Origin of the sequence: Actinoplanes sp. NPDC048967, assembly GCF_040649415.1 — a bacterium.
Classification (GTDB): domain Bacteria; phylum Actinomycetota; class Actinomycetes; order Mycobacteriales; family Micromonosporaceae; genus Actinoplanes.
In genome coordinates this window covers 683,790-796,718 of record NZ_JBEZFL010000003.1, presented here as the reverse complement: position 1 = coordinate 796,718, position 112,929 = coordinate 683,790, and the positions used below count along the sequence as shown (strand labels likewise).

The window sequence follows — 112,929 nt, the reverse complement described above, 5'->3', positions numbered from 1 at the left end:
GTCGTACACGCTGCAGACCGTCCCGTCGTTCATCAACGACGTGACGCTGACCGGTGGCGCCGCCTGGTACACCGACTCCACCAACCCGGTGCTGTTCAAGCTGCCGCTGGGCCGGTCCGGCAAGCTGCCCGCCGAGGCGGTCCGGGTGCCGCTGACCGGCGACATCACCTACCAGACCGGCAACAACGCCAACGGCATCGCGCCGACCCCCGACCGCCGGGGGCTGATCATCGTGCAATCCAACACCGGCAAGCTTTTCCGTACGTCGTACAGCGGACGCACCACCGAGATCGACCTCGGCGGCGAGTCCGTGCCCAACGGTGACGGCCTGTGGCTGCGTGGCAGCACCCTCTACGTGGTGCAGAACAGGCTCAACGTGATCACCCGGATCCAGCTCGACAAGCGCGCCACCAAGGGCACGGTGGTCAGCCGCACCACCGACCCGCGCTTCGACGTGCCCACCACCATCGCGGAGTACGGCAAGTACTTCTACCTGCCGAACGCCCGCTTCACCACGCCGGCCACGCCGGACACCGAATACACCGCGGTCGGGGTCAAGCGCTCCTAACGCGCCGCACCGTGCCAGTCGCGGGTCCCCACCGTCGTCAGGCGCTGGGTGGCCCGCGACAAGGCCACGTACAGGGTCCGGGTGCCGCTGGCGTCGACCGCGATCTCGGCCGGCTCGACCAGCACCACCGCGTCGTACTCCATGCCCTTGGCCTGCAACGCGGTGACCACCTGGATCCGCTCGGGCAGCCCGGCCACCCACCCGGCCATCTCGTCGCGGCGCAGCACCGGCGTGATCACGCCGATCGTGCCGTCGACGTCGGAGAGGTGCTTCTCGGCCGCCTCGCGGACCGCCTCCGGCAGCTGCGCGGCCCCCACGACCAGGTCCACCGGCTCCACCCCGGTGCTGCGTACCGCCGAGGGCAGCGGCAGGTCCGGCATGATCGTGCGGATGACCCGGGCGGCGACCGCGAAGATCTCCGACGAGTTGCGGTAGTTCGTGGTCAGCGAGTACGTGTTGCGGCGCCGCGAGCCCAGCGCCCGGTCGCGGGCCCGGTCCAGCTCCTCGGCGTCGCCGGACCAGGCGGTCTGCGCCGGGTCACCGACGATCGTCCAGGACGCGTACGTGCCGCGCCGGCCGATCATCCGCCACTGCATCGGGGTCACGTCCTGCGCCTCGTCCACCACCACGTGGGCGTAGTCGCGGTAGTCCTCGTCGCGGACGACCTGCGCGCGGCTCAGCGCCTGGCGGTCGGCGTACGTGCTGACCTCCTGCACCCCGTCACGGACGTGGAACGGGTTGTTGGTCCGCTTCCTGGCCGGCTGCCGCGGGCGGCCCATCAGCTCGTCCAGCTCGTCCAGCAGCGCCACGTCGGCGATCGTCGGCCCGTGCTCGGCCAGCCCGTCGAACGAGCCCTGCAGCAGCGCGATCTCCTCCCGGGACAGCAGCCCGTTGGCGTACCCCCGCAGCCGGGCGGGCTCGGCCAGCCAGCGCAGCACCCGCATCGGGGTGAAGCGCGGCCACCAGGCCCGCAGGAAGTCCCGGAAGTCGGTGCGGTCGGCCAGCTCGGCCTCGAACTCCTGCTTCTCCGGCAGCGTCTTGACCGAACCCTTGGCCTGCGTCCACAGCGCGTCGAAGACCCGGTCGAAGCCGGTGCCGCGGACCTCGTTGCGGCGCGCGCCCCGCGGCAGCGCCTTGCGCCGGATCCGCTCCAGGTCGGCGGCCTCCAGGCGCAGCAGGGCACCGCGGTAGAGCAGCCGCAGCTCGGTCGGGGCGCCCGGCACCGCGTCGTGCGAGGCCCGCTCCAGCACCCGGCGCATCCGCAGCGAGCCCTTGAGCGCGGCCACCGCGGTCGGGTCGGTACGGGTGGCGTCATACCCGGCGACCAGCGAACCGAGCGAACGCAGCGTCGCGGTGTCCTCGCCCAGCGACGGCAGCACCGTCGCGATGTAGTCGACGAACACCCCGGACGGGCCGACCACCAGGATGCCGCCGCCGGCGAACCGGCTGCGGTCGGAATAGAGCAGGTACGCCGCCCGGTGCAGCGCCACCGCGGTCTTGCCCGTGCCTGGACCTCCGGTGACGATCGTCACACCGGAGGCCGGGGAGCGGATTGCGTCGTCCTGCTCACGCTGGATGGTGGCGACGATGTCGCGCATACCCCGGCCGGTCGCCTTGGAAAGACTGGCCAGCAGCGCGCCGTCACCGACCACCCGCATGTCGGCGGGCGCGGCCTCCGGGTCGAGCAGGTCGTCCTCGATGTTGGTGACCCGCTCGCGCGTCGACTGGATCATCCGGCGCCGCACCACGCCCAGCGGATCGGCCGGCGTGGCCCGGTAGAAGGCCGCCGCGGCGGGCGCCCGCCAGTCCACGACCAGCGACTGCGACTCCTCGTCGCGGATGCCCATCCGGCCCACGTAGTGCACGGCGCCGCTGGTCAGGTCCAGGCGGCCGAAGACCAGGCCCTCGTACTCGGCGTCCAGGGCGTGCCGGCGGCGGGCCCGGTGGAACACCATGGCGTCCCGCTCGACCAGCGCGCCGAAGGTGCCGACGCCGGCGAGCTGATAGCCCTCCTTCTCGGCCTGGGACGCGTCCTGGCGCAGGTCGGCGAGCCGGGCGTACACCCGGTCGACGTGCTGCTGCTCGACGGCGATCTCCTGCTGCAGGACGGTGGCGTCGCTCAAGTCCGTTGTGCTCCCCGCTGGTGCTCCGCGTGCTCTTGCCGCCGCCCGGCACCGGCGCCAGGGGGCAATCGAACTTACTCCTGTTGCGGCACCTGCGTCGACGGCGGCACGCCCGTTGCGGCTCGATCGGCCCCGATCACGCCGCCCGGTCGTAGCCGGTGCGCCGGGCGGGGGCCGGCACGCGGCTCGGGGTGCTCGTCGCCGCGCGGTCGACGACGGCGAGCAGCGCGGCGGAGACCTCGGCCGGGCGTTCCATCATGAGCATGTGGCCGGCGCCCTCGAAGACGGTCAGCTCGGTGCCCGCGAGAGCCCCGGCGATCGACTCGGCGCACGGCGGCGGGGTGAGCCGGTCCCGGTCACCGACCAGCGCCGCGGCGGGCACGTCACCGAGCGCGGCCAGCGTGTCCAGCCGGTGCTGGGCGCCGACCGAGGCCCGGAAACCGCCGATGGACCGCAGCGAGGCCCGCCCGAACGCCGACATGGTGACCGCCAGGTCGCCGGGCTCGTACTCGTCGCCGAAGAGCAGCCAGCGCACGGTCGGACGCAGCACGGGCAGCATCGCGCTGTGCGGCCGCCAGGCGCCGAGCCGGGCCAGCAGACCGGCACCGGTCTCCTCGGCGGCCCGCAGGACCGGCGTGATGGTCGTGGGCAGGCCGTAACAGGTGTGGGTGGTGCCCTCGGCGGTGGTCGAGACGAAAACCAGCCCGGCCACCCGCCCGGCGAACTCCTGCGGGTACGAGTCGGCGAACTCCATGATCGTCATGCCGCCGAGCGAGTGCCCGACCAGCACGATCGGCCCGGCCGGGGCGTACTCCCGGAGGACCTCGGCGAGGTCGTCACCGAGGTGGGCCAGCGTGGCCGACCGCAGCCGGGTCGGGGAGGAACGGCCGTGCCCCCGCGCGTCGTACGCGACGACCCGGGCGTCGACCTGCTCCAGCGCCCTGGTCTGGTGATGCCAGGTCCGCCGGTCGAGACACCAGCCGTGCAACAGCACCACGGTCACCGGCGCGTCGGCTGGGCCACTGGTCTCGACGTGCAGCCGTACGCCATCGGCGAGGGTGAGCTCCGACCGCTCGGACATGGGCACCTCCGTGATTCGCACGGCCCCGTTGTACCCACGGGTAATAAGCATCACGCGCGAAAGACCGAATTGCCAGACCTATGGAAGATCTTGCGCCGACCGGCCTGTCCCAGTCGGTGGGCGGAGCGACGTGATCTGCCTCGCACAGGCTGCTGCCGGCTGGTCACTCGTAGAGAATCAGAGCCATGACGGCTTCCTCACCTGCGGAACAGGCAGCGCCGGTGCACCCGCCGGCCGCCTCGAGTTCATCGACCATGGTCGGAGCGGTCCCGGCCGCGGGGCCCGCGACAGCCGCCGGCCGCCCGGACGCCCCGGTGCGGATCGTGCGGCCGGACGACGCGCTCGCGGAGCTGATCGCCGGCAACCGCCGGTTCGTCGGCGGCCGGCCGCTGCACGGCCACGACGTGTCGGCTGCCGCAGCGGCGTCCGGTGGGCAGCTGCCGCACGCCGTGGTCCTGGGCTGCATCGACTCGCGGGTGCCGCTGGAAGCGATCTTCGACCAGACCTTCGGCTCGATCTGCGTGGTCCGCTCCGGTGGGCACGTGGTCGACCACGCGGTGCTGGGCTCGGTCGGCTTCGCCGTGTCGGCCCTCAACGTGCCGTTGATCATGGTGCTGGGCCACGTCCGGTGCGGCGCGGTGGACGCCACGGTGACCGCTCTGCGGGCGGGGGACCGGCCGGACGGAGACGTGGGGTATCTGGTGGATGAGATCGAGCCTGCGGTGCGGGCGGTCGGGCTGGATGACCCCGAGGTGACGGCCAAGGCCATGCGGGCCCATGTGGCTCGGACGGTGCAGCGGATGCAGGACGTGGCCGGGGTGCCGGCGGCGATTGCGGCGGGGAAGGTCGGGGTTGCGGGGGCGGTCTACGACCTCGACACCGGGCTGGTCGAGCTGATCAGCTGAGTGGTGCACGCGGCCTCCGCCGGGCCGGCCCGCCGGGCCACGCCACGCCGGCCGCGTCGTGTCCTGGTCGTCGGTCGCCTCGGCTGACGGCCACTCCCGCACGCTGCCTTGCCACCCTGAGTGGCCACGCGGCCCTCACCGTGCTGATCAACTTGTCGTGATCTTCAGTGGGCGCAAAAAGGCGCTCCCCGGACCACCTGGTCCGGGGAGCGCCTTCGCAGTGGCGTTGCTCAGCTCTCGAAGACGCCGGCGTCCACGAGGCGCTTCTCGGTCGCGCCCCAGCCGTGCTGCGGGAACGAGGCGTCCAGGCCCTCGATCTCGGCGCGGATCTTGGCGCCGTGGCCGGCGGCCGCGAGGGTACGGATCTCCTCGACGAAGGCGTCCGAGTCGGTACGGAGGTGGTTGGTCTTGCCGTTGGTCAGGTTACGCACGTAGGCGAAGCGCCCTTCGGCGAGCGGGATGAGGTACTTGAACTCACCCAGCACGCTCAGGGCCCCGCCCTGACCGGCCTGGCCGGCGCGGACTGATGCGCGGGCGGTCTTTGAGGTGTTGCTGGCCACGGCGGTACTCCTAGCTAGGTATTCCTCGGCAAAGTTGTCGGCAGAAAATGCCGCAGCCAGCCTACACGAACCCGGGATGGCCGTGCCGCCGGACGGGGTTCGGCCGTTAGGTCAGGTGTGCCTCGACGGCCATTCACATGTCGATATTGCGGTTTCTCTGGCGCACCATCCGTACCACCCGGCATCATGGAGCACGATCAACCGCGGTCGAGGTCGTAGGGGAAGACGCACCTCGGTCTCCGGGAGGTCACCGTGCCAACGTGTGGCGTCGTATACGTCCACTCGACCCCACTCGCCGTGTGCCAGCACGTCGAGTGGGCGATCGCGCGCGTCCTGACCGCGCCGGTCAATCTGCACTGGACGGCGCAGCCGGTAGACCCCGGCATGCGGCGTTCCGAATGCAGCTGGACCGGACGGCCCGGGACTGGCGCCGAGCTGGCTGCTGCCCTCCGGCAGTGGCCCATGATCCGTTTCGAGGTCACCGAGGAACCGAGTCCCGGAGTCGACGGGGAGCGCTTCATGCACGTCCCGGGCCGCGGACTGTTCCGTGGCACCATCGGGGCGTCGGGTGACATCCAGATCGGTGAGGATCGGCTGCGGGCCATCATGGCCGCGGCCAAGGCTCCGGAGGCGCTTTCGCATGCCCTGGAGAAGGCGCTGGGCACGGCGTGGGACGCCGAGCTCGAGCCTTACCGGTACGCCGGGGACGGTGCGCCGGTCACCCTGCTCACCCGGGTGGGCTGACCCGACTCCCGGAGTGGTCCTGGCGGCACGTCGTCGGTGGGGCTGACCGCCCGTTGTCAAGGGGGTGCGCCTGCCCCCGTTCCTGGGGTGGACCGGTTTGTCTACGCGCCCGGGAGCTGATCGAATGACAGCCGTGAAGAGGGCGTTTCGCGTTGCTGTGGCCGTACCCGTGGCTTTGTCTCTGCTGGCCGGGTGCGGCGGCAGTGATGCGCCGCAGCAGCCGCGACCTGCTCCGGGCTCCGCGTCTCCCGCCGCTTCCGCCCCCTCCGTCAGTGCCGCCCCGACCGGCGATCCCGCCGCCCGGGCGCGCGAAGCCGTCAAGACCTTCACCGACGCCCAGCTGGCCGGTCAGGTTCTGATGCCCTACGCCTACGGCGACAAGGCCGACCGGGTGGACGAGACGGCCGCCGCCGGCAACAAGCGGATCGCCGGCGTGGCCACCCCCGCCGAGATGGTCACCAAGTTCGGCCTCGGCGGGCTGATCCTGGTCGCGTTCACCCCGGACGATCCGACCGGCGCCACCAACCCGGCGACGAATGTGGACGATCCGCAGCAGGTGCGGGCGCTGACCGACGGCCTGCAGCGGGTGGCGACCGGCCTGCCCGGCGGGGCGCCGCTGCTGATCGGCACCGATCAGGAGTACGGCGTGGTCACCCGGGTCAAGACCGGCGTGACGCTGCTGCCGTCCGCGATGGCGTTCGGGGCCGCGGGCAAGCCCGAGCTGACCGAGGGCGCCTGGCGGGCGGCCGGCACCGAGCTGGCCGCGATGGGGATCAACCTCGACTTCGCCCCGGTCGCCGACACGCTGGGGCCGCAGGGCAGCTCGGTGATCGGCTCGCGGTCGTTCGGCGCCGATCCGAAGGCGAATGCCGCCCAGGTCGAGGCGGCCGTGCGCGGGATCCAGGGCGCCGGGGTGGCCGCGGCGCTCAAGCACTTTCCTGGTCATGGGCACACCACGGGGGACAGCCACGACGACCTGCCGGTGGTCGCGCAGAGCCGGCTGAAGTGGCAGAGCGAGGATCGGCCGCCGTTCGCCGCCGGGATCGCCGCGGGTGCCGGCGTGGTCATGTCCGGGCACCTGGACGTCGAAGGCCTGGACAAGGGGGTTGCCGCGACGTTCTCGCGCAAGATCATGACGGATGTCCTGCGGGGTGAGCTGAAGTTCGGCGGAGTGGCGATCACCGACGCCATGAACATGCCGCCCGCGATGAAGTGGCCGGCGGGCGAGGCGGCGGTCCGCGCGCTGAACGCCGGGAACGACATCCTGCTCATGCCGCCGGATCTGGCCGGTGCGCGGGACGGGATCTTGGCCGGGCTCAAGGACGGCAGCCTCAAGCGGGAGCGGCTTGTCGAGGCGGTCACCCGTGTCCTGACGCTCAAGTTCCGTACCGCCGCGCAGGTGCGGCCGGAGCTGGCCGCGCTCGGTTCGGCCGAGCACGTGCGGGCCGTCGGTGCCGCCGACGCGGCCGCGATCACCCTGCTCAAGGGCCCGTGTTCCGGGCCGCTGGTGTCCGGGCCGGTCACGGTCACCGCGTCCGGCGGACGGGAAGCCGCCCGGATCACCCTGGTCAAGGCGTTGCAGGACGCGGGCGTCAAGGTCCAGGCCGCGGGCGGCGCGGTCGTGCACCTCGTGGGGTACGGCGACCGGCAGACCGACCTGAGTCCGGACGCGACGGTCACCGTCATCATGGACACTCCACAATTGCTGGCCGGGTCGCGATCGCCGACGCTGCTCGCGACCTACTCGTCCAGCCCGCTCGCGCTGAGCGCGTTGGCCGCGGTGCTCGCGGGCAAAGCTCCTGCGCCCGGCAAGTCTCCGGTAACGGTCGGCAAGCTGCCGCGCAGCGCCTGCGTCAAGTGAGCAGTCGGTGTCGGCCGGGCGAGGCGAATGGCCGGCGTCGACCTGGTCGGGTGAGCCACGAGAAGCGGCCGGTTAGGTGAGCCACGAAAAGCGGCCGGTTAGGTGAGCCACGGGAAGCAGCCGGTCAGGTGAGCCGCCGGAAGCGTCCCGGCGCTGACCCGTGCCGGCGCCGGAAAGCGGTGGCGAAAGCGAACTCGGAGGCGTAGCCGACCCGGTGCGCGACGGTGGCCACAGTGGCGTCCGAGTCACGCAGCAGTCGTGCCGCCACGGTCATCCGCCACCAGGTCAGGTAGGCCAGCGGCGGCCGTCCGATCAGGGCGTTGAAGCGACGGGCGAACGGCGCCCGGGACAGCCCGGCGTGCGCGGCGAGGGTGGCCACCGTCCAAGGGCGGCCGGGGTCCTCGTGCATGGCGTGCAGGGCGGCAGCGGTCACCGGGTCGCGCAGGGCCGCTGCCCAGCCGGTCGGTGCGGCGGGCTGCTCGGCGTACCAGCGGCGCAGCAGGAAGAGCAGGAGCATCTCCAGCAGCGCGGGCACGACTGCGTCCGTGCCGAGGCGGGGATGTTCCAGCTCGGCGGTGAGCAGGCCGACGGCGGCGCGCAGTTCGTCGGTGGGGCTCAGGTGGACCACTTCCGGCAGGTCGTGGACCAGCGGGTGGACCTGCGCCGGGTCGATCTCGTACGCGCCGCAGAGCGTGACCACCTCCTGCCCGTCTGACTGCGGCGGGGGCTTCGCAGTGTCGGCGCCGGGCACTGACCCCGGCGAGACGTCCGTGCACGGGGCAGGCACCGCGTCGGGCCTGTCGGCGAGGGCGTGCGCACGACCGTGCGGCCGGAACACGACATCGCCGGCGTGGAGCCGAACCGGCGCGGCACCACCGGGCGGAAGCAGCCACGGCGACCCCCGCAGGACCACCTGGAAACCCATCGCCCCGGGCACCTCGGCGAACTCCTGCGCCCACGGCGCATCCCACCCGAGCAGCATCGACCGCGGCCGCCCGGTCCGTTGCACGGCGAGCACATCACTGAGCACATCCATCGCCGCACCCGCCGAGACGATCGCGAAGGTTTCCGGGACTTGAAAGCATAGGTCGTCCTCCGCGACCCGCCTACGGTCGGTGGTCATGAGAGCTGCGCGCATCCACGAGTACGGCGACCCGGACGTCATCCGCGTCGAGGACATCCCCCAGCCGCTCCCGGGGCCCGGCGAGGTGCTGATCCGGGTGGCCGCCACGTCTCTGAACCCGACCGAGACGGCGCTGCGTTCCGGCTTGCTCGCAACGATGTTCCCGGTCGTCCTGCCGGTGACCCTGGGCTGGGACGTCGCGGGCACCGTCGACGGCGAGCCGGTTCTCGGCATGCTCGACGCAGGTGCGGCCGCCGAGTTCGCGGTGGCCCCGGCCAAGTCCCTGGTCCGAGCCCCCGCCACGGTCCCGCTCGCTGACGCTGCTGCCCTGCCGCTGGCCGGGATGACCGCCTGGCAGACCGTCACCGAACACGCCGCCATCACCCCGGGCGAACGCGTCCTGGTCAACGGCGCAGGAGGCGGCATCGGCGGCTGCACGGTCCAGCTGGCCAAGCACGCGGGCGCGTACGTGCTGGCCACCGCCGGCCCCCGCAGCGCCGCGACGGTCCGGAGCCTCGGCGCCGACGAGGTGCTCGACTACACCGCCGGCCCGTTGGCGGTGGGGGAGCCGGTCGACGCCGTGCTGAACTGCGCGGCGATCGACCCCGCCGCCGCGGCCGCACTCGTGCCCCTGGTCCGGCGGGGCGGCCGGATCATCACGGTGGCCACCCCGATCGAGTCGTCAGCGTCGGTGACCGCCCGGCACATGGTCACCCGCAACGATCCGGCCGACCTGGCCACGCTGGTGCGGCTGGTGGACGAAGGCGTGCTGCGGTTGGTGATCACTGACCGCCGTACGCTCGGCGACCTGCCGGAGCTGCACCGGCTCGCGGAATCAGGCGGCACCCACGGCAAGATCATCGTGACGCCGTCGCGCTGAGCGGGTCAGAGTGGGATGTTGCCGTGCGTGCCGCGGGCCGCCGGGGCCGCGGCCAGGGCTTCCGCGATGCGGCGGCGGGTGTGGTCCGGCGTGATCACGTCGTCCACCACGCCGATCTCCAGGGCCCGGTTGACCCCGCCGGCCGTGTGCAACTGCTCCTCGACCAGCGTCTCGCGGAGCGCCTCGCGCTGCTCGTGCGGGGCTGCCGCCAGTCGCTTGCGGTGCAGGATGTTCACCGCCGCGCTCGCGCCCATGACCGCGATCTCGGCGGTCGGCCAGGCGAACACGGCCGTGGCGCCCAGCGCGCGGGAGTTCATCGCGATGTACGCGCCGCCGTACGCCTTGCGGGTCACCAGCGTCACCCGCGGCACGACCGCCTCGGCGAACGCGTGCAGCAGCTTCGCGCCGCGCCGGACCACGCCGTCCCACTCCTGGCCGAGACCGGGCAGATACCCCGGTACGTCGACCAGCACGATCAGCGGCACGCCCAGCGAATCGCACATCCGCACGAACCGGGCGGCCTTCTCCGCACTGGTCGCGTCCAGGCAGCCACCGAGGCGCAGCGGATTGTTGGCGATGACGCCGACCGTACGACCGCCGAAGCGGCCCAGCGTCGTCGACACGTTCGGGGCCCATTTGGCGTGCAACTCCACGCCGGGCTCGTCGAGCAACGCCCGCACCACCGGCTTCACGTCGTACGCGCGGTTGGCCTGGGCCGGCATGGCCTGGGCCAGGTCGTGGCCCGGCGTGCTGCCCGCCGCGACGTCCGCCGGGGTGAGCCGGCCCTGCCGGCCGAGCAGGACGGTCAGCTTGCGCGCCTCGGCCAGCGCGCTCTCGTCGTCCTTGGTGGTGATGTGCACGACGCCGGAGCGGCGGCCGTGCGGCTCCGGACCGCCGAGGCGTTCCATGTCGACCTGCTCGCCGGTGACGCTGCGGACGACCTCCGGCCCGGTCACGAAGATCCGGCCGGCCTTGCTCATGATCACGATGTCGGTCAGCGCCGGGCCGTAGGCCGCGCCGCCGGCGGCGGGCCCGAGGACCACGGAAATCTGCGGTACGCGCCCGGACGCGCGCACCATCGCCGCGAAGATCTGCCCCACCCCGTCCAGCGCGACCACACCCTCGGCGAGCCGCGCCCCGCCGGAGTGCCAGAGCCCCAGTACCGGCACCCGCTCGCGGACCGCGGTGTCGATCGCGTCGACCACGTGCCGGCAGCCCTCGGCACCCATCGCCCCGCCCATCCGGGTGGCATCGGTGGCGAAGGCGATCGCCGGCGTGCCGTCGACCTCACCCCGGGCCCACAGCACGCCCGAGTCATCCGCCGGAGCGAGCAGACGCAGGGTGCCGCTGTCGAACAGTGCCCGCAGGCGAACCTGCGGATCGCGGGTGTCGATGGTGGGATCGGCGGGAGATGAGGTCGTGGTCACAGCGCTTCTCCTAACGGTTCACCGCGCGGGGTGAGGAACCGGACCGGTCACCCGCGGACAAGACCAGGGCGCGCGGGATGAGAAAACGGACCGGTCACCACGCGCGGACAGAGGCCGCACCACGCAGCATGAGAGACAGACCGGTCACCCGCGCGGGCTGAGTTCCGACCGCGCCTGCGAGGACCGGCCGGTCACCGCGCGGCGTGGAGATTTCCGACCGCGCGGTGATCGACCGGGTCCGTCAGGCGCGGGTGAAGACCAGGGCCACGTTGTGCCCGCCGAAGCCGAACGAGTTGTTCAGCGCCGCTGGGATGTCGAGCTGGCGGGCCTTGTGGGCGGCCACGTCGAGCGCGAGCTTGTCGTCGGGGTCGTCCAGGTTGATGGTCGGGGGGACGACGCTGTCGCGGATCGCCAGGATGGTGGCGATCGACTCCAGGGCGCCGGCCGCGCCGAGCAGGTGCCCGGACATCGACTTGGTCGAGGTGAGGACCGGGTGGTCGCCCACCGCGGTGAGCAGCGCCGCGATCTCCGTCATGTCCCCGGCCGGGGTGGAGGTCGCGTGCGCGTTGACGTGCACGATGTCGGCCTTGGTGAGGCCCGCGTCCTCGATCGCCCGGCGGATCGCCCGGATCGCGCCGGCGCCCTCGGGGTGCGGCTGCACGATGTCGTAGCCGTCCGAGGTGATGCCGGCCCCGGCCAGCCGCGCGTAGATCGTCGCGCCGCGGGCGATGGCGTGGTCGGCGCGCTCGAGGACGAGCGCTCCCGCGCCCTCGCCGAGCACGAAGCCGTCGCGGCCCTTGTCCCACGGCCGGGACGCCTTCTCCGGCTCGTCGTTGCGGGTCGACATGGCCCGCATCGAGGCGAAACCGGCGATCGGCAGCGGGTGGATCACGGCCTCGGTGCCGCCGGCCATGACCACGTCGGCCCGGCCGGAGCGGATGATGTCCAGGCCCAGCGACAGTGCCTCGGCGCCGGTCGCGCAGGCGCTGGCCATCGAGTGGACGCCCGCCTGGGCGCCGAGCTCGAGGCCGACCCAGGCGGCGGGGCCGTTGGGCATCAGCATCGGCACGGTGTGCGGGCTGACCCGGCGCGGCCCGGAGGCCTCCAGGATGTCGTCCTGGTTGAGCAGGGTCTGCGCACCGCCTATGCCGCTGCCGAAGCTCACGGCGAAGCGCTCCGGGTCGAGCCCGGAGTCCTTCAGGCCGGAGTCGGCCCAGGCCTGGTGGGCGGCGATCAGCGCGATCGCCTCGGAGCGGTCCAGCCGGCGCAGCTTGACCCGTTCGATCACCTCGGACGGGTCGACCGCGAGCTCCGCGGCGATGCGGACGGGCAACTGCGCGGCCCACTCCTGGGTGAGGGCTCTCACCCCGGAGCGGCCGGCGAGCATGGCGTCCCAGGTGGACGCGACGTCCCCGCCGAGCGGGGTCGTCGCGCCGAGCCCGGTGACGACGACGTCAGTGGTGCTCATGTCAGTGGTTCGCCTCGATGAAGGAGACGGCGTCGCCGACGGTCTTGAGGTTCTGCACCTCGTTGTCGGGGATCTTGACGCCGAACTTCTCCTCGGCGGCCACCACGACCTCGACCATGGACAGCGAGTCGACGTCCAGGTCGTCGGTGAAGGACTTCTCCTCGGCGACGTCGTCCGGGTTCACCCCGGCGACCTCCTCGAGGATCTCGGCGAGGCCGGAAGTGATCTCAGCGCGGGTTGCCATGTTCGGTGGTTCCTCTCGATGGTGGGAAAAGCTACGGGCAGCGGATGACCTGACCCGCGTACGTGAGGCCGCCGCCGAAGCCGAAGAGCAGGACCGGGGCGCCCGAGGGCACCTCGCGGCGCTCGACCAGCTTGGACAGGGCCAGCGGCACACTCGCCGCGGAGGTGTTGCCGGACTCGACCAGGTCCTTGGCGACGACGACGTCCGGGCCGAGGCCCAGGCGCTTGACGATGCCGTCGATGATGCGGGTGTTGGCCTGGTGCGGCACGAAGGCGGCGAGCTCCTCCGGCCGGACGCCGGCCCGCTCGCACGCCTGCAGGGCGAACGGCGCCAGCGCGGTGGTCGCCCAGCGGAAAACGATCTGGCCCTCCTGCTGGATGTACGGCTGCCAGCCCTCGATGCGCAGCACGTCGCCCTTGTCCGGGGCCGAGCCCCAGAGCACCGGGCCGACACCGGGCTGCTCGCCGTCGGGGACCGCGGAGACCACGGCCGCGCCGGCGCCGTCACCGAAGAGTACGGCGGTGGTGCGGTCGGTCCAGTCGGTGACGTCGGAGAGCTTCTCGGCGCCGATGACGATGGCGTTGCGGCTGGCGCCCGCCCGGATCGCGTGGTCGGCGGTGCCGAGGGCGTACGAGAAGCCGGAACAGGCGGTGTTGAGGTCCATCGCCGCCGGGGCGGTGATGCCCAGCCGGGCGGCGACGCGGGTCGCCACGTTGGGGCAGCGGTCGATGGAGGAGCAGGTGGCCACGACGACCATGTCGATGTCGGCGGCGCTGAGCCCGGAGCCGGCCAGCGCCTTCTCGGCGGCGAAGGTGGCCATGTCGGCGACCGACTCGGCGTCGGCGACGCGGCGCTCGGCGATGCCGACCCGGTCCTTGATCCACGCGTCGTTGGTGTTGACGATCTTGGCCAGATCGTCGTTGGTGACAATGCGCGAGGGCTGGTAGTGGCCCATCGCGACGATGCGGGAACCCGCGGTCATCGTGTTGCTCCTTCGTTCGCGACGGACGTGGTCACTGCTGCTGCCCGCCGATGCGGGCCACCGGCTGGCCGGGGGCCACCGGGTCGTCGTGGTGGGCGAGCCACTCGGTGAGGATCCCGGCGGCGTGCGCGGCGACCTCGACCGGTCCCTGCCGGGTGGTCACCTGGCCGATGACCTGACCCTGCCGCAGGTCCACGCCCTCGGCCAGGCCCTCGGCGGGCTGGAACAGCCCGGCGCTGGGCGCGACCACGACCCGGAAGAGCGGGGTGGGCTCGTGAGTGGAGGCGGTGCCGTGCCGGGCGATGAGGTCGCGCGCGGCGGGCAGGTCGTCCGGGGTGTTGAGGGTGACGATCTCGGGGGCGTTCTCGCCCTTGAGCTCGCGCTTGGCCAGCCCGGCCAGGGTGCCCGCCGGGGGGAGCTCGATGATCCCGGTGACGCCCAGGTCGCGCAGGTTGCGCAGCACCAGGTCCCAGCGGACCGGGGCGGTGACCTGGCGGACCAGGCGCCGCAGCATCTCGCGGCCGTGGTTGACAGCGGCGCCGTCCAGGTCGGACAGCAGGATCCGGGCCGGGTCGGCGACGGGCACGCCGGCCGCGACGGCCCCGAGGGCCCGCTCGGCCGGCGCCATGTACGGCGTGTGGAAAGCCCCCGCGACCTGCAGCGCGATGACCCGGGCGCGGGCCGGCGGCTCGGCGGCGAACTTGGCCAGCGCGTCCAGCGCACCGGCGGCGACGACCTGACCGGCACCGTTGCGGTTGGCCGGGTAGAGCCCGTGGCGCTCGATCGCGGCGATCACCTCGTCGGCGTCGCCGCCCAGCACGGCGCTCATACCGGTGGGCTCCAGCGCGCAGGCGGCGGCCATCTCGCGCCCGCGGACGCCGGCGAGGGTGACGGCGGACTCGGCCGACAGCACCCCGGCGAGGGCGGCGGCGCCGAGCTCACCGACGCTGTGCCCGGCGACCAGGGCGACGTCGTGCATCGGCAGGTGCTCGGCGGCGAGCAGGGCGGCCGCGACGAGCAGCGGCTGGGTGCGGGCGGTGTCCTTGATGTCGTCCGCGCCGGCCTCGGTGCCGAGGTGGATCAGGTCGACGCCGGAGAGGGCGGACCACCAGGTCAGCCGGGCCTCGGCCCCGGGCAGGCCGAGCCATCCGGAGAGGAAGCCGGGCTTCTGGGAACCCTGGCCGGGCGAGAGTACGGCGAGCACGGAGTCGACTCTTCCGGATGCGAGGTCGTTCCGGGGTTGCTGCACGGGACCAAACCCTACGACCGGCGTTGTAGCTTTCCTACAAACACCCCCGTGTTTCGCCCAGATTGGGCATGATATCGGGGCTCTTCCGGCGGTGCGGGCGGGACCGCGGAGCCCGGTGATTTAGCTCGCAGGGTCGAGGCGCCCGATGGTCAGAGCCATCCGCAACGCGAACGCGTCCCGGCCGTCCAGCGGTGACAGACTGGTCACCTCGGCGACCCTTTTGAGGCGGTACCGCACGGTGTTCGGGTGCACGAACAGCTCCCGGGCGGCACTTTCCAGCACGCCGCCGGCCGCGAAGAAGGCATCCAGCGTCTCCAGCAGCCCGCCGCCGGCGCGCGACAGTGCGCCGTACACATCGTGCCGCAGCGCCCGCCGGGCCTCGGAGTCCCCGGCCATGGCCCGTTCCGGCAGCAGGTCGTCGGCGGCCACCGGGTTCGGGGCGCCGGGCCAGGCGCGCGCCGCCCGGAAGCCGGCCAGGGCGGCCCGGGCCGACTCGGTGGCCTGGTCCAGTGAGGGGACGGCCGGGCCGACCACGATCGGCCCCTCGCCGAAGCTCGCGGCCAGGTGCCCGGCGGCCACCAGCGGGTCGGCGACCCCGCCGAGCACGACCACCAGCCGGTCGCCGTGCACCCCGCCGATGACCTCGACCCGGGCCCGCCGGGCGGCGCGATAGACGGAGTGCAGCACCGCCGTGATGTCGCCGCCGGGGGTGCGTCCGACCACCACGGCCACCGGTGGCGCGTCGGCCCAGCCCAGGGCGGCGGCCCGGCTGGCCAGTACGTCGGAGGAGTCGCCGCGCAGCAGGGCGTCGACCAGCAGCGCCTGCAGCCGGGCGTCCCAGGCGCCGCGGGACTCGGCGGCGCGGGCGTAGACCCGGGCGGCCGAGAAGGCGATCTCCCGGGAGAACTTGAGGATGGCGACCGCCAGGGCCTCCTCCTCGCCGGCCGCGGCCAGGCCGGTCACCTCGGCCTCGGCCACGTCGATGGTGACCTTGATGAGGGCGACGGTCTGGGTCAGCGTGATCGAGCGGGCCAGGGCGCGCGGGGCGGCGGCGAAGACCTCGTCGGAGATCTCCTGGGTGCCGGCCGCGGTGCCGCCCGAGCGCAGCCACTCGACCAGCGACCGCACCCCGGCCTGGGCGACGAGCATGACCCACGAGCGCTGGTCGGCCGGCAGGGCCCGGAACCAGGGCAGGGTCTCGTCCATCCGGGCGACGCTGGCGCTGGCCAGGGCCCCGGCGCGGCGCTCGACGCGGCGCAGGGTCGCGGCCAGCGGGGGGCGTTTCGCCGTACCGCCGGGTTTCGCGTCCTCTGCCACCCGGCCAGCCTGTCACGACCGGGCTCGCGGGCGCCCGCCGGTGCCTGGCATGTCTTTCCATGGCCGTGACCTGCCTGCTGGCTGTACCGTTCCGCGCGGTTACCGAGCTTTCTTCATCTGTAACCTTTGGGTTATTTGTCCGATATAGCGGTGCGCCTTCACCGTGATTTCGGTCGGTGACCTGGCAGGGTGTCGTCCTAGCGCCGCACGACTCGTGGGTGCGAGGTCTTAGGCCGGGCGGCACGGTGCCGATGAGACCCGGTGGTCCGGACGGCGGGCAGGAGAGGGGGCAGGGATGACGGAACGCGAGGACGGCCAGCTGTACGCCGAAGCGGAGCAGGTCGCCGCGGAGGAGTCGTTTCCCTCGGTCGCGTCTTCACAGGCCACCGAGGAGCCGGTCGACGACATCCCGCACCGGGTCGGCTGCCGCACCGAGCTGCGCGGCTGGGCCGGGGCCCATCTGCACGGCGCGGTCCGCCCCCGGCGCCGGGCAGTGAGCCGGGGGCGTCCGCCCGGCCGCTGGTGCTGAAGCGACGTCCCGCTCACCCTCGTGGGTGACTGACTGCGGTGTGGCGGGCTGGTTCCGGCCCATCGCCCGGCCGGTCTCGGCACCGTGTGTGTCCGTGGACGACAAGAGACGACTCATCCTCGACCAGGCCCTCGCCCTCGTCGACGAACACGGCCTCGGTGCCATGTCCATGCGCGCCGTCGCCGAACGGGTCGGACTCACCTCGATGGCCCTCTACCCGTACGTCGGTGGCAAGGACGCCCTGCTGGACGGGCTCGTCGACCTGCTGCACCTGGAGCTGGGCACCGAGTACGGCGAGGACCCCGGCGACATCGACTGGCGGCAGCGCCTGCGGGCCCTGGGCCGGGCGGTACGGGCGTTGTCGCGGGCGCATCCCGGCGCGTACCCGTTGCTGCTGAACCGCCGCTCCGCCGGCGCCTCCGCCTCCTGGCTGACCGCCGCCCTGCGCGGCTGCCTGCACGACGCCGGCGTGCCCGGGGAGCAGGTGCCGCGGCTGACCCGGATGATCTGCGCGTTCCTGCTCGGCTACACCGTCGGTGAGGTGACCGGGGGGCTGCCCGCGGACGAGGCGGCCTGCCACGAGGACGCCGCCGGGGAGTTCGACGCCGACCTGGACGACCTGGTCCGGCTGGTGGAGGTCACCGTTAGCGGCACGTGAGGCCGTTCGGCATCGCCGTGCGGGTGCTGTGGCCTATAAAGAGGCTTATGTCCGACGGGTACGTTCTGGAGCGGTACGTCCAGCTGCGCCGCGCCGCGTTCCTGATGTGCGGCGACTGGGCGCTCGCCGACGAGCTGGCCCGCACCACGCTGGCCCGGGTGCTGGCCGATCCCGACATCACCGAGCCGGACCTGTGGGCGTACGCCGATCTGATGGCCGCCTTCAAGAAGCCCCGCGGCCGGCGTGAGCACGTCTTCGTGGCCCCGGAACCAGCCCTGCTCACCGAACCGGTCCCGGCCGATCGAGGCCCGGGTGGTGGTCAGCTGCAACTGGCCACCGCGCCCGCCGAGGTCGACGCCGTGCACACCGTGCTGGTGCTGGACGCGCTGCACGGCCTCAGCCCGCGCTGCCGGGCCGTGCTGGTGCTGCGGCACTTCTGCGGGCTGGCCATCGACGAGACCGCCGACGCCCTCGATCTGGACGACAGCAGGGTGCTCGCCTTCGAGGCGGAGGGGCTGGGCGCGTTCGCGGGCCTGCTGGCCGCCGCCCGGCCGGTGGACGTGCGATGAGTGCGCTGCTCACGGCGGTGCTGGAGAAGGCCTGCGAGAGCGAGCCGCCGCCCGGCGACGCGGTTCCGGACATCAACCGGCGGGCCGACCGGCTGCGCCGCCGCCGGGCCTGGCGCGTGGTGCTGGCCGGCCTGGTCGCGGTGGCCCTGGTCGTGCTGCTCGGCTTCGTCCTCACGAACGTCCTGCTGCCCGGGCACAAGGCCCGGTCGACCGCCGCGGTGCCCGTCCCGCAGCCCCGCCCGTCCGCCGTCCTCGACCCGGTGCTGAGCGTGCTGGCGCCGCCGGTGGACGCGAAGGGCTACCGGATCGTGCCGCGCCCGCCCAGCGCGGGCACCGGCTGGCGGCAGTACGCGGTGCTGAACGCGGCCGGGGAACCGCGGGGCCTGGTCGAGGTCGCCGTCTACGACGCGCCGGCCGGGCTCTGCCTGCCCGTGCAGGCCGAGCCGGCGGCCTGCGCGCTGCCGGACCGGACCCGGGGCGGCATCGAGTACGCGCGCTACGCCGAGACCGGCGACGTCGACTGGCAGGTCCACGAGGTGATCGCCCGCCGGGTGGTCGACGGCCGCACGGTGGCGGTGATGGCCACCGGGGAACGGGGCACCGGCAGCGCCGAGCTGGGCGAGCCCCCGCTGACCACGGTGGAGGTGGCTCAGGCCGCCACGAACCGGCGCCTGCCGGACGCCTTCGGGGTGGGGGAGCGCTGCAACGCGCCCGCCCCCGCCTGCCCGATCCTGCGGGTCCCGGTGCGTCCGGCCGGTTGAGGTCAGACCCGGCGGCGGATCAGGAACGCGATGCCGCCCAGGCCCAGCAGGATCGTGAGCAGGACCGCGCCGTTGAGCAGGTACAGCCGGCGCATGTCGGACAGCACGTCGTTGACGCCCTCGACCGGGTCCAGCTCCTCGGCCTGCACGTCCTCGCCGATGCCGCCGCCGATGCCGCCGCTGACCACGTCCGGCTTCTCCTTGAGCGGCACGCCGCTCAGGCGCAGCGACTCCGACATGGTCAGCCGCCCGTAGAACCAGCCGGGCGTCTTCTTGCCGGTCGGCTGCTTGGCCGGCCGGAACGCCCGCGGGCCGCCGGCGGCGTTCGGGTAGAGCTCGTAGGTCTGGTTGGCCTTGTCCTTGATCAGCACGGTGACGGTGAACTTGGGGCCGAGCTTCTTCGCCTCCGGCTTGGAAGTGGTCGGCGTCGTGGTCGCCAGCCAGCTGACCTCACTGAGCAGCTGCTTGAACAGGTCCGGCCGCTCGCTCTGCTGCACCGTCACGCTGTTGCCGGGGAACTTGCCGGCGATCTGCACCGCCGTGGGCTTGGCCGGCGCCTTGGGTGCGGCCAGCGCGGCACCGGCGGCCGGCCGGTCCGGCGCGGCCTGCGCTGCGCTGGGTGCGGCGACTCCCGCGCTCAGCGCGACAGTCGCCGCGAACACTCCGGTCGCCGACAGCAATCGGGCGATCACCCCTTGAACCACCGTCCGGCCTCCCCGCCCCGTGGATGACATACATGCGCCGGCCGGAACGGCGCGCCCGGAAAGGACCCGTCGCCGGCACGGCCCAGTCCTCACAGCCTGCCCGCAGATCGTCTCGGCCGCATCCCGGAACGGGACGAATTGGAGCTATCTGGGATCGACTGCATCGGTGGACCTTGGCCGCTGATCAGCGGGCGAATAGTACCCAGCGAGGGCAAGCCGAGGGGGTTCCGGTCACCCGTGCTGCTGACGTTCATACCCCTTTGACGGGCTGAACTGGCCAGGACGTTGCCTGGTGAGGTACGCGCGCGCCGTCAGCCGAGCGCGCGCGTACCGAAATGGTCACGAAACCTCAGGCCAGGCGGGACCGGGCCGCCGCCAGCCGGGCCAGGGTCCGTTCGCGGCCCAGCACCTCCAGCGATTCGAACAGCGGCAGGCCGATCGTGCGGCCGGTCGTCGCGACGCGTACCGGTGCCTGGGTCTTGCCCAGCTTGAGCCCGCGTTCCTCGCCGACCCGCTCGAGGGCGGCCTTCAGCGGCTCGGCCGACCACGTCTCCAGCGCGCCGAACGCCGCGACGGCGGCGTCCAGGATGTCGCCCGCGCCCTCCTTCATCGCCTTGTTCCACGACTGCTCGTCGCGGACCGGCTCGGCCAGGAAGAGGAAGTCGACGTAGTCGACGATCTCGCTGAGCACGGCGATGCGGGTCTGGGCCAGCGGTGCCACCGCGGCGAACACGGTGGAGTCGAAGGCCGACGGCTCCCACGGCGGTGCCGGGATCGTGTCGGTGCCGCCCAGCCAGGGCGCGCACACCGCGGCGAACTCCTCGGCGTCCAGGGCCCGGATGTAGTCGCCGTTGAACGCCCGCAGCTTCTTCACGTCGAAGAACGCGGGGGAGTGGCTGACGTCCTCGAGCCGGAACTCCTCCTCGACGACCGACCACGGCACGATCTCGCGGTCGCCGGAGGGCGCCCAGCCGAGCAGCATCAGGTAGTTGCGCATGGCGGCGGCGAGATAGCCCTCGTCGCGGTACGACTCCAGGGCCACCTTGTCCCGCCGCTTGGAGAGCTTCTGCCGCTTCTCGTTGACGATGACCGGCACGTGTCCCCACACCGGGGGCTTGACCCCGAGCGCCTCCCAGAGCAGCTGCTGCTTCGGGGTGTTGGGCAGGTGCTCCTCGGCCCGGATGACGTGGGTGATCCCCATGGTCATGTCGTCCACGACGTTGGCCAGCAGGAAGACGGCCGAGCCGTCGCTGCGGGCGATGACGAAGTCCTCGAGCAGTTTGTTCTCGAAGGTGGGCTCGCCGCGGACCAGGTCGACGACCACGGTCTCGCCCTCGTCGGGGGTGCGGAAGCGCAGTGCCCGTCCCTCGCCGGGGCCCAGCGCCCGGTCGCGGCAGAAGCCGTCGTAGCCGATGTGGGTGTTGCCGGTGCGGGCGATCACGTCGTCGCGGGTGCAGTCGCAGTAGTAGGCGCGACCCTCGCCGTAGAGGCGGGTCGCGGCCGCGGTGTGCTCGGCGGCGTACGTCGACTGGTAGTAGGGGCCCTCGTAGGAGCCGCGTTCGATGCCGATCCAGTCGAGCGCCGAGAGGATGCCCTCCGTCCACTCGGGACGGTTGCGGGCGGCGTCGGTGTCCTCGATGCGCAGGACGAAGACGCCACCGTGCTGCTGGGCGAAGATCCAGTTCTGCAGCGCCGAGCGGGCGCCGCCGACGTGGAACATTCCGGTCGGAGAAGGGGCGAAGCGTACGCGTACTGTCACCCGACCAGCCTACGGCGCTTGTCGAGTCCCCTGTCGGCGACCTTTTATCACGTCTTATATTGACGACTATTAGTTAACCTTCTTAAACTTCAGCCGCCCGATGTCATCCCCGACGGCGCCCCCACGCCGGACAGTGAGGTCCCTGATGAAGAGAAGACTGGCTGCCGCAGCCGCTGCGGTCGCCGTGGTGGCCGCCAGCGCGATCGCCATGCAAGGCACGTCCGAGGCCGCCGTACTGCCCAACAACTTCAAGAGCGTCGGCTACATGCCGTCCTGGGCCGGCAGCGTCAACAGCATCCAGTACAGCAAGCTCACCCACATCAACTACGCCTTCGTGCTACCGAACTCCAACGGCACCCTGCAGGGGGTTCCGGACCCGGCCAAGCTGCAGTCGCTGGTCTCGCTCGGACACCAGAACAACGTCAAGGTCGGGCTCGCCCTCGGCGGCTGGAACGACGGCAACGACTCGGCCTTCGAGGCGCTCGCCGGCAACTCCGGCGCCCGCACCACCTTCGTCAACGCCGTCATGGGCCTGGTCGGCCAGTACAACCTGGACGGCATCGACATCGACTGGGAATATCCCGACCCGGGCACCTCGGGCAACAACTACACGGCCCTGATGCAGCAGCTCAGCACCGCCCTGCACGGCCAGGGCAAGCTGCTCACCGCGGCGGTCGTCTCCGAGGGTGGCACGGCCAACGGCGTACAGCCGGCGGTGTTCGGCATGGTCGACTGGCTCAACATCATGGCGTACGACGGCGGCAGCCCGCACGCCAACTACGACTGGTCGATCGCCAGCGTCAACTTCTGGAAGAACCGCGGCCTGCCGGCTTCGAAGGCGGTGCTCGGCGTGCCGTTCTACAGCCGGCCCGGCTACAAGACGTACGCGCAGATCGTCGCCACCAACCCGGCCTTCGCCAACCAGGACTGCGCCACGATCGCCGGCGTGCAGGAGTGCTACAACGGCCTGCCGACGATCCGCCGCAAGACCCAGTGGGCCATGGCCAACGCCGGCGGCATCATGAACTGGGAGCTCTCCCAGGACGCGACGGGCGCCAACTCGCTGGTCAGCGCCATCTACTCGACGGCGACCGGCGGTGGCACGCCGACCACCCCGCCGCCCTCGGGGCGTACCGGCCGGATCACCGGCATCGCCGGCAAGTGTGTCGACATCGCCGCGGCGTCGTCGGCCAACGGCACCGCCGTGCAGCTCTACGACTGCAACGGCAGCGCCGCGCAGAACTGGACCGTAGCGACCGACGGCACGCTGCGCGGGCTGGGCAAGTGCCTGGACGTGGCGGCGGCCGGCACCGCGAACGGCTCGCTGGTGCAGATCTACGACTGCAACGGCACCGGCGCCCAGCAGTGGCAGGCGCAGAGCAACGGCACCCTGCGCAACCCGGTCAGCAACAAGTGTCTGGACGCGTCGAACAACAGCTCGGCCAACGGCACCCGACTGCAGATCTGGGAGTGCTTCGCCGGTACGAACCAGCGCTGGACCCTGCCCGCGTGACAGCTGATCCGCGCGGTCCCGCTGACTCAGGGGACCGCGCGGATCCGTACCACCAGGACCGCGCCGAGCAGGGTGACCACCGCGGTCAGCGCGTACAGCGTGGAATAGCCGCCCAGGTGGGTGACCAGCGGCGCCGCGATGGCCGGCCCGAGCACCTGCGGCGCGGCCGTCGCGATGTTGATCACCCCGAGGTCCTTGGCCCGGTCCACCGCGGCCGGCAGCACCTGGGTGATCAGCGCGGTGTCGACGGCCAGGTAGACGCCGTAGCCCGCGCCCAGCAGCACCGAGGCGACCAGGGCCACCGGCCAGGTCGGCCAGATCGCCAGCAACAGGGCCGCGACCGCGATGACCACCCCGGACCACACCACGAAGATCTTGCGGCGCCCGGACCGGTCGGAGAGCCGGCCGCCGAGCACCGCCGTCGCGACCATGCCCGCCGTGTAGAGCAGGATCATGATCAGCAGCCCGGTGTCCGGGTCGGCCAGCCGGAGCCGGTCGGTGAGGAAATACAGCAGGTAGAGCGTGCCCAGAGCGTTGCCGAGCTGGACCAGGAACCGGGTGCCCCAGGCCCAGCCGAAGTCGGGATGCTCCCGCAGGACCCGCCACAGCCCGGTCCGCGGCCGCGGCCGGGCCGGCCCGGCGGGCAGCGGATCGTCCGGGGTGAGCAGCACGAACGGCACCGCCAGCAGCAGCAGGACCAGGGCCATCATGAGGTAACCCGCGGCGACGCCGGTGACCACCGCGGTGACCAGCACCGCGCCGAGCACCAGGCCGAGCGCCTGCGGCATGCCGATCCAGCCGGAGACCATGCCCCGCTGACCGACCGGGACCCGGTCCGGGACCGCCGCGGTCAGCGTGGCCAGCATGATGTTGAGCCCGAGCTGGGCGCCGGCCCAGCCCAGCGCCACACCCGCGAGGTGCCGCTGACCGGCCAGAGCCAGCAGCGACAGGGCGGCGATCAGGGCGCCGGCCAGCGTCCAGACGTGCCGGCGACCGTACGACCGGCCGCCCAGGCGCAACCGGGTCCGGTCGGAGTACAGGCCGGCCAGCGGGTTGACGACGATCGCGACCAGCGCGCCGAGGGCGGTGACCCAGCCCAGCGCGGCTTCCTTGCCCTCGATGCCCAGCTCGCTGATCTGTCCCGGGAGCAGCACCTGCACCGGCGTGAAGAACGCCATCCACAGGCCCAGGTTCGCGGCGGACAGCAGGGCGACCCACGAACGGGGGACCGGCCGTACGGGCTCGGCCAGCGCGGCAGGCGCGTCCTGCATGACGCTCATCGGACCCCCGGAACGGGCTTCAGCGGATGACGGACCCCTCGGGCAGGGCCCGCCGGGTGGCGGCGGACAGCGGGGTGAACGGCGTGACGACCGGGTGGCCGTCGGCGAGCTCCCACACCCCCTCGATGCGGCCGTTCACCACCAGCGTGGGGGAGATCCAGCCCTGCGGCCGGGAAACCGCCGACTTCGGCCCGCTGCTCACCGTTTCGAGCCGGCGCAGGCTGCCCACCACGTACGGGTCGAAGGCCGGCAGCAGCAGCACCGTGTCCCCGCCGCCCGCGTCCGGCGCGTCGACCGGCAGAAACCCCTCGTCCCCGACCGGCCGCAGCCGGTCGGCCAGCCGGGCGAAGGACTTCTTGGCCAGCGGTGGCTTGAGGTCGAACCAGCGGGCGAACTCGGCCGCGTCGGCCGGCCCGTACGCGTCCAGGTGCTGGAGCACCAGCTGGTCGATCGCGTCCTCGGCGGGCACCGGCGCCCAGTCGCCCAGCCAGGCCCGCGGGGCCACGAACGTCACGTGCCGGCCCCGGGGCGGCCCCGAGCAGAGCAGTCCGCGGAAGGCCAGCGGCTTGAGGATCGCCCCGAACCCCTGATTCAGCGGACCGCGCAGGTCCTCGTGCCCGGTGGCCTCGATGATCGCGCCGGCCAGTTCCTCGCGGGTCAGCGGCGTGGCCCCCAGCAGGTCGGGCAGCGCCGCGATGATGTCGCGCATCTGCTCGGCCGTCACGCCGTGGAACTTGAGCCACGAGCCGGTGGTCTCGCGGGTCCGGGTGCTCATCGCGGCCACCCAGACCGGCAGGTCGGCCGCGGGCAGCAGGTGCAGCGTGCCCCGCGCGGCCCAGGTCCGGACCAGCGACTTCTGCCGGTACAGCGCGGCTTCCAGATCCGGCTCGCTGCCCAGCCGCAAGGTCGCCGAGGCCAGTGCCGAGGAGGCGACCTGGGCGTGCAGGCCGCCGACCCGCCGGGCCGCCGCGACCACGTCGCCGGCCTTGGCGCTGCCGAGGTGGTGCCGGTCGATCCGGCGCCGCAGGATCTCGTCGAGCTTCATGCGCTGCAGCCTCGCATGTTGAGGTAGCGCGGCGGGACCGGCTGAGGCAGGCTCAGCTGTTCGATCGCCACAACACGGAGGCCGGTAGGCATGGGAAAGATCATCGCGGTGGAGTACGTGACCCTGGACGGCGTCTTCGAGGAGCCGGCCTGGAGCGGGCCGTACTTCAACGACGAGCTCGGCGCCTGGCAGAGCAGCAACCTCATGGAGGCCGACGCGCTGCTGTTGGGCCGGCGGACGTACGAGGGCTTCAAGGCCGCCTGGCCGCAGATGGAGGAAGCGACCGGCGACTTCGGCAAGAAGATGAACGGGATGGCAAAGTACGTCGCCACCACCACGCTCACCGAGCCGGAGTGGAACGCGGAGTTCCTCCAGGGTGACGTGGTCGAAGCGGTCACCAGGCTCAAGACCGGCTCCGGTGCGCTGCTGATCAACGGCAGCGCCTCGCTGGTGAACCTGCTGACCCGGCACAACCTCATCGACGAGTACCGGATCATGGTCTACCCGGTGGTGGTCGGCGAGGGCCGCAAGCTGTGGGACGAGGGCACCAAGGTCGCGCTGAAGCTGAGCAGCACGTTCACCACCACGACCGGTGTCCAGGTGCTCACCTACCTGCCGGCCTGACCGCGGCCCGTGCTCAGACGGTGAACCGGCCCACCAGTCCGGTCAGCCGCCGGGCGGTCGCGTTCAGCTCGTCGGCCGCCTGGTGGGACACCGCCACCGCCGACCGCGTGCTGTCCACCGCGCCGCTGACCGCGGTGATGCCCACCGCGATGTCCTGGCTGCCGGTGGCCACCTCGCTGATGTTGCGGGCCATCTCCGCGGTCGTCGCGGCCTGCTCCTCCACTGCTGCGGCGATCGCCGTCTGATAGTCGTTGACCTGGGCGATGGTGGCGGTGATGGCGTTGATCGCCTCGACCGCGCGGGCGGTGTCCCCCTCGATCGCGGCGACCCGGGCCGTCACGTCGTCGGTCGCCCGGGCCGTCTCCTGGGCCAGCTCCTTGACCTCGCCGGCCACCACCGCGAAGCCCTTGCCGAGGTCGCCGGCCCGGGCCGCCTCGATGGTGGCGTTCAGCGCGAGCAGGTTGGTCTGCTCGGCGATGCTGGCGATCAGCCGGACCACGTCGGCGATCTTGGTGGTGGAGACCCGGAGCTCGTCGATCACGCCGCTGGCCGTCTCGGTCAGCCCGACGCCGTCGCGGCCGGCCCGCGCCGCGTCCTGGGCGTTGCCGGAGATCTCGCCGATCGAGGCTCCCATCTCCTCCGCGCCGGCCGCGACCGTCTGCACGACGTGGCTGATGCCCTCGGCGGCGACGCTGGCCGCGCCGGCCTGGCCGGACGCGTTCTCGGCCGAGGTGGTCAGCTCGCTGCCGGTGGCGGCGACCTGCCCGGCCGAGCGGGAGACGCCGTCCGAGGCGTTGGTGACCTCGACCATCACCTCGCGCAGCTCCGCGACGGCGGTGTTCAGGGCCGTGCCGGCCCGGCCGATCTCGTCCTGGGCGCTGGGCGGCACGGAGACGGTCAGGTCCCGCTGGGCCAGCCGGGCCAGGGCGGCGGTCAGGCCGCCGAGCCGGCCGGAGATGCGGCGCGCCTGCCAGGCGGCGAAGAGGCCGCCGGCCACGGCCAGCAGCAGGGCGGCGATGAGGAACGCGGTCAGCATGGCCCGCCGCCCGTCGCGGACCGCGTCCACCGCGCCGGAGGCGTCGGCGTCATAGCCACCGACGGCGATCGCCCACGAGTACGGCGCGTAGTAGGCGACCGTCGTGGTGGTGGGACCCGCGCCCGCGCCCGCGGAACCCGGCAGCCGGTACGTCTTGCGCCAGGTGGCCCCGCCCTCGAGCTGCGGTGCCTGCGTGACGATCTCCTTGACGTACCCGGTGCCGGCGGCGTCCGTGGCGTCCAGGTCGGTCCGCCCGACCGCCCCGTCGAGACTGGAGGCGATGACCCGGCCGGTGTCGGCCTTCGCCGTGCTGTAGACGGTGACCCAGCCGTTCTCCCGGACCGAGGTGGCCGCGATCGCGTCGGTGAGGTTCTTCAGGGCGGCCGCCTGCTGCACGCCGACGTAGAGCGCCCCGATCACCTTGCCGGAGGCGTCCTTGACCGGGTCGTACGCGGAGATGTACCAGGTGTCGACCACCTGGGCCACGCCCCGGTACGGCTTGCCGGCCTTGATCGCGGCGGCCACGGCGTTCGGGGTCCCCTCCGCGGTCACCGCGGGGATGAAGGTTCCGATGGCCCGGTTGCCGGTCTTGGCCCGGACGTTGGTCGCCACCCGCAGCAGGTCGCCGGCGTCGTTCATCCGCTGGAAGACCGTGACCGTGCCGCCCAGCAGCGACTGCACGTCGTCGACGAACGGCGTCGCCTTCTTGACGTCGGTGTTCTGACCGAGCCACTGACCGCCGACCGTCGCCCGCGGCAGCTTCACCGACTGCTTGGCCTGCGACAGCTGGTTGGTCGCGGTCCAGGTCGTGGTGTCCCCGTCCAGGCGCAGACCGCCGCGCTGCTTGAGCAGCGCGTTGGCGGCCTGCATGTCGCTGTCCACCCCGCCCTGCACCTCGTCGCCCACCGAGCTGACCAGCCGGGTCACGTTCGAGGTGGTCTGGTCCAGGTCCTCGGCGTTGAGGGTGGCGACCGCGGCGCCGGTCTTGTCGGCGAACGCGTCGCTCTGCCAGGCGCCGACGCCCACGAGGACGGCCGCGGTGCTGACCACCCCGCCCAGACCGAGCGCGAGCAGTTTGTGGCTGATCTGGAACCCCATGTCCGGCTTTTCGGCGGGATCCGGGCCCAACTGAGGATCTTGGCGCAGAAAAAAGGGGGAGCCCCGCCGGGCTCCCCCTTTCTCGTCGTCCGATCGCCTAGCTGTCGCCGCCGGTCTCGCCCACCGGGGCGGCGTTGACGTCGTCGATCGCGTACTTCTTGGCGGCCTCGGCCGGCACGTGCGCCGGCACCTTGCCGCTGAGCGCGAGCTGGCGCAGCGTGGCCACCGCGACGGACTCCGCGTCCACGTGGAAGTGGCGGCGCAGGGCGTGCCGGGTGTCGCTCATCCCGAAGCCGTCGGTGCCCAGCGACGTGTAGTCGTTCGGGATCCAGCGGCTGATCAGGTCGGGCACGGCCCGCATCCAGTCGCTGACCGCGATGGCCGGGCCCTCGGTGCCCTCCAGCTTGGTCCGGATGTACGGCTTGCGCGGCGCGTCACCGGGGTTGAGCAGGTTGTGCTCCTCGGTCTCGACGGCGTCGCGGCGCAGCTCCGTCCACGACGTCACCGACCACACGTCCGCACCCACACCCCAGTCCTGGGCGAGCAGCTTCTGGGCCTTGAGGGCCCACTGCATGCCCATGCCGGAGGCGAGGATCTGCGCCTTGGGACCGGTGGTCTCGGGCGCCGCCGCATAGCGGTAGATGCCCTTGAGCAGACCCTCGACGTCGACCTCGGCCGGCTCCACCGGCTGCAGGATCGGCTCGTTGTAGATGGTCAGGTAGTAGAAGACGTTCTCCTGGTGCTCGCCGTACATCCGGTGCAGGCCGTTCTCGACGATGTGCGCGATCTCGAACGCGAACGCCGGGTCGTACGCCACCACGGCCGGGTTGGTCGCCGCGATCAGCAGCGAGTGCCCGTCCTCGTGCTGCAGGCCCTCACCGTTGAGCGTGGTCCGCCCGGCGGTCGCGCCCAGCAGGAAGCCGCGGGTCATCTGGTCCGCCGCCGCCCACAGCTCGTCGGCGGTGCGCTGGAAGCCGAACATCGAGTAGAAGATGTACAGCGGGATCATCGGCTCGTCGTGGGTGGCGTACGAGGTGCCGGCCGCGATGAAGCTGGCGGTCGAACCGGCCTCGTTGATGCCCTCGTGCAGGATCTGCCCGCTCGTCGCCTCCTTGTACGACAGGAAGAGCTCACGGTCGACCGACGTGTAGGTCTGGCCGTGCGGCGAGTAGATCTTCTTGGTCGGGAAGAGCGAGTCCATGCCGAACGTGCGCGCCTCGTCCGGGATGATCGGCACCCAGCGGGCCCCGAACTCCTTGTCGCGCATCAGGTCCTTGAGCAGCCGGACGAAGGCCATCGTGGTGGCGACCTTCTGCTTGCCCGAGCCGCGCTTGACGTCACCGAAGGTCTTCGACTCCGGGATCGCCAGCGACTTGTGCTTGGTGCGCCGGGTCGGCACGAAACCGCCCAGCTCCTTGCGGCGCTCGAGCATGTACTGCAGCTCGTCGGACTTCTCACCCGGGTGGTAGTACGGCGGGAGGTACGGGTTGTCCTCCAGCTGCTTGTCCGGGATGTCGAGGTAGAGCCGGTCCCGGAACTGCTTGAGGTCGTCCAGGGTCAGCTTCTTCATCTGGTGCGTGGCGTTGCGGGCCTCGAAGTGCGAGCCCAGCGTCCAGCCCTTGACGGTCTTGGCCAGGATCACCGTCGGCTGGCCGGTGTGCTCGGTGGCCGCCTTGTAGGCCGCGTACAGCTTCTTGTAGTCGTGGCCGCCGCGCTTGAGGTTCCAGATCTGGTCGTCGGTCATGCCCTCGACCAGCTTGCGGGTGCGCGGGTCACGGCCGAAGAAGTTCTCCCGCACGTACGCGCCGGACTCGCCCTTGTACGTCTGATAGTCGCCGTCCGGCGTGACGTTCATCAGGTTGACCAGGGCGCCGTCGTTGTCGGCGGCGAGCAGCGAATCCCATTCGCGGCCCCAGACGACCTTGATGACGTTCCAGCCGGCACCCCGGAAGAACGACTCCATCTCCTGGATGATCTTGCCGTTGCCGCGTACCGGGCCGTCGAGGCGCTGCAGGTTGCAGTTGATGACGAAGGTGAGGTTGTCGAGCTCCTCACGGGCGGCCAGGCCGATCGCGCCGAGCGACTCGACCTCGTCCATCTCACCGTCGCCGAGGAACGCCCAGACGTGCTGCTGGCTGGTGTCCTTGATGCCGCGGTTGTGCAGGTAGCGGTTGTAGCGGGCCTGGTAGATCGCGTTCAGCGGGCCGAGGCCCATGCTGACCGTCGGGAACTCCCAGAAGTTGTTCATCAGCCGGGGGTGCGGGTACGACGGCAGGCCGCCGCCCGGGTGCGAAAGCTCCTGGCGGAAGCCGTCCAGGTCGTTCTCGCTGAGCCGGCCCTCCAGGTACGCGCGGGCGTACATGCCCGGGGACGCGTGACCCTGGAAGAAGATGTGGTCGCCGCCGCCGGGGTGGTCCTTGCCGCGGAAGAAGTGGTTCATGCCGACCTCGTAGAGGCTGGCGCTGGACGCGTACGTCGAGATGTGCCCGCCGACGCCGATCTCCGGCCGCTGCGCGCGGTGCACCAGCATCGCGGCGTTCCAGCGGATGTACGCCCGGATCCGGCGCTCGACGAACTCGTCACCGGGGAACCAGGGCTCCTGCTCGGGCGAGATCGTGTTGATGTAGTCCGTCGACGTCAGCGGCGGGACACCGACCTGTCGCTCCCGGGCCCGCTCGAGCAGGCGCAACATCACGTAGCGGGCGCGCTTGGCGCCACCTTCGTCGATGACTCCGTCGAGCGACTCGACCCACTCGCTGGTTTCCTCGGGGTCGATGTCCGGAAGCTGGCTCGGCAGGCCGTCGCTGATCACCGGGCGCTTGCGTTCCGTGGCCACAGGCATTCCTCTTGGTCGGTGTCGGACCGTGCGACTCATTGTGTGAACCGCACGGGAATGGTTCCATCCTGCCCCCTGTCGGTGTCTGTCGTCACGCCTACCGTCCGGGTACGCGACGCTCGACACACGTACTGAGCAGTAACTTGAAGTCAACCTGCGAGAAAGCTGAACCTCACCTGACGCGACGGGTTGTCGCCGTTCGGGTCGACCAGGCAGATGGACTGCCAGGTGCCGAGCTGGATGCGCCCGCCGATGACCGGCAGGGACGCGTACGGGGGGATCCAGGCGGGCAGGACGTGATCGCGGCCGTGCCCGCGCGAGCCGTGCCGGTGCCGCCACTTGTCCTCGGCCGGCAACAACTCGTCGATGGCGGTGAGCAGGTCCTCGTCGGAGCCCGCCCCGGTCTCGATGATCGCCACCCCGGCGGTGGCGTGCGGCACGAACACGTGCAGCAGCCCGTCGCCGCGGCCGCTGACGAACTGCTCGGCCTCGCCCGTGATGTCCCGGACGACCGGCCGGTCCCCGGTCCGGACGGTGATCACCGTGGTGTCCATAGCGGGGAAGTCTGCCATTCGGGTCGCGACCCTACGTATAGAGGTCGAGCACCAAGAAGCAGACGCCCACGATCACGAACCAGAATCCGCACTGCGCGAGCCGGCCCAGCACCGCCATGTTCCCAGCTGAGCACCTGTCCGCCGGCCCGCGCAGCCGTTCGGCGTACCGTCACCCACCGATGTCCCGGCGGCCGAAGCGGAAGACACCCACCGCGGCCAGGACGACCGCCGTGCCCGCCAGCGCCGCCGCGCCGCCCCACTGCACGCCGTTGGTCAGCGGCTCACCGCCCAGATACCAGTGGAACGGCGAGACGTTCCGGGTCCACTCCAGGGCGGCGACCTGCGGGAAGACGCTGTTGGCCAGGTACGCCAGCACCGCGACGCCCGCGCTCACCCCCAGCGCCAGGCTCTTGTTGCCGGTCGCCGCGCCGACCGCGAAGGCCAGCGTGCCGAACATCGTGCCGAAGAGCGCCAGCTGGACGTTCATCGCCAGGAAGCCACCGACCGCGACCGTCTCCAGCTGGAACGGCGCCCGCAGGGCCACCATCAGGGCGAACAGCACCACCGCGACCACTGCCATGCCGGTCAGCGCCGCGCCGAGCCGCCGCAGGGCCAGCCCACGCCGGCTCACCGGATGAGCCATCACCAGGTCGAGGGTCCCGGCCTCCTCGTCACCGGCGACCGCGCGGGCCCCGGCGGCGATCATGAAGACCGCCACCAGCAGCGGCACCAGCAGCCCGTAGACCGCCCCGCCCAGGTAGCCCTGCGCGGTGCCCAGATCGCCCGAGTTGAAGGCGGCCAGCACGTCGTCCGGGTACGCCGCGAGCGCGTCGTGCATCTGCGGCGAGTTCACCGTCGGCCAGAACGCCGCGTACATCAGGGCGACCGCCGCGATCGCCACCGTCCACCCCGGCAGCGACCGCCGGGCGTCCCAGAGGGCCTTCGAGTAGACATCACGCAGGAACATGGTCGGCCTCCGGCCGCGCGTAGTAGTGGAAGAAGATCTCCTCGAGGTCCGGCTCCTCGCACAGCAGATCCCGCACCGTGTAGCGCGACGCGGCCTTGACCAGCTCATCCGTGTGCCCGGCGAGCCGCCCGCGCAGGGTCGGGCCGGCCACGGTCAGGTCGGTGAAGCCCGGCACCCGCGCGAAGTCGGCGGCGTCGAAGGCCCCGTCGAAGGTGAGCGTCACGCTGCGCAGGGCGTGCGCGCGCAGCGACTCGACACTCTCGACGGCGACCAGCCGGCCGTCGCGGATGATGCCGACCCGGTCGGCGGTGTGCTGCACCTCGCTCATCACGTGCGACGACATGAAGACCGTCGCACCCTCGCGCCGGGCTTCCTGCACCAGCCGCACGAACTCCTGCTGCAGGAACGGGTCCAGCCCGCTGGTCGGCTCGTCGAGCACCAGCAGCTCGGGCGAGTGCATGAAGGCCTGGATGACCCCGGCCTTCTGCCGGTTGCCCTTGGACAGCCCCCGGATCTGGCGATCCAGCTCCAGACCCAGGCGGTCGGCGAGCTCGGCGATCCGCGCGGCCGGGACGCCACCGCGCAGATTCCCCAGGTACGTGAGCAGCTGGCGCGACGTCTGCCGGCCGTCCACGACGAAGTCACCGGCGAGATGGCCGATCCGCCGGCGCAGCGCCACCCCAGCGGCGCGCGGATCCAGGCCCAGCACGCGGACGGTGCCGCTGGTCGCTCGGATCAGGTCCAGCAGCACGCGGATGGTGGTCGACTTCCCGGCGCCGTTGGGGCCCAGGTAGCCGTACACCTCATTGGTCCTGACCTCGAGGTCGAGTCCCGCCAGGCCGCGCGTGCCGCGGCCGTAGGTCTTGACCAGGTCCTGCGTGGAGATGGCCAGGTCAGCCATCACTCCGTCCTCTCTGTTGGTCCTTGAACCGCTGGATGAGCTTCGGTAGCTCGGCCTCGATGAAGGCGTAGAAGTCGCGCGTGGTGCGCAGCCGCTCGGCGCCCGGGGCGTCCCCGCCGCCGACCAGGTCCAGGCCGCGGTCCATCAGCTCCCGGAACTGGGTGAACTTCTCGGACCCGGTGGCCCGCATCATCGCGTCCGGGGTCATCTCGTAGAACGAGCCGCGGCGCCCGGGCATGGCCACCCGCTGGATCAGGCCGCCGGTCTCGAGCATGCGCAACCCGGCGCTGACCGAGCCTTTGGAGAGCCCGAGCGCGGCGGCCATCTCGGTGCCGCTCTGCGCGGCCGGCGTGCAGATCAGCAACCAGCCCAGCAATTTCCCGTACGCCAGGGGCATGCCCATGCCGGCCAGCACGACGCCGGCCTCCTCGGCGTAGCGGCGCTCGGCGCTGATGTCCACGTGCTCCCCTTGTTCCCAATGTTCAATACGTTCTGAACTTACGCTCACTGGAGATCGAAGACCAGCCATAAGTCCGACCGAGTGTCCTACGGCACTCACGCGCGGTGGCGGTGCTCGCCAGGGTCGGCAATGCTGGGTCGCGTGACCACCCCGCAGAACCTCGACGAGCGCTTCCGTGACGCCGTCTCGGCCCTGCAGCCGAGCGGCCGGCGGCCGGCACCCGACGAACCGATCCGCGACGGCTCGGCCCTCACCGGGGCCCGGGCCAGAGAGCTCTTCGACGCCCAGCTGACCAGCCGCCACCTCGACCTGGCCGCGCGCTGGCTGCGCAGCTTCAACGAGGGCTTCTACACGATCGGCTCGTCCGGCCACGAGGGAAACGCGGCGGTGGCGGCCGCCCTGCGGGTGGACGACCCGGCGCTGCTGCACTACCGGTCCGGCGGGTTCTACTGTGCCCGCGCGCTGCAGGCGGGCGTCGACAGCGACGACGAGTCGCGCAAGGACCCGCTGGTCGAGGCGGCCCGCGACGTGCTGCGCGGGGTGGTGGCCGCGGCCACCGAGCCCATCGCGGGCGGCCGGCACAAGGTCTTCGGCCGCGCCGACCTGCGGATCATCCCGACCACCTCGACCATCGCCTCGCACCTGCCGCGGGCCGTCGGCGTCGCCTTCGGCATCGCCCGCGGCAAGCAGACGCCCTGGCCCGCGGACTCCCTCGCGGTGGCCTCCTTCGGCGACGCGTCGGTCAATCACGCGACCGCTACCGCGGCCTTCAACACCGCCGGCTGGTACGACCACACCGGGCAGCGGTTGCCGCTGCTGCTGGTCTGCGAGGACAACGGGTACGGCATCAGCGTCCCGTCGCCCGACGGCTGGACGGCCGAGACGCTGCGCAGCCGCCCCGGCATCCGCTACTTCAGCGCCGACGGCTGCGACCTGGCGGCCACGTACGACGCCGCGCGGGAGGCCGCCGACTGGGTCCGCGAGCAGCGCCGCCCGGCCGTGCTGCACCTGACCATGGTCCGGCTCATGGGTCACGCCGGTGCCGACGCCGAGGTGGCGTACCGCTCGGCCGAGGAGATCACCCGCGACCTGCAACGCGACCCGCTGGTCGGCACCGCCCGGCTGCTCGTGGAGAGCGGCACCCTCGGCGTCGAGGAGCTGCTGAACCGCTACGACGAGGTCGGCTGGCAGGTCCGCAAGGTCGCCGAAGAGGTGCTCAACGAGCCCAAGCTGACCAGCGCGGCCGAGGTCATGGCCCCGCTGGCCCCGCGCCGCCCGCTGCGCACGGCCCGGGTGATCGCCGACGCCGCCACCAGGGCGGGCGGGCCGGGCGCGCACGCCCGCTCCCAGACCTTCGGCGGCAAGCTGCCCGAGCAGGGCGGCCCGCTGACCCTGGCGCAGACCATCAACGCCACCCTCACCGACGCCCTGCTGGCCACCCCGGGCGCGGTCCTGTTCGGTGAGGACGTGGCCGTCAAGGGCGGCGTGTACGGCGTCACGAAGAACCTGCGGGACCGGTTCGGGGCCGAGCGGGTCTTCGACACCCTGCTCGACGAGACGTCCATCCTGGGCCTCGGCCTGGGCGCCGGGCTGGCCGGGATGCTCCCCGTCCCGGAGATCCAGTACCTGGCGTACCTGCACAACGCCGAGGACCAGCTGCGCGGCGAGGCGGCCACGATGGGCTTCTTCTCCAAGGGAGCCTTCCGCAACCCGATGGTCGTGCGGGTCGCCGGCCTGGCCTACCAGCAGAGCTTCGGGGGCCACTTCCACAACGACAACTCGGTGGCCGTGCTGCGCGACGTACCCGGGCTGGTCCTGGCCGTGCCGGCGCGGGCCGCGGACGCCGCACCGATGCTGCGGGCCTGCCTGGCCGCCGCGGCGGCCGACGGCAGCGTCTGCGTCTACCTGGAGCCGATCGCGCTCTACCACACCCGCGACCTGTACGAACCGGGCGACAACGAGTGGCTGGCGCCGTACGCGGGCCCCCTGGAGTGGGCGAACGCACACACGCCGATCGGGCGCGCCCGGACCTACCCGATCGGATCGGCCGACAATCTCACCATCCTGACGTTCGGCAACGGGCTGCCGATGTCGCTGCGGGTGGCGGCCCGGCTGGCCGCCCAGGGGTACGGCTCGCGGGTGGTGGATCTGCGCTGGCTGTCCCCGCTGCCCACAGCCGACCTGGTCAGGGAGGCGTCGGCGACCGGACGGGTGCTGATCGTGGACGAGACACGACGCTCGGGCGGCGTCGGCGAGGGCATCCTGGCGGCCCTCGTGGACGGCGGATTCGTCGGCGCGGCCCGCCGGGTGGCCGCCGCGGACTCGTTCGTTCCGCTCGGTCCGGCAGCACAACAGGTCCTGATCGGGGAAGATGCCATCACACAGGGTGCCCACGCGCTGCTGGCGCGGTAAATTGCCACACACTCGGTGCGCCACTTGCGCGCAGAGCCACAACTGTGTGGACTACCCAGACCGGGACCGGCATCGGTCCCGACCACGGAACAAGGAGGCATTCGACAGTGAGCGCGACCGCTGGTCAGGCCGACGGCGTACGTAGCCCGGCGGACCGGTTCGGGATCGAACCGGACTCGGTCGTCATGGAGATGGGCTACGACGACGATGTCGACGAAGACCTCCGTGACGCCCTGGCCGAACTTGTCGGGGAGCTGGAAGACGAGGACACCGATGAGGTGGTCGACGCGGTGCTGCTCTGGTACCGGGACGGCGACGGGGACCTCTTCGACCTGCTGACCAACGCCTTGGGACCACTGGCCGACTCCGGAGTGGTGTGGCTGCTGACCCCGAAGGCCGGCCGCGAAGGCCACGTCGAGCCGAGTGAAGTGAGCGAGTCCGCGCAGACCGCGGGCCTCCAGCAGACCTCGACGGTGAACGCGGGCAAGGACTGGACGGCCGCCCGGCTGGTGTCCCCGCGAGGCGCGAAGAAGAAGTAGCTGCGGCACTTCTGCCGGCCGGCGCCCTGAGGACGGGCGACCGGCCATTCGACGTACGCCCGCTATCGTGATCCCATGCCGATCGAGGTGGGAACGCAGGCGCCGGACTTCACGCTGAAGGACCAGAACAACCAGGAGGTCGCCCTCGGGGACTTCACCGGCCGCAAGGCGGTCCTGCTGGTGTTCTACCCCCTGGCGTTCTCCGGCACCTGCCAGGGGGAACTGGCCGAGATCCGCGACAACCTCCCGCAGTACGCGAACGACTACGTGCAGGTGCTGACGGTGAGCGTGGACTCGGTCTACAGCCACAAGATCTGGGCGAACAACGAGGGCTACACCTTCCCGATGCTGTCGGACTTCTGGCCGCACGGCGCGGTGGCGCAGGCCTACGGGGTCTTCAACGAACAGGCCGGCGTGGCCAACCGCGGAACCTTCGTGATCGACAAGGAGGGCGTGGTCCGCTACGCCGACGAGCACGCCGTGGGCGAGCGCCGGGACCAGCGAAGCTGGCGCGACACCCTGAAAGAAACGATCTTCTAGGCCCTCCGGGCCCGGGAAACCGGAAGGGTACGATGACCACTCCGGTTACCACGGGAACCGGGCGCGTAGCTCAGTGGGAGAGCACTCGCCTTACAAGCGAGGGGTCGTAGGTTCGAAACCTACCGCGCCCACCATGCCGGCTCCGGGGGCGACCCCCGGACTCCCCACGGTGCGGTGGTCGCGCGGGGGAGTTCCCGCGCCACCTGGAGTTTGCACGCTTCTGATCGGTCGCCAAGCCTCGATCGGGGAAGCCGAGCGCAGCGGTTGGGGGCAGGCGATGGCCGACGCTGCCGAGTCTCATGACGTCCGTGACGGAACTGTCCCTGGACGTGGGTACCGCGTCGGCATCTGGGTCGTCTCGCCCGTCGTCCTCCCAGAAGCACACATCGTTGCTCGACTGGACTCAGATCTGTGACGAGGACGGCGGCATTTGAGATGCCAGCCTATGCAGACGGCGGCCGCTGGGACGGATGACAGTTCGCCACGCGCGTTCTCAAGCGGTGACCTAGTCTTCCCTGGGCCGGAGATGACGTCAGGTCAGAGCGCCCTGTTTCAGCGCTCTGACCTGGTGGACGACGGCTGGTGCAGGATCACGGGAACCGAGCCGGAGCCCGGGTTTCTCGCGGTGCTGTCAACAGGGTCCGAAGGCCTTCAAAGTCTTACCCCTGGGCCATTCGTATCCGGCTCGGCCGTAAGGGGCAACGTCGAGGCAACGCGAGGTGTCCGAGCCGGACCAGAGCCGCCAATCCCGTTGGACGCGAACCTGGAAATGCTCAGTCGTCGGACAACTGTTGAAGGCCCACAACTGCTCCTTCATGCCCCAATTCCGTCGCACATAGCTGAGGCATTCCGAGTTGAGCCGGCTGGTATAGGCAGGGGTGGAGGTCGTGGGGACAGCGGCTGTTGCGGTGCCCGCGAAGCCGAAAGCGAGTACGCCGCCGACCGTCGCACTGACAGCCATCCGCCCGAGCCTACGCATCGCTGATGGGGATTCGGGCATGGTTGCTCCTTCGATATCGACTCGGGTAGCGCCGCGTCGACGTTCTGACGCTCAGCCACAGATGCATCCAACCCCCGGATCGGGCGGATGTCAGCGGGGGCACCGCGCTCTCTACCCGTTCGGGTCCGGCTTTGGCCCAGCTGAGTGACACCCTCCGCGTCGACGATCGCACGCCGCGACCGGCTTTACGCCACGCCCTTGTCCAGATTGCATCGGCCGATGCCTTCGTCACGGTAGGAAGTTGGCTGGGCGGTTTCGATCGAACGTCGGAGCGCGCGCTACCTGGTTGAAATTCGAGGGTCCTGATTGGAATACAGCACGGTGTCCGCGCCGCGGTATCGGGCATGAACTTCCCAGTACTGAGGCCGGAACGAACCGCTTGCCACGAATAGCCGACCGTCGAGGCGGCCTGGAACAGGCTGCCCATGTCGCCGCCGGTAGCCGTGCCGCCGCTTCTGCCCGGCCCAGCGGCGGTGGACCGACAACAGCTGATCAATGTGCTGGCTCTGCTCGTTGCTCTTGCCGCTGTTCTGACTTCGACATTCCTGGCCCGCCTGACACTTCGCCTGAACCACAACGCAAATCTCATGCGCATCGTTCTGGAAGCACTTGAAAAGCAGCGCAGGGGGACATTTACCGCGACCGAGATCGCGCTCCTGGAAGAGCTTCCCAAGCACGACGTCGACTTGGGCTTTGCTCGGCTTCCTGCTCCCGTGCTCGAAGACGCCTTCGAGGTGGCGTGCTACTACCAGCACCTCAGCACGTTGGCAGAATACGGAGCGCCTCGGAGCGTCTTTACAATCGGCGGAGAAGCCGCCGGCTACGGCTACGCGTAGGTAATTGACTTCTGAGGGAACGTGACCGATACCTTGGCTGGCCGCCAGGGGATGGGCGCGGCAGGTCGGAACTCACCGCGCCCATCGCTGATGCAGTTGGTCACCAGGTCCACTTCTGGAGGGTGCTGCCGTTGCAGGTGGCGATCCGAATCGCCGCCTTGCTCGCTGTCGAGGCCGGCGCCAGGCACAGCGCCGTGTTTCCCAGGGGTCTGATTGTGCCGTCCGTGCGGAACTGCCAGGTCTGCGCCGCGGTGTTGTTGCATCGGTAGGTCCAGATCTTCTGGCCCGTCACGTACGTCGACGACGGCACGTCGATGCAGTTGCCCAACACCCGCACGGTGTTGTCGTTCGGCAGCCGCGTCAACGCCTGCGCCTTGGTGTTGTTGCACGTGTACGCCTGCAGATACGTCTTGATCGCCAGCGCCGACGACGGTACGTCGATGCACATCGTGCCGTTCTTGACCCCGCTCATCAGCGGGTTCGGTGACTTCGCGACCTGGACCATCTTCGCGATCGACGGCACGCCCTCGGAGTTGATGACGAAGAGCATGTAGTAGCCCGGAGGCGTCACGCCGCCGGTCGGTGGGCCGGTGACCGTCAGTGTCGTGCCGGAAGCCGTGAACTTCAGCGGGACGTAGCGCTGCCCCTGGTCCACGCCGTGCGTCACGTCGCTGAGGCCGACCAGCGCCACCTTGCTGATGTCCGTCGCGTCGCCGACCGTCACCGAGAAGTTCGTGTTGATGGCCACGCTGGCCGGGGCCGCCGAGATGGTCGGGCGGGTCGCCGGCTCGCCGGTGCCGTCCTGCTTGAACAGGTACGGCGGGCTGAAGTACTCGATGTTCTTCTCCAGGTATCCCGCGGTCATGCAGACGCCGCAGATGCCGCCGCCTCCGGTCATGACCCGCCCGTCCGGCAGCAGCGCCGCCGTCGAGTGGTACTGCCGGATGCGGCTCGCACTCGCCAGCACCGTCCACTGGCCGGTCGCCGGGTCCCAGCGTTCGGCCGCCGTGGCGGCGTGGTTGAGGTCGACCAGGCTGTTGGTGGCCGCGCTGGTCATGCCGCCGGTCGCCAGCACCGAGCCGTCAGCGAGCACAGTGGCGTTGTGCTGCCGGCGTCCTGTCGTCATGGAGCCGGTCGCGGCGACGGTCGGGATCAGGCCGGTCGTGCTGTTCAGGACGACCGCGGTCCGGCTGGGGACCTTCGCGACGCCGTCCTCGGTGATGTTTCCGCCTCCGACGACGATCGTCTTCCCCACGTCGTACGTGGCGAAGCTGCCGTAGTCCCGGGTGATGGCGTCCCGCGTCGCGGTTCCCGTGATCACGCCGTTCCCCGGGGTGTTGATGGTGTATCCGGTCGTGTACGGGCCGATCAGTCCGAGCTGGGTGTCGGGACGTGAGCCCATGAACGGATACAGGCGAGCGCCGTATTTCGTGAAGCCGGTCAGCGCGCGAATGGCGCCGTTCGCCTGGTACACCTCGGCCGTCGTCGGTCCACCACCGATGATGACTTCCTCGCCGTTGGCCATCTGCGTCACCGCCGGATACCAGCGCGCGGCGGCCATGTCCTTGCCGCGGGTCCACGTCTCGGTCTGCCAGTTGAACACATAGGTACGGACCGTTCCGGCGAGCTGCGCGTTGGCGTTTCCGCCGGCGATGAGAATGTTGCCGTTCGCCAGGTGCGCGAAGCCGGCACAGAAGATGTTGGAGCCTTGCAGGTCGACCCGTCTGGTCGTGTTGTCGGCCGGATTCCATACCATGGCGCGGGTGAAGGTGTGATTCGGATAGGACTCGGCCGCGTTGTCGCCGACGGAGTCCCAGATCAGCAGTTTGCCGTTCGGCAGCACCGCCTGGAACACCGGGACGACCGACGTGGCGGTGACCGGGCTCCAGGCTCCCGACTGCCCGGGATCGGCGGCCAGGGCCCGGTTGGTGGCGCGCGCTGTCCCGGGCCGTACCCCGGTTCGGCGTTCGATCTGTCTAGCCTTTTCTCCGGTCTGCTGCTCGATTTCCCGCATCGGCGTGCCCACGAGGTCCTCGGCCATGTGCTCGGCGTCGTCCGCCAGGTGAGCGTGCTCATGGGCGTGCTCGTGGGCGTGGGTGTGCGGCTCGGCGGCCGGCCGGCCGGGTGCGCCGGCGGCCGTTGCCGAGCCACCGAAAAGTAATGCCGCCGACAACAGAGAAGACCAGATCAACCTACGACGGGTACGCATGACAAGGTCCTTTCGCCGGAGATCAATGATCAGCAGCTGTGGACGGCGCGCCGGAACCCACGTCGAGTTGTATCCCCGTTGGTGCGAGATCCGCGAATGTCGCCTCGCTGACCGTCTTATGTGTTCAGTGGCGTCACCTTAACCACGATTAAAGCGATCATCAATGCCTGCCGGACGGGCATTGGGTCCGATTGGCGACGCCATCCGGGCACGTGATACAACCGAACGGACAACCTCGGATGGCGAGTGGACAATCGGCTCCGCACGGTCCTGCGGCAAGCTGTTACACAGGCTGAAAAAGGCGGAAATTCCGAACTAGACCCAGCGGGTGCCCAGCCACATCCGGTCGTACCAGCTGTCGTAGGTCAGCAACTGGCCGACGAAGATCGGGAAGAAATAGGCGAAGCACAGGGCGACCGCGACCACGTACCCGGCGGCGACGACCGTGCCGATCAAGCAGCGGTCCGGGTGGCCGGCTTCGTCCCGCGCCGGCGTCATGATCGCGCCCAGGACGTACACCACGGCCAGGATCAGGAACGGCAGGGCGGGCAGCGCGTAGAACGCGAACATCGTCCGGCCGTCCATGACGGCGTACCAGAACCAGGGCAGCAGGCCGGCCGTCACGCCCGTACCGATGGCCAGGGCCCGCCAGTCCCGCCGGGCGACGCCGAACCAGACCAGCGCGCCCAGCGCGGGCAGGAATGACCACCACAGCACGGGCGTGCCCAGCAGCAGGATCTCGCTGGCGCAGCTCGGGGCGCCGCAGTCGCCGGTGCCGTTCCAATAGAACGGCACCGGGCGGCCCAGCAACAGCCATTGCCAGGGCCAGGACTGCGACGAATGCTGGTCGGTCAGGCCGCTGTGGAAGCTGTACGCCACCGAGTGGTAATGCAGCAGATTGAGCAACGGTCCCAGAATCGGGGGCTCGTTCAGGCCGATCGCCTCGCGGTAGTGCCGGAAGTAGCCGGTGTCGGTGCCGAACCAGCCGGTCCACGAGGCCAGATAGAAGATGCCGGTCAGCAGGAAACTCAGCCCACCCCAGCCCAGATCACCCACGATGCCGGCAATGAACGGGCCACGGATACCGGCGGAACGGCGCGCGCCCACCCGCCAGGCAACGATCAGCGCGGCGAGGAACGGCAGGAAGAACAGCGCGCTCCATTTCACCCCGCACGCCAGCCCGAACAACACTCCGGCGACGAGCAGCCACCACGGCACGATCCACGGCACTTTCGGCGTACCGCTGGGGTCGTAGCCGTTTTCGAGCGCGCGCAGCAGGCGGCGACGGTAGTGGTCGCGGTCCAGCAGCACCGCCGCGAAGGTCGCCAGGATGAACAGCCCCAGGAAGATGTCGAGCAGAGCGGTGCGGGACAGCACCAGCTGGAAGCCGTCGAGCGTCATCAGCAGGCCGGCCGTTCCGGCCAGCAGGACCGAGCGGAACATCCGGTACGCGACCCGGATCAGAATCAGAATCATCAGCGTGCCGGCGATCGCGGCCGAGAATCGCCAGCCGAGCGGATTGTTGCCGAACGCCTTCTCGCCCAGCGCGATCAACCATTTGCCCAGCGGCGGATGCACCACGTACGCGGGGCCGTCGGTCGTCTCGTCCCACTCCACGCCCCGCTGCAGCATGTCCCACGCGTCGGTCGGGTAGTACTTCTCGTCGAAGACCAGCCGGCGCGGACTGCTGATCCCGTTGAGGCGCAGGATCGCGGCCATCGCCACGATGACCGCGGTGACCACCCACGAGTACGGGTCGAGCCAGTTCTCCAACGTCGCCAGCCGTCGCCGCACGATGTCGGGCACACTGCCCGATCCCGCGGCATCGGCCGGCGCAGAGGGTGGCGGGGTGAGCGCAGTCCGAGCTGCCGCCGCGATCGTCACCGGGCGATCGTAGGGTCCGCCGTCGAGGTCAGAGGACCTTGTTCGCCGGAATTCCGCACCACCGTGCGGGACAGCCGGATCGGCGGGCGCGTGGGCTACCCTGCCGGGCGTCGTGGTCAACGTCCGTGTGGTCAACGACGTCGACCTGCCGAAGGAGTTCGGCAACTGCTGGTACTACGTCGACTCCAACCTCGACGGCGCCAGGTGCGAGTTCGACCGGGAGCTGGCCGTCGGTAAGACGTACGCTCTCGGGTCGTTCCCCGTGGCCGCCGCGGCGCAGGCCCGGGCCGACCGCTGGTCCCCGGTGATCTTCCAGTGGTATTCGAAGGCCTGGGCCGACCGGCAGGGCGGCATCGAAGCGCTGGCCAAGGCGGACAGCGGCCGCGGCACGACGCCCGCTCCCGGCCCCGGCGCGGACATCGATCTCACGGTGCGCGAGCTGCGGCGCAAGAGCTTCACCGCGTGACCGGAGCGAGCGGAGGGGGAACCCACATGACTTTGCCGTTCGACGACGGGCCGGGGCAGTGGACCGGACCACCGCTGACCGACGACATGGTCCGGCAGGCCGAGGCGACGCTCGGCGTGCGGCTGCCGCGGGCGTACGTGGACCTGCTGCGACTGCGCAACGGCGGCGTGCTGCGGGACACGCGTCATCCGACAAGCTTCCGGACGTCTTGGGCCGCTGATCACTTCGCGGTGGACGTCCTGCTGGGCGTCGGATACGCCGAGGGCGCCGACGCTCAGTCCGCGTACCTGATCGCCGAATGGGGCTACCCGGACGTCGGGGTGGTGATCGGGGTGACGCCCTCGGCCGGCCACGACACCGTCATGCTGGACTACTCCGGGTGCGGACCCGCCGGCGAGCCCACGGTCGTGTATGTCGACGAGGACCGGCTCCCGAGGCGGGTCGCCGACTCGTTCGGGCAGTTCATGAGCGGTCTCGAGCCGGACGACGAGGAGTAGCGGCCGTCTCAGGCGACGCAGAACTCGTTGCCCTCGGGATCCTGCATGACCACGTGGTCCAGGTGACCGTAGGACTCCTCGCGGACGGCGGTTGCCCCGGCGGCGACGAGCTCGGCCACCTTCGCGCGGATGCGCTGTTCGCGTACCGCTGGATCCATCGGCCGGCCGGCGGCGACCCGGATGTCCAGGTGCAGCCGGTTCTTGGCGGTTTTGCCCTCCGGCACCCGCAGGAAGCTGATTGCCGGCAGCCGGCCCTCGGGGTCGATCAGCGCGGCGCCGTCGGCGAAGTCGTAGCCCGGCTCGTCGACGTAGCCGAGCGCCAGAGCCCAGAAGCGGGCCAGCCGCTGCGGGTCCGCCGCGTCCCCGCTCACCGTCCAGTGTGTGGTCATGCGTTACATCATGGCCCGGCGGTGACGCTCTGTTCGGCAGTGGCCGACCAACTCGCCAGCAGGCGCAGCGCGTCCTGGGCCGGGGAGCCCGGCTCGGCGCTGTAGGCCGTCAGGGTCAGGCCGGGATCGGCCGGCATCGGCATCGCCTCGAAGCCGAGCTTGATCTCACCGATGACCGGGTGCCGCAGGTGCTTCGTCCCGGTCAGGTGCAGGCGTACGTCGTGCGCCGCCCACCTGGTCCGGAAGGTCTCGCTGCGGGTGGAGAGCTCACCGACCAGGTCCGTCAGCCCCCGGTCGTACGGGTCCCGCCCGGCCTCCGTGTGCAGCAGCGCGACGGTCGTGTTCGCCGCGTCCTCCCAGTCGGGGTAGAAGTCCGTCGCCCGCGGGTCCAGGAACGCGAAGCGGGCCAGGTTCGACGGCCGGGCCGGATGCTCGAAGACCGGCGCGTACAGCGCGTAACCCAGCTTGTTGGCGGTGAGCACGTCCAGCCGGCCGTTGCGGATGAACGCCGGTGCGTCGGTCATCGCGTCGAGCAGCTGCTGTACGCCCGGGCGGATCCGCGGCGTGACCGGGCGCCGCCGGGCCCGCGCCGGGGTGTTGCTGGCCCGGGCCAGGTCCGTCAGATGCGCCCGTTCGGCCTCGTCGAGCTGCAGCGCGCGGCAGATCGCGTCCAGCACGCTGTCGGAGACGCCACCGAGGTTGCCGCGCTCCAGCCGCGTGTAGTAATCCGGGCTCACGCCGGCGAGCAGGGCCACTTCCTCGCGTCGCAGTCCGGGGACCCGCCGGTGGCCGCCGTAGTTCGGCAGGCCGGCCCGCTCGGGCGTGATCCGGGCGCGCCGTGAGGCGAGGAACTCGCGGATGTCGTTGCGGTTGTCCACGCACTCCACGGTACGGGCGGTCCGGCCGGCGTTGGAGGTTCTGTCATTACCTGCCTCCCCCCGGGACAGCGGCGGGTCCGCGATCTAGCGTGGCGGGCATCGGCCGGCGCTTTCCGCCCGGCCCCCTGATCGAGGAGCGCGCATGGCGGCCGCCGTCACCCCCGGCGCCGGGCTGGCCCGCCTGGCGACCATCTACCGCGAGGGCACCCTCGGCCGGCGGCCGGTCGTGCCCGCCGACTTCGCCGAGCTCGAGCGCCGGGCCCGCCGGGTGAGCAGCAGAAAGGCCTGGGCGTACGTCGCGGGCGGGGCCGGCGAGGGCCGGACGATGCGGCGCAACCGGGCGGCCTTCGACCGGTGGGCGATCATGCCGCGGATGGCCGCCGGTGCCGTGGAACGGGACCTCTCGGTGCAGCTGCTCGGCACCCGGCACACCACGCCGGTCCTGCTCGCGCCGGTCGGTGCCGCCGCGCTCATGGGCCGCGACAGCGATGTGGCCATCGCCCGGGCCGCCGCGGCGACCGGGACCGCCTACGTCTTCTCCAACCAGGGGTGCAACCCGATGGAGGAGTGCGCGGCGGCGATGGGCGACACCCCGCGCTGGGTGCAGCTCTACTGGAGCACGGACGAACGCCTGGTGGACAGCCTCATCCAGCGGGCGGAGGCCATCGGCGCCGGCGCGCTGGTCGTCACCCTGGACACCACCGTGCTGGGCTGGCGCCCGCAGGACCTCAACCTGGGGTCGCTGCCGTTCAGCCGGGGTCTCGGCATCGCGCAGTACACGTCCGATCCGCGGTTCCGGCAGATCGTCACCGAGCGGCTGGCGGCACCCCAGCCCGGCAAGGCACCGGTACGGGTGACGCCCGGCGCCGTTCGCGCGTTGCTCGCGATGGCCCGTAACCACCCGGGCCCGTTCTGGCGCAACCTGCGCTCGCCGGTGCCGCGGGCCTCGGTCGAGACGTTCCTCGACATCTACTCCAATCCCGGTCTGAACTGGGAACACCTGGCGACCCTGCGGGACCGGACGCGGCTGCCGATCGTGCTCAAGGGAATCCTGCATCCCGACGACGCCGGTCGCGCGCTGGAGCTGGGCGTGGACGCCATCGTGGTCTCCAATCACGGCGGCCGGCAGGTCGACAACGCCGTCGCCGCGCTGGACGCGCTGGTCGCCGTGCGTGAGCGGGTCGGCGCGCAGCCCACGGTGCTGTTCGACAGCGGCATCCGTACCGGCGCCGACGTCTTCACGGCCCTGGCGCTCGGCGCCGACGCCGTGCTGCTGGGCCGCCCGCACCTGTACGGCTTCGCGCTGGCCGGCCGGCGCGGCGTCGAGGACGTGATCCGCAACGTCATCGCCGAGCTGGACCTGACCATGGCCCTGACCGGCGCGCCGAGCATCGCGGCGATCACCCGGGACCTGCTGCGACGGGACAGCTGGCAGAGTGCGCCGCATGGCTGAGGTCGACGTGGTGTTCCGCAAGTTCGACGGCCGGCTGCACCGCCGCGCGGTCGAGATCCACCTCGGCGAGGACGAGTGGGGCACGTGGCTGGGCGTGCCGGTCGGTACGGAGGTGCACTACGTCGCGGCCGGTGTCACCCGCGCCGACGAGCACCGCGGCGTCCGCCTCATCCCGCACGACGGTTGGTACACCCCGCTGTTCTTCGCCCCGACCCGCAACCTCGAGATGTACTGCGACATCACCGCCCCGGCCGTCTGGTCGGGCCGCGAGCAGGTCACGATCGTGGACCTCGACCTGGACGTGATCCGTACCCACCGGGGTCGCGTCACCCTGCTCGACGAGGACGAGTTCGCCGCCCATCAGGTCAGCTACGGCTACCCGGCCGAGGTGGTCACCCGGGCGGCCGAGGCGGCCCAGCAGGTCCTCGCCGCGTGCCGGGCGCGGGCCGAGCCGTTCGGCACCCACTACCGCACCTGGCTCGAACGCGTCTGACCGGCCACGAAGCCGGCGATGGCCGCGATGACCGGCCGGTACGGCTCCTCCGGCTCCTGCGGCCACCCTGCGGCGTCCCAGGTCCCGAGCCGGTAGACAGCGGCCCGGACCAGCAACTGTCCCCACTCCGGCAGATGCGCCCACCGCTCGATCACCCCGGCGTCGACGCCGTGCCACACCATCGCGTCCACCGCGGCGACGGCCGACGCCCACGCCGTCGGCCGCCAGTACGCCGCCCAGTCGATCACCGCGGGCGGCAGGCCGTCGGCGAACAGCACGTTGCCGAGAAGGTCGCCGTGCACGATCTGCTCGGGCAGCGCGATCGGCCGCCGGTGCCCCAGCAACTGGTCCAGCAGGGCGGAAGGTCTGCGCCGGGCCGGCGGCAGGTCGTCGCCGAAGGCGAGCTTGTTGCCGTACTCCCAGGGGTTGGCGCGGGTGTCGAGCAGCGCAGGTCGCGGCACGGCGGCGACCGCCTCGTGGAACGCGGCCCCGGTCCGGATCACGTCGTCGACGCGGCGCTGATCCGGCTGCCCGGCGACGGCTCGGGCGGCCTCCCAGCCACCGGCCAGCCAGTCGCCGTCGGCGGCGCGCACCGGCCGGGCGATCCGGAAGTGCGGCGACTCCGGCAGCTCGGCCAGCACGGCACTGCGCCAGCGGACCTCCTCATCGCCCTCGGACGGCTTGAGGACCAGATCGCCGATCCGCCAGGTGCCGCCCTTGCCGCCGGCCAGCCGTACCGTCTCGCCCCGCGCGCCGAACGCCGCCCGCACCTCGGGCGGCGGACCTTGATCCGTCATGGGTGACCGTCTTCCAGGTAGAGCGTGGTGCTCGTGTGCAGCGCGCGCAGCGCGGCTGCGGCGCGCCGGGCCAGCAGCGGGAGCAGCCGTTGCGCGGCCTCGCCGGGATCGGACCAGGCCCAGCTGCGCAGCTCGGCCTCGGGCAGCCGCACCGGGTCGCCGCATCGGCCGCCGTCGAAGACGAGCATCAGACCGTCGGTGCGGGCGTCCCGTGGTGGCACCCAGTCGACGACGAGCAGCCGCCCCGGCACCACGCTGAGCCCGAGCTCCTCGGTGATCTCCCGCGCGGCGGCCGCCCGCGGTGACTCGCCGGCCTCGACCACCCCGCCGGGCAGCTCCCAGTAGGGCTTGTAAGTGGGCTCCACCAGCAGAATCCGGTCGTCGGCGGCCCGCAGCAGCAGCGCGGCGCCCATCCGCTTGCCCGGCAACGTGGCGGTCCAGTCGGTCGTCACGGCGGCCAGAGTACGGGCCGCGGCAGGGTCGCCGGCGACGCTAGCCTGTGCCTGTGGATATCCCATCCGCGATCGCCGACGAGCGGCGCCGCGTCGCCGATCTGGTGGAGTCGCTGACCCCGGAACAGCTGGAAACCCCGAGCCTGTGCGGTGAATGGACGGTCCAGCAGGTGGCCGGGCACCTGCTGGCGGCGATCGGCAAGCCCGTGACACCGGTGCTGCCGCTGCTCGCCCGCAGTGGCTTCAGCATCCACAAGGCGAACGCCCGGCTGGCGGTCCTGACGGCGGAGCAGCCGGCGGCCGCGCTGGCCCGCGGCCTGCGCGACAACGCGGACAACCCGTTCCGCCCGCCGATCGTGGGATATCCGGGGCAGCTGACCGACCTGCAGGTGCACGGCCAGGACATGCGCCGGCCGCTGGGCCTGCCGCACGGGCTGCGGCTGGAGCGGCTGCGCGTGTCCCTGGACTTCCTGGTGGGCGGCCGGGCGGTCGGCTTCACACCGAAGCGGCGAGTGGCCGGGTTGCGTTTCGAGGCGGCCGATCTGGACTGGTCGGCGGGCGCGGGGCCGCTGGTGACCGGGCCGGCGGAGGCGCTGATGCTGGCGATGACCGGGCGTGGTGTGGCGCTGAGCGAACTGGACGGGCCGGGCGTGCCGATCCTGCGCAACCGGTTGAGCCGAGCCTGATCGGCCCGTCTTCGGATAGGTGTCCGGGACGCGCGGACGCCCCCGAACCGCGCGCCACGCCGGGGACAAAAATGTCAGTCGCCGGTCATAGCGTCGCGGCATGGATGACAACGAGTACGTACCCGAGAACGACCGCCGCCCGCACCTCAACCTCGAGCGGCACCTGACGATCGGACCGCACGTCTACCAGCTCACCGCGTCCGGCACGGGCGACGAGCGCATCGGCCTGTCTTTGGTCGGCTGGGGCCCCACGGGCGAGGTGGTGAGCGAGATCAGCGGAGGGATCTCACCCGCCGACCTCGCCCCGGTGGCGGACGCGCTGACCTCGACCCTGGCCGGCCTGGCGGCGCTGCGACGGCAACGCCTGTCGTCGGTGACACCGGCGCAGGCGACGTCGGGGGAGCGGCCGAAGCGCCACCGCAATCAAGGCACTCGGTGGTCGGCCGAGGACGACGAGCGGCTGGTCGCGCGGCACCGGGCGGGGACGAGCCCGAGGGAGCTGATGGAGGAGTTCGGTCGCAGCCGGGGAGGCATTCTCGCCCGGCTGGAGCACCTCGGCCTCATCACCGCTGACGGAGTGCCGATCGCCGCGTCGGAGGAAGGCGGCCCCGGCACGGGGACGGAGGTGGTCGCCGAGGCGGCGTGATGCACCCACGCTGCACCCGGAGGTGAGCTCAGGTAGCCCCGCACCCACCCGATTCCTCCAGGTACCAGCGGACGGCTCCGCTGGTGAGCGGGCCCGGGCGTACCCCCCTCGGCGTCCGGGCCCGCTCAGCTTCCCGCAGGCGGAAAGGGTGCGCCGTGGTCACACCGGGGCCCAAGGGTCTGCACATCGGCATCGACACGGAGAAGGTCGTCGTGTCGCCCGGCCCGCTCAAGATGCGCACCGGCCGGGCCCGGCGGGTCCGCTGGGGTTCTGTCACCGAGGTCGTGCCGGTCGCGCCCAGTGGACGCAGCCGTCAGGACCGGATCCGGTTCGCCTCTCAGCTCACTCTCGTCCTGGTGATGCTGTCGGCGGTGCTCAGTGCGCTCGGCATCGCCTGGTGGCTGGCGGCGGGTGGCTCGGTCGCGCTCGTCGCTTTCGTGGCGGTCGAGCAGGCGCGGGCCGCCCGTACCGCGATCATCGCCATGCCCAAGGGCGACCGCGCCCACGTGCTCGTCGCCGCTGAGGAACGGGCCGCGTTCGAGCGGGCGTTCGCGGTGGCCAAGCGGGTGCGGCGCACCTGGCCCGCGCTGCGGCACATGATCGACTCCGACGACGCGGATCGCAGCCTGTCGGCGGCGCTGGAGGAGCTCGCCGCCATCATGGCCCGCCGCCAGCAGATCCGCTGCCTGCGGGAGGAGCTCGCGCAGGCCACCCGGCACGACCTGCCGGCGGACAGCCCGGCGGTGCAGGCCCTGGCCGAGCAGCGGCTGCGGGTCGAGGCGCTCTGGCGGTCCACGGCCGGCGCGGCCAACCGCATCCTGGCCAGCATCAACGCCGCCGCGCTGGCGGGGGAGAACCTCATCCGGGAGCAGCGCATCGGCGATACCGCCCGCGAAGCCGAACTGGCGATCTCGCGGCTGACGGCGGCGGGCCCGCCCCGCACGGAAGCGGGCCCGGAGCTCGCCGAACGCACCGCCGCGGTGATCGCCGCCTACCGTGAGCTGGCCTCCGGCCGCTGACGACCGCCGCCCGTGACGAGGCGGTCCGGCTGACCCAAGAGAACGTCCGCAGGCCACAAAGCGGCTCTCCGGCCGTCGGGGCTCGGCCGTAGGTCTCGGCTGACCCGGGCCGTGGAAGTGGCCGGCGGATCCGCACCGAACCGTCAGGAGCGGAAGTTGTCCGCGTTGGCGCGGGCTTTCGTGCCCAGATCCGCCAGGTGCCGCGCCGCCCCCTGCAACGACTCCGGCACCAGCCGGTAGAACGTGTACCGCCCCCGGGGTTCGGCCTCGACCACCCCGGCCTCTCGCAGCTGCTTCAGATGGCCGGACACGTTCGGCTGCTTGGCCCCGGTCTCCGCGACCAGGTAGGCCGTACAAGCCGGGCCGCCCGCCAGAATCTCCACCACCTGCGCCCGCAGCGGATCAGCCAGCAGCCGCACCGCATCAGATCCGGCCGATATCAGCGAATCCTGATGCGACGGTGTCGCGGAAGACGTCAGCAGGCCACCCAGCAGGTTCATCGCGTCCTTCTTGACCCAGTAATAGACCCAGGTCCCGCGCCGCTCGCAGTCCACCAGGCCGGTCTCGCGCAGCACCCGCAGGTGATGCGAGATGGTCGCGCCCGTGACCTCGAACGCGTCCGTCAGGTCGCAGACGCAGATCTCCGTCGTGGCCGCGATCAGCGACAACAGCCGCAGCCGCACCGGATCGCTGAGCGCCTTGAACATCGGCGCCAGCTCGACCGCGGCCTGCGGGGCGAGCGCCTGCGCCGACAGGGGAGGGCAGCAGGCCGCCGCCGGCGGGATCTCGACCACGGGAAGAACAGACATGCGGATAGCTTGACACTCGTCTAAGTCCGATGCAAGGTGAGGGAGGAGTTAGACCACTGTCAAGCAAGAGGAGCTAGGGGCTATGGGCGAGAAGTGCTGCGGAACCACCGAGGCGACCGTGGACCAGCACAGTGAAGCATCAGGCATGGCTGATGAGCGGGCGGCGCTGCCGGTTGTCGTCATCGGTGCCGGCCCGGTGGGGCTTGCCGCTGCTGCTCAGCTACGGGAGCGGGGCCTCTCCTTCCGGCTCCTCGAGGCCGGTGCCGGCCCGGCCGCCGCTGTCCGCAGCTGGGGACACGTCCGACTGTTCTCCCCGTGGCGCTATAACATCGACGCCGCGGCGGCCCGTCTGTTGACCGACGCCGGCTGGGTGCGTCCCGCCGACGACCAGCTTCCCACCGGCGCGCAGCTGGCCGCCGACTATCTGCAGCCGCTCGCCGATCTGCCCGGGATCAAGCCGCACGTCCGCTACGGCGCCCGCGTCGTGGCGATCACCCGGCTCGGCCTCGACCGGATCCGTACCGCCGGCCGCGCGACCGCGCCCTTCCTGGTCCGCCTGGCCGACGGCGAGGACATCCTGGCCCGCGCGGTCATCGACGCCTCCGGCACCTGGGGTACGCCCAACGTCCTCGGCACCTCCGGCATCCCGGCACACGGTGAGGCCGGGGCGGCCGCGTTCCTGGAGTCGGCGCTGCCCGACGTCCTGGGACGCGACCGTGAGCGGTTCGCCGGCCGGCACACGCTGGTCGTCGGAGCCGGGCACTCCGCGGCCAACACGCTGCTGGCCCTGGCCGAGCTCGCCGGGCAGGTTCCCGGCACCCGGGTGACCTGGGCGATCCGGGCCACGGACCCGGCCCGCAGCTACGGCGGCCAGTCCGCCGACGCGCTGCCGGCCCGCGGTGCGCTGGGCAGCCGGCTGCGCGCCCACGTCGAGAGCGGCGCGATCACGCTGCTCGGCGGTTTCGGCGTCCAGCGGGTCACGGCCCGGCCGGACGGCACGGTTGAGGTCTCCGACGGCACCCGTACGGTCACCGCCGATCGGATCGTGTCGGCCACCGGTTTCCGGCCGGACCACTCGATCGCCGCGGAGCTGCGGCTGGATCTGGACCCGGTACTCGGTTCGACCCGCGCGCTGGCTCCGCTGATCGACCCCAACGAGCACTCCTGTGGCACCGTCCCGCCGCACGGCGTCGACGAGCTGGCGCACCCGGAGCCGGACTTCTACGCCATCGGGGTGAAGTCCTACGGCCGCGCGCCGACGTTCCTGCTCGCCACCGGCTACGAGCAGGCCCGTTCCGTGGCCGCCGCGCTCGCCGGTGACTGGACCGCGGCCCGGGACGTGCAGCTCGACCTGCCGGAGACCGGGGTCTGCAACAGTGACCCGATCGACGGCGACGCCGGGCGCGGGCTGGCCACGGGAGTCGCCGGCGGCCTGCTGTCCGCGCCGCTCGCCCTCGTCTCCGCGTCGGCCGGGGACAGCCCGGCCGGCAGCTGCTGCGGGTGACCTGGGAACGCCCCGGCCCGGTGGCCGCCGATCCCGCGATCGGCGGTCACCCCGGGACCCGGGTGCGTGCCCGCCGCACGGTCGCCGCGCTCGCGATCACCCAGACCGTCGGCTACGGCACGCTCTATTACTCCTTCGCGGTTTTCCTGACCCCGCTCGCCGCCGAGCTGCACACCACGACAACCGCGATCACCGGTACGTTCACCGCCTCCGTCCTGGCCGCGGCGATCCTGGCCGTGCCGGTCGGCCGGTGGCTGGACCGGCACGGCGGCCGCGCGCTGATGACCGCCGGCTCACTGCTGGGCGCACTGCTGCTGGTGGCCTGGTCGCAGGTGGACAGCCTGTGGCAGCTGTACGCGGTCCAAGTCGGTCTCGGCGCCGCCGGTGCCGCCAGCCTCTACGAGGCCGCCTTCGCCGTGGTGATCGCCTGGCACACCGCGGCCGAACGCCCGAACGCCCTGCTCGTGGTCACCGTCGTGGCCGGCTTCGCCAGCACCGTCTTCCTGCCGCTGACCGGCCACCTCGTGGAGCAGTACGGCTGGCGCACCGCCCTGCTGATCCTCGCGGCCATCCAGGCGCTGCTCACTGTCCCGTTGCACGCGATCGTCCTGCGTCCCGCCGCGTCCATCGCCCGCGCGGCCCGGGCCCCGTTCCGTCCCGACCGGGCGTTCTGGCTGCTCGCGCTGGGTTTCACCGCCAACACCGCGGCCATCTCCCTGATCACCGTGCACCTGGTGGCGGCCTTGCTGAGCTGGGGTCATCCGCTGTCGTTCGCGGCGACGACCGCCGGGCTGTTCGGGCTGCTGTCGGTGACCGGCCGGCTGGCCACCACCGCACTGCAACGCCGGTTCCGCACCGCCACAGTCGTCGCCGCCGTCTTCACCGTGCAGGCCGTCGCGGTGGCCACGCTGCCGTTCACCGGCCGCACCGCGGTGGGGGCCGTGGTCGGCGTGGTCGGCTTCGGGCTCGGCTTCGGCGTCGCCACCATCGCCAAGCCGGTGCTGCTCGCCGACCGCTACGGCACCCGCCGCTACGCCACCATCGCGGCGATGCTGGTCGTGCCGGTGACGATCGCCAAGGCGACCGCCCCGCTGGGCGCCGCGGCGCTGCTGACCCGCGCCGGCAGCTACACCAGCGTCTTCCTGGCGACCGCCGGCCTGTGCACCGTCGCCGCGGCAGCCCTGCGGATCACCCAAGAGCCGTAACCGCCGATCCGCGGATCACCCAAGAGCCGTGACCGCCGATCCGCGGATCATTCAAGAGCCGTGACCGCCGGCCCGCGGATCACCCGAGTGCCGCGACGGCCCGGGCGGTGTCCTCCATGATCAGGTCGGCGTTGAGCTGGGCGCCGACGTGCAGGCCGGCGGCGGCCGCGCTGACCACCTGGGCCATCTGGTCGGTGACGTTGCCGGCGACCCAGACCCCGGGCACTTCGGTACGCCCGTTCGGCTCGGCCACCACCGCGCTGCCGAAGTCGTTGTCGGTCGCGGTCAGGCCCAGGGACGGCAGCGGTTCGGCGTTGGCCAGGAAGCGGGGGGCGACGACCAGGGTGTCGCGGGCGACCGCGGTGCCGTCGGTCAGCCGTACCCCGGTCAGTTCGCCGCCCTCGGCCAGCACCTCGGCGACCTTCTCGGTGACCACCGTGATGCCCCGGGCGGTGAGCTGCCGGGCCTGCTCGGCGTCCGGCTCGGGCGCGGTGTGCAGGAACAGCGTGATGTCGTCGCTCCACTGCCGCCACATCAGCGCCTGGTGCAGAGACATCGGCGACGAGCCGATGATGCCGATGGCCTGGCCGCGCGCCTCGTAGCCGTGGCAGTACGGGCAGTGGATCACGCTGTGCCCCCAGTGCTCGCGCAGGCCGGGGATGTCGGGCAGCTCGTCGGTGAGCCCGGTGGTGACCAGCAGGCGCCGGGCGGCGTACGAGCGGCCGTCGGCCAGCGTCACGGTGAGCAGGTCCCCGTCGCGGCCGGCCCCGGTCACCCGGCCGTCGACGATCTCGCCGCCGTAGTGCCGTACCTCGCTCTGCCCGGCCGCCCGGAAGTCGGCCGGCGCGATGTCGTCGCGGGTCAGGTAGTTGTGGATGCCGTCGGCGGGCGCGTTGCGGGGCTCGCCCGCGTCGATCACCAGCACCGACCGCAGCGCGCGGCTCAGGGCCACCGCGCCGCTCAGTCCGGCGGGCCCGCCGCCGATCACGATCACGTCGTATGTCATGGCTCCACGGTCGCCCCAACCGGCGAAAAGTGGCAAGCTTTGTTGCCATGACGGCAAACGACGACGTCCTCGCCGCGGTCGGGCCCCGGCTGCGCGCGCTGCGCCAGGAGCACGGGACCACGCTCGCCGCCCTCTCGGAGACCACCGGGATCTCGGTGAGCACCCTGTCCCGGCTCGAGTCCGGGCAGCGGCGGGCCACGCTGGAGTTGCTGCTGCCGCTGGCCGGGGCCTACCGGGTGCCGCTGGACGAGCTGGTCGGCGCCCCGCCCACCGGCGATCCGCGGATCTACGCCCGGCCGCTGCGGCACAGCAGCGGCCAGACCATCCTGCCGCTCAGCCGGCAGGCCACCGGCCTGCAGGCTTTCAAGCACATCATTCCCGCCGGGCCGCGGGCGGTGCCGGACCCCAAGACCCATGAGGGGTACGAGTGGCTGTACGTCCTGCACGGCCGGTTGCGTCTGGTGCTCGGCGAGCACGACCTGGTCCTGCCGGAGGGCGAGGCGGCCGAGTTCGACACCCGGGTGCCGCACTGGTTCGGCAGCGCGAACGGCGACGCGGTCGAGTTCCTGAGCATCTTCGGCCGCCAGGGTGAGCGGATGCACGTCCGCGCCCGCTCGACCCGCTCCTAGGGCCTACCAGCGCAGCGGCAGCGTCGCGAGGTACGCCGCCAGCCGGTCGGCGATCACCTGGTGGTCGCGCAGGGACGGGTGCCAGTGGCAGCCGCCGTAGTCCAGCCCGGCGCTGTCGTAGTACCAGTAGCGGACCCGGCTGTCGCCACGGTCGTTGCTCTCCTGGACGACCTGCCGCGCGGTGTCGGCGAACGCCGTGGTGCCGGAGACCGCCGTCGCGCTCACCACGATGATCGTCCGGGGGCCGTAGCGGGCCCGCAGCTTGTCGAGGAAGCCCAGGTAGGCGGTGCGGTACGCGGCGATCAGGCTCTCCGGCGTCCACTGCTCGCCCGGGTTGATCGCGGTGGAGAAGTCGTTGATGCCCAGGCCGACCACGACCAGCTGGGGCCGCCACCGGCCCGGCCGCCAGACGTCGCCGTCCACGCTGAGCAGTGCCCGGTCGTAGTAGGTGCGGTAGCTGGTGCCGGGTTCGCCGCCGTTGTAGTTGCGCACCATGCCCCGGCCGGAGAAGGCGTTGAGCTGGTAGTCGGCGTGCAGGCGCCGGGCGGTGAGGGCACCGAAGCTCAGATCCGCGTTCGTGGTCCGGTTGACCTCGTCGCCGGTGCAGTCCCGGGACGCGGAAAGGTTGCCGTAGCCCGCGGTGTAGGAATCACCGATGAACTCGATCTGCCGGTGCCGGGGCGGGGGACCGGGCAGGATCGCGCCACCGGCCACGGGCACGAATCCGCCGAACTCGCTGACCGCCCACGGGCTCTCCGACCGTTTGACCAGCCGGACCCGGTGCGTTCCGGGGGTCAGGTCGCGCACCCAGTAGGTGGTCCGGCCGGGCATGACCAGGGTGGCGACCGTCGCCCCGTCGACCTGCACGTCGTAGTCGGCGGCGGCGTCGTCGAGGACGATCCCGACGCCGGTGCCCCGGAAGCGGCCCTCGAAGTAGACCCCGGGCCAGCTGTACCGCAGCGCGTCCGCGTCCGCGTTCGCCTCGACGCGCCCGGCGGTGTGCACAGGGGACAGCGCGGCGGCGGGACCGGCCGGCGGGGGTGCCGCGCCGGCGCTTGTGGACAGCAGCAGGGCCGGCAGCAGGGCGGCGGTCAGCAGGGTTCCGGTCAGACGGCTCGGTCGCACGGGCTCTCCTCCAGGTCACTCCCGGGCTAACTCATTCGTGACCGTCGATGCCACCACTGAACCGGTCAAGTGTCAATGGGGCAGGGCCTTCGCGAACCAGTGGTCGGCGTACAGCCGGTCCTGGTGCGGCGGGATCTCGGCATAGCCCTCGGCGGCGTACATCGCGCGCGCCTCGACCAGGTCGTGCCGGGTGTCCAGGCGCAATGTGCGCAACCCCTGGTCACGGGCCACGTCCTCCACGGCGGCCAGCAGGCGTCGGCCGATGCCGAGGCGGCGGTACGGCGGTGACACGTACATCTTGGTGATCTCGCCGGTGCGCTCCTCGGCCCGGCGCAGGCCCACGCACCCCACCTCGACCCCCTCCCGGTACGCGACCAGCAGCACCGCCACGTCGTCGGCGGGCTCGTCGGCGAGGGCCTCGTCCACGGCGGACGCCGGCATCCGCCGGCCGTGGTAGCGGTCCACCATCTCCGCCAGGTAGGACCGCACGAGCGCGACGGCTTCCGGGGCATCCACGGCCACCGGCCGGATCGAGATCATGGGTCGGATCCTGCCGCCGCGACCGCCGGACGGCGACCCGATTTGGATCACCCGGTCGCCGGGCCGGCCGCCGATCGGGCGAACTTCGGCGCAGCGTGATCAGGTGTTCACCCATTCGGATGACTCGACTACCTCAAGGTAGGCAAATACGTTGTCAACTGACATGAGTGCCCCCGACCATGCCCGGCTACCGTCCGCCCCATGGATCCTCGATCCGGGCGACGGCCAGTTCGCGGCGTCCGGTGGGTCCCGCTCAGGCCGCCCGGCGAGCGGTCGACATCTGTCGGGGCACAATCACCGCGGCGGGGGGCTGTGGCCGTCGGCCGAGGACTTCCAGCGCGTCCAGCAGCATCGTCTGGACGACCGCCGACTCGGGCAGCTGCCAGCCGGTCTGCTCCGGGGAGACGGCCCAGCGGACCGGGCCCTGCGGGGTACGGCTCGGTGCCGCCGGGATCCACGAGCCGCGACCGTGGCGCAGCACGTCCAGACAGGACCCGAGTTCCGGCCGCACTTCCGCTCCCGGGCGTACCAGGAACATCCAGCGCCCGGACGGCGTCACCACGACCGGACCGCGGGCGTCTCCACTCGCCGGGCCGAGGACGCCGGTGTGCAGGCGCACCGCGCCCAGCACCCGCAGGCCGACGGCCGCGGGCACCTCCAGCACGTCGAACTTCCAGCCGGTGGCCAGCAGCACCGTGTACGGCCGGCGGTGCCACCAGCGCGCCACCCGCGCGGGATCGGTGCTGGAATCCTCCTCCCAGGACTCGATGGCGGGATGGCAGCCCATGATCGGGCAGCCGGCCCGGCCGCAGGCGAAGCGGTGACCGGCCAGATAGGCGCCCGGGGTCACGGCCCAGCCGTGCGCGGCGTACCGCAGGGCGGCCCGCCGCAGTCGCAGCCGATCAACGTACTCCCATGGGCCGATCGGCCATCGGTTGCTCCACTGCATGGTCGGAATACCTCCGATCCGGCACTAGTGGCCGCTATAGCAGTCGCAACTGCCGTTACCAAGCTCGACACGCCTCGTTTGTCGGGGCAGATCACGTATTGCAACTTGCATGAGAAACTATCGAGCATCGGTGGGCAGACGATCACACAACCTGTGCGACCCGCACAGAGGAGTGAGGTCCACACTGCAGCTGACACACCGCAATGCTCACCGGCGGGGGTCGCCGGATGAGTGGGGGAGGCACCGTGGACGAGCTGCCGATCGGCCGCCGAGTCGCCTACTGGCGCGGCCGTCGAAAGATGTCCCAGCAGGTCTTCGCGGACCGGCTGGGAAAGTCGAAGAGCTGGGTCGACAAGGTGGAGCGAGGCGTCCGCCGGCTCGACAAGTTCTCCGTCGTCTATGAGATCGCCGACGTCCTGCAGATCGACGTCCAGCTGCTGCTGGGCAAGGACGTCGAGCGCAGGCCGGAGACGCAGAACTGCATCGACCAGGTCGAGGTCGAGGAGATCCGCGCGGCGCTGGAACGCTACGACCAGATGAGCGCGTTCTTCCACCCGGTGCCGATGGCGCCGCCCCTGGCGGAGATGCGCAAGGCGGTGAGTCACGCCTGGCTGACCTACCAGCACGCCAAGTACGGCGTCCTCGCCCGCAAGCTGCCACAGCTGCTGCGCGACGCCCAGGCCGCCGACAGCGCCCACGCCACCGGCGAGGAGGCCCGCGACGCGGCGCACCTGCTCGGGCAGGTCTACCAGATCGCCTCGTCGGCGCTGCGCAAGGTCGGCGAGCACGAGCTCTCCTGGCTGGCCGCCGACCGCTCGATCGCCGTCTCGCAACGTGCCGGCGACCAGTTGCTCGCCGGGATGGCGACGCACCGGGTCGGCATGGCGCTGCTCTCCCTCGGCCGGATCCGCTCCGCTCTCGAGGTCAACGTCAACATCGCCAACCGGCTGGCGCCGACCACGCCGGAGTCGGCCACCCCGGAGCGGCTCTCCGTCTACGGCCTGCTGCTGCTCACCGGGGCCATGGCCGCCGCGCGGATCGGCGACAGTGCCACGGTCCGCGACCTGGTGTGCGGCGCCGAGCAGGCGGCCGGCGCGCTCGGTGGCGACTACAACCACTACTGGTCGTCCTTCGGGCCGACGAACGTGGAGCTGCACCGGGCCGCGGCCGCGGTGGAGCTGGGGGACGGCGGCAAGGCGATCGAGACGCACAACCGCATCAACAAGGAGAGCTTCGCCGCCATGCTGCCGGAGCGGCGGGCCCACCACTACCTGGACATCGCGCGGGGCTACACGCAGGTCGGCGACGTGGAGATGGCCAGCGAGATGCTGCTGGAGGGCGATCGGCTGGCCCCCGCGGAGATCCGCTGCCGTCCGCTCGCCCACGAGGTCATCTCCGACGTGTTACGACGCACGCGGGGTACACCGCCGGCACCCATCGCGGAGCTGGCCGAGCAGATGGGAGTCGGCGTATGAGGTGGGTCTTCGGGTGATGAACATCAACACCTCGCCCGGCGTGCTGTACGTCCTCGTGTGCGGCTCGCCCATCGCCCGCGACGTCGGCCTGCTGGTCGACCTGGCGCAGCGGGACGGCTGGGAGGTCTGCGTGATCACCACGCCGGACGGGCGCAAGTTCATCGACGCCGCCGCGCTGCAGGCCCAGACCGGTCACGCGGTGCGCAGCTACTACAAGAACCCCGGCGATGACGACCTGCTGCCGCCGGCCGACGCGATGATCGTGGCCCCGGCGACGGTCAACACGATCAACAAGTGGTCCGCCGGCATCACCGACACCCTGGTGCTCGGGCTGCTGGTCGAGGGATACGGCTTCAACATCCCGACGGTCGTGGTGCCGTACACGAACCGGGTCATGGCACTGCACCCGACGTTGCACGAGAGCATCACCCGGCTGCGCAGCTGGGGCGTTCAGGTGCTTTACGGCGACGACGTCGTACGCCTCGGCGGACCGGGACAGAACGACCGTTTCCGGAGCCAGTTCCCATGGCGGCGAGCGCTGCAGGCCCTGCACACCCGTTTCCCGTCCGACAACCGAGTCGAGCCCGGAGCCCGCTCCTGAAGCTGGGTAGAGTGGGCGGCCGTGAGCGACACTGCCCTACCCCCGCCGACAGTCCGTGACATGGTGGGCGCCCTCGACGCCCGATACCCGCGTGCCTGGGCCGAGCAGTGGGACAGGGTGGGCCTCGTCCTGGGCGAGTTCGACACCCCGGTCAGCACGGTTCTCTGCGTGGTCGACTGCGTCCCGGAGACCGTCGAGGAGGCGGTCGAGGCCGGGGCGAGCCTGATCGTCGCCCACCACCCGCTGCTGCTCAAGGGCGTCTCGTCGGTCGCGCCGGACACCTACAAGGGCCGGATCGTGCACCGGCTGATCAAGGCCGACGTGGCCCTCTACGTCGCGCACACCAACGCCGACGTGGCGAATCCGGGTGTCTCCGACGCGCTCGCCGCCCGGCTGGATCTGGTCGATCCGCGCCCGCTGGTCCCGGCCGCGCCGGGCAGCCCGGCCGCCGGCGCGGGGCGCGGCGTGGGCCGGGTGGGCGAGCTCGCCGCCCCGATGCCGCTGGCCGAGCTGACCACCTTCGTCGCTCGCCGGCTGCCGCCGACCGCCGCCGGGGTGCGAGCCGCGGGCGACCCGCGAAGACTGATCCGTACGCTCGCCGTCTGCGGGGGAGCGGGCGACTCGTTCCTGACCGACGCCGGCCGGGCCGGAGCCGATGCGTATCTCTGCGCCGATCTGCGGCATCATCCCGCGAGCGAGCACCTCGCCACCGGCGGTCCGGCTCTGCTCGACGCTGCCCACTGGGCCACCGAACGCCCCTGGCTCGACGAGCTGGCGGGCTGGTTGCGCGCCCAGTTCCCGGTCACGTCCCTCGTGTCCGACCTCGACACCGACCCCTGGACCGTGCACGCGGTCAGTGGAAAATAAGGAGACCTGACGTGAAGGCCGCCCCGCAAGACCAGCGCCGACTGCTCGATCTGCAAGCCGTCGACATCGCCCTGGCCCAGCTCGCCCACCGCCGCAAATCCCTGCCGGAGCTGGCGGAGATCGCCACCATCTCCCGCGAGCTGTCCGCGCTGGAGGACGAGCGGGTGCGCGCCCAGGTGGCCGTCGACGACCTCGACCGCGACATCGCCCGCTTCGAGAAGGACATCGAGCAGGTCCGCACCCGCAAGGACCGGGACCAGGCCCGGCTGAACGCCGGCGGCGCGCTGCGCGAGATCGAGGGCCTGCAGCACGAGCTGGCCACGCTGAACCGCCGCCAGTCCGAGCTGGAGGACGCCGAGCTCGAGCTGATGGAGCAGCGGGAGACCGCCGAGCAGGCCCTCAACGACGTGAAGAAGAAGCTGGCCGAGGCGAGCGAGCGCCGGGCCGCGGCCGAGGCCCGCCGGGACGAGGTGACCGCGGAGATCACCAAGGAGCAGGAGTTCAAGACGCAGGCCCGCGGGCCGCTCGCCGCCGACCTGCCGGCCGACCTGGTCACGCTCTACGACAAGATCCGCGCGGACTCGGGCCTGGGCGCCGCGCTGGTGCGCTCCGGGCGCTGCGGCGGTTGCCGCATCGAGCTGTACGGCGCCGACCTGGCCCGGGTGAAGTCCGCGCCCGCCGACGAGGTCGTCCGCTGCGAGGAATGCCGCCGGATCATGGTCCGCACCGCGGAGTCCGGGCTGTGACGTCCACCGGGCTCAGGGTCGTGGTGGAGGCGGACGGGGGGTCGCGGGGCAATCCCGGGCCGGCCGGTTACGGTGCTGTCGTGCTGGAGGACGGCACCGGCGAAGTGCTGCTGGAGCGGTACGCCTCACTGGGCGTGACCACCAACAACGTCGCCGAGTACCAAGGGCTGATCGCCGGCCTGCGTGCCGCCGCCGAGCTGGGCGCCGCCCGGGTCGACGTACGGATGGACTCCAAGCTGGTGGTCGAGCAGATGTCCGGCCGCTGGCAGATCAAGAACCCGGGGCTGCGCCCGCTGGCCGCCGAGGCGGCCAAGCTGGTCGACGGCTTCGCCGCGGTGACCTTCGACTGGATCCCGCGCGAGCGCAACAAGCTGGCCGACGCGCTGGCCAACCGGGCCATGGACGAGGCCGCCGGCAAGCCGGTCGGCTCGGCCACCCCCAGCTCCAGCGCCGGGAGCTCGGCGTTCGCGGAGCCGACCGAGCCCAAGGCACCCCGGAACTGGGCGCCGCCGTCCCTGGACACCGCCACCCGGCTGATCCTGGTCCGGCACGGCGAGACCGCGATGACCGCGCAGGGCCGCTACTCAGGCCGCGGCGACGTCCCGCTCTCCGAGCAGGGCGAGGCCCAGGCGATGGCCGCGGCCGGGCGGGTGGCCGGCATCTCCCGCGACGTCACGGCCGTTGTCTCCTCACCCTTGACCAGGTGTACGCGCACCGCCGAGCTGATCGCCGCCGAACTGGGCAACGTCACGGTCACCGTCATGCCGGAACTGATCGAGTGCGACTTCGGCGACTGGGAGGGCCTGACCTTCGCCGAGGTCCGCGAGCGCTGGCCGGAGGAGCTGGACCGCTGGCTGGACTCGACGGCCGTCGCGCCGCCGGGCGGAGAGTCGTTCAAGACGGTGGCGAAGCGCGTACGCGGGGCCCTGGCGACGCTGCAATCGGCGTACCCGTCGGGGACCGTCGTCGTGGTCTCGCACGTCTCGCCGATCAAGTTGATCCTGCGCGACGCGCTCGCCGCCGGCGACGCCTTCCTGCACCGGCTCTTCCTGGACGCGGCCGGCGTCTCCACCATGGACATGTGGCCCGACGGCGGGATCGCCGTCCGCTCGGTGAACGAGACGGCGCACCTGCGCTGAGGTATTGACCCCGCCGGGTGCGGACGTTTAGCTTCCTCGATTAGGAAAGTTTCTTCACCATTCCTCTTCGACAAGCTCCGTCCGCCCCTGGAGGGCTCATGCGCGGATTCTCCCGTCGTCTGCTGGCCGTCGGCGCCGCCGTACTGGTCGGCGTCACGGCCGCACCCACCACCGCCCAGGCACACCAGAAGAAGTCGTACGTCAAGGTCGGATACTTCACCCAGTGGGGCATCTACGGCCGCGACTTCCAGCTCGCCAAGGTCCAGCAGTCCGGCGCCGCCGCCGGCCTCACCCATCTCAACTACGCCTTCGGCCCGGTCACCGCGGCCGGCGTCTGCGAGTCGGCCGACTCGTGGGCCGACTGGGGCGTGCCGTTCACCGACGCGCTCAGCGTCGACGGCGTCGCCGACGTGGCCGGCCAGCCGATCGCCGGCAACCTCAACCAGCTCGCCGAGCTCAAGAAGAAGAACCCGAAGCTGCGGGTGCTGATCTCGCTGGGCGGCTGGACCGGCTCGGCGACCTTCTCCGACGCCGCCCTGACCGACGCGTCCCGCAAGAAGCTGGTCAGCTCCTGCGTGGACCTGTGGATCAAGGGCAACCTGCCCGGCCTGTCCGCGGGCGTCGCCGCCGGCATCTTCGACGGCGTCGACCTGGACTGGGAGTGGCCCGGCTCGGAGGGCAACGCCGGCAACGTGATCCGGCCGGAGGACAAGCGGAACTTCACCCTGCTGACCGCCGAGTTCCGCAAGCAGCTCGACGCGCTGGGCCGCAAGAACCGCAAGCACTACGAGCTCACGGCGTTCCTGCCGGCCGCCCCGGCCAAGATCGACGCCGGCTTCGAGGCGAAGAAGATCTTCAAGTACCTCGACTTCGGCACGGTGCAGGGCTACGACTTCCACGGCTCCTGGGAGGCCCGGGCCAACCAGCAGTCCGCCCTGCGGGTCCCGCCCGGCGCGCCCGACAACCCGGACTTCTCCGTGGACGGCACCATCGACGCGTGGCGTGACCGCGGCGCACCGGGCCGCAAGCTCGTGCTCGGCATCCCGTACTACGGCCAGGGCTGGACCGGTATCACCGCCGCCGGCAACGGTCTGTTCGCCCCGGCCACCGGCGGCGCGCCCGGCAAGTTCGCGGTCGGCACCGAGGACTACAAGACCCTGAAGAACCTGCCCGCGCAGGGCTTCAAGGTGCACCGGGACTGGCGTTCCGGCCACTCGTGGCTGTTCGACGGCACCACCTTCTGGACGTACGACGACCCGGCGCAGATCCTGCAGAAGACGGCGTACATCCGTACCGAGGGGCTGGGCGGCGCGATGATGTGGTCGCTCGACGGCGACGACGAGAAGGCCTCGCTCACCCGTACCATCTCGGCGGGTCTCTGGACCCCCTGGCGGTAGCACGTCCTCCGGCCGGGGTGGGGTGCCGTTCGGCGCACCGCCCCGGCCGTTCGGCGCAGGGTGATCACGGCCTGGCGCATCGTCGCAGAAACCTCTCGGTAACCTGCGGCGATGGCCGTGACCACGGTCACCACCTCGTCTGAGCTCCGATGAGGAGGCCCTGATATGTCCGCACCGCGCAGCGATCGCAGTCCCTGGAACTGGCTGCTGGTCATACCGATCGTGCTCCCGCTGATCACGCCGTTCTACAACTTCGACTCACCGAGGCTCTGGGGCTTTCCGGCCTTCTACTGGCTGCAGTTCTCGTTCATCTTCGTCGGCGTCATCACCACCTCGATCGTCTACCAGATGACCCGGCGCCCCCCGGTCACCCCGGCCGCGCCCGCCGAGCAGTCCACCAAGCCGGCGGAGGCCTCCGATGAGTGACCACATCACCGAGATCGTCGTCTTCACCTTCCTGTTCCTGCTGGTCAGCGTCATGGGCTTCATCGCGGCCAAGTGGCGCCGGCCGACCGACATGGCGCACCTGGACGAGTGGGGACTCGGCGGGCGCAGCTTCGGCGGATGGATCACCTGGTTCCTGGTCGGCGGTGACCTCTACACCGCGTACACGTTCGTGGCGGTGCCCGCACTGATCTTCGGCGCCGGCGCGGCGGGCTTCTTCGCGGTGCCCTACACCGTGGTCATCTACCCGCTGTTCTTCCTGATCCTGATCCGGCTCTGGTCGGTGTCGCACCGGCACGGCTTCGTGACCCCGGCCGACTTCGTCCGCACCCGCTTCGACTCGCCGCTGCTGGCGCTGCTGATCGCCATCACCGGCATCGTCGCGACCATGCCGTACATCGCGCTGCAGCTGGTCGGCATCGAGGCGGTGCTCAAGACGATGGGCGTGACCGGGGAGAGCGCGCTGGCCCGGCACGCGCCGATCATCGTGGCGTTCGCGATCCTGGCCGCGTACACGTACCAGTCCGGGCTGCGGGCGCCGGCGCTGATCGCCTTCGTCAAGGACACGCTGATCTACATCGTGATCATCGTGGCGGTGCTGTACCTGCCGTACAAGCTGGGCGGCTGGGGCTCGATCTTCGACGACGCCAACGCGAAGTTCCAGGCGTCACCGGCGCCGGGCGACGGCATCACGCTCAACGCCAACAACCAGATCCAGTACATCACCCTGGCCCTGGGCTCGGCGCTGGCGCTGTTCCTCTACCCGCACAGCATCACCGGCGTGCTGGCCAGCAAGAACCGCAACGTGATCAAGCGCAACATGTCGGCGCTGCCGGCGTACAGCTTCCTGCTCGGCCTGATCGCCCTGCTCGGTTACATGGCCATCTCGGCCGGGGTGAAGCCGCTGCCCGGCAACACCGCGGGCAGCGTCGACAGCAACACGGTCGTGCCGCTGCTGTTCGACCAGCAGTTCCCGGCCTGGTTCGCGGGCATCGCCTTCGCCGCGATCGGGATCGGAGCCCTGGTCCCGGCGGCGATCATGTCGATCGCGGCGGCGAACCTGTTCACCCGCAACATCTACAAGGAGTACATCCGCAAGGACGCCACCCACGCGCAGGAGGCGAGCGTCGCCAAGATCGCCTCGCTGGTGGTGAAGGTCGGCGCGGTCGCGTTCATCATCTTCCTGGACCCGCAGTTCTCCATCGACCTGCAGCTCATCGGCGGCATCATCATCCTGCAGACCGCCCCGGCGGTGGCCATCGGCCTCTACACCCGGTGGTTGCACCGCAACGCCCTGATCGTGGGCTGGGCGGCCGGCATGGGCCTGGGCCTGTGGATGCTCTACCAGATCCCGAACGCGGCGACCAAACGCGCCCACTTCGGCGGCTCGGCGTTCCCGCTGGAGAAGTTCGGCTTCGACACCCCGAAGACGATCTACGTCGGCTTCGTGGCGGTCGCGCTGAACCTGCTGGTGGCCGTGATCGTGACGTTGATCCTGCGGGCGATGAAGAACCCGGAGGGTGTCGACGGCACCGAACCGGACGACTACTTCGCCGATGAGGGCGACCCGCGGCTGGAGAAGGCCCGTACCACTCCGGAAACCCTCGGCTCCTCCACCTGACCCCGACCCGCTCGCGATCCGCGGCCCCGGATGTCCTATCCGGGGCCGCGGCCTTTCAGGTACGCGTCCATGTCCCGGGTCAGCCGCTCCAACACGCCCGCCAGCTCCTGGCGCTCGTCGGCGGTCCAGTCCCGCAGCACCTCGTCGTAGACCTCACGGCGGGCCTTGCTGACGGCGTCCACCTGCGCGAGGCCCCGCTCACTGGCGGCCACGACACTGCCGCGGCCGTCCAGCGGATCAGGGGTACGCACGACGAGGCCGTCGCGGTGCAGGGCGCCGACCTGCCGGGTCACCGTGGAACCGTCCAGATTGAGCCGGGTGGCGACGGCGGAGACGTTCTGCGGGCCGGCCTCCTGCAGGAAGCGCAGGATCACGTACGCGGCGCGGTCGAGCGCGCGGTGCGGCCGCGGCGCGGCCCGTCGGGTGGCCTCACCCAGCCGCATGAGCATGGCCACCTGGGTCTCGATGACCCTGAGAGCCGAGTCGTCGTCCGCCATCTGTCCTTCCCCCGTAGTGCTTCTGGTCTTCAGTGAAATGCCCGCCACAACAGGATGAGCCCGACAACGGCCCCAAAGGTGACAATCAGCACTTTCAACACCCGCGCGGGCAACCGGCGTGCGATGTGCGCCCCCACATAGCCGCCGACCACGGTGGCCGGGGCGACGGCGAGCACCGCACCCCAGTGCACCGGCGCGAAGAACGCGAAGACCACTACGGTGACCAGCCCGACACCGGCGGAAAGCACGTTCTTGAGCGCATTGATCCGATTCAACGTCTCGTCCAGCACCAAAGCAAGCGCAGCGACGTACATGACCCCCAGCGCGGCCCCGAAATACCCGCCGTAGATGGCCCCGACGAAGACGACGATCTGCAGGGTGGCCTTCTTCTCGCCGGTCGACCGCCCGACCAACGCCCGCAGCCGGTCCTGGAAGAAGAGGATGGCCGCGGCGCCGAGGACCAGGAAGGGAACGACGACCTCGAAGGCGCGGGCCGGGGTGCCGAGGAGGAGGAAGCAGCCGAGGGTGGCGCCGACCAGGGCGGTGGGGACGATGGCCCGCAGCCGCCGTCCCTGACCGGCGAGATCGGCGCGGCTGCCGACGACGCTGGAGACGTAGCCGGGGAAGACCGCGGTGGAATTGGTGACGTTGGCGTCGACCGAGGGAAGACCGACGGCGATGAGGCTGGGGAAGGTGATCAGCGAACCGCCACCGGCGATCGCGTTCACCACGCCGGCGGCCAGACCGGCGGCGACCAACAGCACGATGTGGGCGAGATCCATGATGCCGAAGAATCTACGGGCCGGCGATGCGGAGTGCTGGTCCGAGGCCCCGGTTGCCGGTGGTGTCGGTAGGATGGTCCCGCGACGGACGAGTCGACCGGGCGGTCGCGTCGGTGTTCCTCCGGGAGCACCGCCGAGGAACGTCCGGACTCCACAGAGCAGGGTGGTTGCTAACAGCAACCCGGGGTGACCCGCGGGAAAGTGCCACAGAGAAGAGACCGCCGGCCTCGTGCCGGTAAGGGTGAAACGGTGGGGTAAGAGCCCACCAGCACCCCGGGCGACCGGGGTGGCTCGGTAAACCCCACCCGGAGCAAGGCCAAGCAAGGCCACCGCCGCGAGGCGGGGGCCGGCGCAGGCATTCGAGGGCTGCTCGCCCGAGTCTGCGGGTAGGCCGCAAGAGCATGTCGGCAACGGCACGCCTAGATGGATGACCGCCGCCGGCGGCCGCGAGGCCGCCGCGCACAAAATCCGGCGTACAGGTCGACTCGTCCGTCGCCTTCTGATCGGGTCCCGCTCATGGCTCGCCAGCTCCAGCGCCGCCGCGGTGGCGACCAGAAGTCCGGTGAGCGCTGAGACGCCGACCTGCTGCCAGGTCGCCTGCACTGAGATGCCGAAGCCGACCGTGAAGCAGACGCGCCCGATCACCTGCCACAGCCCGGGGCCACCGGTGGGGCAGCTGGCGGATCTCGTCAAGACGACGGGTCGCCATCGGCGCGGTGAGGCGGCCGGCGTGGAGGTCCGTCATCAGTGCCTGGAACAGCGAAACCTGATGCAGCGGCGGCACCGTGGGTGCCCGGCCGACAACACCTTGAGTGACCATTACGCGTTGTCGCCGACCGCATGATTCCGGCTCAGCGACAGCCGTGGAGGCTTGTGGGGGAGGCCGGGCGGGTATGTAGCCGTCTGTGACCGCGAACCAGAAGGACAAGCGTGGCGCCGCCGCCGCCATGCATGAGACCGCCGAGGCGCTCGAGCGCAGCGAGGCCATCCTGCACGAGAGTGCCGATGATTCCCCCGATGCGGAGACGCGGCGGCGGTTGCATCGGCTCGGCGATGAGGTCACCCGGCAGGCCATGGACATCGAGCGGCGGGCCCATCTCCTGCCGCCACCGGACAGTCACGATCGTTGACGCCGGCCCAGCGTGGTCTCACGCTGGGTGCGTGGCGGTCTTCCGGGTACGGGCAAGCGGCCGGCGGGTCTCCGCGGTCGACGCCTACGCGTTTCCCCGTGGGGTGCGGCAGCGGTTCGCGCTTCAGCACGGGGAGCTGTCCGGTGCTGCCCTGCGGTCGGTCGAGGCGGCCGCCCGGCAGTGGTTCCGGATCGCTGCCCGGCATCCGAAGGCGCGGCTGGCCATGCCGTCCGTGATCGTCGACGAGTTCTGCCGGGAGTTCCAGCTGCACGCCCGGGAGTACGCCGATTTCCGGGCCACGGCGCTCGGGGGCTCTGCCGTGGCCGCCGGGAACGGGCCCCGTGAGCTGGCAGCCACCTTCCGGTTCGCGCGGGAGGACGAGTCCGGCGAGGCCGGGATGCTGCCGGCGCTGTTCAGGGTCGACCGGGAAGTGGCCGCCGCCGGTGGACGGTTCTATCTGGCCGACTGCGGCGGCCGGGGCCTCTGTTATGAACTCGAGGGCAGCGTCTGCCTGCAGCATCTCGGCGGTATCGGCAGGGCCCGCTCCGGCAGGTGGGATGTCCGGCGCGGTGGGGGCGGCCCGGTGGACGGCTACAACCGGGGCAGCGGCTGTGGTCTCGGCGACTGAGGCCGGCGGCATGAATGAACTGTGCCAATTTCGGTGAACGGTCGGGCCACCGCTGCGGACGGGCCGGTGACAAACGCCGGGGAACGGTTTGCCGGTCGGGCTGCGGATCGACGGCCGGGTTCGCCGGTGAGGCCGGGTTTGAATGGTGGAAGGGCCGGTCGGCCGTCGAAAGAGCTGACGATCAAAATCGGGCGGTAAATGTTCCGTTATACCGGTGTCGCCATCGTAACGATTCAATGCCCTTCACCTGCGCTTATTCGCCGGACCGGTCCGATGTGGGGGGTTGCCGGGGCCGCGCTCCGTGGCTGCGCCGTCGACGTCCTTCGATTACTCAAGGGGCCAGGTCAGACCGGTTCCGCTGCTCCCGGGAGAGGAAGTATCCGCAGGTGGTCACCAGTGTCCAGGACGGACCTGCGGGTGAGTAGGCTGCCTGTTCGGACCGTCGCACCGGGTGCCCGACATGTGAGTTTCTCCTCGGCCCGTTCCGGTTGACGTGCAACTTGCACACTCATAGTGTCTGCAGTGTGACGGCGGGTGCTCACTGGGTAAGATCCCGGTACGGTCGCGCCACGGCACGTTCGTCGACCATCCGGCCGTAGGGAGTTCTTGGTGAGTATCGCGATCGGCATCAACGGTTTCGGTCGGATCGGCCGCAGTGTGATGCGTATTGTCGGTGCCTCAGCGGACACCGGAATCACCGTCGCCGCCATTAACGACATCGCTCCGGTCGACCGTTTGGCATATGGCCTCAAACGCGACAGTGTGCGCGGGCGATTCCCCGGAACGGTGGCCGCCGCCCCCGGCCAGCTCATCGTCAACAATCGTCCGATCTGGGCGTTCCAGGAGTCGCAGCCGGGCCGCATCCCGTGGGCCGAGGCCGGCGTCGACGTGGTCATCGAGGCCAGCGGCCGGTTCCGCAGCGGCGCCGGAGCGCGGGACCACATCACCGGCGGTGGCGCCCGCAAGGTCGTCATCAGCGCCTCGGCCGACGACCCCGACGCCGTGCTGGTCTACGGGGCCAACCACGAGCTGTACGACGCCGCCCGCCACGACGTCGTCTCGCCCGCCTCCTGCGGCGTCAACGCGTTGTCGGTGATGGCCAAGGTCCTGCTGGAACGCTTCGGCCTACGCTCGGTGCACACCTCGGTCGTGCTGGCGATCCAGGGCTGGCAGAAGGCGCAGGACTCACTCACCGGCTCCTCGCGCGACGACCCGCGGCTGGGCCGGGCCGTGCACGACAGCATCATCCCGCACAACCACGTCGCCGGTGATCTGCTCAGCGTGGCGCTGCCGCAGCTCGGCAAGGTGCGCTACAGCTACTACTGCGTGCCCACCCCGATCGGCTCGCTGGCCGAGCTGACCGGTTTCACCGACCGCCCGGTCAGCCGCGACGAGGTCAACCGGGCGATGGCCGAGGCGGCGGCGGGCTTCCTCGGCGGCGTGCTCGACTACGAGCCCGATCCGACGGTCTCGGTGGACGTCCGGGACAACCCGGCGTCCTGCCTGTTCGACCCGTCCGGCACTCAGACCAGCGCCGACGGCGGCGTGCAGGTGCGTGGCTGGTTCGACAACGAGTGGGGCTTCTCGCACCGGCTGCTGGATCTGGCGCGCCTGATGGGGGAACGTGAGGCCGTACCGGTGGGGGCCCCGTACCGGTCCGGCGTCGTGTAGAACTGATCGGTGATCGCCACCAGTGAGGTCGAGAATGCGGCCCGCCGCATCGCCGGGCGGATCAGGCGCACCCCGGTGTTCCGGGACGGGCCGGCGCTGCTGAAGCTGGAGTTCCTGCAGCACGCGGGGTCCTTCAAGACCCGGGGCATGTTCAACCGGATCCTCGCCGCGGCCGAGCACGGGTTGCCGGCGGCGGGCGTCATCGCGGCCTCCGGCGGCAACGCCGGCCTGGCGGCGGCGTACGCGGCCCGCGAGCTGGGCGTGGCCGCCGAGATCTACGTGCCGGTCACCGCTCCGCCGGTCAAGGTGGCGAAGCTGGCCAAGCTCGGCGCCCGGGTGGTCCAGGTCGGCCACGAGTACGCGGAGGCGTACGAGGCCGCAGTCGTGCAGGCCGAGGTGACCGGGGCACTGTTCTGTCACGCCTACGACGATCCGGACATGGTGGCCGGCAACGGCACTCTGGGCCTGGAGCTCGCCGAGCAGCTGCCGGACGGCTTCGACACCGTGCTGGTGGCGGTCGGCGGGGGCGGCCTGATCGCCGGGGTCGCCGCCGCCCTGCACGACCGGGCCCGCGTGGTCGCCGTCGAGCCGGTCACCTCCGCAGCCCTGCACGCGGCCCTCGAAGCCGGTGGCCCGGTGGACATCCCGGTCTCCGGGGTGGCCTCCGACTCCCTGGGTGCGCGGCGGGCCGGGACGATCGCCTACCGGACGGCCACGGCGGCGCGGCTGCCGTCGGTGCTGGTCGACGACCAGGCGATCGTGGAGGCCCGGCGGCAGTTGTGGGAGGACTACCGGATCGTCGTCGAGCACGGCACCGCCGCCGCGCAGGCCGCATTGACCTCGGGCGCCTACGTGCCGGAGCCGGGGGAGCGGGTCGTCGTGCTGCTCTGCGGCGCGAACACGAATCCGGCCGACCTTGCTTGAGCAGGTCCGCCTCATCGAGCGGGTGCGGGAGGTGTGCCGCGCCGACAGCCGGGTCGAGGCCGCCCTGATGTACGGCTCGTTCGCCGACGGCACGGCCGACGAGCACAGCGACATCGAGTTCTGGATGTTCTTCACCGCCGGGCCCGCCGACCCGCGGGCCTGGATCGAGCTCGTCAGCCCGGTCACCCACCTGGTCCGCAACGAGTTCGGCGCGCACGTGGCGTTCTTCCCGGGGCTGATCCGCGGCGAGTTCCACTTCGCCGGCACCGCGGACATCGCCTCCGTCCGCGACTGGCCGGCCGGCGCCATCGTGCCGGTCGTCGACCGGCACGGTCGGCTGGAGCAGTCACGCCCGCAAGGCGTCACGGACCGCACGGCGGACGTCTGCGGTCGCTTCGCCAACTGGCTGCTGCTCGCCCATCACGTCGGGCAGCGCGGTGAGGTGCTGCGGCAGCGGGACGCCCTCGCGCACGCCCAGCGCCATCTGCTGTGGATGGCCCGGCTGGCCGAGGGCCGCACCGAGCACTGGCTCACCCCGTCTCGGCAGGCCGAGGCCGAGCTCAGCGCGGCCACGATCGCGGCGCTCTCGCGTACCCATGACGATGTGAGCGCGGCCTGGCAGGCCGGCCGCGCTCTCTGGATCAAGCTTGAGCCGGACCCTCCGGAGCTGCTTTTCGCCGAGCTGGACCGGGCGTTGGGGAGCTGACCGCGGTCACGCCCAGCAGGACCAGCAGCACTCCGCTGAACCACAGCATCGCGGTGGTCGCCGGCAGGAAGTGGGTCGCGATGCCCAGGCCCAGTGCCGGGCCGATCAGGCCCAGGTAGGCGATGAGGAAGAGCCCGGCCAGGGCCTCGCCGCGGACCGCGGGCTCGGCCATCGCCGCGACGGCGCCGACCGCGGACTTGAAGAGCAGGCCCGCGCCGCCGCCGGCGATCGCGCCGCCGAGCAGGAACAGCGTCAGCGAGGACAGGTGCATCCCGGCGCCCAGCACGACCAGCCCGGCGGCCTCGGCGGCCAGGCCGGTGGTGAACCGGTGGGCCGGGCTGAGCAGCGTCGAGCCGGCCTGGGTGGCGGCCGCGGCCCCGAAGACCAGGAACACCACGACGCCGGCGAGCAACCGGCCGGGGTGGTGCAGCGAGCCGGCGACGAAGCTGGGCGCCAGCGAGGTGAACAGGCCGAAGACCGCGAAGCCGGCGAACGCGCCGGCGGCGGCGACCGCGTAACCCAGCCGGTCGGCGGCGGCGACCCGGATCCGCTGCGGCCGGTAGCGGGGTGCGACGGCGGGCACGACCACCGTCTCGGGCGTGGCCGCGACGGCGACCGCGCTGAGCGCGAGCAGGACCAGAAAGACCAGGTACGGGGTACGCAGGGGAGCGTCGACGAACTGCGCCAGCGCCCCGGCGACCAGGGTGCCGGTGCCCAGCCCGCCCAGGTTGGCGGCCGCGGAGATCAGCTCGAAGCGTCCCCGCCCGGCGTGCGGCCGGTGCGCGACGTGCAGTTCCAGCAGGTACGCGGTGGCGGTGGCGGTGATCAGGCCGACGCCGAGGCCGGTGACGAACCGGGCGATCAGCAGTCCGGGCAGGGCCGGCCAGAGAAGGAACAGCACCGCGGCGACGGCCTCCAGGGCCAGGGCCGGGAGCAGGACGCGCTTGCGGCCGACCCAGTCGGAGACGTGGCCGCCGAGCAGCAGGCTGGTGACGACGCCGACCGCGTACACGGCGAAGACGACCGTCACGGTGAACGGGGAGAAGCCGTCCTGCCGCTGGTAGAGCGGGTAGAGCGGGGTGGGCACGGTGGAGAACGCCATCGAGATCGCGAAGACGGCGGCGATCAGCCAGAAGCCGGTGCCGTGCCGGGCCGAGCCCTGGCGGGTCAGCGGCAACTGGGATGGGGCAGTAACGGTCATGTCCTCACAGTGCGCCGCGAGCAGCATCACGTCCAACGAAGGTTTCTGCTTGTACCTATCACCGAATGCGATAGTTGAGGCATGGAGCTTCGTCACCTCACCTACTTCGTCGCTGTCGCCGAGGAGGGCAGCTTCACCCGGGCCGCCACCCGCCTGCACGTCGTGCAGTCCGGCGTCTCCGCGGCGATCAAGGCGCTGGAACACGAGCTGGACGCGCCGCTGCTGGATCGCACGTCCAAGCGGGTAGCGCTGACCGACGCCGGTGCCGCGCTGCTGCCGAGGGCCCGGGCCGCACTCGACGCCGCCCGGGCGGCCCGGGACGCGGTGGACGAGGTCCGCGGCGGGCTGCGCGGCACCGTACGGATCGGCACGCTGACCGCGATCGGGCTCGTCGACCTGCCGGCGCTGCTGGGCCGCTTCCACCGGACCCACCCGGCCGTGACCCTGCAACTGACCGTGTCCACCCGCGGCTCCGGCGGCCTGGTCGACGCGCTCACCGACGGCCGCCTGGACCTGGCTCTGGTCTCGGTGCCCGGGCGGGCGCCGGCCGGGGTCCACTTGCGGCAGTTGCTGTGGCACCCGATGGAGCTGGTGCTCCCGGCCGGTCACCGGCTCACCGAACGGCCGGTGGTGCGGGTCGAGGACCTGGCCGGTGAGCCGTTCGTGGACTTCCCGGTGGGCTACGGCAACCGCACAGTGGTGGACCGGGCGTTCGCGGCGGCCGGGGTGGAGCGCCACGTGTCGCTGGAGGTGGTCGACCTCACCACTGGCGCGGGCTTCGTGCGGCACGGGCTGGGCATCGCGATCCTGCCGCGCTTCGCCGTACCGGATGAAGCGGATCTTGTGGTTGTGCCGGTCGCGGACGCCGACCTGGACTGGCCGCTCGGGGTCGCCACCTCGGCGGTCCGCGCGCCGGGCGCGGCCGCCCGGGCTCTGCTCGGCATGATCGACGATCACCTGCGCCCGCCCGGCGCTCTCCGCGATGCTGGGTGAATGTCCTCCGACCAGCAGATCCAGTCGGTCCGCCAGTTCCGCCGGTTCGCCCTGGTGGTCTGCCTCGTCGGCGTGGCGGTGCAGCTGGGCCTGACCGCCTACTACCTGGGCATGGGCCACCAGGCGACCCCGCACGACGTACCGGTGGGCCTGATCGCGCCCGCCGCCAAGCGCGCGCCGATCGTCGAGCTGCTGGAGCGCGACGGCGTCTTCGCGGTCAGCGACTACGCCAACGTCACGGACCTGCGGGCCGGGATCAAGAGCCGCGAGGTGTACGGCGGGGTCGACGCGAGCGCCGCGCAACCGCACCTGTATCTCGCCTCCGCCGCCGGTCCCGCCGCCGCGAGCCTGCTGCGCGCCACCTACACCTCGGTCGTCGGTCAGCAGAACGCCGAGCAGCTCGCGGCTCTGGCCGGGCGGGGCGACACGGTCCCGGTCGAGCAGGCGCGGGCGCTCGCCGCGGCTCCGGCGGTCACCGACGTGGCGGCGCTGCCCGCCGACGACGTCAACGGCGCCTCGCTCGGCTTCCTCACCCAGGCGCTCGCGCTGGGCGGCACCATCGCCTCGGTCGGGCTGGGCCGGCTGATCCCGCGCACCCGGCGCTCCTGGAAGCGCGGCCTCGGCCACCTCGGCACCCTGATCGTGTACGCGCTCGGCTCGGCGGCCGTGGTGCTGTGGTCGATGACCTGGTTCGGTGTCGGCGCGGAGGCCGACCATCCGGAGATGTTCGGTATCTTCGCGCTGATGTCGCTGGCGATCACCGGTTCGACGGCCGGCGCGGTGGCCCTGTTCGGTCCGGGCGGCGCGCTGCTCGGTGGCCTCTACTTCACCGTGGGCACGGTCATCTCCGGCGCGAGCATCCTGCCCGAGTTCCTGCCGGCGTTCGGTCGCCTGCTCGGCGAGAACCTGCCGACCGGGGCCGGCGTGCAGGCGGTCCGCGACAATCTCTATTTCCCGGCCGCCCCGATCGGCCCGCACCTGCTGGTGCTGTCCCTCTACGCCGGGCTCGGGTGCCTGATCGTGCTGGTCACGAACCTGCTGCCGAACCGCGGGGACCGCACCAGCGAGGTCGAGCTGGAGCTGCGGGACCGCATCGAGGGCGCCGAGTTGCGGCAGCCGGTGCCGATTCCCCCCGGTATTTCTTGATCCGTTGTGACGTTCGGCTCGTGGTTCCCTTAACAAGTGCGGCGTAAGGTCAATCCCGTGCTTGAAGCGTCAAGTGCTGAGGGAGCTGTCATGTCTTTGGGTATTCGCAGCCGGGTCACCGTGCCGCTGAAGTTCGCGGACGGATACGTCACCACGGCCGAGGTGATCACCTTCGACGGGCTCGCCGACGGCAAGGAACACCTCGCGCTCGCCCTCGGCGACGCCTTCGGGGCCGAGGTGCCGCTCGTCCGCCCGCACTCCGAGTGCCTCACCGGCGACGTGTTCGGCTCCGAGCGCTGCGACTGCGGCCCGCAGCTGCGCGAGGCCGTCGAGCGGATCGCCGGCGTCGGCGGCTTCCTGCTCTACCTGCGCCAGGAGGGCCGCGGCATCGGCCTCTACGCCAAGCTCGACGCGTACGCGCTGCAGGACCTGGGCCTGGACACGTACGAGGCGAACCGGGCACTCGGGCACGCCGACGACGAGCGGGACTACACCGCCGCGGCGCAGATGCTGACCGCCCTCGGCGTGGGCGCGGTCGACCTGCTCACCAACAATCCCGACAAGCCGGCCCAGCTGCGGTCGTTCGGGGTCGACGTCCGCGAGGTGGTGCCGACCCACGTGCACGCCTCCGCCGCCAACGTGCGTTACCTGCAGGCCAAGGTCGCCCACACCGCGCACACCATCGACCTGCCCCTGGCGGTCTGACTTCCGGTTTCCGCTCAGTCATATTTCCGGAGCGCCGAACGGTAGGGCGACATGCCGTAGGAGCACGGAGGTACTTCGCTGTGGGGATCGAGGCCGTCAACAGCCGGATCGCGGACATCCAGAGCCGGATCATCGCGATGCAGACCCAGCAGGCCACGGCGGCCAAGACGTCGTCGGCCACGTCGACCGACCCCGCGTCGGGCGGCAGCTTCGCCACCGCGCTCGCGGACGCCATGGGCACCCAGTCCTCGGCGGCGTCCGCGGGCCCGGCCAAGTCGTACTCGCTGAACAGCAAGGGGATCCCGACCGAGCTGGTCGGCTACGGCAACGGCAAGATCCCCGCCAACGCGCTGGAGAAGGTGGGCAACACCAACCACAAGCTGTGGGCGCCGGCGGCCGAGTCGCTCACCAAGATGATCAGTGATGCCAAGGCGCAGGGCGTGACCATCGGGATCACCGACTCCTACCGTTCGTACTCCGAGCAGGTCGACGTCGCGCGCCGCAAGGGCCTCTACTCGCAGGGCGGGCTGGCGGCCAAGCCCGGCACCAGTGAACACGGCTGGGGCATGGCCACCGACCTCGACCTGAACAACAAGGCGCAGGCGTGGATGCGCGCCAACGGTGAGAAGTACGGCTTCGTGGAGAACACGCCCCGGGAGCCGTGGCACTGGGCGTACAAGCCGAAGTCGGTCTAAGCCGGCTTCTGCCAGAGCAGCTCGCCGTGCAGCAGTGACATCCAGCCGTCCGGGTGGGCGGCCCAGGCCCGCCACGCGTCGGAGATCTTCTGCAGTTCCGCACCCTGCTCGGCGGCCTGCCGGGCCAGGTCCGACTCGAGGATGCGGTCGGCCCACATGCCGCCCCACCACTGCCGATCCTCCGGCGTCGCGAAACACCAGGTGCTCGACGTCACGGACGGGTCGCTCAACCCGGCGGCGTGGGCCCAGGACAGCAGCCGGCGTCCGGCATCGGGCTCACCGCCGTTGCCACGGGCGATCCGGCGGTACAGGTCCAGCCACTCGTCCAGCTCCGGCAGCTCGGGGAACCATGCGAAGGCGGCGTAGTCGCTGTCGCGTACCGCGACCACGCCACCGGGCCTGGTGACCCGGCGCATCTCGCGCAGCGCGGTGACCGGGTCGCCGACGTGCTGCAGCACCTGGTGGGCGTGCACGACGTCGAACGTGTCGTCGGCGAAGTCCAGCGCGTGCACGTCGCCCACCGCGAAGTCGACGGTGTCCAGCCCGCGCCGGGCGATCTCGGCCCGGGCCAGGTCCAGCGCCGGTCCGGTGGGCTCCAGGGCGGTGACCCGCCCGGGTGTGACTTGCGTCGCGAGATCAGCGGTGATGGTGCCGGGCCCGCACCCGATGTCCAGCAGGGTGTCGCCGGATTTCAGCCGTGGCAGCAGATACGCCGCCGAATTTTCTGCGGTGCGCCAGCGGTGCGAGCGCAGGACCGATTCGTGATGCCCGTGGGTATAGACAGCAGCCATGCCGCGAACGCTATGCCGACGTCTCGCATTTCGGGAGAGTTATCCTGCATTATGAGACGGCAACGAATACCCGATTTCGTGTAGTGGCAGCCAGGCCGTAGTTTTGTGGCCATGAGGATCGGCATCGTAGGCGCGACGGGGCAGGTCGGCGGCGTCATGCGCCGCATCCTGGCCGAGCGCCGTTTTCCCGTAGACCAGCTCCGGCTCTTCGCCTCCGCCCGCTCCGCCGGGCGCACCCTGTCCTGGGGTGACGGCGAAGTGACCGTGGAGGACGCGGCCACGGCCGACTACCGCGGACTGGACATCGTCCTGTTCTCCGCGGGCAAGGGCAGCTCCAAGGAGTACGCCCCCAAGGTCGCCGAGGCCGGCGCGGTGGTGATCGACAACTCGTCGGCGTACCGGATGGACCCGGACGTCCCGCTCGTGGTGGCGGAGGTGAACCCGGACGCGATCGCGCAGCGCCCCAAGGGCATCATCGCCAACCCGAACTGCACGACGATGGCCGCGATGCCGGTGCTGCGCCCGCTGCACGACGAGGCTGAGCTGGTCGCGCTGGTCGCCACGACGTACCAGGCAGTCTCCGGCGCCGGGCTGGCCGGCGTGGCCGAGCTCGACGACCAGATCAAGAAGGTCGCCGACCGGGCCACCGAGCTCGCCTTCGACGGCAGCGCCGTCGAGTTCCCGGCGACCCGGGCGTTCAGCCGGCCGATTGCCTTCAACGTCCTGCCGCTGGCCGGCTCGATCGTCGACGACGGCCTCGGCGAGACGGACGAGGAGCAGAAGCTCCGCAACGAGAGCCGCAAGATCCTGGGCATCCCCGGCCTCAAAGTCTCCGGCACCTGTGTGCGCGTACCGGTCTTCACCGGTCACTCGCTCCAGGTGAACGCCCGCTTCGCCCGCCCGATCAGCCCCCAGCGGGCCCGGGAGCTGCTCGCGTCGGCGCCCGGCGTGGAGCTGTCCGACGTCCCCACGCCGCTGCAAGCGGCCGGCCGGGACCCGACGTTCGTGGGCCGCATCCGGGCCGACGAGACGGTCGACAACGGTCTCGCGCTGTTCCTCTCCAACGACAACCTGCGCAAGGGTGCGGCCCTGAACGCGGTCCAGGTCGCCGAGCTGGTGGCCGCCGCGCTCTGAGCCCCCGCTCCGGCCCGTTCCACCCTTGGGTGGGACGGGCTTTGTCGTTCCTTCGGGGAGTCTTTTCGACAATCCACTATGGAAAAACCGGGCTTTTTGCCTGAATCGGTAGCGCATGGTCGATTTGAGGTGCACAGTGATTGCATGAACGACAGTGGGCCCGGCGGCGGCTACTTCTGGTGCCTCCGCCACAACCGGGTCGAGGCCGGGGACGACGTGTGTCCTGCGCAGTACCGGCTCGGTCCGTACGCCTCCGCTGACGACGCCACGCGGGCGCTCGAGACCGTCGAGAAGCGCAATGCGACGTGGGATGCCGAGGATGCCCGCTGGACCGGGGAGGTCAGCTAGGCCGGCTCGACCCCTGTGTCCAAGCCGGAATCCTGCAGTCTCCAGGCGGAGACGAGCCCGCAGTCATTCGCAAGGAGGAACTTCCCCATGGCCGTGCCCAAGAAGGCCCCGACCCGGGCCGCCACGACCGGCGCCAGAAGCGCGCGGGTCGCCGCGTCCCCGGCAGCCGCCAAGCCTGCTGCCGCCAAGCCTGCCGCTGCCAAGCGGACCGCTGCTGCTGGTTCTGCCAATGGTCAGTCGGTAGCCGTGCGGTCCGCGGTCAAGCCCAAGACCTCGGCTGCTGCGGCCAAGTCGGTTTCGGCCGCCAAGTCCGGTGCGGCCGGCAAGGCTCCGGCCAGTAAGACGACCGCCAAGAAGGCGCCTGCTACCAAGTCGGCTTCGGCTACGCGTTCTGCCGCGGGGGCCAGGAAGTCCTCGACGACTGCGAAGTCGTCGACCGCTGCGCGGTCCGCGGGTGCCAAGTCGTCGGCTGTCAAGGCTGCTGGGCCCAAGGCCACGGCTGCCAAGTCCACGGCTGCCAAGTCCACGGCGGCGAAGTCGACGGCGGCTGCGAAGTCCGCGGCTGGGAAGTCTTCCGGGGCCGCGAAGTCGACCGCCAAGTCGGCTGCCGCGAAGTCCACGGCCGCGAAGTCTTCCGTGGCGAAGTCATCCGCGGGCAAATCGGCGGCTGTCAAGCCGACGGTGGCCAAGTCCGCTTCCGCTCGTTCCGCTTCCGCTCGTTCCGCTTCGGCTCGTTCCGCTTCGGCTCGTTCGGGTGCGGCCAGCGGGACGTCGGTTCGTTCCGCGGCGGCGAAGTCCACCGGGGCGAAGTCCACCGGGGCGAAGTCCACCGCGAAGTCCTCCGCGGCGAAGACCACGGCGAAGTCCTCCGCCGCTAAGTCGACGGCGGCCAAGTCGACCGCCACCAAGGCGACTGCCGCTAAGCCGGCTGCCGTGAAGTCGGCTGCCGTGAAGTCGACTGCGGCGAAGTCGACCGCCGCTAAGCCATCTGGCGCCAAGCCGTCTGCGGCGAAGGCTGGGGCCGGTAGGTCGGGCGCCGGCAGGGCGACTGCGGGTAAGGCCACCGCTGCCTCGTCCGCCGCTGGCAAGGCTTCGGCCGCGGTCAAGGCCACCACCAAGGCTGCCGCCAAGTCCGCCGCCGCGGCCAGGACCTCGGCCGGTGCAGCGAAGAAGGCCGCCGCCCGCAGCACCGGCAACGCGGCCGCCACCAAGGCCCGGACAACCACCGCCGGCAAGGCCGCCAACGCCAAGCCGGCCGGCATGACCAAGACGTCGGCCACCAACGCCGGCCGGGTCAAGAAGCCCGTCACGGCGGCGGCCGCCCGTACCGCCACCGCCGGCAACAGCCGCCTGTCCGGGAACGGCCGGGTCTCCACCGTCGCCGGCTCGGCCCGCAAGGCGACCGCCAAGCGCTGAACCCGGGCACACCAGGGCCGCGCCGATCACGGCGCGGCCCTTCTGCGTACCGGAATTGTCGGTGCGGCCTGGTAGGAATGACCCGTGCCGATCAAACGGGTGTGGGCGCCACGCATCGACTTCTCCGTGCTGCGCCGTGAGCTCGAGCTACCCGCCGAGTTTCCGGCCGACGCCATGCGGGAGGCGCAGGAGGCCGCCACCGGGGTCGCACCGCCGGGCGTCGACCGCACCGACATCCCCTTCGTCACGGTGGATCCGGCCACCTCGCGCGACCTCGACCAGGCGATGGAGCTCACCCGCCGGTCCGGCGGCGGCTATCGGGTGCGCTACGCGATCGCCGACGTCGCCTCCTATGTGCGGCCGGGCGGCGCGCTCGAGGCCGAGACCTGGGTGCGCGGCCAGACCATCTACTTCCCGGACGGCAAGGTTCCGCTGCACCCGCCGGTGCTCAGCGAGGGCGCCGTGAGCCTGCTGCCCGACGCGGACCGCGCCGCGGTGCTGTGGACCATCGACCTGGACGCCGACGGCGAGATCACCGGCATCGCCCTGGAGCGGGCGCGGGTGCGCAGCCGGGCCAAGCTCGATTACGCCGGCCTGCAAGCGGACGTCGACGCGGGCACCGCCCCGGAGCCGATCGCCCTGCTGCCCGAGCTGGGCGCGCTGCTGGCCCGCCGCGCCGCCGATCGCGGCGCGGTCAACCTGCCCCTGCCCGAGCAGGAGGTCGAGCAGAACGGCGACGGCTGGCAGCTGGTCCTGCGGGCGCCGCTGGCCGTCGAGGAGCACAACGCCCAGATCTCCCTGCTCACCGGCATGGCTGCCGCGACCCTGATGCTGCGGGGAAAGGTCGGGCTCCTCCGCACCATGCCGCCCGCCCGCCCCGAGGCAGTCACCAAGCTCCGAGCGGCCGCCGCCTCCCTCGACGTCCCCTGGCCTCCCGACGCCTCCGTCGGCGCGGTCGTAGCCTCCGTCGACCCGGCCAGCCCCCGCGGCGCCGCCTTCCTCAACCAGGCGGCCGAGCTGCTCCGCGGCGCCGGCTACACAGCCTTCGACCAGGAGACGCCCGCGGAAACAGGCCACGGCGGAGTGGGCGCGCCCTATGCACACGTGACAGCACCGCTGCGTCGCCTGGCCGACCGCTACGCGACTGAGGTGTGCCTCGCTCTGCACGAGGAACGCGAGGTGCCGCAGTGGGCCCGCGAAGCCCTACCCCGCCTCCCCAAGTGCATGGCGACGACAGACCGGGTCGCCTCAGCAGCCGACCGCGGCGCCGTGAGCCTCGCCGAAGCGGTGCTGCTCGCCCACCGGGTGGGGGAAACCTTCGAGGCCGGCGTTCTCGACGTCGACGAGGACCGCGCCGGCGGGAAGGGCGCTCAGGACGCCGCCTCCACGAAGCCAGACGGCCAGCCAGCCGCCCCCACGAAGCCGGACGGCCAGCCGGCCGGTCCCGAGGCCGAGCCGGCCGCAGCCCCGAAGCAGAACGGGCGCGACAAGCCGAACAACCGCCGCCCCCGAGGCGGCAAGGTCGCCATCGACGAACCGGCCGTCCAGGCCCGCTGCGTGGGCGAACTCCCGCTGGGCGACCGCATCCAGGTCCGCCTGACCCAGGCCGACCCCACAACCAGAGAGGTCCTCTTCGAACGAATCTGACCCGCCCGGCTTCCGCGCACCCCGCCCGAACCGGGTCCGTGTCCGGTCGGCCATGACCGGCTCTGCACCGCGATCAAGGGCTGACGTCTGCCCGCCTTCGCCGCCCGTCCCATCCGATCATCCGCCGTCACGGGCATCGCTGGGCCGGTGGTGTTCGCGGTCGCGGGTATCGCCGGGCGGCGTGGCATTTGCCGTTGCGGGCACTGCGGGGCGGTGGGAGTCGCCGCCGGGGGCGTTGTTGAGCTGGCTGGTGTTCGCGGTCGCGGGTATCGCCGGGTGGCGTGGCATTTGCCGTTGCGGGCAGTGCGGGGCCGATGGGAGTTGCCGCCGGGGGTGTCGTTGAGCTGGCTGGTGTTCGCCGTCGCGGATATCACCGAGCCGCGTGGCATCCGAAGTCGCGGGCGTCGCAAGCGTTCCGGGGAGCTGGGGATCTGTTGCACCGGTGCGGTCGTTGCCGTGACCCAGGTCAGGGGAGTTGCGGGACGCCTGCCGGGTCCAGGGGCCAGGCCGGGTTGTGGGTGATCTCCCACAGATGGCCGTCCGGGTCCGTGAAGTAGCCGAGATACCCGCCCCACTCCGCCGCGCCGCCGGCCTTCACCAGAGTTGCGCCGGCCTGGACCGCTGAGCGGAGTGCCTCGTCCACCGCCGCCGGGCTTTCCACGTTTATCGCCAGCATTGTGCCGCGGAAGTCGGCTGCCGGGTTCGGTGGTGGCTGGCGGGTCGGCAGGCCCGCGTCCGCCGTGATGTCGTCGGTCGCGACCAGCGACAGCAGACCGCCGGCGGTGTGGAAGAAGCTGACCACGCCGGGCACCGAGGCCGCCGACAGCCGCCAGCCCAGGGACTCGTAGAACTCGGTGGCTCGGGCCACGTCGGCCACGCCGAGGGTGGCCAGGCTGACTCGGGCAGGAACGGACATGGCAGGAAGTCTGCCACTTGTCCGATCTTGCCCGGGCCGTACCCCTGGCTCAGAAGGTGTGTTCCTCCGCCGGGAACTCACCGCCGCGGACCTCGTCCGCGAACTGCCTGGTCGCCTCGGTCAGGATGCCCGACAGGTCGGCGTAGCGCTTCACGAAGCGCGGCGCCTTGCCCTCGCGCAGGCCCGCCATGTCCTGCCAGACCAGCACCTGCGCGTCGGTGTCCGGGCCCGCGCCGATGCCCACCGTCGGGATCGTCAGTTCCTTGGTGATCTGCTTCGCCACCTCGCCGGGCACCATCTCCAGCACCACGGCGAACGCGCCCGCCTCGGCCACCGCGCGGGCGTCGGCGATGACCTCCTCCGCGTCGCTGCCGCGGCCCTGCACGCGGTAGCCGCCGATGGTGTGCTCGCTCTGCGGGGTGAAGCCGATGTGAGCCATGACCGGGATGCCCGCGCCGGTGAGCGCCCGGATCTGGTCCGCGGTGCGGCGGCCGCCCTCGAGTTTGACGGCGTGGGCGCCGCCTTCCTTCATGAAGCGGACCGCGGTGCGCAGCGCCTGGGTCGGGCCCTCCTCGTACGAGCCGAACGGCAGGTCGCCCACCACCAGGGCCGTCTTCGTCGCGCGGACCACTGCGCGTACCAGGGGGAGCAGCTCCTCCGTGGTGACCGGGAGGGTCGTCTCGTAGCCGAAGACGTTGTTGGCCGCGGAGTCACCGACCAGCAGGACCGGGATGCCGGCGCGGTCGAAGATCGCGGCCGTGTACTGGTCGTAGGACGTCAGCATCGGCCAGCGGTCGCCGCGTTCCTTCGCGGCGATCAGGTCGCGGGTGCGCACGCGGCGGGTGGCGGGGCCCCCGTACAGGGTGGGGATCTCGGACATCTCTGTCTCCTTCCCTCGAGGCCGCGGTGTGCGGTCCCCGGGTCTGCCCAAATCGTCGCACCCGGCGGGCCGCACCGGTCAGGGTTCAGTGGAGCCCGTCACACCCCTTCCCTGAACCGGTTGGTGATCGGCAGGCGGCGGTCGCGGCCGAACGCCTTGATGGAGATCTTGGTGCCCGGCGCGGACTGCCGGCGCTTGTACTCGGCCAGGTCGACCATGCGCAGCACCCGGTCCACCAGCGCGGCCTCGTGGCCCGCCGCGATCAGGTCGTCGCGGCCCTGGTCGCCGTCGATGTAGCCGGCCAGGATCGCGTCCAGTACGTCGTAGTCGGGCAGCGAGTCGCTGTCCACCTGGCCCGGGCGCAGCTCCGCGCTGGGCGGCTTGGCGATCGAGTTCTCCGGGACGGGGGAGTCGGCCTGGGTGTTGCGCCAGCGGGCCAGCTTCCAGACCATCGTCTTCGGTACGTCCTTGAGCGGGTTGAAACCGCCGACCGAGTCGCCGTACAGGGTCGAGTAACCCACCGCCAGCTCGCTCTTGTTGCCCGTCGTCAGCACCAGGTGTCCTTCCTGGTTCGACAGGGCCATCAGGATGACGCCCCGGACCCGCGCCTGCAGGTTTTCCACCGCCAGGCCGGAGAGCGACATGTTGGCCAGGAAGGCGTCGACCATCGGCTGGATCGGCTCGCTGCGGTAGTCCAGGCCGGTGCGCTTGGCCAGGTCCGCCGCGTCGTCGCGGGAGTGGGTGGACGAGTAGCCGCTGGGCATCGAGACGCCGACCACGCGTTCCGGGCCGAGCGCGTCGACGGCGATCGCGGCGACCACCGCCGAGTCGATGCCGCCGGACAGGCCCAGCACGACCGAGCGGAAGCCGTTCTTCTCCACGTAGTCGCGCAGGCCCAGGGTGAGCGCCGACCAGATCTCCGCCTCGTCGTTGACCCGGTCCGCGATGCCGCCGACCGCCGGGCCGTCGGTGAGCGGGCGCAACGGTCCGGCGACGGTGACGCGGGTGATGCCCATGGCGTCGTTCGTGCGCTCCTCGACCCGGGGCGCCTCAGCGGCGGGAGCCGGGCCGGGCTCGTTCTCGACCGCGTCGGCCTCGGGCAGCTCCAGGTCGTGGATCAGCAGCTCGGTGGTGAACTGGCCGGCCCGGGTGAGCAACTCGCCGGCGGCGGTGACGATCATCGAGTCGCCGTCGAAGACCAGCTCGTCCTGGCCGCCGACCATGTTCACGTACGCGATGGTCGCGCCCGCCTCGGCCGCCCGGCGCTTGACCAGCGGCAGCCGGACGTCGTCCTTGTTCAGCTCGTACGGGGAAGCGTTGATGTTGACGACGAGCCCGACGCCGGCCCGCCGGGCCGCGGCGAACGGGCCGCCGGCCTGCCACAGGTCCTCACAGACGGTGAGGCCGACGTCGACGCCGCCGACGCGCACCACCGTCAGCGCATCGCCCGGCTCGAAATACCTGTCCTCGTCGAAGACGCCGTAATTGGGCAGGTGGTGCTTGAAGTAGGTCGCCGCGATGCCGCCGCCGAAGAGCAGCGCGGACGCGTCGCGCCGGCCGCTGCCCGGCACGGCGTCGGCGCTGGTCGGCGCCGGGCCGTCGGCGTCGACGTAACCCACCACCACGGCGATGTCGCCCAGGCCGTCCGCGGCCAGGTCGGCGGCCAGCGTACGCAGCGCGCCCTGCGACGACCGCACGAACGAGTCCCGGAACACCAGGTCCTCGATCGGATAGCCGGTGAGCATCATCTCCGGGAAGGCGACCAGCTGGGCTCCGGCGTCGGCGGCCGACCGGGTCCAGTGCCGGACGGCGGCGACGTTGCCGGGGATGTCCCCGACCGTGGAGTTCACCTGGGCAAGTGCGACGCGCAACGAAGGCATACCGGTATTCTTCCCCAGCGCTGACGGGCCGTGCCGCCTTCCCCCGGGGCCGCCCGCGGGCCATGGTCAGCGTAATCTCGGCGTAACGGGACCGGGAGACACTGAGCGCCGGCAAGTACGAGGGGTTGACGTGGACCGACAGCAGGAGTTCGTGCTTCGTACGCTCGAAGAGCGCGACATCCGTTTTGTCCGGCTTTGGTTCACCGACGTGCTCGGCACGCTCAAGAGCGTGTCGGTGGCGCCCGCGGAGCTGGAATCCGCCTTCGAAGAGGGCATCGGCATCGACGGCTCGGCCATCGAGGGCTTCGCCCGGGTCTCCGAGTCCGACATGGTCGCCATGCCCGACCCCACCACGTTCCAGGTCTTCCCGTTCGAGGGCGGCGCCAGCGGCGAGAGCGCCCGGATGTTCTGCGACATCCTGCTGCCCGACGGCAGCGCGGCGTGGGCCGACCCGCGGCACGTGCTGCGCCGGATGCTCGCCAAGGCGGCCGAGAAGGGCTTCACCTTCTACACCCACCCCGAGGTCGAGTTCTTCCTGGTCCAGGACGGCCCGCTGGACGGCTCGGTGCCGATCCCGGTCGACGGCGGCGGCTACTTCGACCACACCACGCATTCGGTCGCCCGCGACTTCCGCCGGCAGGCCGTGCTCGCCCTGGAGCGCATCGGCATCTCCGTCGAGTTCAGCCACCACGAGGTCGCCCCCGGCCAGCAGGAGATCGACCTGCGGTACGCGGACGCGCTGACCACGGCCGACAACATCATGACCTTCCGGCACGTCGTCAAGGAGGTCGCGCTCTCCCAGGGCGTACGCGCGACGTTCATGCCGAAGCCGTACACGGACCAGCCCGGCAGCGGCATGCACACGCACCTGTCGCTGTTCGAGGGCGAGCGCAACGCCTTCCACGACGGCGAGGACCCGCTGAAGCTGTCGAAGACGGCCCGCGCGTTCATCGCCGGCCTGCTCGTGCACGCCCGGGAGTACACCGCGGTCACCAACCAGTGGGTCAACTCCTACAAGCGGCTGTTCCCGATGCAGCTGCCCGACCGGATCACCGAGTCGCCGGCGTTCGTCAGCTGGGGCGCGCTGAACCGTTCCGCGCTGGTGCGGGTGCCCGCCTTCGGCAAGCCCAACTCGGCCCGGGTCGAGGTCCGCTCGCTGGACTCGGCGACCAACCCGTACCTGGCCTTCGCGGTCATGCTCGGGGCCGGCCTCAAGGGCATCGAGGAGGGCTACGAGCTGCCCCCGGGCGCCGAGGACGACGTCTGGTCGCTCTCGCCGGCCGAGCGCAAGGCGGCCGGCTACGACGCCCTGCCGGAGAACCTGGCCGAGGCGATCGACGTGATGGCCAAGTCGGAGCTGATCCCCGAGGTGCTGGGCGAGCACGTCTTCGACTTCTTCCTGCGCAACAAGCGGCAGGAGTGGGAGCAGTACCGTCGCGAGGTCACGCCGTACGAGCGTCAGCGCTATCTCGGCGCCCTCTGATCTCCACAATCGGCCCGGCGGTGGATCACCGGAGTGCGCTGGTCCGATACGGTGCCCTCTGACGTCGTGACGAGGGAGAAGCCGTGCTGGAAGATCTGCTTGAGGGTGCCGGGCGCAGCGTTGTGTTCGGCCTGGTCGGTATCGGGCTGATGGCCGTCGGCTTTCTGCTGGTCGACCTGCTGACCCCGGGCAAGCTGCGGGACCTGATCTGGGTGGACCGCAACCCGAACGCCGCCCTGCTGCTCGCGGCCAACCAGCTCGGCATCGCGCTGATCGTCTTCACGGCGATCTTCACCAGCTACGACGAGTTCGGCCGGGGCCTGGCGTCCACGGTGATCTTCGGCCTGCTGGGCATCGCGGTCATGGCCGCGGCGTTCGTGGTGCTGGACTGGATGACCCCCGGCAAGCTGGGCGAGGTCATCTGCACCCCGGACCGGCACCCGGGAGCCACGGTCAGCGCGGCCTCGCACTTCGGCGCGGCGCTGATCGTCTGCGCCTGCATCGCCTGACCCGGCCGGTCGGGAGCGGATCGGCCGGCCCGGGGAGCCGCCCACCGGCGGCTCTCCGGAGCCTCAGGCGCCCGGGGTACGCCCGAAGTCGCTGATCGCCGTGCTGCCGGTGCGCCGCATGAAGGGCAGGTCCTCGATGATCGCGGCCGCGGCCATGATCAGCGGGATCGCGGCCAGCTGGGCCACCGCCACCACGTGCCCGAGCGGGATGGTCGCCAGCACGACGAGCGCGGCCACGACGCGGTGCCACCGGCCGCCCAGGCCGAGCCGCAGCAGGAAGGCCGCGTGCCCGAGCTGGTAGATCGCGACCCCACCGGCCAGGGCGATCGCCTCGCCCCAGTGCAGCGGCTCGAAGGCGTGCCCGACCGTCTTCTTGATGCCGACGGCGAGCACGACCACGCCGAGCAGCATCACGTAGTGCGCGTACCCCCAGCCGTCGAGCGCGAGCCGGGCGCGCCGCCGCGGATCGGTCGTGGCGGCCAGGACGTGCTCCGAGCGGTCGTTGTCGCCGGCGAAGTAGATCCACCACAGGTAGTAGGCGATGCAGAGGCCCAGGACCGCCACCAGGATCGCGCCACCGCCGAGGTGGACCCCGCGGAAGCCGAGCCCGATGGCGACGATCGACTCGCCGATCGCGACGATCATCACCAGGCCGTGCCGCTCGACGAAGTGCCCGGCCAGGATCGAGTGCATCTCGATGTCGTGCACGTAACCGGCGGCGATCTGCACCAGCGGCGCGGCGATCCAGCACAGGTGCCGGTACGGCTCGGGCAGCAGTCCGCCGGTCAGCACCAGCAGGGCGGCCAGGATGTTGAGCGGGGCCAGCTGCCGCATCGCCTTGCGCGCGGCGGGACCGGCCTGCAGGAACAGCGCCGAGTGGACCAGGTTCACCACGAGATAGCTGACGCCGAAGAGCCAGCCGTACTCGCCGAGGGCCTCGGGCACCGCCAGGGCCATCACCAGGAACCCGGCCATGCCGGCCAGCAGCAGGGTGCGCCGGACGGAGCTGTTCGGGGCGACCGCGTTGGTCAGCCAGGCGTACCCCGAGTACATCCACCAGATGACGAAGAGCATCAGCATCACGTCGCCCAGGGTGGCCAGGGTGATGTGCTCGGCGAGCGTCTCGGTCAGCTGCGTGATCGTGAAGACGAAGACGAGGTCGAAGAAGAGCTCCAACGTCGACACCCGGACCCCGGACGCCGGCGCGGCGGTCGCTGATTCCGTCATGGCCCGCAGCCTAGGGGCCGGGACGGGATTCTGGCGACGCAGCTGACCTTGGAGCTGAAACCGGTCGACCGTCCGGCCGCCATCGGCGAGGATGCCGGGCGTGAATCTCACCCTCGAAGCCGTGACCGCCGCCAACTGGCGGTCCTGTGCCGCCCTCACCGTGCATCCCGACCAGCGGGAGTTCGTCAACGCCGTCACCTACTACCTCTGCCTGTGCAACTACGGCGACACCTGGCAGCCGCTCGCCGCCGTGCGTGACGGGGAGGTCGTCGGCTTCTGCATGTGGGGGATCGACGACGACCGCAGCCGGTGGATCGGCGGGGTGGTGGTGGACGCCGCGCGCCAGCGCACCGGGATCGGCCGGGCCATGATCGGCACGCTGGTGGAGCGGCTGGCGGCCGACCCGGACTGCCCGAACGTCGCCCTCAGCTACTCCCCGGACAACAAGGCGGCCCGGGCGCTCTACGCCTCGCTGGGCTTCGTCGAGACCGGGGAGATGGAGGACGACGAGGTCGTGGCCCGCTGGACGAGATCGTGAACACCGACCGGGGGCTGACCTTCGCGCACCTGCGGGACCCGTCCGGCAACCACTTCGGGGTCGGCCCGCCCCCGGCGAGCCACGACGGGTGAGCCACGGGAACGGGTGGGCCGGGGCCGGGTGTCGGTCCCACCCGATAGCCTCGGAGCGTGGGTACAGCGCTGGTAATCGAGAACGATCCGTCCGACGATCTCCGCAGGCTGGGTGAGTGGCTCACCGAGGCCGGCCTGGAGCTGACCGTCGTGCGCCCGCACGTGGGTGACCCGTTGCCCGAGACGCTGGACGAGCACGTGGCTCTGATCGTGCTCGGCGGCGACCAGAGCGCCTATCCGAACGCCGCGGGTGATCCGGGCGCGTCCTGGTTCCCCGCGGTGGAGGGGCTGCTGCGCAAGGCGGTCCGTCACCACGTGCCCACGCTCGGGGTCTGCCTCGGCGGGCAGCTGCTCGCGACCGCGCACGGCGGCCTGGTCGAGCGCAGCACCTCCGGCCCGGAGATCGGGCCCGGCCTGGTCGGCCGGCGCGACGCGGCGGACGGCGACCCGCTGTTCAAGTACGTGCCGCTGCTGCCCGACGTGGTGCAGTGGCACAGCGACGAGATCACCGAGCTGCCCATCGGCGCCGTGCTGCTGGCCGCCTCCTCGCGGTATCCGCACCAGGCGTTCCGGCTCGGTGACCGGGCGTGGGGCCTGCAGTTCCACATCGAGTGCGACGCCGAGATGATCGCCGACTGGACCCGGACGGACGTGGCCGCGCTCGACGAGCTCGGTTACGACGCCGAGGCGGTCGTGGCGGCCACGGCCGAGATCCTGCCGGACGTCGAGGAGGTCTGGCAGCCGTTCGCGGCCCGCTTCGCGGCGCTGGCCCTCGGCACTCTTCCCGATGCCGACATCCCCGATCCCGGGACCATCCGCACCCTTCCGCTGCTGGGGCAGTAGGCATGATCGCCGGCACCGAGCGGCACCCGGCTGCGGCGAACGACGGCATCGCCGGCGCGGGCCAGCAGGGCACGCCGAAGGAGGGCACCGCATGACCAGGCCCAGCCGGCTGGCCCGGTACGGCTTCGCCGACAACGGCACCCGCGCCGCCGACCTGCTCGGCCCCGGCGGTCTGCGGCTGTGGGACGCCGAGGCGCAGGCCCCGGTCGACGGCGACGCGGGTGAGCTGATCCACGCCCTGTCCCGGGCCGCCGACCCCAATCTCGCCCTGCGCCAGCTGCACCGGATGGTCGACGCGGTGGCCCGGGCGGCCGAGCGCGGCAGCGGCGGCCCGGTGACCGGGCCCGGCGAGGAGATCTCCGACAGCCCGGCGGCCGACGCCGTGCTGCACGCGATCTACACCGACGCCGGGCTGCGGCGCCGGCTGGTCGCGGTGCTCGGCGCTTCGTCCGCGCTGGGTGATCACCTGGTCGCGAACCCCGATCAGTGGCGGGTGCTCGCCACCGGCAAGACCGGCCTGCCGCCGAACGCCGAGGGGCACCTGGAGTTCGGCGACTCGACGGGGGAGGGGCCGCCGACCGTCCCGCTGCTGCGTACGGCGTACCGGATGGCCCTGCTGCGGATCGTCGCGGCCGACCTGACCGGCGGCCGGGGCCTCGAGCCGACCATGGCGGCGCTGTCCCGGCTGGCCGACGAGACCCTCGCGGCGGCGTACGCGATCGCCCTCGCCGGTCTGCCCGCGAGCACCGCTCCGCCGAGGCTGGCGGTCGTCGCGATGGGCAAGTGCGGCGGCTACGAGCTCAACTACGTGTCCGACGTGGACGTCATCTTCGTGGCGGCCGGCGACGAGGACCTCAGCGCGGGCACCGCCGTCGCGGCCCGGCTCATCGAGGTGTGCGGGCAGGTGGCCTGGCCGGTCGACGCAGCGCTGCGCCCGGAGGGCAACCGCGGTCCGCTGGTCCGCACCCTGGCCAGCCACCAGGCGTACTACCGCCGCTGGGCGCGCACGTGGGAGTTCCAGGCGCTGCTCAAGGCCCGCCCGGCCGCCGGTGACCTGGACCTGGCGGCCGAGTGGATCGACGACCTGGCCCCGCTGGTCTGGCACGCGGCCGAGCGCCCCGAGGCGGTCGAGGACGTCCGGGACATGCGCCGCAAGATCATCGACAACGTGCCGGCCAAGGAGGTCGAGCGCGAGATCAAGCGCGGTCCCGGTGGCCTGCGCGACATCGAGTTCGCGGTGCAGCTGCTGCAGCTCGTGCACGGCCGGATCGACGAGAGCCTGCGCGAGCCCGGCACCCTGCCCGCGCTGCGCGCGCTGGTGGCGGGCGGCTACGTGGGCCGCGAGGACGGCGAGACGCTGCTGCGCGGTTACCGCTTCCTGCGCAGCGTCGAGCACCGGCTGCAACTGCAGAACCTGCGGCGTACGCACACCGTGCCGGACGATCCTCAGGCGCTGCGCTGGCTCGCCGCCGCGCTGGGCTACAAGGCGGTGGCCGGCCGCGACGCGGTCGAGGCGTTCCGCTCCGACTGGGTCGGCCACGCCGCGCACGTCCGGCGGCTGCACGCCAAGCTGCTCTACCAGCCGCTGCTGGAGGCGGTCGCCCGGGTGCCGGCCGAGGCGCTGCGGATGACCCCCGAGTCGGCCGGCCGCCGCCTGGAGATCCTCGGCTTCGCCGACCCGGCCGGGGCGCTGCGCCACCTGCAGTCGCTGACCGGCGGGGTCAGCCGTACGGCGGCGATCCAGCGCACGCTGCTGCCGATGCTGCTGCAGGACTTCGCGGACTCGCCCGAGCCCGACCGCGGCCTGCTCAACTACCGGCACGTGTCGGAGAAGCTGGGCACCACCCCCTGGTATCTGCGCCTGCTGCGTGACGGCGGCCCGGTCGCGCGCCGGCTGGCCCGGGTGCTGAGCCTGTCCCGGTACGCGACCGACCTGCTCACCCGCGACCCGGAGGCATTGCGGCTGCTCGCCGACGACGCCGAGCTCCAGCCGCGACCCCGCGACGTGCTGCGCGACGGGTTCATCGCCGCCGCCGACCGGCACCTGGATGCCGGGGCCACCGACGCGACCAAGGCCATCACCGCCGTGCGGGCGCTGCGCCGGCGGGAGCTGTTCCGGCTGGCCTGCGCCGACATCCTCAGCCGGGCCGGCGAGCTGGCCCCGGCCCACCCGCTGGACGTGCACGCGATCGGCATCGCCCTCTCCGATGTCGCGGACGCGACGCTGGGTGCAGCATTGCACGCCGCCCGGCGGGTGCATCCCGGGCCGGAAGGACTGCGGTTCGCGGTGATCGGCATGGGCCGGCTCGGCGGGTACGAATTGAGCTACCCCTCCGACGCCGACGTGCTGTTCGTCTACGCCCCGCCGGAGGGCATGTCCGACGGCCAGGCCAGCGCGTCGGCGCACGCCATCGCGGAGGAGATGCGCCGTACCCTCGGCGCCCCCGCGCCCGATCCGCCGCTCGGTGTCGATGCGGACCTGCGCCCGGAGGGCCGGCAGGGCCCGCTGGTGCGCAGCCTCAACGCCTACGCGCAGTACTACGCCCGCTGGTCGAAGGTGTGGGAGTCGCAGGCGTTGCTGCGGGCCCGGTTCGTGGCCGGCGACGCGGAGCTGGGCCGCGAGTTCGAGCAGCTCGCCGACGGGATGCGCTATCCCAGCGGCGGCCTGACCCGCGAGCAGGTGATCGAGATCCGCCGGATCAAGGCGCGGGTGGAGACCGAGCGGCTGCCCCGCGGCGCGGACCCGAACACCCACACCAAACTCGGCCGCGGCGGCCTCGCCGACGTGGAATGGGCGGTGCAACTGCTGCAGCTGCGCCACGGGTACGCGCTCCCGGAGCTGCGCATGACCCGCACGCTGGAGGCGTTGTCGGCGGAGCTGCGGGGCAAGCTGATCGACAAGGTCGACGCGGCGGCGATGACCGCGGGCTGGACCCTGGCCGCCCAGGTCCGCAACGCGCTCACCCTGGTCCGCGGCCGCCCGACCGACCAGCTCCCCCGCCACGGCGTCGAACTGGCCGGAGTGGTGCTGCTGCTCGGCGGCGGCGACCCGGGCGAGTTCGTGGACCGGTATCTGCGCATCACCCGCCGCTCACGGGCGGCGATGGAGCGCGTCCTCGATGCATGAGGAGCGGCGCGGCCTCCTGCGGGTGCTGGCGCCGACGCTCGGCACCGCGCTGGTGCTGGCCGGCGCGTTCCTGCTGGCGCCCCGGATGGGCACCGACCTGGCGGCGCAGCAGGCCCGGGCGGACTTCTTCGCCGGTCACGGCTGGGCGCCGGTCGACTTCGGCTGGTACGGCGGGGTCGGCCAGTTCGGCTACAGCCTGCTGACGGCGCCGCTCGGATCGCTGATCGGGATGCGGGTGCTCGGGGCGCTGGCGGCGGTGGTCGCATCGATCCTGTTCGGGTGGCTGCTGTGGCGCACCGGGGTGCGACGGCCGGTGGTGGGCGCGCTGATCGGGGTGCTGGTCTTCGCGGCCAACCTGGCCAGTGGGCGGGTCACGTTCGCGGTGGGCCTGGCCCTCGCGGTGGCCGCCCTGTGCGCCGCAGCCGAGCCGTCCCCAGCCAGGCCGGGATGGCGGCGGCATGGGCGGCTCGTCGCCGTGTTCGTGCTGGGCGCCCTGGCCACCTGGGCCAGCCCGGTCGCCGGCCTCTTCGCCGGGCTGGCGGGCGCCGCACTCCTGCTCACCGGCCCGGTCCGGGCCGGCCTCCGGTCCTGGCGCCCCGACCCGCACTGGCCGCAAGCGCTGGCCCTCTGCCTGGGCCCGGTGCTGGCCCTGGCCCCGATGGCCCTGCTCTTCGGCAACGGCGGCCGCCAGCCCTTCACCGCCGAGTCGATGAAGATCCACGTGGCCCTCGCCGTGCTGGTCGCCGTCGTCGTTCCCCCGCGCTGGCTCGCCGTGCGGATCGGGGCCGCGCTGACCGTCGTGCTGCTGCTCGGCGCGTTCTATCTGCCCAGCCCGATCGGGTCCAACGCGCTGCGGCTGCCCATGCTCTTCACGATCCCGGTGCTCGCGGCCCTCGTCACGTTCGGGCGGGTCCGGCTGGCCCTGCTGCTCGTGGCCGTCTTCTGGTGGCAGCCCTTCGTGGTCACCGGCGACCTGGGCCGCGCGGGGTCGCCCGAGTCGCGCCCCGCATTCCATCGGCCGCTGGTCGACGAGCTGGCCCGGCGGGAACCGGGCCGCGTCGAGGTGGTCCCGCTGCGGGACCACTGGGAGTCGGTGTACGCCGCGGCGCAGGTCCCACTGGCCCGCGGCTGGGAACGCCAGGTCGACACGGACCGCAACGCCCTGTTCTACCGCGACGTGCTGTCCCCGCAGGACTACGTCACCTGGCTGCGCGCCAACGCCGTCACCTACGTCGCCATCGCCCCCGGCGCGGTGCCCGACCGGTACGCCCGCACCGAGGCCGCCCTGGTCCTCAACGGCTTGCCGGAGCTGCGCCCGGTGTGGCAGAACGACACCTGGCGCCTGTACGAGGTCACCGACGCGACGCCATTGGTGTCGGCCCCGGCCGAGCTCGCCCGCAGCGACCGCGGCGGCGTCACCGTGCGTGTCCCCGCGCGCGCCGACGTGCTGGTCCGCGTGCACTGGTCGCGCTGGCTGAGCGTGCCGCAGCCGGGCGCCTGTCTGGCCCGCGGCCCCGACGGCTGGACCGAGCTGCGCGTCACCACCCCGGGTGAGTTCCGGCTCACCAGCTCGCTGCGGCCCGGACCGGCGTGCTGACCGCGGGCCGATGGGTACGCTGACGCGCATGCCACGGTCACGAGGGGTCCGCACGAGGCCGTTGTCATGATCCAGGGGCTGCTGGCCCGCCCCGCGTTCCTGCGCTGGCTGGGCTTCTTCGGTGCTGTGGCCTGTGCCGTGGACGCGTTCCTCTACGGCGCCGCACCGTTCATCCGCCGCAACGTCAACGTGGTCAGCGTGCTGCGTGAGCCGGCCGGCGTCCTCATCCTGCTGCTGTGGTTCACGGGCCTGGCCGCGCTCTGCGTCGCCTGGTGGTACGGCCGCCGCCTCCGGCTCACTCCCCGGTGGATCCTGGTGACCGCCGCCCTGTGGTCGGCCCCGCTGCTGGTCGTGCCGCCACTGGCCAGCCGGGACATGTACGCGAACGCCTGCCAGGGCGCCCTCGTGCACGCCGGCCTCAACCCGTACCTGGTCGGGGTGTCGGCCCAGCCCTGTCCCTGGCTGGACTCGGTCTCGGTGGTCTGGCGCGACACGCCCACGCCGTACGGTCCGGTCTTTCTGGTCCTGGCCGGACTGGCCGCGGCGTTCGGGTCGCAGCTGGCCGCCCTGATCTCTTTCCGGGTCCTCGCCGTGCTGGGCGTCGTCGCGATCGCGGCCTGCCTGCCCGTGCTGGCGCGGCGCGTCGGCGCGCCGGTGGACCGGGCGCTGTGGCTGGTGCTCTGCTGCCCGCTGGTGCCGGTGCACCTGATCGGCGGCGGCCACAACGACGCGCTCACGGTGGCGTTCATGGTTGCCGGGTTCGCGGTGCTGGCGGCGCCGGTGAGGAGCTGGACCACGCTGCTGGTCGGCGGGGCGCTGCTCGGCCTGGCCATCTCCGTCAAGATCACGATCGGGGTGGTGCTGCCGTTCGCGGCGCTGTTCGCCGTCGGTGGTCTGCGGGCCGCGGGCTGGGCCGGGCTGATCAAGCGCGGGGGAGCGGTCGTGGCGGCCGCGCTCGCCGTGCTGGTGGCCGGCTCGTTCGCCTCCGGGCTGGGTCTGGGCTGGCTGACCGCGCTGTCCGGCGCGGGGGAGTCGGTGAACTGGTCGTCGCCGCCGACCGCGATCGGTCTCGCGGTCGAGGCGGCCGGCCGCTGGTTCGGCGCCGATCTCGAGGTCGTGCCCGCGATCCGCGCGGTCGCGCTGGTGCTGCTCGGGGTGTCGCTGCTGGTGATCCTCTGGCGCTCCCGGGACCGTGACCCGCTGGTCGGGGCCGGGCTGGCGCTGCTCGCGGTGATCTTCTTCGCGCCGATCACCCAGCCCTGGTATCTGATCTGGCCGCTGGCGCTGTTCGCGGTCGGCACCGCGCGGGCCCGGTGGCTGGCCGGGACGGTCGTCTTCGCGATGGCGACGATCCTGCCCGAGGGCACCGGGGTGTTCCGGCCGCTGGGCGTGCCGATGTCGTTCGCGATGATCGTCCTGATCGGCTGGGTCGCGTACCGCGGTGTGACCTGGCTGCGCGGGAGGGAACTGGTGACCGCGGCGTGAGGCTGATCCGGTGGGGCGGGCTGGCCGGGAGCGTGCTGGTCGCGGCGGCCGCCTACCTCGGCGGTTCACCGTTCGCGCGGGGCACCACGGTCACGCCGGGCACGATGCTCGCCGGGCGAGAGGGCCTGCTGCTGCCGCTGTGCTGGGTGCTCGGCCTGGCGGCGTTGCTGTGCGCGTGGTGGTTCGGGCGCCACCGGGTGCCGTCGACGCGGTGGGCGCTGGTCACCGCCGGGCTGTGGATCCTGCCGGTGCTGCCGATGCTGCCGCTGGGCAGCGAGGACATCTACTCGTACGCCTGCCAGGGTTTTGTCCAGCACTCGGGCGGCGATCCGTATGCCGGTGGCGTGCAGGATTTCGGCTGCCCGTGGCTGGGTTCGGTGTCGACCACCTGGCGCACGTCGCCGGCGCCGTACGGTCCGCTCTTCCTGCTGGTGGCCGGCTGGGCCGTGGCCCTGGGCGACTCGCTGCCCGGCGTGATCGCCGGGTTGCGGGTCATCGCCCTGGCCGGTCTGGGCCTGGTCGCGGCCGGGTTGCCGGTGCTGGCCCGGCGCGCGGGCATCGACCCGGCCCGCGCGGTGTGGACCGTGCTGGCCTGTCCGCTGGTGCTGATCCACCTGGTGTCCGGCGCCCACAACGACGCGCTGATGGTGGGCCTGCTGGTGGTCGGGCTGGCCCTGGTCGCCGCCCGGCCGTCGCCGTCGCTGCTGGTCGCGGCCGGGGTGGCGTTGGGCCTGGCCGTGGCGGTCAAGGCGACCGCGGTCGTCGTGCTGCCGTTCGCCGTCCTCGCGGCGGTGCCCCCGTCCGCACCGGTACGGACCCTGTGGCGCCCCGCCGCCCTGATCGCCGCCGGTGCAGTCGGCACCGTGGGTCTGGTGTCCCTGGTCTCCGGGCGCGGCCCGGGCTGGATCGCGGGCCTGTTGCGCAGCGGCGATACCGTGGCGTGGACCTCACCGTCGACCGCCGTCGGACTGACCGTGCAGGCTGTCACCGGCGTGGACGCGGTGGGAGTGACCCGCATCCTCGGTGTGCTGCTGCTGGTGGTCCTGCTGCCCGTGCTGTGGTGGCGGGCCCGCGACGGCGGAGCGCTCCCGGGCGCCGGCTGGGCGCTGGGCTTGACGGTGCTCTGCGCGCCCGTCTTCCACCCCTGGTACGCGATCTGGCCCCTCGCCGTGCTGGCGGCCACCACGGTGGAACGGCGCTGGGTGCTGGGCCTGTGCGCGCTGGCGGCCACCCTGACCCTGCCGGCCGGCTACAACTGGGCGCTGTTCACCCGTGTGCCCGGTGCGCCGGCCGTCACCGCCGTACTGGTCGTGCTGGCCGTACGGCAGGCCCGCGAGCTGCGCCACCGTAGAGTGTCCGCGTGACGCGCCGGGCCTGGACCATCGCCGCCCTCGCGGCCATCATCTCCGCCGGCGTGCTGTGGTGGGCCGCCGACCTGCACTTCTTCTTCGACTCGCGGGTCTACTCGGGCGCCGTGCGGTACTGGTTCCGCGACGACGGCATGGTCTACGACTGGCTCCAGGACGGCACCCCGTACGGCTTCACCTATCCGCCGTTCGCCGGCCTGGCCATGCTGCCGATGGCGTACCTGCCGTTCGGGCTGGTCCTGGTGATCGCGGGCGCGGCCACGGTGGCCAGCACCGCCCTGGTCACCTGGTGGCTGGCCGGGCCGATCATCCGGCGCTCCCGCTGGACGCCCGGGCTGGCCGGCAGCGTCGCGGTGGCGCTCGCGCTGTGCTTCGAGCCGGTCCGCGAGACGTTCGGCTTCGGGCAGGTCAACACCGTGCTGCTGGCGCTCGTGGCCGGGGACGTGCTCTTCGGGGTGGCCCGCGGGCGCAAGTGGGGCGGCATCGGCATCGGGCTGGCCACCGCGATCAAGCTCACCCCCGGCGTCTTCATCCTCTATCTGCTGGTCACCGGGCGCTGGCGGGCCGCCGGTACGGCCATCGCCGCGGCCACCGCCGCGACCCTGATCGCCGCGGGCCTGTTCCCGGACGAGTCCCGCGAGTTCTGGACCGCCGCGCTGTGGGACACCAACCGGGTCGGCAACCTCGAGTACCTGTCCAACCAGTCGCTGCGCGGCCTGCTGGCCCGGCTGCCGCTGGACAGCGTGGAGGCTCAGGTCTGGCTGGTCTGCGTGCTGGCCACCCTGGCGTTCTGGGTGTGGCGGGTCCGCGCTGCCGCCCGGTCCGGGGACCACCTGGCCGGACTGGCCCTGACCGGTCTGCTGGGCTGCCTGATCAGCCCGGTGACCTGGGTGCACCACTGCGTGTGGCTGCTGCCGGCGATCGTCCGCTGCGTCGACGCCGGCCTGTCCGCGGACCGCGACCGGCGCGCACTGTGGCTGGGCGGGGCCGCGTACGTCGTGCTGACGTCCCGGCTCACCTGGGCCTGGGAGAACGGGCCCCGGCCGCCGCTGGCGATCATCGGCAGCAACCTCTACGTCTGGTTCAGCCTGGCCCTGCTGATCTGGATGCCCCTGCGGGCGTCGTCGCGCGTCGAAGCGCCCGACGAGCAGCGGATCGCCGCACCGGCGGTCACCTGACGACCCGGCTCAGGTGGCCGGGCGCAGGCCGGTCGCCTCGATGGCGGTCGCCATGGTGACCGAGGTGCCCGAGTCGTAGGCCTGCTCGTAGCCCGCGTCGCCCAGGGCCGCGCGGGTCAGCGCCGTGATCCGGTCGGTGTCCGGCATCGACCGGTCCGGTGCGCCCCGGACCGCGTCGGCCGCGCCGAGCAGCATCGCGGCTCGGACCGGGTCCCCGATCCGTACGGCGTAGTCGGCCACCCCCACCAGGACCTGGGCCATCACCGGCGCGTCCAGCGAGTCCACCGCCATCTCCACCGCACCGCGGTGCAGGTCGTGCGCGGCGGCCAGGTTCCCGGCGGCCCCCTCGATCAGCGCCTGCGTCGAACGGGTCATCGCGCGGAACTGCGTCATGTGGGCGGAGTTGTCGATGAGGCGCGCGGCCCGGGCCATCCGTTCGCGGGCCTCCTCCAGGGAGCCCTCCTCGCGGGCGATCGTCGCGTAGCCGTACTCCACCGACGCCAGCACCTCGGACAGCCCCACCTCCTCGGCCGACTGCCGGGCCTGCTTGAGCATCCGGCGCGCCTCGGTGCGATCGCCGGCCAGCCAGAGCTGGTGGGCCAGCTTCATCTCCAGCTGCGGCAGGTCCTCGCGGATGCCGACCTCCCGGACCAGCGCCAGGGCCTCCCGCTGCCAGGTCACCGCGTCCTGGAACTCGCCCTGCGCCGCGGCCATGTCGCCGAGCGCGCTCAGCGTGAAGCCGACGCCCCAGCGCTCGCCGATCGTCCGGAACCCGTCGAGGGCCTCGCGCAGCTCCTCCCGGGCGACGGCGGGTCGCTGCCCGAAGTTGAGCCGCAGCTGCGCGACGATCATCCGGGCGATGGACCGCAGCCACGGATCGGTGTCGGTGAACAGCGGCTCGACCTGCGTGAAGGCACCCAGCTGCCCGCCCGACTCGAAGATCGACGCCAGCGGTCCCAGCAGCCGCAGCACGGGATGCGCGGCGTGCGGCCCGGCGCCTTCCCGTCCGGCGGCCTGGAACCACCCCTTGACCTCGTCCATCGGCGCGGCGCCCTCCAGCCCGTTCAGCGCCGAGTACGCGTAGGCCAGCGCCCGGTCCTCCGGGTCCGTCTCGCCGGTGAGCGTCAGCACGTCGCGGGCCAGCCCGCAGCCTTCGGCCCGGTGCCCGCGCAGCCACCAGTACCAGCCCAGCCGGGCGGTCAGCGCCATCGCGGTCCGGGCGTCGCCGGCCTCGATCGCGGCCCGGACCGCCGCGTGCAGGTTGTCGTGCTCGACGCTGAGCCGGTGCAGCCAGCTGAGCTGGTCCCGCCGGCGCAGCTCCGGCTCGGCGGCGCCGGCCAGGGCCAGCAGGTAGCGGGCGTGCGCGACGCGCAGCTGCTCGGTCTCACCGGCCTCGGCCAGGCGTTCCAGGCCGTACTCGCGGATGGTCTCCAGCATCCGGTAGCGGTCCCCGGACAGCACCAGCAACGACTTGTCGACCAGCGCACCGAGCAGATCGATGTCCGCGCCGCAGACCTGCTCGACCGCGGTCACGTCGGCCCCGCCGTGGAAGTAGGCGAAGCGCCGCCACAGCGCCCGTTCGTCGTCGTCGAGCAGGTCCCAGCTCCAGTCCACGACCGCCCGCAGCGTCTGGTGCCGGGGCAGCGCGGTGCGGCTGCCGTTGGTGAGCAGCCGGAAGCGGTCGGTCAGCCGCGCCGCCAGGACGTCGACCGGCAGCGTGCGCAGCCGGGCGGCGGCCAGCTCGATGGCCAGCGGCATGCCGTCCAGCGCGCGGCAGATCCGGACCACCGGAGCGATGGTCCCGGGCTCGAGCGCGAAGCCGGGCCGGGCCGCGACCGCCCGGTCCAGCAGCAGGCGTACGGCCGGATAGTCCGCCGCCCGCACATCCGTCGGCGGCAGCGCGAGGGGCTCGACCGGCCACAGCTGCTCGCCCGGAATGCCCAGCGGCTCGCGGCTGGTGGTGATCAGCCGCAGCCCCGGCGCACACCGCAGCACCGCGTCGGCGACCTCGGCCGCGGCGCCGATGAGATGCTCGCAGTTGTCGAGGATGAGCAGCAGTTCCTTGCCGGCGAGGGCGTCCGTCAGCCGGGTCAGCGGCGGCACCGGCTCGGTCGCCGGGTGCCCACCGGGCAGGCTGATCACGAACTGACTGCGCAGCTGCAACGCGGTCAGGATGGCCTGCGGCACCTCAGCGGGGTCGGTGAGCGGCGCCAGCTCGACCCGCCACACCCCGTCCGGATGCCCGGCGGTGAGCGTCTGCCCGGCCTCCACGGACAGCCGGGTCTTGCCGCTGCCGCCGGGGCCGATGAGCGTGACCAGCCGGTGCGCGGCCACCAGATCACGGACCGCCCGCAGGTCCGCTTCCCGGCCGACGAAGCTGCTCACCTCGGCCGGCAGGTTGCCCCGGGCCCGCCGGTGCTGCCCGCGCAGCGTCTCCACGTGCAGCGCGGCGAGCTCGGCCGACGGGTCGGCGCCCAGGGCCTCGGCCAGCTCGCCGCGGATCCGCTCGAAGACCGTCAGGGCGCGACCGGGATGACCGGCCGCGATCAACGCGCGCATCAGCAGGCCGGCCAGTGGCTCGTGCAGCGGATGCTCGGCGGCCAGCGATTCCAGCTCGCCGGCCAGGTCGGCGTCGCCGCCGGCCCGCAACCGGGCCTCGGCCCGCTGCAGCCGGGCGGTCAGGCGGAGCTCATCCAGGCGTACGGCCTCAGCGCGCGCCACGTCGGGGAACTCGGTCGGGCCCCGCCACAACGCCAGCGCCTCCTCCGGCCGGCCCTGCGTGACCAGCCGCGTGAAGCGGTGCGCGTCGACGCGGTCCCGGTCCAGGTCCAGGCGGTAGCCGGACGGCGTGACGGCGATGGCGAGGCCGGGCGCGGCGCGGCGCAGCCGGGAGATCAGCGCCTGCAGCGCGCCGGCGGCGCTGCCGGGCGGATCGGCACCCCACACCCCGTCGACGAGCCGGTCGGTGGAGACGGCGCGGCCGGCGTCGAGGGCGAGCAGGATCAGGAGGGTACGCAGACGCGCGCCCGCGACCGGCACCGTCGTACCCGTGTCGGCCCGAAGCTCGACGGGGCCGAGCAGCGCGATGTCCACGCTGTCGATTCTGCTCCCCGTCCGCGAGCCGGTTCCGGCAAGCCTAGGGTTGCCGGATGCCAGTCGCCCGCCGCAGCCCGATCCGTCAGAGCGCACCCCGCAAGCCGGCCGTGCCCGCCGCCCTCGAAGCGCCCCAGCAGGAGCTCGAGCCGGAGACCACTTTCCGCGCTGTCGCGTTCGACGGTCACGACCTGTCCGGGCGGGAGGCGGAGTCGGTGGAGTTCACCCAGTGCCGGTTCCGCGGGGCCGACCTGTCCTCCTCGGTGCTGGCGCAGCTCACCCTGACCGACTGCGTGGTGCAGGTCGCGAACTGGGCCAACGTGCGCGCCGACGGCGGGGCCGTGCGCCGGGTGACCTTCGACGAGTCGCGGATGACCGGCTTCTCCGTGACGAACGGCAAGCTCGGCGAGGTGACCTTCGACCAGTGCCGGCTGGATCTGTCGGGCTGGCGCTTCACCGGCTTCGACAGCGTGCGGTTCACCGGCTGCAACCTGACCGGGGCCGACTTCACCAACGCCGACCTGCGGGGCGCCCGATTCACCGGGTGCGACCTGACCGGCGCCCAGTTCCACCACGCCACCATGGACGGCGCCCGGTTCCGGCGCTGCGAGCTGGACGGCATCGCCGGGATCGCGAGCTGGCGCGGCGCGATCGTGCACCCGGACGACCTGCCGGCGCTGAGCTACACCCTGGCCGGCGGCCTCGGCATCAAGGTCGACCCTTCGGACTGACCCGTTGCCGGCCTCGACCGGTCGCCGGCCTCGACCGGTCGCCGGGCCTTGACCCGTCTTCGGGCCTTGACCCGTCTTCAGGCCTTGACCCGTCTTCGGGCCTTGACCCGCTCCGCGGCCCTGGGCGGTTCCGCGGCCCTGGGCGGTTCGCTACCTCTTCGGTAGGGCTACGACGATGGAGCCGGCGGCGCGGTCGTGCAGGCCGCGGCGCCGGGCGTCCATGATGATCGCGGGGATCAGCAGGGCCAGCAGGACGCCGCGCAGCAGGCCGCGGAGGATGCCGATGGCGCCGCCGTCGGCCACGGACACCGCGCGGATCCGGGCCAGCGACATCCCCAGGGTCTGTCCGAACAGGCCGATGAACAGCCCGTTGAACAGGATCAGCACCACCACGGGCGGCCAGGCCACGACCCGTGGATCGGCGTAGAAACTGGCGATGACCAGGCACAACGCCCAGTCGATGAGCAGTGCGGCGAGGCGGCGGCCGAACTCGGCGGGCTGCAGCGTCGACAGGTCGAGAGCCGCCGCCTTCTCGGGCGGGGTGGGTGAGCCGTTCGCGCTTGTCGCCACGGGGACGAGCGTAGCCGCGGGCGTACCGTTGCGGCATTTCCGCCCCCGGCGGCGCATCCCCGGCGGTAGTGTCGTCGATGATCCAAGGTGACCGCGGCCCCATGCTGTGCCAAATGCAGATCCGGGCCTCCGTAACACGGCGGAAACAATAGGGATACGCCTGGGCAACTACGGGGCCATAGCGTCGCGTCAGCCTAGCCTCGTGGCGGCTCACGCCGCCCCGGTTCGAAAATCATGTGCCAGGAGGACGTGTGTTCGCCAATCCCGAGGAACTCCTGCGATACCTCAAAGACGAGGACGTCAAGTTCGTCGACGTACGGTTCTGTGACCTTCCCGGCGTGATGCAGCACTTCAACATGCCGGTGGAATCGTTCGACGACAGTGTCGTGACCGACGGCCTCGCCTTCGACGGATCCTCGATCCGCGGGTTCCAGGCCATCCACGAGTCCGACATGATGCTGCTGCCGGACGTGACGACGGCGTTCGTCGACCCGTTCCGCATCCAGAAGACGCTGGCCCTGAACTTCTTCATCCACGACCCGTTCACGCGTGAGGCGTACTCGCGTGACCCGCGCAACGTGGCCAAGAAGGCCGAGACCTACCTTGCGTCCAGCGGCATCGCCGACACCGCGTACTTCGGCGCCGAGGCCGAGTTCTACATCTTCGACTCGATTCGGCACGAGACCGCCGCCAACCAGGCGTTCTACTACATCGACTCGATCGAGGGCGCCTGGAACTCCGGCAAGGACGAGGAGGGCGGCAACCGCGGTTACAAGACCGCGTACAAGGGCGGCTACTTCCCGGTCTCGCCGATCGACCACTACTCCGACCTGCGCGACGCCATGGTGCGCCGCCTGATCGACGTGGGCTTCACCGTGGAGCGTTCGCACCACGAGGTCGGCACCGCGGGCCAGGCCGAGATCAACTACAAGTTCTCGACGCTGCTGCACGCCGGCGACCAGATGCAGATGTTCAAGTACATCATCAAGAACACCGCCTGGGAGCACGGCAAGACGGCGACGTTCATGCCGAAGCCGCTCTTCGGTGACAACGGCTCGGGCATGCACACCCACCAGTCCCTGTGGCTGGGCGGCGAGCCGCTGTTCTACGACGAGACCGGCTACGCGGGCCTGTCGGACACGGCCCGCTGGTACATCGGCGGCCTGCTGCACCACGCGCCGTCGCTGCTCGCGTTCACCAACCCGACGGTCAACTCGTACCGCCGCCTGGTGCCGGGCTACGAGGCGCCGGTCAACCTGGTCTACTCGCAGCGCAACCGCTCGGCCTGCACCCGCATCCCGGTGACGGGCAGCAACCCGAAGGCCAAGCGGGTCGAGTTCCGCGTGCCGGACCCGTCGAGCAATCCGTACCTGTCGTTCTCGGCCCAGATGATGGCCGGCCTCGACGGCATCAAGAACAAGATCGAGCCCCCGGCCCCGATCGACAAGGACCTGTACGACCTGCCCCCGGAGGAGTGGGGCAGCGTCAAGCAGGTCCCGGGCTCCCTGGACGCGGTCCTGCAGTCCCTGGAGAACGACCACGAGTTCCTGACGGCGGGCGGCGTCTTCACCGACGACCTGATCTCGACGTGGATCGACTACAAGCGCGTGAACGAGATCGACCCGGTCCGCCTGCGCCCGACCCCGCACGAATTCGAGATGTACTACAACGTCTGAGTTGTAGCAGCGCCGAAGAAGCGGCGGTCATGTCCGGCTCACAGCCGGCATGGCCGCCGTTTTCCTGTACGCCCAGAGCCCGTTTGGTGCGAACCGGCGCGCGGGAGAAGGTCGAGGCGTTGACCGGCTCCCCGTCAGCGCCCGGTACACCAGACCGACCGGCTGGGGCAGTTCGTTGTCGTCGTCGTCCGCCGCCTCCTCCTCCAGGTCTTGATGATCAGGCGAGATTGTTCAGCCGGATGCCGACGGTGGGGCAGTCGGGACCCGCTCTGCACGGATGGTCGAGGGTAGGTGTACCCGGGCGGGCTGATGTTGTTGTCGAGTGTCCGACGCACGATCGAGTGAGTTGACGGGCATTGAATGCTGGTACCTACTCTGTATCCATGTCGCGGTGCTATCGGCCACGATGGATTCCGTTGTCGACGATCGTGGGAGATAGCGTGGCGAGTGCATCGATCGAGGTTGCTGGGGCGGACGCCGAGCGGTTGGCCGGGGATCTCCAGGGCGTCTTGGAGAAGTCGGCGCAGCGTGGTGACACGGTGGGTGCGGTCGAGGTCGAGCGGTCGGCCGAGGTGATTGTTGCGGTCATCGGCCTGGTGTTCAGCGGAGTCAGCACGGCCAAGGTGATTTGGGATTGGTGGCGCGCAAGCAAGACAACCGATGCCAAGGTCACGATCCATTTGGACGACGGCACCCGGATCGAGCTGTCGGGAGTGGATCAGAAGACGCTGGAGACAGCTCTTGGCCGTCGGGTGCAACCGGAGCTGACCGGCCGCGGCGAGTAGAGCGGGACCGCTTCGTGGAGCGATACGACCTGGAAATCTTCAAGCTGACGACTGACCGTTCGGAACTCCGGTTTACTCGTGACGGCAAGGTGGAGAAACGCGGGTTGGACCAGACCGCCGTCGAGGCGCTCGTCACGGCCGTCGAGAAGCACTATTCCGAGGGGTCACCGACCCGGCGAGTTTTCAGTTCAGCCCTCTTGCGTGACCTTGGCGAGCGGCTGTACCGGTTTCTGGACGGCGACGAGCGATGGCTGAGTGCCGTATCTGAGGACCCGCGCGGTGTGGCGTTGCGAATCCTCACAGCTGAGGAACGGCTGCGACACCTCCCGTGGGAGCTGCTCGCCCGCGACGGCACCTATCTTGCGGCCAGTGCGCAACGACCCTTGCTGCCGATCCGGGCGCCGAGCCGCGTCGCGACACTGGGCGACAGTGTCATGGTTCATAACCGTCCGCTGCGGGTGCTGTTCATGGCGACCTCACCAGAAGGAGCGGAGCCGGTCCTCAACTACGAGGCTGAGGAAGCCAAGATCCTGTCGGCGACGGCAAACACGGGTACGGAGCTCGTGGTTGAGGAGAGCGGGACGCTGGAGGGTCTGCGGTTCACCGCGGAATCGTATGGCGCCGGCTACTTCGACGTTCTGCATCTGAGCGGGCACGCCACCATCGATGGTCAGCCAAGGTTCCTGGTGGAGAACGAACTCGGCGGGCGGGTCCTGGCGTCGGCTGACGACATCGCCCAAGCCATGTTCGGTCAGTGGCCGCGGTTGGTGTTCGTATCGGGCTGCCTCACCGCCGGCGCGCCGGGCGAGGGAACGTTCCCCTCGATGAGTGAAAGTTTGGTCAGCGCGGGCGCACCGATGGTCCTCGGGTGGGCGCTCCCGGTCGGGGACGTGTCGGCGTCGGTGTTCGCGGCACACCTCTATCAGTTCCTCGCCGGGGGTAAACCCCTGGACCTTTCCGTGGTCCTGGCCCGGCATCAGCTCTTCGCCGCACAGAACAGCAGCTGGCATCTGCTTCGCGTGTACGCCGACGCGTCGCCGCTCACCCCTGTGGTGACACCGCTGAATACTTCGGGACGGGAACGGATTCGGGTCCGCCACGCCGCCGACGAGTTCCTCGACCAGCAGACCAACCTTTCCCGGGTGGCGTCACGGGCCGATTTCGTGGGACGGCGCCGACTCATCCAGCGTTGCCTGCGCATCCTGAAACAGCCCCTCGGATCACCCGGGTCGGCGCAAGCGCTGGTGCTGCAGGGCATGGGCGGACTGGGTAAGAGCACCCTCGCCTCCCGGTTGCTGGAGAGGATGCCTACCCACCAGCGGGTGGTCTGGTTCGGACGGGTCGACATCACAAGGTTCCGGGAATTGACCTCGATGGTGGCGTTCGAGAGCCTGGCCGACCGCGACGAGGCCGCGACGGTGCTGGCCCGAGACGACGTCGATCTCACCGAGCGGCTCAAGTACCTGTTCCGTGGGCCGCTCGGCCGAACCTCATGCCTGTTCGTGTTCGACGACTTCGAGGATGGCAACCTCGACGAACGCGACGGCGGTCACGTGCTCTCCGGGGAGATGGCCCCGATCCTCGCGGCTCTGCTGAAGGCGATCGACGACACGAACAGCCTCAGCCGGGTGATCATCACCAGCCGGTACCGATTCCCGCAGCCGGCCGGGACCACGATGCAGCTCGTACCCCTGGAGACCTTCACCGAAGTCGAACAGACCAAGAAGATCGCGAACCTGCCGAACCTGCGCCCCCAATCACCGGTCGACGCCACGGTGAAGGCCCGGGCGATCGCAGCGGCGAGCGGCAATCCGCGGCTGCTCGACTGGCTCGACAAGATCATCGCCGATACTGCCCTTGACGTCCCCGCCCTCATCACGGCGATCGAAGACAAGGCCGCCGAGTTCCGGGAGAGCATCTTCGCCGAAAAGCTGTTAGGCACCCAGCCGATCGAGCTGCAGAGGATGCTCGCCCGACTCAACGTAGTCGAATTGCCCGTTCCACTTGCGACGGTCCACGCAGTCCACGACCACCGCGACGTGGACCGGCACATCGAACGGGCGGCCGAGCTCGGACTGCTCGAAGAAGGCCTCGACGTAGAGACAGGCGAACCGCGCTACTTCGTGTCGAACGTTCTACGGCCACTCTTCGAGCGCCTGCTCACCGCCGACGACCACCAGCAGGCGTGCGCCGCCGCCGCCCGCTCCCTCTACCAGATCTGGGTGGTCAATGAACGACCCGGCGACACGTCACCACAGCCATGACGGTAGCTAACCGCCTAGTGGAGGTGCATCGGCTGGCGGTAGCCGGCCGGGAGGCGAGCATCGCCCGCAAGGTCGGACGCGGGCTCGGCCGGGTATGGCTGGCCCGGTCTCGGTTCGCCGACGTCGCCCGACTGGCCCAACACACCCTCACTTTGGGCGATGACGCCGGCGCCTTTTATCAACTCGGGTGGGCACAACACTCGACCGGCTCCCCATGGGCGGCGCTGGATTCCTACGCTCAGGCCCTCGACCTCTACCAGATCGCCGACGACCGTGGCAATGAAGCAGTCACCCTCAGCAACATCGGCGGCGTCTATAACGGGCTGGGTGACCGGCAGAGAGCCCTCACCTATTACGAGCGGGCCCTGCTCATCCTGCGGGAGGTCGGTGACCAGGCGGGGGAAGCCACCACTCTCAGCAACATCGGCCTGGTTTACGACGGGCTGGGTGACCGGCAGAGAGCCCTCACCTACTACGAACAGGCCCTGCCCATCCTGCGGGAAGTCGGCAATCAGGCCGGGGAAGCCACCACTCTCAACAACATCGGCCTGGTTTACAACGGGCTGGGTGACCGGCAGCAAGCCCTCACCTACTACGAACAGGCCCTGCCCATCCGGCGCGAGGTCGGTGACCGGGCCGGGGAAGCCACCACCCTTAATAACATCGGCCTGGTTTACAACGGGCTGGGTGACCGGCAGCAAGCCCTTACCTACTACGAACAGGCTCTGCCGATCCTGCGGGAGGTCGGTGACCGGGCCGGGGAAGCCACCACCCTTAACAACATCGGCAGCGTGTACCAGGCGGTGGGTGATCGGCAGCAAGCCCTCATCTATTTCGAACAGGCCCTGCCCATCACGCGCGAGGTCGGCAACCGGGCCGGGGAAGCCGCGACCCTTAACAACATCGGCATGGTCCACAGCGATCGGGGTGATCGGCAGCAAGCCCTCATCTATTTCGAACAGGCCCTGCCCATCACGCGCGAGGTCGGCAACCGGGCCGGAGAAGCCGCCACCCTTAACAACATCGGCCTGGTCTACAGCGATCGGGGTGACCCGCAGCAGGCCCTCACCTACTACGAGCAGGTCCTGCTCCTTCTGCGAGAGGTCGGCGATCGGTTTGGGGAAGCGGTCACTCGGTTCAACCTGGCGATGATCTATCGGCGGGGTGGCGAGCTCGATCGGGCTGTCGTGGAGCTGGAGCAGGTAGTGGACCTTGACCGGCGGGTTGGTCATCCCGATCTGGAGTCTGACACCGCCATGCTGGATCAGGTCCGGCGCGAGCAGGGCGGTTCAGCCACCGGGGCCGGGCCGGCGTGACGTCGACGGCGCGGTGGCTGGAGGTGCACCGGTTGGCGGTAGCGGGCCGGGAGGCGGGCATCGCCCGCAAGATCGGGGGTGTGCTCGGCCGGGTGTGGCTGGCCCGGTCCCGGTTCGCCGACGTCGCCCGGCTGACTGAATACACCCTCACGCTGGGTGATGACGCCCGCGCTCGCTACCAAATGGGCTGGGCACAACACTCGACCGGCTCCCCATGGGCGGCGCTGTCTTCCTACGCTCGGGCTCTCGAGCTTTACCGAACCGCCCACGATCGTGGCAATGAAGCAGCCACCCTCAGCAACATCGGCCTGGTCTACGACGGATTGGGGGATCGGCGGCAAGCTCTCGCCTACTACGAGCGGGCCTTGCTCATCCTGCGGGAGGTCGGTGACCGGGCGGGGGAAGCTGCCACCTTCAATAACATCGGCTTGGTCCACGACGGGCTGGGGGATCGGCGGCAAGCTCTCGCCTACTACGAGCGGGCCTTGCTCATCCTGCGGGAGGTCGGTGACCGGGCGGGGGAAGCCACCACCCTCAACAACATCGGCCTGGTCTACAAGAGGCTGGGTGACCGGGAGCAAGCTCTCGCCTACTACGAGCGGGCCTTGCTCATCCTGCGGGAGGTCGGTGACCGGGCGGGGGAAGCCACCACTCTCAACAACATCGGCGGGGTCTACGACGGGCTGGGGGATCGGCGGCAAGCTCTCGCCTACTTCGAGCAGGCCCTGCCCATCACGCGGGAGGTCGGTGACCGGGCGGGGGAAGCCACCACTCTCAACAACATCGGCGGCGTCTACCACGGGCGAGGTGACGGCCAGCAGGCCCTCACCTACTACGAGCAGGCCCTGCCCATCACGCGGGAGGTCGGTGACCGGGCGGGGGAAGCCACCAGCCTCAATAACATCGGCGGCGTCTATCACGGGCTTGGTGACCGACAAGGAGCCCTCACTTACTACGAGCAGGTCCTGCTCATCCTGAGGGAGGTCGGCGATCGTTTCGGGGAAGCGATCACCCGGTACAACGTGGCGATGATCTATCGACGGGGTGGCGAGCTCGATCGGGCTGTCGTAGAGCTGGAGCAGGTGGTGGATCTTGATCGGCAGGTCGGTCATCCCGATCTGGAGTCTGACACTGCCATGCTGGATCAGGTCCGACGCGAACAGCAACAGGGCGGCTCAGCTACTGGGGCACAACCGCCGTGACGTCGACAACGCAGTGGGTGGAGGTGCACCGACTGGCGGTAGCCGGCCGAGAAGCGAGCATCGCCCGCCATGTCGGGGATGAGCTTGGCCGGATGTGGCTGGCCCGGTCCAGGTTCGCCGATGTTGCCCGGCTGGCCGAGCACACGCTGACGTTGGGTGATGACGCTGGCGCCTACTACTTGCTGGGGTCGGCACAATACTCGACCGGCTCGCCTTGGGCGGCGCTGAATTCGTTCGCCCGGGCCCTCGTGCTCTTTCAAACCGACGACGACCGCGGCAATGTAGCAGGCACTCTCAGCAACATCGGCTTGGTCTACGACGGGCTAGGCGACAGGCAGCAAGCCCTCACCTACTACGAACAGGCCCTGCCCATCCGGCGCGAGGTCGGCGACCGGGCGGGGGAAGCCGCCACGCTCAATAACATCGGCGGCGTCTACAACGGGTTGGGTGATCGGCAGCATGCTCTCACCTACTACGAGCAAGCTCTACCCCTCCTGCGCAAGGTCGACGACCGGCGCGGGGAAGCCGCGACTCTCAACAATATCGGCCTGGCCCACCAGGGGCTGGGTGATCTGCAGGAAGCCGTCGCCTACTTCGGGCAGGCTCTGCCCATCCGGCGCGAGGTCGGTGACCGGGCGGGGGAAGCCACCAGCCTGAACAATATCGGCGGCGTCTAC

At 71.4% G+C, this 112,929-nt stretch carries 104 protein-coding genes, 1 tRNA gene and 1 other RNA gene (1 of these 106 cut by a window edge); 64 read left to right on the top strand and 42 right to left on the bottom strand.

What is annotated here, in order from left to right:
• On the top strand, positions 1 to 568 hold the 3' portion of the coding sequence (locus AB0C12_RS16290) for a superoxide dismutase (protein WP_360548502.1). The gene continues 356 nt to the left of window position 1, outside the view; only the last 568 of its 924 coding nucleotides appear in the window; the start codon falls outside the window, past its left edge; the stop codon is at positions 566 to 568.
• On the opposite strand, the gene AB0C12_RS16285 is transcribed toward AB0C12_RS16290, so the two are convergent.
• Together AB0C12_RS16285 and AB0C12_RS16280 are read right to left on the bottom strand one after the other, a co-directional pair.
• The gene (locus tag AB0C12_RS16285) at positions 565 to 2,691 is read right to left on the bottom strand and encodes an AAA family ATPase (RefSeq protein ID WP_360548500.1); all 2,127 of its coding nucleotides are present in this window, start codon (positions 2,689 to 2,691) and stop codon (positions 565 to 567) included. The two genes, AB0C12_RS16290 and AB0C12_RS16285, sit on opposite strands and share 4 nt — an antisense overlap.
• Before the next feature lie 136 nt (positions 2,692 to 2,827).
• Positions 2,828 to 3,772, bottom strand: a complete 945-nt coding sequence (locus tag AB0C12_RS16280; RefSeq protein WP_360548498.1) for an alpha/beta hydrolase — start codon at positions 3,770 to 3,772, stop codon at positions 2,828 to 2,830.
• Between the two features lie 185 nt (positions 3,773 to 3,957).
• Between AB0C12_RS16280 and AB0C12_RS16275 the strand changes: the two genes are divergently transcribed.
• Positions 3,958 to 4,677, top strand: a complete 720-nt coding sequence (locus tag AB0C12_RS16275) for a carbonic anhydrase (protein ID WP_360548496.1) — start codon at positions 3,958 to 3,960, stop codon at positions 4,675 to 4,677.
• Between the two features lie 230 nt (positions 4,678 to 4,907).
• Here the strand turns inward: AB0C12_RS16275 and AB0C12_RS16270 are convergent, their stop codons facing one another.
• Complete coding sequence (locus AB0C12_RS16270; RefSeq protein ID WP_360548494.1) at positions 4,908 to 5,237, bottom strand: hypothetical protein; 330 nt, start codon at positions 5,235 to 5,237, stop codon at positions 4,908 to 4,910.
• Positions 5,238 to 5,489: 252 nt separating this feature from the next.
• On the opposite strand from AB0C12_RS16270, the gene AB0C12_RS16265 reads away from it, so the two are divergent.
• Together AB0C12_RS16265 and AB0C12_RS16260 are read left to right on the top strand one after the other, a co-directional pair.
• Positions 5,490 to 5,981, top strand: a complete 492-nt coding sequence (locus AB0C12_RS16265) for a DUF3145 domain-containing protein (RefSeq protein WP_212991880.1) — start codon at positions 5,490 to 5,492, stop codon at positions 5,979 to 5,981.
• A 124-nt stretch (positions 5,982 to 6,105) separates the two neighbouring features.
• On the top strand, positions 6,106 to 7,842 hold the full coding sequence (locus tag AB0C12_RS16260) for a glycoside hydrolase family 3 N-terminal domain-containing protein (protein WP_360548492.1): 1,737 nt from the start codon (positions 6,106 to 6,108) through the stop codon (positions 7,840 to 7,842).
• Between the two features lie 124 nt (positions 7,843 to 7,966).
• Here the strand turns inward: AB0C12_RS16260 and AB0C12_RS16255 are convergent, their stop codons facing one another.
• Complete coding sequence (locus tag AB0C12_RS16255) at positions 7,967 to 8,878, bottom strand: AraC family transcriptional regulator (RefSeq protein ID WP_360548490.1); 912 nt, start codon at positions 8,876 to 8,878, stop codon at positions 7,967 to 7,969.
• Positions 8,879 to 8,963: 85 nt separating this feature from the next.
• Between AB0C12_RS16255 and AB0C12_RS16250 the strand changes: the two genes are divergently transcribed.
• A complete protein-coding gene (locus AB0C12_RS16250) occupies positions 8,964 to 9,845 on the top strand; it encodes an NADP-dependent oxidoreductase (protein ID WP_360548488.1) in 882 nt (293 codons plus the stop codon).
• Between the two features lie 5 nt (positions 9,846 to 9,850).
• Here AB0C12_RS16250 and AB0C12_RS16245 read toward each other — a convergent pair whose 3' ends face one another.
• The 6 genes from AB0C12_RS16245 to AB0C12_RS16220 form a co-directional block, all read right to left on the bottom strand.
• Complete coding sequence (locus AB0C12_RS16245) at positions 9,851 to 11,272, bottom strand: carboxyl transferase domain-containing protein (RefSeq protein WP_360548486.1); 1,422 nt, start codon at positions 11,270 to 11,272, stop codon at positions 9,851 to 9,853.
• A gap of 241 nt (positions 11,273 to 11,513) precedes the next feature.
• Positions 11,514 to 12,740: a beta-ketoacyl-ACP synthase II gene (gene fabF / locus AB0C12_RS16240; RefSeq protein WP_360548484.1), complete on the bottom strand. Its 1,227-nt coding sequence runs from the start codon at positions 12,738 to 12,740 to the stop codon at positions 11,514 to 11,516.
• Position 12,741: 1 nt separating this feature from the next.
• Positions 12,742 to 12,984 carry an acyl carrier protein gene (locus AB0C12_RS16235; RefSeq protein ID WP_023359558.1) on the bottom strand — a complete coding sequence of 81 codons (243 nt, stop codon included), beginning with the start codon at positions 12,982 to 12,984 and terminating at the stop codon, positions 12,742 to 12,744.
• A gap of 31 nt (positions 12,985 to 13,015) precedes the next feature.
• Positions 13,016 to 13,966 carry a beta-ketoacyl-ACP synthase III gene (locus AB0C12_RS16230; RefSeq protein ID WP_360548482.1) on the bottom strand — a complete coding sequence of 317 codons (951 nt, stop codon included), beginning with the start codon at positions 13,964 to 13,966 and terminating at the stop codon, positions 13,016 to 13,018.
• Positions 13,967 to 13,997: 31 nt separating this feature from the next.
• The gene (locus AB0C12_RS16225; RefSeq protein ID WP_360548481.1) at positions 13,998 to 15,170 is read right to left on the bottom strand and encodes an acyltransferase domain-containing protein; all 1,173 of its coding nucleotides are present in this window, start codon (positions 15,168 to 15,170) and stop codon (positions 13,998 to 14,000) included.
• Between the two features lie 165 nt (positions 15,171 to 15,335).
• Complete coding sequence (locus tag AB0C12_RS16220) at positions 15,336 to 16,532, bottom strand: helix-turn-helix domain-containing protein (protein WP_360548479.1); 1,197 nt, start codon at positions 16,530 to 16,532, stop codon at positions 15,336 to 15,338.
• A gap of 295 nt (positions 16,533 to 16,827) precedes the next feature.
• Here AB0C12_RS16220 and AB0C12_RS16215 point away from each other — a divergent pair, with 295 nt between their 5' ends.
• The 4 genes from AB0C12_RS16215 to AB0C12_RS16200 all read left to right on the top strand — a co-directional run bounded on the left by AB0C12_RS16215 (position 16,828) and on the right by AB0C12_RS16200 (position 19,049).
• A complete protein-coding gene (locus AB0C12_RS16215) occupies positions 16,828 to 17,061 on the top strand; it encodes a hypothetical protein (RefSeq protein WP_360549070.1) in 234 nt (77 codons plus the stop codon).
• Between the two features lie 94 nt (positions 17,062 to 17,155).
• Positions 17,156 to 17,719 carry a TetR/AcrR family transcriptional regulator gene (locus tag AB0C12_RS16210; RefSeq protein WP_360548477.1) on the top strand — a complete coding sequence of 188 codons (564 nt, stop codon included), beginning with the start codon at positions 17,156 to 17,158 and terminating at the stop codon, positions 17,717 to 17,719.
• Positions 17,720 to 17,766: 47 nt separating this feature from the next.
• Positions 17,767 to 18,288 (top strand): sigma factor-like helix-turn-helix DNA-binding protein, encoded by a 522-nt coding sequence (locus AB0C12_RS16205; RefSeq protein ID WP_360548476.1) that lies wholly within the window; start codon positions 17,767 to 17,769, stop codon positions 18,286 to 18,288.
• Complete coding sequence (locus AB0C12_RS16200; RefSeq protein WP_360548474.1) at positions 18,285 to 19,049, top strand: hypothetical protein; 765 nt, start codon at positions 18,285 to 18,287, stop codon at positions 19,047 to 19,049. Before AB0C12_RS16205 ends, AB0C12_RS16200 begins: the two co-directional genes overlap by 4 nt.
• A 2-nt stretch (positions 19,050 to 19,051) precedes the next feature.
• On the opposite strand, the gene AB0C12_RS16195 is transcribed toward AB0C12_RS16200, so the two are convergent.
• Both AB0C12_RS16195 and gltX read right to left on the bottom strand, forming a co-directional pair.
• Positions 19,052 to 19,741 carry a hypothetical protein gene (locus AB0C12_RS16195; protein ID WP_360548472.1) on the bottom strand — a complete coding sequence of 230 codons (690 nt, stop codon included), beginning with the start codon at positions 19,739 to 19,741 and terminating at the stop codon, positions 19,052 to 19,054.
• Positions 19,742 to 20,102: 361 nt separating this feature from the next.
• On the bottom strand, positions 20,103 to 21,512 hold the full coding sequence (gene gltX, locus AB0C12_RS16190; protein ID WP_360548470.1) for a glutamate--tRNA ligase: 1,410 nt from the start codon (positions 21,510 to 21,512) through the stop codon (positions 20,103 to 20,105).
• Positions 21,513 to 21,657: 145 nt separating this feature from the next.
• Between gltX and AB0C12_RS16185 the strand changes: the two genes are divergently transcribed.
• Entirely contained in the window at positions 21,658 to 23,025 is a 1,368-nt protein-coding gene (locus AB0C12_RS16185; RefSeq protein ID WP_360548468.1) for a glycosyl hydrolase family 18 protein, read from the top strand.
• 26 nt (positions 23,026 to 23,051) lie between these two features.
• Here the strand turns inward: AB0C12_RS16185 and AB0C12_RS16180 are convergent, their stop codons facing one another.
• Both AB0C12_RS16180 and AB0C12_RS16175 read right to left on the bottom strand, forming a co-directional pair.
• Complete coding sequence (locus AB0C12_RS16180) at positions 23,052 to 24,305, bottom strand: MFS transporter (RefSeq protein ID WP_360548466.1); 1,254 nt, start codon at positions 24,303 to 24,305, stop codon at positions 23,052 to 23,054.
• A 19-nt stretch (positions 24,306 to 24,324) separates the two neighbouring features.
• On the bottom strand, positions 24,325 to 25,350 hold the full coding sequence (locus AB0C12_RS16175) for a winged helix DNA-binding domain-containing protein (protein WP_360548464.1): 1,026 nt from the start codon (positions 25,348 to 25,350) through the stop codon (positions 24,325 to 24,327).
• A gap of 90 nt (positions 25,351 to 25,440) precedes the next feature.
• Here AB0C12_RS16175 and AB0C12_RS16170 point away from each other — a divergent pair, with 90 nt between their 5' ends.
• Complete coding sequence (locus tag AB0C12_RS16170) at positions 25,441 to 25,974, top strand: dihydrofolate reductase family protein (protein WP_360548462.1); 534 nt, start codon at positions 25,441 to 25,443, stop codon at positions 25,972 to 25,974.
• Between the two features lie 13 nt (positions 25,975 to 25,987).
• Here the strand turns inward: AB0C12_RS16170 and AB0C12_RS16165 are convergent, their stop codons facing one another.
• The 6 genes from AB0C12_RS16165 to AB0C12_RS16140 form a co-directional block, all read right to left on the bottom strand.
• Positions 25,988 to 28,108 carry a methyl-accepting chemotaxis protein gene (locus tag AB0C12_RS16165; protein ID WP_360548460.1) on the bottom strand — a complete coding sequence of 707 codons (2,121 nt, stop codon included), beginning with the start codon at positions 28,106 to 28,108 and terminating at the stop codon, positions 25,988 to 25,990.
• Positions 28,109 to 28,205: 97 nt separating this feature from the next.
• Positions 28,206 to 30,944: a pyruvate dehydrogenase (acetyl-transferring), homodimeric type gene (gene aceE, locus AB0C12_RS16160; RefSeq protein WP_360548458.1), complete on the bottom strand. Its 2,739-nt coding sequence runs from the start codon at positions 30,942 to 30,944 to the stop codon at positions 28,206 to 28,208.
• A 149-nt stretch (positions 30,945 to 31,093) separates the two neighbouring features.
• On the bottom strand, positions 31,094 to 31,498 hold the full coding sequence (locus AB0C12_RS16155; protein ID WP_360548456.1) for a YjbQ family protein: 405 nt from the start codon (positions 31,496 to 31,498) through the stop codon (positions 31,094 to 31,096).
• 169 nt (positions 31,499 to 31,667) lie between these two features.
• On the bottom strand, positions 31,668 to 32,465 hold the full coding sequence (locus tag AB0C12_RS16150; protein WP_360548454.1) for an ABC transporter permease subunit: 798 nt from the start codon (positions 32,463 to 32,465) through the stop codon (positions 31,668 to 31,670).
• Positions 32,452 to 33,366, bottom strand: coding sequence for an ABC transporter ATP-binding protein (locus tag AB0C12_RS16145; protein ID WP_360548452.1), 915 nt, complete (start codon positions 33,364 to 33,366; stop codon positions 32,452 to 32,454). Before AB0C12_RS16145 ends, AB0C12_RS16150 begins: the two co-directional genes overlap by 14 nt.
• Positions 33,359 to 33,826 carry a MarR family transcriptional regulator gene (locus tag AB0C12_RS16140; protein WP_360548450.1) on the bottom strand — a complete coding sequence of 156 codons (468 nt, stop codon included), beginning with the start codon at positions 33,824 to 33,826 and terminating at the stop codon, positions 33,359 to 33,361. The genes AB0C12_RS16145 and AB0C12_RS16140 overlap by 8 nt, the downstream gene beginning before the upstream one ends.
• Before the next feature lie 129 nt (positions 33,827 to 33,955).
• On the opposite strand from AB0C12_RS16140, the gene AB0C12_RS16135 reads away from it, so the two are divergent.
• From AB0C12_RS16135 to AB0C12_RS16115, 5 genes are all read left to right on the top strand, one after another.
• Complete coding sequence (locus AB0C12_RS16135; RefSeq protein ID WP_360548449.1) at positions 33,956 to 36,238, top strand: thiamine pyrophosphate-dependent enzyme; 2,283 nt, start codon at positions 33,956 to 33,958, stop codon at positions 36,236 to 36,238.
• A 107-nt stretch (positions 36,239 to 36,345) separates the two neighbouring features.
• Positions 36,346 to 36,777: a DUF3052 domain-containing protein gene (locus AB0C12_RS16130; protein WP_360548447.1), complete on the top strand. Its 432-nt coding sequence runs from the start codon at positions 36,346 to 36,348 to the stop codon at positions 36,775 to 36,777.
• 75 nt (positions 36,778 to 36,852) lie between these two features.
• Positions 36,853 to 37,317 (top strand): peroxiredoxin, encoded by a 465-nt coding sequence (locus AB0C12_RS16125; RefSeq protein WP_360548445.1) that lies wholly within the window; start codon positions 36,853 to 36,855, stop codon positions 37,315 to 37,317.
• Between the two features lie 59 nt (positions 37,318 to 37,376).
• A tRNA-Val gene (locus AB0C12_RS16120) sits at positions 37,377 to 37,451 on the top strand.
• Between the two features lie 1,291 nt (positions 37,452 to 38,742).
• On the top strand, positions 38,743 to 39,153 hold the full coding sequence (locus AB0C12_RS16115) for a hypothetical protein (protein ID WP_360548443.1): 411 nt from the start codon (positions 38,743 to 38,745) through the stop codon (positions 39,151 to 39,153).
• 100 nt (positions 39,154 to 39,253) lie between these two features.
• Here AB0C12_RS16115 and AB0C12_RS16110 read toward each other — a convergent pair whose 3' ends face one another.
• Both AB0C12_RS16110 and AB0C12_RS16105 read right to left on the bottom strand, forming a co-directional pair.
• Positions 39,254 to 41,362: a galactose oxidase-like domain-containing protein gene (locus AB0C12_RS16110; RefSeq protein ID WP_360548441.1), complete on the bottom strand. Its 2,109-nt coding sequence runs from the start codon at positions 41,360 to 41,362 to the stop codon at positions 39,254 to 39,256.
• Between the two features lie 315 nt (positions 41,363 to 41,677).
• On the bottom strand, positions 41,678 to 43,246 hold the full coding sequence (locus tag AB0C12_RS16105; RefSeq protein ID WP_360548439.1) for a phospholipid carrier-dependent glycosyltransferase: 1,569 nt from the start codon (positions 43,244 to 43,246) through the stop codon (positions 41,678 to 41,680).
• Positions 43,247 to 43,358: 112 nt separating this feature from the next.
• Between AB0C12_RS16105 and AB0C12_RS16100 the strand changes: the two genes are divergently transcribed.
• Positions 43,359 to 43,712 carry a hypothetical protein gene (locus AB0C12_RS16100; protein ID WP_360548437.1) on the top strand — a complete coding sequence of 118 codons (354 nt, stop codon included), beginning with the start codon at positions 43,359 to 43,361 and terminating at the stop codon, positions 43,710 to 43,712.
• A gap of 26 nt (positions 43,713 to 43,738) precedes the next feature.
• The gene (locus AB0C12_RS16095) at positions 43,739 to 44,209 is read left to right on the top strand and encodes an SMI1/KNR4 family protein (protein ID WP_360548435.1); all 471 of its coding nucleotides are present in this window, start codon (positions 43,739 to 43,741) and stop codon (positions 44,207 to 44,209) included.
• Between the two features lie 8 nt (positions 44,210 to 44,217).
• Here the strand turns inward: AB0C12_RS16095 and AB0C12_RS16090 are convergent, their stop codons facing one another.
• Positions 44,218 to 44,598 carry a VOC family protein gene (locus tag AB0C12_RS16090; protein WP_360548433.1) on the bottom strand — a complete coding sequence of 127 codons (381 nt, stop codon included), beginning with the start codon at positions 44,596 to 44,598 and terminating at the stop codon, positions 44,218 to 44,220.
• An 8-nt stretch (positions 44,599 to 44,606) separates the two neighbouring features.
• Positions 44,607 to 45,476 (bottom strand): helix-turn-helix transcriptional regulator, encoded by an 870-nt coding sequence (locus AB0C12_RS16085; RefSeq protein WP_360548431.1) that lies wholly within the window; start codon positions 45,474 to 45,476, stop codon positions 44,607 to 44,609.
• Between the two features lie 142 nt (positions 45,477 to 45,618).
• Between AB0C12_RS16085 and AB0C12_RS16080 the strand changes: the two genes are divergently transcribed.
• A complete protein-coding gene (locus AB0C12_RS16080) occupies positions 45,619 to 46,929 on the top strand; it encodes an alpha-hydroxy-acid oxidizing protein (protein ID WP_360548429.1) in 1,311 nt (436 codons plus the stop codon).
• A complete protein-coding gene (locus AB0C12_RS16075) occupies positions 46,922 to 47,422 on the top strand; it encodes a DUF402 domain-containing protein (protein ID WP_360548427.1) in 501 nt (166 codons plus the stop codon). The genes AB0C12_RS16080 and AB0C12_RS16075 overlap by 8 nt, the downstream gene beginning before the upstream one ends.
• Here AB0C12_RS16075 and AB0C12_RS16070 read toward each other — a convergent pair.
• Positions 47,395 to 48,219: a TIGR02569 family protein gene (locus tag AB0C12_RS16070; protein ID WP_360548425.1), complete on the bottom strand. Its 825-nt coding sequence runs from the start codon at positions 48,217 to 48,219 to the stop codon at positions 47,395 to 47,397. The two genes, AB0C12_RS16075 and AB0C12_RS16070, sit on opposite strands and share 28 nt — an antisense overlap.
• Complete coding sequence (locus AB0C12_RS16065; RefSeq protein WP_360548423.1) at positions 48,216 to 48,671, bottom strand: NUDIX hydrolase; 456 nt, start codon at positions 48,669 to 48,671, stop codon at positions 48,216 to 48,218. Before AB0C12_RS16065 ends, AB0C12_RS16070 begins: the two co-directional genes overlap by 4 nt.
• Before the next feature lie 53 nt (positions 48,672 to 48,724).
• On the opposite strand from AB0C12_RS16065, the gene AB0C12_RS16060 reads away from it, so the two are divergent.
• The 3 genes from AB0C12_RS16060 (at position 48,725) to AB0C12_RS16050 (ending at position 51,022) form a co-directional block, all read left to right on the top strand.
• Positions 48,725 to 49,357, top strand: coding sequence for a maleylpyruvate isomerase family mycothiol-dependent enzyme (locus AB0C12_RS16060; protein ID WP_360548421.1), 633 nt, complete (start codon positions 48,725 to 48,727; stop codon positions 49,355 to 49,357).
• Positions 49,358 to 49,457: 100 nt separating this feature from the next.
• Complete coding sequence (locus AB0C12_RS16055; protein ID WP_360548419.1) at positions 49,458 to 50,003, top strand: hypothetical protein; 546 nt, start codon at positions 49,458 to 49,460, stop codon at positions 50,001 to 50,003.
• 155 nt (positions 50,004 to 50,158) lie between these two features.
• On the top strand, positions 50,159 to 51,022 hold the full coding sequence (locus tag AB0C12_RS16050; protein WP_360548417.1) for a hypothetical protein: 864 nt from the start codon (positions 50,159 to 50,161) through the stop codon (positions 51,020 to 51,022).
• A gap of 143 nt (positions 51,023 to 51,165) precedes the next feature.
• Here the strand turns inward: AB0C12_RS16050 and AB0C12_RS16045 are convergent, their stop codons facing one another.
• Positions 51,166 to 51,831 (bottom strand): metalloregulator ArsR/SmtB family transcription factor, encoded by a 666-nt coding sequence (locus tag AB0C12_RS16045; protein ID WP_360548415.1) that lies wholly within the window; start codon positions 51,829 to 51,831, stop codon positions 51,166 to 51,168.
• A gap of 145 nt (positions 51,832 to 51,976) precedes the next feature.
• Here AB0C12_RS16045 and AB0C12_RS16040 point away from each other — a divergent pair, with 145 nt between their 5' ends.
• Together AB0C12_RS16040 and AB0C12_RS16035 are read left to right on the top strand one after the other, a co-directional pair.
• Positions 51,977 to 53,335 carry an FAD-dependent oxidoreductase gene (locus tag AB0C12_RS16040; protein ID WP_360548413.1) on the top strand — a complete coding sequence of 453 codons (1,359 nt, stop codon included), beginning with the start codon at positions 51,977 to 51,979 and terminating at the stop codon, positions 53,333 to 53,335.
• On the top strand, positions 53,332 to 54,540 hold the full coding sequence (locus AB0C12_RS16035) for an MFS transporter (protein ID WP_360548411.1): 1,209 nt from the start codon (positions 53,332 to 53,334) through the stop codon (positions 54,538 to 54,540). Before AB0C12_RS16040 ends, AB0C12_RS16035 begins: the two co-directional genes overlap by 4 nt.
• Before the next feature lie 79 nt (positions 54,541 to 54,619).
• On the opposite strand, the gene AB0C12_RS16030 is transcribed toward AB0C12_RS16035, so the two are convergent.
• Complete coding sequence (locus tag AB0C12_RS16030; protein WP_360548409.1) at positions 54,620 to 55,546, bottom strand: NAD(P)/FAD-dependent oxidoreductase; 927 nt, start codon at positions 55,544 to 55,546, stop codon at positions 54,620 to 54,622.
• A 47-nt stretch (positions 55,547 to 55,593) separates the two neighbouring features.
• On the opposite strand from AB0C12_RS16030, the gene AB0C12_RS16025 reads away from it, so the two are divergent.
• Complete coding sequence (locus tag AB0C12_RS16025) at positions 55,594 to 56,175, top strand: XRE family transcriptional regulator (RefSeq protein WP_360548407.1); 582 nt, start codon at positions 55,594 to 55,596, stop codon at positions 56,173 to 56,175.
• A gap of 3 nt (positions 56,176 to 56,178) precedes the next feature.
• On the opposite strand, the gene AB0C12_RS16020 is transcribed toward AB0C12_RS16025, so the two are convergent.
• The 3 genes from AB0C12_RS16020 to AB0C12_RS16010 form a co-directional block, all read right to left on the bottom strand.
• Positions 56,179 to 57,300: an SGNH/GDSL hydrolase family protein gene (locus tag AB0C12_RS16020; RefSeq protein WP_360548405.1), complete on the bottom strand. Its 1,122-nt coding sequence runs from the start codon at positions 57,298 to 57,300 to the stop codon at positions 56,179 to 56,181.
• 72 nt (positions 57,301 to 57,372) lie between these two features.
• The gene (locus AB0C12_RS16015; protein WP_360548403.1) at positions 57,373 to 57,840 is read right to left on the bottom strand and encodes a GNAT family N-acetyltransferase; all 468 of its coding nucleotides are present in this window, start codon (positions 57,838 to 57,840) and stop codon (positions 57,373 to 57,375) included.
• A gap of 253 nt (positions 57,841 to 58,093) precedes the next feature.
• Complete coding sequence (locus tag AB0C12_RS16010) at positions 58,094 to 58,789, bottom strand: bifunctional DNA primase/polymerase (RefSeq protein ID WP_360548401.1); 696 nt, start codon at positions 58,787 to 58,789, stop codon at positions 58,094 to 58,096.
• A gap of 245 nt (positions 58,790 to 59,034) precedes the next feature.
• Here AB0C12_RS16010 and AB0C12_RS16005 point away from each other — a divergent pair, with 245 nt between their 5' ends.
• The 8 genes from AB0C12_RS16005 (at position 59,035) to mctP (ending at position 67,079) form a co-directional block, all read left to right on the top strand.
• Positions 59,035 to 60,264 (top strand): helix-turn-helix domain-containing protein, encoded by a 1,230-nt coding sequence (locus AB0C12_RS16005; RefSeq protein ID WP_360548399.1) that lies wholly within the window; start codon positions 59,035 to 59,037, stop codon positions 60,262 to 60,264.
• A gap of 16 nt (positions 60,265 to 60,280) precedes the next feature.
• Entirely contained in the window at positions 60,281 to 60,865 is a 585-nt protein-coding gene (locus AB0C12_RS16000) for a flavoprotein (protein WP_360549040.1), read from the top strand.
• Between the two features lie 60 nt (positions 60,866 to 60,925).
• A complete protein-coding gene (locus AB0C12_RS15995; RefSeq protein WP_360549038.1) occupies positions 60,926 to 61,732 on the top strand; it encodes a Nif3-like dinuclear metal center hexameric protein in 807 nt (268 codons plus the stop codon).
• Between the two features lie 11 nt (positions 61,733 to 61,743).
• The gene (locus AB0C12_RS15990) at positions 61,744 to 62,478 is read left to right on the top strand and encodes a C4-type zinc ribbon domain-containing protein (protein ID WP_360548397.1); all 735 of its coding nucleotides are present in this window, start codon (positions 61,744 to 61,746) and stop codon (positions 62,476 to 62,478) included.
• Complete coding sequence (locus AB0C12_RS15985; RefSeq protein WP_360548395.1) at positions 62,475 to 63,617, top strand: bifunctional RNase H/acid phosphatase; 1,143 nt, start codon at positions 62,475 to 62,477, stop codon at positions 63,615 to 63,617. Before AB0C12_RS15990 ends, AB0C12_RS15985 begins: the two co-directional genes overlap by 4 nt.
• A 98-nt stretch (positions 63,618 to 63,715) precedes the next feature.
• Entirely contained in the window at positions 63,716 to 65,014 is a 1,299-nt protein-coding gene (locus AB0C12_RS15980) for a glycoside hydrolase family 18 protein (RefSeq protein WP_360548393.1), read from the top strand.
• Between the two features lie 165 nt (positions 65,015 to 65,179).
• Positions 65,180 to 65,440 (top strand): DUF3311 domain-containing protein, encoded by a 261-nt coding sequence (locus tag AB0C12_RS15975; RefSeq protein ID WP_360548391.1) that lies wholly within the window; start codon positions 65,180 to 65,182, stop codon positions 65,438 to 65,440.
• Positions 65,433 to 67,079: a monocarboxylate uptake permease MctP gene (gene mctP / locus AB0C12_RS15970; protein WP_360548389.1), complete on the top strand. Its 1,647-nt coding sequence runs from the start codon at positions 65,433 to 65,435 to the stop codon at positions 67,077 to 67,079. Before AB0C12_RS15975 ends, mctP begins: the two co-directional genes overlap by 8 nt.
• Before the next feature lie 35 nt (positions 67,080 to 67,114).
• Here mctP and AB0C12_RS15965 read toward each other — a convergent pair whose 3' ends face one another.
• Positions 67,115 to 67,576 carry a MarR family transcriptional regulator gene (locus AB0C12_RS15965; RefSeq protein ID WP_360548387.1) on the bottom strand — a complete coding sequence of 154 codons (462 nt, stop codon included), beginning with the start codon at positions 67,574 to 67,576 and terminating at the stop codon, positions 67,115 to 67,117.
• 29 nt (positions 67,577 to 67,605) lie between these two features.
• Positions 67,606 to 68,358, bottom strand: a complete 753-nt coding sequence (locus AB0C12_RS15960) for a sulfite exporter TauE/SafE family protein (RefSeq protein WP_360548385.1) — start codon at positions 68,356 to 68,358, stop codon at positions 67,606 to 67,608.
• Between the two features lie 89 nt (positions 68,359 to 68,447).
• Here AB0C12_RS15960 and rnpB point away from each other — a divergent pair.
• From rnpB to AB0C12_RS15930, 6 genes are all read left to right on the top strand, one after another.
• An RNA gene (rnpB, locus tag AB0C12_RS15955) (RNase P RNA component class A) lies at positions 68,448 to 68,850 on the top strand.
• 413 nt (positions 68,851 to 69,263) lie between these two features.
• Complete coding sequence (locus tag AB0C12_RS15950) at positions 69,264 to 69,488, top strand: hypothetical protein (RefSeq protein ID WP_360548383.1); 225 nt, start codon at positions 69,264 to 69,266, stop codon at positions 69,486 to 69,488.
• Positions 69,489 to 69,519: 31 nt separating this feature from the next.
• Entirely contained in the window at positions 69,520 to 70,116 is a 597-nt protein-coding gene (locus tag AB0C12_RS15945) for a hypothetical protein (RefSeq protein ID WP_360548381.1), read from the top strand.
• Positions 70,117 to 70,725: 609 nt separating this feature from the next.
• Positions 70,726 to 71,787, top strand: a complete 1,062-nt coding sequence (locus tag AB0C12_RS15940; RefSeq protein ID WP_360548379.1) for a glyceraldehyde 3-phosphate dehydrogenase NAD-binding domain-containing protein — start codon at positions 70,726 to 70,728, stop codon at positions 71,785 to 71,787.
• A gap of 9 nt (positions 71,788 to 71,796) precedes the next feature.
• Entirely contained in the window at positions 71,797 to 72,711 is a 915-nt protein-coding gene (locus AB0C12_RS15935) for a threonine/serine dehydratase (RefSeq protein ID WP_360548377.1), read from the top strand.
• Positions 72,704 to 73,417 carry a nucleotidyltransferase domain-containing protein gene (locus AB0C12_RS15930; protein ID WP_360548375.1) on the top strand — a complete coding sequence of 238 codons (714 nt, stop codon included), beginning with the start codon at positions 72,704 to 72,706 and terminating at the stop codon, positions 73,415 to 73,417. Before AB0C12_RS15935 ends, AB0C12_RS15930 begins: the two co-directional genes overlap by 8 nt.
• On the opposite strand, the gene AB0C12_RS15925 is transcribed toward AB0C12_RS15930, so the two are convergent.
• The gene (locus AB0C12_RS15925) at positions 73,353 to 74,618 is read right to left on the bottom strand and encodes an MFS transporter (protein WP_360548373.1); all 1,266 of its coding nucleotides are present in this window, start codon (positions 74,616 to 74,618) and stop codon (positions 73,353 to 73,355) included. The genes AB0C12_RS15930 and AB0C12_RS15925 overlap by 65 nt on opposite strands.
• An 81-nt stretch (positions 74,619 to 74,699) precedes the next feature.
• On the opposite strand from AB0C12_RS15925, the gene AB0C12_RS15920 reads away from it, so the two are divergent.
• The 4 genes from AB0C12_RS15920 (at position 74,700) to AB0C12_RS15905 (ending at position 78,157) form a co-directional block, all read left to right on the top strand.
• Positions 74,700 to 75,611 carry a LysR family transcriptional regulator gene (locus tag AB0C12_RS15920; RefSeq protein WP_360548371.1) on the top strand — a complete coding sequence of 304 codons (912 nt, stop codon included), beginning with the start codon at positions 74,700 to 74,702 and terminating at the stop codon, positions 75,609 to 75,611.
• Positions 75,612 to 76,757, top strand: a complete 1,146-nt coding sequence (locus AB0C12_RS15915; protein WP_360548369.1) for an ABC transporter permease — start codon at positions 75,612 to 75,614, stop codon at positions 76,755 to 76,757.
• A 90-nt stretch (positions 76,758 to 76,847) separates the two neighbouring features.
• On the top strand, positions 76,848 to 77,462 hold the full coding sequence (gene ribA / locus AB0C12_RS15910) for a GTP cyclohydrolase II (RefSeq protein ID WP_360548367.1): 615 nt from the start codon (positions 76,848 to 76,850) through the stop codon (positions 77,460 to 77,462).
• 80 nt (positions 77,463 to 77,542) lie between these two features.
• On the top strand, positions 77,543 to 78,157 hold the full coding sequence (locus tag AB0C12_RS15905; protein WP_360548365.1) for a M15 family metallopeptidase: 615 nt from the start codon (positions 77,543 to 77,545) through the stop codon (positions 78,155 to 78,157).
• Here AB0C12_RS15905 and AB0C12_RS15900 read toward each other — a convergent pair.
• The gene (locus tag AB0C12_RS15900; RefSeq protein WP_360548363.1) at positions 78,154 to 78,948 is read right to left on the bottom strand and encodes a methyltransferase domain-containing protein; all 795 of its coding nucleotides are present in this window, start codon (positions 78,946 to 78,948) and stop codon (positions 78,154 to 78,156) included. The two genes, AB0C12_RS15905 and AB0C12_RS15900, sit on opposite strands and share 4 nt — an antisense overlap.
• Positions 78,949 to 79,059: 111 nt before the next feature.
• On the opposite strand from AB0C12_RS15900, the gene AB0C12_RS15895 reads away from it, so the two are divergent.
• Together AB0C12_RS15895 and AB0C12_RS15890 are read left to right on the top strand one after the other, a co-directional pair.
• The gene (locus AB0C12_RS15895) at positions 79,060 to 80,082 is read left to right on the top strand and encodes an aspartate-semialdehyde dehydrogenase (protein WP_360548361.1); all 1,023 of its coding nucleotides are present in this window, start codon (positions 79,060 to 79,062) and stop codon (positions 80,080 to 80,082) included.
• A gap of 144 nt (positions 80,083 to 80,226) precedes the next feature.
• A complete protein-coding gene (locus AB0C12_RS15890) occupies positions 80,227 to 80,430 on the top strand; it encodes a hypothetical protein (RefSeq protein ID WP_125805285.1) in 204 nt (67 codons plus the stop codon).
• Between the two features lie 233 nt (positions 80,431 to 80,663).
• On the opposite strand, the gene AB0C12_RS15885 is transcribed toward AB0C12_RS15890, so the two are convergent.
• A complete protein-coding gene (locus tag AB0C12_RS15885; RefSeq protein WP_360548358.1) occupies positions 80,664 to 81,692 on the bottom strand; it encodes a hypothetical protein in 1,029 nt (342 codons plus the stop codon).
• Here AB0C12_RS15885 and AB0C12_RS15880 point away from each other — a divergent pair.
• The gene (locus tag AB0C12_RS15880; RefSeq protein WP_360548356.1) at positions 81,691 to 81,846 is read left to right on the top strand and encodes a hypothetical protein; all 156 of its coding nucleotides are present in this window, start codon (positions 81,691 to 81,693) and stop codon (positions 81,844 to 81,846) included. The genes AB0C12_RS15885 and AB0C12_RS15880 overlap by 2 nt on opposite strands.
• A gap of 84 nt (positions 81,847 to 81,930) precedes the next feature.
• Entirely contained in the window at positions 81,931 to 83,493 is a 1,563-nt protein-coding gene (locus tag AB0C12_RS15875; protein ID WP_360548354.1) for an RNB domain-containing ribonuclease, read from the top strand.
• A 466-nt stretch (positions 83,494 to 83,959) separates the two neighbouring features.
• Here AB0C12_RS15875 and AB0C12_RS15870 read toward each other — a convergent pair whose 3' ends face one another.
• The 3 genes from AB0C12_RS15870 to AB0C12_RS15860 form a co-directional block, all read right to left on the bottom strand.
• Positions 83,960 to 84,409 carry a VOC family protein gene (locus AB0C12_RS15870; RefSeq protein ID WP_360548352.1) on the bottom strand — a complete coding sequence of 150 codons (450 nt, stop codon included), beginning with the start codon at positions 84,407 to 84,409 and terminating at the stop codon, positions 83,960 to 83,962.
• A 49-nt stretch (positions 84,410 to 84,458) separates the two neighbouring features.
• A complete protein-coding gene (gene panB / locus AB0C12_RS15865; protein WP_360548350.1) occupies positions 84,459 to 85,289 on the bottom strand; it encodes a 3-methyl-2-oxobutanoate hydroxymethyltransferase in 831 nt (276 codons plus the stop codon).
• Between the two features lie 98 nt (positions 85,290 to 85,387).
• Complete coding sequence (locus AB0C12_RS15860) at positions 85,388 to 87,169, bottom strand: NAD+ synthase (RefSeq protein ID WP_360548348.1); 1,782 nt, start codon at positions 87,167 to 87,169, stop codon at positions 85,388 to 85,390.
• A 130-nt stretch (positions 87,170 to 87,299) separates the two neighbouring features.
• Here AB0C12_RS15860 and AB0C12_RS15855 point away from each other — a divergent pair, with 130 nt between their 5' ends.
• Positions 87,300 to 88,652, top strand: a complete 1,353-nt coding sequence (locus tag AB0C12_RS15855; RefSeq protein WP_360548346.1) for a glutamine synthetase family protein — start codon at positions 87,300 to 87,302, stop codon at positions 88,650 to 88,652.
• An 83-nt stretch (positions 88,653 to 88,735) separates the two neighbouring features.
• Positions 88,736 to 89,161: a DUF350 domain-containing protein gene (locus AB0C12_RS15850; protein WP_360548344.1), complete on the top strand. Its 426-nt coding sequence runs from the start codon at positions 88,736 to 88,738 to the stop codon at positions 89,159 to 89,161.
• Positions 89,162 to 89,224: 63 nt separating this feature from the next.
• On the opposite strand, the gene AB0C12_RS15845 is transcribed toward AB0C12_RS15850, so the two are convergent.
• The gene (locus tag AB0C12_RS15845; protein ID WP_360548342.1) at positions 89,225 to 90,388 is read right to left on the bottom strand and encodes a low temperature requirement protein A; all 1,164 of its coding nucleotides are present in this window, start codon (positions 90,386 to 90,388) and stop codon (positions 89,225 to 89,227) included.
• A 91-nt stretch (positions 90,389 to 90,479) separates the two neighbouring features.
• On the opposite strand from AB0C12_RS15845, the gene AB0C12_RS15840 reads away from it, so the two are divergent.
• From AB0C12_RS15840 to AB0C12_RS15810, 7 genes are all read left to right on the top strand, one after another.
• The gene (locus AB0C12_RS15840; protein ID WP_360548340.1) at positions 90,480 to 90,926 is read left to right on the top strand and encodes a GNAT family N-acetyltransferase; all 447 of its coding nucleotides are present in this window, start codon (positions 90,480 to 90,482) and stop codon (positions 90,924 to 90,926) included.
• Positions 90,927 to 91,075: 149 nt separating this feature from the next.
• Positions 91,076 to 91,861 carry a type 1 glutamine amidotransferase gene (locus AB0C12_RS15835; RefSeq protein WP_360548339.1) on the top strand — a complete coding sequence of 262 codons (786 nt, stop codon included), beginning with the start codon at positions 91,076 to 91,078 and terminating at the stop codon, positions 91,859 to 91,861.
• A 91-nt stretch (positions 91,862 to 91,952) separates the two neighbouring features.
• The gene (locus AB0C12_RS15830) at positions 91,953 to 94,988 is read left to right on the top strand and encodes a bifunctional [glutamine synthetase] adenylyltransferase/[glutamine synthetase]-adenylyl-L-tyrosine phosphorylase (RefSeq protein WP_360548337.1); all 3,036 of its coding nucleotides are present in this window, start codon (positions 91,953 to 91,955) and stop codon (positions 94,986 to 94,988) included.
• Complete coding sequence (locus AB0C12_RS15825) at positions 94,981 to 96,585, top strand: hypothetical protein (protein WP_360548335.1); 1,605 nt, start codon at positions 94,981 to 94,983, stop codon at positions 96,583 to 96,585. The genes AB0C12_RS15830 and AB0C12_RS15825 overlap by 8 nt, the downstream gene beginning before the upstream one ends.
• Before the next feature lie 66 nt (positions 96,586 to 96,651).
• On the top strand, positions 96,652 to 98,070 hold the full coding sequence (gene mptB, locus AB0C12_RS15820) for a polyprenol phosphomannose-dependent alpha 1,6 mannosyltransferase MptB (RefSeq protein WP_360548333.1): 1,419 nt from the start codon (positions 96,652 to 96,654) through the stop codon (positions 98,068 to 98,070).
• Positions 98,067 to 99,434 (top strand): polyprenol phosphomannose-dependent alpha 1,6 mannosyltransferase MptB, encoded by a 1,368-nt coding sequence (mptB, locus tag AB0C12_RS15815; RefSeq protein WP_360548331.1) that lies wholly within the window; start codon positions 98,067 to 98,069, stop codon positions 99,432 to 99,434. Before mptB (AB0C12_RS15820) ends, mptB (AB0C12_RS15815) begins: the two co-directional genes overlap by 4 nt.
• Positions 99,431 to 100,615, top strand: a complete 1,185-nt coding sequence (locus tag AB0C12_RS15810; RefSeq protein WP_360548329.1) for a glycosyltransferase 87 family protein — start codon at positions 99,431 to 99,433, stop codon at positions 100,613 to 100,615. The genes mptB (AB0C12_RS15815) and AB0C12_RS15810 overlap by 4 nt, the downstream gene beginning before the upstream one ends.
• Before the next feature lie 9 nt (positions 100,616 to 100,624).
• Here AB0C12_RS15810 and AB0C12_RS15805 read toward each other — a convergent pair whose 3' ends face one another.
• Positions 100,625 to 103,708, bottom strand: coding sequence for a BTAD domain-containing putative transcriptional regulator (locus AB0C12_RS15805; RefSeq protein WP_360548327.1), 3,084 nt, complete (start codon positions 103,706 to 103,708; stop codon positions 100,625 to 100,627).
• Between the two features lie 56 nt (positions 103,709 to 103,764).
• Here AB0C12_RS15805 and AB0C12_RS15800 point away from each other — a divergent pair, with 56 nt between their 5' ends.
• Positions 103,765 to 104,439 (top strand): pentapeptide repeat-containing protein, encoded by a 675-nt coding sequence (locus tag AB0C12_RS15800; RefSeq protein WP_360548325.1) that lies wholly within the window; start codon positions 103,765 to 103,767, stop codon positions 104,437 to 104,439.
• Between the two features lie 150 nt (positions 104,440 to 104,589).
• On the opposite strand, the gene AB0C12_RS15795 is transcribed toward AB0C12_RS15800, so the two are convergent.
• Entirely contained in the window at positions 104,590 to 105,009 is a 420-nt protein-coding gene (locus tag AB0C12_RS15795; RefSeq protein ID WP_360548323.1) for an RDD family protein, read from the bottom strand.
• A 251-nt stretch (positions 105,010 to 105,260) separates the two neighbouring features.
• Between AB0C12_RS15795 and glnA the strand changes: the two genes are divergently transcribed.
• The 6 genes from glnA to AB0C12_RS15765 form a co-directional block, all read left to right on the top strand.
• A complete protein-coding gene (glnA, locus tag AB0C12_RS15790) occupies positions 105,261 to 106,685 on the top strand; it encodes a type I glutamate--ammonia ligase (protein WP_360548321.1) in 1,425 nt (474 codons plus the stop codon).
• Between the two features lie 416 nt (positions 106,686 to 107,101).
• Positions 107,102 to 107,470 (top strand): hypothetical protein, encoded by a 369-nt coding sequence (locus AB0C12_RS15785; RefSeq protein WP_360548319.1) that lies wholly within the window; start codon positions 107,102 to 107,104, stop codon positions 107,468 to 107,470.
• A gap of 14 nt (positions 107,471 to 107,484) precedes the next feature.
• Complete coding sequence (locus AB0C12_RS15780; RefSeq protein ID WP_360548317.1) at positions 107,485 to 109,734, top strand: CHAT domain-containing protein; 2,250 nt, start codon at positions 107,485 to 107,487, stop codon at positions 109,732 to 109,734.
• Positions 109,735 to 109,757: 23 nt separating this feature from the next.
• Positions 109,758 to 111,050: a tetratricopeptide repeat protein gene (locus AB0C12_RS15775; protein WP_360548315.1), complete on the top strand. Its 1,293-nt coding sequence runs from the start codon at positions 109,758 to 109,760 to the stop codon at positions 111,048 to 111,050.
• Complete coding sequence (locus AB0C12_RS15770; protein WP_360548313.1) at positions 111,047 to 112,252, top strand: tetratricopeptide repeat protein; 1,206 nt, start codon at positions 111,047 to 111,049, stop codon at positions 112,250 to 112,252. Before AB0C12_RS15775 ends, AB0C12_RS15770 begins: the two co-directional genes overlap by 4 nt.
• The coding region (locus tag AB0C12_RS15765; protein ID WP_360548311.1) for a tetratricopeptide repeat protein at positions 112,249 to 112,929 on the top strand (681 nt) is incomplete at its 3' end. The genes AB0C12_RS15770 and AB0C12_RS15765, both read left to right, overlap by 4 nt.

What these genes read in the sequence shown, in the direction of transcription:
- AB0C12_RS15840 (WP_360548340.1), top strand. Translation starts at nt 90,480, where the DNA reads ATGCCGGGCGTGAATCTCACCCTCGAAGCCGTGACCGCCGCCAACTGG.
- AB0C12_RS16200 (WP_360548474.1), top strand. Translation starts at nt 18,285, where the DNA reads ATGAGTGCGCTGCTCACGGCGGTGCTGGAGAAGGCCTGCGAGAGCGAG.
- AB0C12_RS16180 (WP_360548466.1), bottom strand. Translation starts at nt 24,305, where the DNA reads ATGAGCGTCATGCAGGACGCGCCTGCCGCGCTGGCCGAGCCCGTACGG.
- AB0C12_RS16115 (WP_360548443.1), top strand. Translation starts at nt 38,743, where the DNA reads ATGTCGCCGCCGGTAGCCGTGCCGCCGCTTCTGCCCGGCCCAGCGGCG.
- AB0C12_RS16155 (WP_360548456.1), bottom strand. Translation starts at nt 31,498, where the DNA reads ATGGACACCACGGTGATCACCGTCCGGACCGGGGACCGGCCGGTCGTC.
- AB0C12_RS16250 (WP_360548488.1), top strand. Translation starts at nt 8,964, where the DNA reads ATGAGAGCTGCGCGCATCCACGAGTACGGCGACCCGGACGTCATCCGC.
- AB0C12_RS15960 (WP_360548385.1), bottom strand. Translation starts at nt 68,358, where the DNA reads ATGGATCTCGCCCACATCGTGCTGTTGGTCGCCGCCGGTCTGGCCGCC.
- AB0C12_RS16235 (WP_023359558.1), bottom strand. Translation starts at nt 12,984, where the DNA reads ATGGCAACCCGCGCTGAGATCACTTCCGGCCTCGCCGAGATCCTCGAG.
- mptB (WP_360548333.1), top strand. Translation starts at nt 96,652, where the DNA reads ATGATCCAGGGGCTGCTGGCCCGCCCCGCGTTCCTGCGCTGGCTGGGC.
- AB0C12_RS16165 (WP_360548460.1), bottom strand. Translation starts at nt 28,108, where the DNA reads ATGGGGTTCCAGATCAGCCACAAACTGCTCGCGCTCGGTCTGGGCGGG.
- AB0C12_RS16075 (WP_360548427.1), top strand. Translation starts at nt 46,922, where the DNA reads ATGGCTGAGGTCGACGTGGTGTTCCGCAAGTTCGACGGCCGGCTGCAC.
- AB0C12_RS16025 (WP_360548407.1), top strand. Translation starts at nt 55,594, where the DNA reads ATGACGGCAAACGACGACGTCCTCGCCGCGGTCGGGCCCCGGCTGCGC.
- AB0C12_RS15975 (WP_360548391.1), top strand. Translation starts at nt 65,180, where the DNA reads ATGTCCGCACCGCGCAGCGATCGCAGTCCCTGGAACTGGCTGCTGGTC.
- ribA (WP_360548367.1), top strand. Translation starts at nt 76,848, where the DNA reads ATGTCTTTGGGTATTCGCAGCCGGGTCACCGTGCCGCTGAAGTTCGCG.
- fabF (WP_360548484.1), bottom strand. Translation starts at nt 12,740, where the DNA reads ATGAGCACCACTGACGTCGTCGTCACCGGGCTCGGCGCGACGACCCCG.
- AB0C12_RS16230 (WP_360548482.1), bottom strand. Translation starts at nt 13,966, where the DNA reads ATGACCGCGGGTTCCCGCATCGTCGCGATGGGCCACTACCAGCCCTCG.
- AB0C12_RS15860 (WP_360548348.1), bottom strand. Translation starts at nt 87,169, where the DNA reads ATGCCTTCGTTGCGCGTCGCACTTGCCCAGGTGAACTCCACGGTCGGG.
- AB0C12_RS15965 (WP_360548387.1), bottom strand. Translation starts at nt 67,576, where the DNA reads ATGGCGGACGACGACTCGGCTCTCAGGGTCATCGAGACCCAGGTGGCC.
- AB0C12_RS16030 (WP_360548409.1), bottom strand. Translation starts at nt 55,546, where the DNA reads ATGACATACGACGTGATCGTGATCGGCGGCGGGCCCGCCGGACTGAGC.
- AB0C12_RS16280 (WP_360548498.1), bottom strand. Translation starts at nt 3,772, where the DNA reads ATGTCCGAGCGGTCGGAGCTCACCCTCGCCGATGGCGTACGGCTGCAC.
- AB0C12_RS15825 (WP_360548335.1), top strand. Translation starts at nt 94,981, where the DNA reads ATGCATGAGGAGCGGCGCGGCCTCCTGCGGGTGCTGGCGCCGACGCTC.
- AB0C12_RS16010 (WP_360548401.1), bottom strand. Translation starts at nt 58,789, where the DNA reads ATGCAGTGGAGCAACCGATGGCCGATCGGCCCATGGGAGTACGTTGAT.
- AB0C12_RS16185 (WP_360548468.1), top strand. Translation starts at nt 21,658, where the DNA reads ATGAAGAGAAGACTGGCTGCCGCAGCCGCTGCGGTCGCCGTGGTGGCC.
- AB0C12_RS15895 (WP_360548361.1), top strand. Translation starts at nt 79,060, where the DNA reads ATGAGGATCGGCATCGTAGGCGCGACGGGGCAGGTCGGCGGCGTCATG.
- AB0C12_RS15925 (WP_360548373.1), bottom strand. Translation starts at nt 74,618, where the DNA reads ATGACCGTTACTGCCCCATCCCAGTTGCCGCTGACCCGCCAGGGCTCG.
- AB0C12_RS16095 (WP_360548435.1), top strand. Translation starts at nt 43,739, where the DNA reads ATGACTTTGCCGTTCGACGACGGGCCGGGGCAGTGGACCGGACCACCG.
- AB0C12_RS16170 (WP_360548462.1), top strand. Translation starts at nt 25,441, where the DNA reads ATGGGAAAGATCATCGCGGTGGAGTACGTGACCCTGGACGGCGTCTTC.
- panB (WP_360548350.1), bottom strand. Translation starts at nt 85,289, where the DNA reads ATGTCCGAGATCCCCACCCTGTACGGGGGCCCCGCCACCCGCCGCGTG.
- AB0C12_RS16175 (WP_360548464.1), bottom strand. Translation starts at nt 25,350, where the DNA reads ATGAAGCTCGACGAGATCCTGCGGCGCCGGATCGACCGGCACCACCTC.
- AB0C12_RS15880 (WP_360548356.1), top strand. Translation starts at nt 81,691, where the DNA reads ATGACCAAGACGTCGGCCACCAACGCCGGCCGGGTCAAGAAGCCCGTC.
- AB0C12_RS16260 (WP_360548492.1), top strand. Translation starts at nt 6,106, where the DNA reads ATGACAGCCGTGAAGAGGGCGTTTCGCGTTGCTGTGGCCGTACCCGTG.
- AB0C12_RS15915 (WP_360548369.1), top strand. Translation starts at nt 75,612, where the DNA reads ATGTCCTCCGACCAGCAGATCCAGTCGGTCCGCCAGTTCCGCCGGTTC.
- mctP (WP_360548389.1), top strand. Translation starts at nt 65,433, where the DNA reads ATGAGTGACCACATCACCGAGATCGTCGTCTTCACCTTCCTGTTCCTG.
- AB0C12_RS16255 (WP_360548490.1), bottom strand. Translation starts at nt 8,878, where the DNA reads ATGGATGTGCTCAGTGATGTGCTCGCCGTGCAACGGACCGGGCGGCCG.
- AB0C12_RS15885 (WP_360548358.1), bottom strand. Translation starts at nt 81,692, where the DNA reads ATGCCGGCCGGCTTGGCGTTGGCGGCCTTGCCGGCGGTGGTTGTCCGG.
- AB0C12_RS15920 (WP_360548371.1), top strand. Translation starts at nt 74,700, where the DNA reads ATGGAGCTTCGTCACCTCACCTACTTCGTCGCTGTCGCCGAGGAGGGC.
- AB0C12_RS15845 (WP_360548342.1), bottom strand. Translation starts at nt 90,388, where the DNA reads ATGACGGAATCAGCGACCGCCGCGCCGGCGTCCGGGGTCCGGGTGTCG.
- AB0C12_RS16090 (WP_360548433.1), bottom strand. Translation starts at nt 44,598, where the DNA reads ATGACCACACACTGGACGGTGAGCGGGGACGCGGCGGACCCGCAGCGG.
- AB0C12_RS15980 (WP_360548393.1), top strand. Translation starts at nt 63,716, where the DNA reads ATGCGCGGATTCTCCCGTCGTCTGCTGGCCGTCGGCGCCGCCGTACTG.
- AB0C12_RS16110 (WP_360548441.1), bottom strand. Translation starts at nt 41,362, where the DNA reads ATGCGTACCCGTCGTAGGTTGATCTGGTCTTCTCTGTTGTCGGCGGCA.
- AB0C12_RS16135 (WP_360548449.1), top strand. Translation starts at nt 33,956, where the DNA reads ATGCTGGGTCGCGTGACCACCCCGCAGAACCTCGACGAGCGCTTCCGT.
- AB0C12_RS16055 (WP_360548419.1), top strand. Translation starts at nt 49,458, where the DNA reads ATGGATGACAACGAGTACGTACCCGAGAACGACCGCCGCCCGCACCTC.
- AB0C12_RS16145 (WP_360548452.1), bottom strand. Translation starts at nt 33,366, where the DNA reads ATGGCTGACCTGGCCATCTCCACGCAGGACCTGGTCAAGACCTACGGC.
- AB0C12_RS16015 (WP_360548403.1), bottom strand. Translation starts at nt 57,840, where the DNA reads ATGATCTCGATCCGGCCGGTGGCCGTGGATGCCCCGGAAGCCGTCGCG.
- AB0C12_RS15870 (WP_360548352.1), bottom strand. Translation starts at nt 84,409, where the DNA reads ATGTCCGTTCCTGCCCGAGTCAGCCTGGCCACCCTCGGCGTGGCCGAC.
- AB0C12_RS15830 (WP_360548337.1), top strand. Translation starts at nt 91,953, where the DNA reads ATGACCAGGCCCAGCCGGCTGGCCCGGTACGGCTTCGCCGACAACGGC.
- AB0C12_RS16040 (WP_360548413.1), top strand. Translation starts at nt 51,977, where the DNA reads ATGGCTGATGAGCGGGCGGCGCTGCCGGTTGTCGTCATCGGTGCCGGC.
- AB0C12_RS16080 (WP_360548429.1), top strand. Translation starts at nt 45,619, where the DNA reads ATGGCGGCCGCCGTCACCCCCGGCGCCGGGCTGGCCCGCCTGGCGACC.
- AB0C12_RS16045 (WP_360548415.1), bottom strand. Translation starts at nt 51,831, where the DNA reads ATGTCTGTTCTTCCCGTGGTCGAGATCCCGCCGGCGGCGGCCTGCTGC.
- AB0C12_RS16275 (WP_360548496.1), top strand. Translation starts at nt 3,958, where the DNA reads ATGACGGCTTCCTCACCTGCGGAACAGGCAGCGCCGGTGCACCCGCCG.
- AB0C12_RS16215 (WP_360549070.1), top strand. Translation starts at nt 16,828, where the DNA reads ATGACGGAACGCGAGGACGGCCAGCTGTACGCCGAAGCGGAGCAGGTC.
- AB0C12_RS15890 (WP_125805285.1), top strand. Translation starts at nt 80,227, where the DNA reads ATGAACGACAGTGGGCCCGGCGGCGGCTACTTCTGGTGCCTCCGCCAC.
- AB0C12_RS15995 (WP_360549038.1), top strand. Translation starts at nt 60,926, where the DNA reads ATGGTGGGCGCCCTCGACGCCCGATACCCGCGTGCCTGGGCCGAGCAG.
- AB0C12_RS15900 (WP_360548363.1), bottom strand. Translation starts at nt 78,948, where the DNA reads ATGGCTGCTGTCTATACCCACGGGCATCACGAATCGGTCCTGCGCTCG.
- AB0C12_RS16070 (WP_360548425.1), bottom strand. Translation starts at nt 48,219, where the DNA reads ATGACGGATCAAGGTCCGCCGCCCGAGGTGCGGGCGGCGTTCGGCGCG.
- AB0C12_RS16000 (WP_360549040.1), top strand. Translation starts at nt 60,281, where the DNA reads ATGAACATCAACACCTCGCCCGGCGTGCTGTACGTCCTCGTGTGCGGC.
- AB0C12_RS15800 (WP_360548325.1), top strand. Translation starts at nt 103,765, where the DNA reads ATGCCAGTCGCCCGCCGCAGCCCGATCCGTCAGAGCGCACCCCGCAAG.
- AB0C12_RS16125 (WP_360548445.1), top strand. Translation starts at nt 36,853, where the DNA reads ATGCCGATCGAGGTGGGAACGCAGGCGCCGGACTTCACGCTGAAGGAC.
- AB0C12_RS16150 (WP_360548454.1), bottom strand. Translation starts at nt 32,465, where the DNA reads ATGTTCCTGCGTGATGTCTACTCGAAGGCCCTCTGGGACGCCCGGCGG.
- AB0C12_RS16205 (WP_360548476.1), top strand. Translation starts at nt 17,767, where the DNA reads ATGTCCGACGGGTACGTTCTGGAGCGGTACGTCCAGCTGCGCCGCGCC.